Origin of the sequence: Corynebacterium sp. 239_CJEI (genome assembly GCF_001055995.1) — a bacterium.
Classification (GTDB): domain Bacteria; phylum Actinomycetota; class Actinomycetes; order Mycobacteriales; family Mycobacteriaceae; genus Corynebacterium; species Corynebacterium jeikeium_D.
The window spans coordinates 1-115,343 of the sequence record NZ_JVOW01000010.1 but is presented as its reverse complement, the minus strand read 5'-3'; the positions used below and the strand labels follow the sequence as shown (position 1 = coordinate 115,343).

Genomic DNA, 115,343 nt, shown 5'->3' with positions numbered 1-115,343 from the left:
GAAACTCCTCGTCACTGGTGGTGCCGGCTACGTCGGTAGCGTGTGCTCGGCAGTATTGATTTCTCTTGGCCACGACGTCACCATTCTGGACAACTTCTCTGTTGGCAACCGTGATGCGGTGCCAGAGGGCGCGACCCTAGTCGAAGGCGATGTGGCGGACAAGGCCTACGAGGTTCTGTCCTCCGACAGCTTCGACGGCGTCGTTCATTTCGCTGCGAAATCGCTTGTTGGCGAGTCTGTTGAGGTTCCTTCCGACTACTGGCACAACAATGTGGGCCAAACCCTGAAGCTACTCGACGCAATGCGTGATACCGGTACGAATAACCTGGTGTTCTCTTCGACAGCTGCAACCTACGGTGAGCCAGAGAAGACACCAATTACCGAAGACATGCCAACCGCACCGACCAACCCTTACGGTGCCACCAAGCTGGCCATGGACTACGCCATCTCGTCTTACGCCAAGGCATACAACATCGGCGCTACCAGCTTGCGTTACTTCAATGTGGCGGGTGCCTGGGGCGGTTTTGGCGAAAACCGTGAGGTGGAAACTCACCTCATCCCCCTGGTACTGCAGGTTGCGCTCGGTCACCGCGACAAGATTATGGTCTTTGGCAATGACTGGCCGACTCCGGACGGCACCGCGGTTCGTGACTACATCCACATCAAAGACCTCGCCGATGCGCACGTCTTGGCACTGGAGTCCAACACGCCGGGAACCCACCGTATCTTCAACCTCGGTTCTGGCGACGGCTTTTCGGTTCGCCAGGTTATTGAGACCTGCCGTAAGGTCACCGGTCACCCGATTCCTGCTGAGGATGCACCGCGTAGAGCCGGTGATCCGGCAACCCTTATTGCCTCTTCTCAGCGCGCCATGGACGAGCTCGGATGGAAGCCCAATCATACGGAGCTGGAAACCATCGTCGCCGATGCATGGGAGTACACCAAGAACCTCGGCGACCGAGCCCACTCGGCGCACCGCTAGGTACTGCAGCACAGCTTGCAGGGTCGCTAATCAATACGCGGCATTTTCACCTTGTATACCCTGCGCAGCACCTCTTGTGCCGCACCAAGAATTGTGCCAACGCACCTCGGCACAATTTGATTGGCGACCGCAATTTCCAGCAACTGAGTCAGTGAATGATTCGGTTGCTCCCCCGCTGCCTCATCGAGAGCTGTTTGCGCATAGTTCTCCAGCCCAGCCGCGAACTTTGCGATGGCAAAACACGCTAAAGCGTTAGCACGCAGGCTGCCGCGGTGGACGATTGCGGCCTCGCGCCAGATTTCTCCCATTGATTGCGCCAACTGCGTAGTAATGAAAATCATGGACATATCGCGCAAGGTGACGTTGGTCAGTGCTGCAGCAATGGCATATCCCGCGGTTTCATCGCGAACCGCCTCATGTGCATCCATCACACCATCGGCCACGTTTTCCACGGCGGCTTTTAGCATGTCGAAATGCTCGATGAGCGCGGGATTGTCCGAACCAATTTTGAGCTTCCTAGGCTGCTCAACGGCTGTCGCTCGTTCCCGGAGGCGTTCAATCAGAGCCCTGTCTTTACTGTCGCGGAATTGGCCACCTCGAAAATAGCTGCGGTACTCCTCATAGTTTTTGAAAATCTGCTCTCCCTGCCGAGAGATTAGATTTGCATTGTCGGTCATCAGACTGTCACCGACAATGCCGACGATCTCTCCCTGCTCGTCCGTGACAACTTCCCCCGCAGCAATAGTGGCAACGCCCGCCAAACGCACCTCATGCAGGCCGCCTTCTCGCAGCCAGCCTGTAATAGGTGTGGAGTCCTTTTCAATCCCCCAGGATTCGTCGATGATAAACACATCTGCGTGAGTGCATCCTTCATCGAGCAGGAAGTCCGCGGCTGCCCGCACCAAGTCAGGATTGTTCTCCATCGAGGCCACATCCTTAATCAGCATCGGGCCAGCATGCGCTGTCGGATCAAACTCGACCTTGCCATCGATGAGATCTTCGACCTGCTGACGATACAACGCCGCAATCACTACCTGCCCCCGCGGATAGAATCCAACGATTCCCGGCAGGTTCGTCAGAAAAACACTCGGCTCAATTTCAGGCTTTTGTCCTGCACCGAAGTTCTGTTTGTTTCCCATTAATTCCTTACCCCTTTTCCCCCATTGGAATAGCTCGACAGCGGACAATCCTCTCGCCATCTGGTGGCTCTCATTGTTATCGAATCCGCAACAGCCTTGCTTGTGCGCGACCGGAAAAATCGGCCCATCTGTGGACTACTTTCTACTTGTGGATAACTGGAATAGTTTCTGCGGTATCGTGGTTGTTTACTTCAAATGACGAAAAATGTGATGCAGGAGGTAGTCGTACGTGAGTGATCCGACCGACAAGCCTCAGGGCAATATGTACGAGGTAGTTTTTCCGGTTCCTGACGTAACGGGAAGCGAGGGCCATCTGACCCTGGTCATTGCACTTAGCGGTTATGCGGATGCCGGTAATGCCGTCTCGGAATCAGCTAGTTTCCTCTTGGATGCTCTCGAGCACCGTCCATTGGTGAACTTTTCTATCGACGAGCTGATTGATTATCGTTCTCGCCGTCCCTCTGTGACGATGAACCACGACCAGATTGTGGATGTATCCGATTTGAACCTGTCACTCAATGTGGTTCGCGACAACGTCGGTAAGCCGTTCTTGCTGCTTTCTGGCCCTGAGCCAGACATGCGGTGGGAGGCTTTCTCGACTGCCGTTGCAGAGTTGGCGGAGCGCTACGATGTCGGTCGGACTGTGTCGCTGTACTCGGCTCCGATGACGGTTCCGCACACCCGACCACTGGGCATCATCGCCCATGGCACAGATAAGCGGAAACTCGGTGATATGCATACCTGGGGAAACCGCGTCACAGTTCCGGGTGCTGCGAGCCTGAACATTGAGTACGAGCTCGCAAGCCGCGGTTGTGATGCCTTTGGTTTCACCGCACAGGTGCCACACTATGTCGCGGCCTCTGAGTATCCGCTGGCGTCACTGCGGCTGTTGCAGGAGGTAGCAAAACTAGCCAAGCTCGAGCTCCCGCTTGAGGCGTTGGAGAAGGAATCCGCGCGGGTGGCGGAGCTGCTCAATACGCAGACGAATGATTCCGGCGAGGTCTCTCAGCTGGTCAATCTTCTCGAGGAACAGTACGACCAGGAAGTTCAACGTCGTCAAGAGCTGGAGACTTCTCCCCTACTTGGACCTAACGGCGAGATGCCTTCGGCCGACGAGATTGGCGCTGAGTTCGAAAGGTTCCTCGCTTCTCAACCGCTGCGCCCAGTAGAGGATTCTTCCTCGCTTGACGACGAGGCGGAGACCCCGGCCAACTCGGATTCCTCGGCAACTACATCAGAGGACACTGACGCACACTCGGAAGAACCCGAGTCGGCCTCGGCGGATGATAGGTCTGCGGAGTTTTCTGCAGACGGCACTGCCGAACAGCCTGAGTCAGAACAGCCCGAGTCTGAACAGCCTCGGGAAGAGCAGGCGGAAAGCGAAGAATCCGGTGAACCGGAAAAGCCCCGCCGTCGGCGCGGCTGGAAGCCCTGGTTCCGCTTCTAATCCGGGGTTACCGCTAGGGTGGGAAGCGTGTCACTATCTGAAATGCTTCCCGACCTAGCTGAGGTTCCAGAGTCCCTTTTCGACGATGCGATTATGGACTCGTTCATTGCCTGGACCAGGGATCAGGGCATCACGCTCTACCCGGCCCAGGAGGAGGCCGCTATTGGTCTCGCTGGTGGCGACCACGTCATCCTTGCCACTCCGACAGGGTCGGGCAAGTCCATGGTGGCTATTGCTGCCCACTTCTGCGCGCTTGCCCGTGGCCAACGCAGCTTTTACACAGCGCCTATTAAGGCCTTGGTCAGCGAGAAGTTCTTTGCCCTCTGCGAGGTCTTTGGCGCTGAGAACGTCGGTATGATGACCGGCGATGCCACCGTCAACGGTGGTGCACCCATCATCTGCGCAACTGCGGAAATTGTCGCCAATATCGCCCTGCGCGACGGGGCCGACGCCGATATTGACCAGGTGGTAATGGATGAATTCCACTTCTATGCGGATCCCGATCGCGGGTGGGCATGGCAAGTGCCCTTGCTCGAGCTTTCCCGTTGCCAATTCCTGTTGATGTCCGCCACTCTCGGCGATACTCAAAAGTTTGAGACGGATTTGAAGGAACGCACGGGACTCGACGTCAACCTCGTTACAGGTACGACGCGCCCGGTACCGCTGGATTTCCACTATGTCTACACACCAGTTCATGACACGCTGGCGGAGTTGCTGGAATCCGGCAAAGCCCCAATCTACATCGTCTTTTTCTCCCAGCGCCAAGCAGCTGAACAGGCTCAGGCACTGACCGGTCTGAAGCTGCTGACGAAGGAGGAGAAGGAGCGGATTCGCGAAGAGATTGGCGATTTCCGGTTTACCACGGCCTTTGGTCGAGTTCTTTCCAAGTTGGTGCGCCAGGGCATTGGCGTCCACCATGCGGGAATGCTGCCGAAGTACCGTCGTTTGGTTGAGCGTCTCTCTCAGACTGGTCTGCTGAAGGTCATCTGTGGCACGGATACCCTCGGCGTCGGCATCAACGTGCCTATTCGCACGGTGCTGATTACCGGTTTGGCCAAGTTCGATGGCCGTCGTAGCCGTATTCTCAAGTCACGCGAGTTCCACCAGATCGCTGGACGCGCCGGCCGTGCTGGCTACGACACCGAGGGCACCGTAGTTGTCGAAGCACCTGAACACGAAATCGAAAACGCCAAGCTGCGGCGCCGTGCCGGCCAGGATGAGGCCAAACTGAAGAAGTTGCGGCTGAAGTCCGTTCCCAAGGGCGAAGTGACATGGTCGGAGAAGACCTTCGACAAAATCGTTTCTCAGCCACCAGAGCCGCTGACCAGCCGCTTTGCAGTGACCAACGGTATGTTGCTCAACGTCATTGCACGTGGTGGCGATACCTACGAACACATGCGTCATCTGCTGCGCACCAATCACGACACCCGCCACCAGCAAAATGAGGCTATTCTGACCGCAATTGAGCTCTACCGCGGTTTGGTCAACGCGGGAATCGTCGTCACGCATGGCGAGGGCGATGACTGCCGCACCGAGCTGACAATGGAGCTGCAGCGTGACTTCGCGCTCAATCAGCCGCTGTCGCCTTTCGCCATCGCCGCGCTCGAACTGTTGGATAAGGACAGCCCGAACTACGCACTCGATGTCATCAGTGTGTTTGAGTCAATTCTGGAAGACCCTCGCCCACTGCTCATCGCGCAGCAGAAAAAGGCACGCGGTGAAGAAATCGCCGCGCTCAAGGCCGAGGGTGTTGATTACACCGAACGTATGAACATCGTCGAAGACATCACATGGCCGATGCCGCTTGCCGACGAGCTGGAGGGCGCATTCGACACCTATGCTCAAGGTCACCCGTGGGTGCGTGAGTTTTCGCTGTCGCCCAAGTCTGTGGTGCGCGAGATGGTGGAAAAGGCCATGACTTTCTCGGACGTGGTATCTGAGTATGGAATTGCCCGCTCTGAAGGTATTTTCCTGCGCTATCTCACCGATGCCTGGCGCACTTTGCGACACACTCTCCCTCCGGAAGCCGCTAACGAGGAACTTCGGGACATTGTGGAATGGCTCGGCGAGCTCGTTGTGCAGGTGGATAACTCCCTGGTGGATGAATGGGCGCAAATGGCCGATCCGGACAAGCCATTGGACGAGGAAACTCTCAAGGAAGCGGCTTTTGGCACCGACGAGTCGCGGCCCCTTACAGGCAACGAACGTGCATTTACCCGTATGGTGCGCAATCTCATGTTCCGCCACGTGCAGATCTTTGCCTTTGAAAAGGAGGAGGAGCTGGCCGACCTGGACAACTACCTCGACGATGCGCCAGATTGGCCTGCCGCAATGGATGACTACTTCGATGAATACGATGACCTAGGGATCGATGCAAAGGCTCGCGGCGGCGATATGATTTCGATTGACCGCAAGGCTGGTGAGGGCCTATGGCATGTGATCCAGATACTCGATGACCCTGAGGGCGACCACGGCTGGCGCTTTGAAGCGGACGTTGACTTGGCTGCATCTGATGAATACGGCGAGGTCAGGTTGGGATCGCTGCGAATTATTCAGGGATAAACGCCAAAAAACCGGGCTGGAACTGCCAGCCCGGTTTTTGCTTATTTCGTACGCTATTGCAGCATGCGCCAAGAGAGCTTTAGGCAACAGCGTCCATGTATGCCTGCCGTACCAGTTCAGCAATTCGATTGAACTCGCCGCCGCGTACCGATGATGCGCGGTGAACCAGCCCAATGGTGCGTCCCGGCCGTGCCGGACCTTCGAATCGTGCAACAGCCAGGCCGGGGCGGTCGGCCTCAATCTTGACAGCCGATTCCGGTACAAGCGACTGCCCCAACCCACCGGCAACACACTGCACGACGGTGGATAGAGAAGCCGCCCGTGTTTCCAAGCTGGAGGTCTCGCCGTGAACAGCATCGACCTTGCGACAAATATCCAACACCTGGTCGCGCAGGCAATGACCGTCGTCAAGCAGAAGCAAGTCCAAGTCCCTGATTGCCTCAAGCTTTACGTCTTCCTTACCTGCCAGCGGATGATCCTCTGGCACGACGATGTAGAACTCCTCGTCGTAGAGGTAAATCTCTTCAAAGGAAGGCACATCGGATGGCAGTGCCATGATGGCTGCATCAATGGTGCCGGAGCGAAGTGATTCGATGAGGCGCTCGGTCGGCTCTTCGACAATCCTAGGCTTTAGATCTGGCAGCTCGTCACGAACCAACTGGAGGAAGTTGGGCAGCACGTATGGAGCAACCGTAGGGATAACACCAATGGATAGTGGTCCGGACAAATCATCTGTACGGCCAGAGGCGCGAGCAACAATCTCGTCAACAATTTCAGATGCTTGGCGGGCATATGGAATCAGACCGCGACCGAGTGGCGTCACCAGCACTCGGCGAGTCGAACGCTCTACAAGCTGCACCCCCAGTCCCTGCTCAAGGGTGGAAAGCGCTTGTGACAGGCTGGGCTGTGAAATGCCGAGGCGGGCAGCGGCTTGACCGAAGTGACCGGTATCGGCAATCGCGACAAAGGCACGTAACTGAGGCAAAGTGGGCCGATAATCTCTATTACGCATACCTATAAGCCTACACGAGCTTATTAACTTTTTCCTCTTGACGGTTCGGGAATCCATAGGCATAATGGTGTGTGACCCCAAAAGGAATACATTCAGGAGGATTCCATGGCAATTTTGACTGTTGGCGACAAGTTCCCCGAGTTTTCTCTGACCGCTCTGAAGGGCGGCAACCTGCGTGATGCAAACGCTTCTTCTCCGGATGACTACTTCGAGCAGGTAACCAATGAGTCCTACGAGGGTAAGTGGAAGGTCGTCTTCTTCTACCCGAAGGACTTCACCTTTGTCTGCCCGACTGAGATTGCTGCATTCGGCAAGCTGAATGAGGAATTCGAGGACCGTGACACCGTTATTCTCGGTGGCTCTGGCGACAACGAGTTCTCCCACTTCAACTGGCGTGCAACCCACGAGGAACTGCTGGACATCCCGTTCCCGATGTTCTCCGACATCCGCCATGACCTGATGCGTGCACTCGGCGTCGAGAACGCTGACGGTGTTGCAGACCGCGCAACCTTCATCATTGACCCGGACGGCATCATTCAGTTCGTCTCCGTTACCCCGGACGCTGTCGGTCGTAACGTTGACGAGGTTCTGCGTGTTCTCGACGCTCTTCAGTCTGAAGAGGTCTGCGCATGTAACTGGCAGAAGAATGACCCGACCAAGAACATCGACAAGATGGACGTTCTGAAGCAGGAGCTGAAGTAACTCATATGAGCATCGATAACCTTCGTTCCGGTCTACCGGAGTACGCCAAGGACATGAAGCTGAACCTTGGCACTCTCACCCGTTCTACGGAACTCTCCGAGCAGCAGCTGTGGGGTACCCTGCTTGCATCCGCTGCTGCCACCTGCAACGAGACCGTTTTCTCCGAGATCGCTGAGGAAGCCAAGGAGCACCTGTCTGACGAGGCTTTCGAGTCTGCGCTTGGTGCGGCCACCGTTATGGGCATGAACAACGTTGCTTACCGCACTCGCCACATGCTCGGTGATGACTACGCACAGGTCAAGTTCGGCCTGCGCATGAACATCATCTCCAATCCGGGTGTCGAGAAGGAAGACTTCGAGCTGTGGTCTCTGGCAGTTTCTGCCATCAACGGCTGTGAAGCTTGCGTGACTTCTCACGCAAAGGTCGTCCGCGATGCTGGTCTGACCAAGGAGCAGGTCTGGGAAGCTGTGAAGATTGCAGGCACCGTCTCTGGTGTTGCACAGGCTGTCTTCGCTGAGGCTACCCGCTAAATATTCGGAGCATAGGTTCGGCTTTTGATAGCCGAACGCTCCCCCGCAGGATTACCTGCTGACGAAATAGCGCCCGAGGAACCAATTTGTACCGGTTCCTTGGGCGCTTTTTCTTGTTCGTTTTTGGCTACTGCTGTGGCGGGTAATAACCCGGATTCTCCTGGGCTTCATTGATAACCCGCCGGCCACCGATGAGCTGACGGTAGATATGTACTTGCACTAGGAGAGCAAGCGGGACTGTGTACAACATACCGATATAGAAGAGCATTGCACCTGCGGAAGAAACAATCGACGTCAGAATGAATGCAACGAGCATCGTCCAATACTGAGGCTTCACCAAGCGCCATGCGACGACCGGAGCCTCAAGTGCTGTTGCTCGACCATCAAAAACAAGAAGCGGCATAGTCGCTGTGATTGGCATGATGAAGATGGACAGCACAAGTACCAACAGGTAGCCGATGGGAATCATCGCAGCTGCAGCTTCACTGCCGTTGGCAGACAGGGATACTCCAGCGATGAAGAGCGCCATCCCCGGAAGCATGGCGAGCAGCCCCACCAGGAACGTGACAATGTAGGCACCGATAAGAGATCCCCACCGGTTTACACGGAAGAAAGTACCGTAGCTCGGCACTCGCCCGTCGACAGCTTCGAATGCACCGCGCAGCATAAATGCCTGCATCGCGAACATGCCCACGGCAATTAGGAGTGCCATCGCGCCGAGAGTCGCGAACATTGACCCTAGATCCTCAAACGGAACATCGCCTGGATAGTTCGGCTCGAAGTCCGGATCGAAATCACCAGATGCAAAGAGAATTGCCGCTGCGCCAACAATCAGGGCTACTAGTACGGCGAAGAACGTCAGCATGATGCCAAGCCAGGAAGCAAAATTGCTGTTTAGACTACGAAACGCCGCGGAAAAGGCACTTCCAATGTCGACCTTCGTCGGCCCCTGTGCCACAGGCTTCACCGGTGGCTCATCGCCACCTGGCATGTTGACTCCGGGAGCAAGTGCACCGGCTGCAGGATTCCCGCCTGCCGGTTGCTGCCAATAGCTCGAGCCTGCACCATAGGGTTGCCCGCCGTAACTATCGCGCGACTCGCCAGTTCCATAAGAAGGAATTTCGCCATAAGCCTGTTCACGGCCGTAAGCCTGATTCCACTGGGGCGAATCCTCTGGTCCACGCGGGCCATGTTGTGCGTCCGAATCGAACCCGTAAGGGTTGTAGTCCTGCGAACCATTGTTGGGAAAACCGTGACTCTGGGAGTCATAGTTATTGGACTCATTGTCCCGGCTGCCGTCACCGTAAGGATCGTTGTTGCTATATGGATCGTTTGGGGTATTCATGAAGCAAATTGCTCCTGCCAAATTGACGGATACATAAAAATAGTGCGCACAACGGACTATACGTGAGACAAGGCCTTGACGAGTTTTTAAAGGCCGAAGTATAAGTCACATTGTGCGCATGGACGTATTTAATTGGACGTTCTTACACGAGCTCCACCGCGGCGGCTCCCTCGAACTCGTTCAGCGAATCACCGGCACCCAACGCGCTACCACGCACGATGATGTCATACTTGCCCGGCGCGACTCCTCCGGTCTCCCAAGTGACCTTGGCGGTGGTGTAATTACCGTCCTTGGCAAATTCAATGACAGTTGCCTGGTCCCAGTCGTCAGAAACGATCTCACCGCGGTCATTCTTGATGAGTAGGTAGCCGTCTTCCAGTCGCAAGTCGTTATTCGGATTTGCCGCGACGAATTGGGCAACGGCCTGCTGCCCTACCGTGACGCTTGCAGTCGATTCGAGCACGTCACCAAAATTCTTGCCCATTGGTACGGAATCGATAGTCTTTCCTCCTGCTGGCGACGGCGGGATGATGCCAGTGAGGTCACCTGCAGCACTGCCCGGGTCGACAGCCATGCCGTCGGCAAGCGCGTGGGCGAGATCGTGATAGATGGAGATCATCGCACTGAGCGTGTACTTGCCGAAAGCCGTTGCGCCGCCCTCGTAGTCCTGCTGATCGTATTCCTCTGGGGTAACGACGTAGTGTCCATAGCTGTTGGTGTAGCCCTGGCAGATGACAGTGTCGATTGGAACGCCGAGGATTTCAGCGACGTGCTGACGCATGCGGTAACCCGACATCGTGGTTGGTTCAAGGCCGTTGGTAATCAAGGTGAAGCCACCGATGCGGGTGATGGAGAACATGTGGGTCTGCTGGAGAAGACCATCGATGTAGCCCACTGGCAGCAGGCATTCTTTCTCGCCCTGAATCTCCCCGATATTTTTCGGGAGTACGACGTTATTGAGCTGACGTACCCACGGTGTGCCTCCACGCTGGCCCTCGTTGAAACCTAGGGCTGGTTCGCCGCCGCCGTCCTCCTGGCTACTGGCTGCGAAGGCCGCACCGAGGATTGCAGGTCCAGTGCGGTGCGGCTGGCCGTCGGGCGTGAATTGGCCGTCAATGTCGACATCGCCGAGGTTGACCCACTTGTGGACGGTAGAGATTCCGCCTCCTGGCAGTGCAATGGTCTGACCCTGGGTAGCGTCAATCTGACGCTGACCGAGAATGCGGGCGGACTCTGCTTCGTCTCCGTTGCCGGGACCCGAATTTGGCACGAGCCCCATGTTCGGGCTGATGTCACCCGGGCACGACATGGTAAATGCGGCGACAAAGGGGGCATCGGCCGGCTCACGGTGGGTAACCCCGCGGTCGACCTCAACCTTCCATGCTGCATAGCCCTTGTTGTCGCCGTCGATGATGGTGTGCTCGGGGCCGAAGGTGGTCGGATGAATTCCATACCAGTTAATGAATCCGACTTCGCGACCACCGCGACTCACGTGCAGTGTATGGCTTTCCGGGTTGACTCCGTCGGGGAAAAGACGCTGTTCTTCCTCGGGGTTACGCCTGAATGCCTCCAGGGAGCGGTTAACACCCGCATCCTTGGCAATCCCCTTGGTCAGGTGGATAGTCGACGGCTGGTAATCAGCGTGTGCACGTTCAATAGCCTTGACCACACCGACGACCACAGCTTCGAAAGTGACGGGACGGAAACCGAGAGTAGTCAGGTCGACCATAAGATGGCCCGATGTACCACCCGGCGCGACATGCGTATGAGATGCGCAGATAAGCACGTTGCCCTCGTGGTAGAGGTCTCCGAAGAGAGCTCGCAGTCGCCGCAGAACTTCCATCTGGATGGACTGGAACATGAGCCCCATATCTGCGGTGACGTGGACGACACGGTTGTCGTTGTCATCACCGAAGATGAATGCACGCGCCATCTGGCGAAGACGCAGACCCGAGGTGGTCTGGTCCATGACCGCATACCCGTTCATGCCAGCGCCGAGTGGCTCGCCTGTCATGTCAGCCATTCCTCGACCGACATTCAAAGTGGTGGTCGAATTCCCCGCGGCGGCAGAAGCCCCGTTTGCAGGAGCGGCGTTTGCCTTTGATGCACCATTTACGGCAGGCATCATACTCGCAGCTGACACGGCAGTTGCTCCGACGAGGAAGCCTCGCCTGCCCACTTGGTACGGGGCGCGTGCGGTTGGTTCTGCCGAATTCGACGATGATGCCATCTGGGGATCGAGCATGTCACATCCTCTTCATATTTCTTTTTGAATATCAATATGTTGGACTTTAATCAGACAATCCCCTACGCGTGGCCTAATAAGCCAAAGTTCCCAAAATTCCCCCCGCGACAGCAGTAACCGATACGACATTCGCAAGGCAGTATCACTACCATGGACACAGTAGAATTTCGCAAGCTTTAGCGCGCTCCTCGCAGACACAACTTCAGAAAGGGCACCATGGCTCAGGCTGTCGGTTTTAACCGCGAAAAGTACATCGAAATGCAATCCGCTCATATTAAGAAGCGGCGCGCAGACATCGCAGGTGAAGGCGGCAAGCTCTATCTCGAAATGGGCGGCAAGCTATTTGATGACATGCATGCCTCGCGCGTGCTCCCCGGCTTCACGCCTGACAATAAAATCGCTATGCTCGATCGCCTCAAAGACGATCTGGAAATCATGGTGTGCATCAATGCCAAGGATTTGGAGCGCCACAAGGTCCGCGCTGACCTCGACATCACTTACGAAGACGATGTGCTGCGCCTCGTCGATGTCTTTCGTGAACGCGGGTTTCTAGTCGACAGCGTCGTCGTCACGCAGCTTTCCGACGACAACACCCTGGCAAAGAACTTCATTGAGCGCCTGCAGCGACTCGGATTGAGCGTAATCCGCCATCGCAATATCGAGGGCTACCCGACAAACACGGAGAAAATTGTCAGTGAAGCCGGCTTCGGGCTGAATGAATGGGCGCAAACGTCGCGGGACTTGGTCGTTGTTACAGCGCCGGGCCCGGGCTCTGGAAAGCTGGCGACCTGTCTATCGCAGATTTATCACGATCACAAACACGGAATTCGTTCCGGTTACGCAAAGTTTGAGACCTTCCCTATCTGGAACCTGGCACTCGAACACCCGGTAAATCTGGCCTACGAGGCGGCAACAGCTGATCTCGATGACATCAATCTCATCGACCCTTTTCATTTGGCCGCCTATGACACCAAGGTCACCAGCTATAACCGTGATGTCGAGGTCTTCCCACTGCTGCGCACTCTGTTGGAGAAGCTCGCGGGCGAGTCGCCGTACAAGTCACCGACCGACATGGGCGTCAATATGGCCGGTTACTGTATCGACGATGACGAAGTGTGCCGAGAGGCATCCAACCAGGAAATCGTTCGCCGTTACTACAAGGCTCTTGTCGACGAACACAAGAACAGCGCAGACGACGAAGTCTCACAGCGCATTGCCATGATTATGAGCAAGGCCAACGTGTCGACAGCCGCCCGCCGAGTCGTCGCACCAGCACTTGAAGTTGAGAAATCTACCGGGGCACCGGGTAGCGCAATCGAATTGCACGACGGCACAATCATCACGGGCAAGACTTCTGAACTACTCGGATGCTCAGCAGCAATGCTCCTCAACGCTCTCAAGAAGCTCGCCAATATCGACCCGGACTTGCACTTGCTCTCCCCAGCTGCCATTGAGCCAATTCAAACGCTTAAGACGCATCACCTGGGCAGCCGCAACCCCCGCTTACATACCGACGAGGTTCTTATCGCCCTTTCCGTGTCGGCGGCCACCAGCGACGATGCCCGCGCAGCCCTCGCCGAGCTGAAGAACCTTCGAAACTGCGATGTCCACACCACCACCATTCTGGGCAGCGTGGACGAAACAATTTTCCGCAACCTCGGTGTGCTAGTGACTTCGGAGCCTAAGTACCAGAAGAAGGCTCTCTATCAGAAGCACTAAGCCATACCAGCAGCTCACGCCGAAAATAGGATAACTGAGAGAGCAGACTAGAATAGTCCCCGTGAGCATCAGCAAGATTCTTCTGTACTACCAGTTCGCCCCACTGTCCGATCCGCGTGCCATCATGCTATGGCAGCGCGATCTTTGCGAGTCGTTAGGGCTCAAGGGCCGCATTCTGGTGTCCGAGCACGGCATCAATGGCACCGTCGGCGGTGATCTCGATGCCTGCAAGAAGTACATCAAGAAAACCAAGCAGTACCCCGCTTTTCACTCCATGCAGTTCAAGTGGAGCGAAGGCGGCGCTGATGACTTTCCAAAACTCTCCGTCAGGGTTCGCGACGAAATCGTCGCTTTCGGTGCTCCGGGTGAGCTGAAAGTCGATGTCGATGGTGTCATTGGCGGCGGCACACATTTGAAGCCGGAAGAGGTCAATAAACTGGTCGAGGAACGCGGCGACGATGTCATCTTCTTCGATGGCCGCAACGCAATGGAAGCCGAGATTGGCAAGTTTAAAAACGCTGTCGTCCCGGACGTAAAGACCACGCACGACTTCATCGACGAACTGGAATCCGGTAAGTACGACTGGATGAAGGACAAGCCGGTTATCTCCTACTGCACCGGCGGCATCCGCTGCGAGATCCTCTCCGCACTAATGAAGAACCGCGGTTTCGAAGAGGTCTACCAAATCGACGGCGGTATTGTGCGCTACGGCGAAAAGTTTGGCAATAAGGGGCTGTGGGAAGGCTCTCTCTATGTCTTCGACAAGCGCATGCATATGGAGTTTGGCGATGGCATCGAAGACGAGGACTACGTACAGCTCGGGCACTGCGTCCACTGCGGCAAGCCCACAAACACCTTCCAGAACTGCATCAACGAAGATACCTGCCGTCGTCAGGTGCTTATTTGCGATGATTGCTGGAAGCACACCGAGACACAGCACTGTGGGCGCGAGGACTGCAAGGAAGTTGCCGAAGAGCTAGCGGCGGCAAAGTAGGACGCTCCCTGCTGCCATCGGACTATCTCGAGCACCTCTTAATCAGCACAGATGTGGGTTGTCTCCCCAGACGCGGCTAATCTAGTAGGCAACCATGAGTACTCCTAGCCGTTCTGATAAACCAGCTCCACGTGCCCAGTCGGGAAACCACCACTCCGGCCACCGCAATTCCGCCAGGCCACAGCGCTCTGGCAAACCTGCTAAGGACACGCGTAAAAAGGAGCTCTACCAGCTCGCTGATCAATTGCCGATTCGGGAGGCTCAGTCCTTCCGACGCCGGCTAAAGCGAGCATCCGCGCCGAAGGCGCTGTCTGCAATCTCTGCAGACCTCGACTTTGCGCTGGAGCGGTTGGAAGATCGTCGTAAAGCGATTCCTCGCATCACCTACCCTGCCCAGTTGCCGGTGTCCGCGCGCCGCGACGACATTGCAGAGGCAATTGAAAACAATCAAGTCGTCATTATTGCTGGTGAGACTGGCTCTGGTAAGACTACGCAGATCCCGAAGATATGCCTCGAACTGGGACGCGGCGTCCGGGGCAAGATTGGTCACACTCAGCCACGTCGTATTGCGGCGCGTTCCGTTGCGGAGCGCATCGCCCATGAGCTGGGCGAAAAGATTGGACAGCACGTCGGTTATGCAGTGCGTTTTGATGACCGCGTGGGCAAGGATACCTGCATCAAACTGATGACCGACGGTATCCTGCTGGCCGAAATTGGCCGCGACCGACTGCTGCGCGAGTACGACACCATCATCATCGATGAGGCGCACGAGCGCAGCCTCAACATCGACTTCCTGCTGGGATATTTAAAGCATATTCTGCCGCAGCGCCCAGATCTGAAGATTATTATCACTTCGGCGACGATCGATCCGGAACGGTTCGCTCGTCATTTCGCACCTGACGACGAGCACCCTGCGCCCATCATCGAGGTGTCGGGGCGTACCTACCCGGTGGAAATCCGCTATCGCCCGCTGGTGCGGACTGTTGTTGCGAAAAATGGGCAAGAAAAGGAAGTCGCCATTGAGCAGATCGATGGTGTTATCGCAGCGTGTGAAGAGCTCATGCGGCTTGGCGACGGCGATATCCTGGTGTTCTTTTCGGGTGAGCGAGAGATCCGAGAAGCCACCGAAGCCATCGAGGGCAAACACTGGAAAGGTGTAGAAGCCGTTCCACTATTCGGTCGGCTATCTAATGCAGAGCAGCATCGGATCTTCACTCCGCATTCCGGGCGTCGCATTGTGCTGGCGACCAACATTGCGGAAACGTCGCTGACGGTCCCTGGTATCGAGTATGTCGTCGATACTGGTACCGCACGCATTTCCCGCTACTCCACCCGCACGAAGGTGCAGCGCCTGCCAGTTGAGGACATCAGCCAGGCATCTGCGAATCAGCGCTCTGGACGCTGTGGCCGTGTAGCTGATGGTGTGGCGATTCGTCTCTACAGCGAAGAGGATTTTCTCTCGCGCCCCGAGTTTACGGATCCGGAGATTCTGCGCACCAATCTCGCTTCGGTTGTACTGCAAATGATCTCACTGCGGCTTGGCGCGATTGAGGACTTCCCCTTTGTCCAGCCACCAGAGCACAAAGCAATCCGCGATGGCATTAACCTGCTCACAGAGCTTCAGGCTATTACCACCACGTCGGGGTCTGATGCCCCCGAGCTGACGGACATCGGCCGACAAATTGCCCGTATCCCAGTTGACCCGCGTCTTGCCCGCATGCTGGTCGAAGGGTACGAGAACACCACTCTTGGGGCGGTAACCGTCATTGTCGCCGCTTTGTCTCTGCAGGATGTTCGCGAACGTCCACTGGAGTTCCAGGCTCAGGCAGATCAGCTACATGCCCGTTTTAAGGACACCACCAGCGACTTCAACTCCCTGCTGAAGCTCTGGGAATACCTGGAGGAAAAGCGCCGTGAGCTTAGCGGTAACCAGTTCCGCAAGATGTGCAAGCGCGAGTACCTCCACTATCTGCGCGTTCGCGAGTGGCAGGATTTGGTGCGTCAGCTCCACCAGGCAACGGCTGAGCTGGGCTGGCATCTTTCCGCCCGCAGCTCAACCAGTGGTGTCGACAATCCCGACGAGGTGGCAAAGTCGCTGTTACCGGGTCTGTTATCGATGATTGGTACGCGCGAGGGCGAGGGCAAGGAATTTACTGGCACCCGCAACACTAAGTTCCTCATTCACCCCTCGTCCGCGTTGGCAAAGAAGCCGCCTCGCTGGGTGATGGCTGCGGAAATCGTCGAGACCTCGCGCACTTTTGCGCGCAACGTCGGCACGATTCAGCCGCAGTGGGTAGAGAAGGTAGCCCCTCATCTGCTCAAGCACCAGTACTCAGAGCCTCACTGGTCTACTAAGCGCGGTGCAGCGATGGCTTACCAGAAGTCGACACTCTACGGCGTGCCCGTGGTGGTTGACCGTTTGGTGCCTTATCACCGAGTCGATGCCGACGCCGCCCGCTCGATCTTCATTCGCTCTGCGCTTGTCGACGGCGAGTGGAACACACATCACGAGTTCTTCAAGAACAATCAAGACAAACTTGCCGAAGCCGAGAAGATCGAGGAGAAGCAACGTTCCCGCGGTATTGTCGTCGATGACGACGTGCTCTACGCGTTCTACGACTCCAAGCTGCCCGCCTCTATCACCACGGCCACCAATTTTGACCGGTGGTGGAAGAAAACTAAGCCCAAGCAGCCAAATCTACTGGACTTTGATCCCAATAAGCTGCTCAACCCCGAAGCCGGCGACATCGACGACAACGCCTTCCCCGAAATGTGGCAGCAGGGCTCGGTCGATTTCTCTCTGTCCTATAAATTCGAACCGGGCGCCCCTGATGACGGTGTGACTCTCCGTGTCCCCGTGCCTCTTCTTGCAGGTCTGCGTGAAGATGGCTTCGACTGGCAGGTACCAGGTCTTCGCGCTGAGCTCGCGGAAGCCTACATTCGCACTCTGCCGAAGGCACTGCGGAAGTCCGTTGTCCCCGCCCCGGATTTCGCACGCCGCGCGCTGGAGACGATGACTCCGTACTCAGGCCGCTTCGTCGATGTTTTTGCCGATGCTTTACGACGACTCGGAGGCTCGGGCATCAATGGTGCAGACTTTGCCCCTTCGAAGCTGCCAGCACACTTGCGCTTTAACTACGCAGTGGTCGACCGCCATGGAAAGATCGTCGATCAGAGCCGGGATCTTGCTGCGCTTCGAGACAAGCATGCCTCGACGGTCTCAACTGCTGTGTCGAAACGTTCGAAGTCTGCAGCACGCGAAGCTGTGAAAAAGTGGACTTCAGAGAACTTGGGCGCCGTCTCAGAAACGGTCAAAAGTACTGTCGACGGTCAGTCCGTCACGATGTATCCGACGCTGGTGACCACCAAGGATGGCGTGGCCATTGAGGTCAAACCAACTAAGGCTCAGGCTGAGGCGACGTTGGCGACCACAAATTTGACAATGTTGTTGCGGGATTGCCCAGTAAATGGTGCCCAAATGACTAAGGGGCTTCCACTCCAGCAACGTGTTGGCGTGGACGCATGGCCACATGGGGGCGCCGATGGGCTTGTCGAGGACTGCCGTGTCGCCGTGATTCACGACCGTATGATGGCTGCTGGTGGCCCGGTCCGCGATCCGAAGGAATTCGACAAGCTACTCGAACACGTTCGTTCTGGGGTCGCCTCAGAGGTGCGCCAATTGGTCGTCGGCGTTGCCCAGGCGATGCCCCGCTATGTCTCCGTGGTGAATCAGCTAAACAAGTGGGAAGGCGATGCCATTGACGATATGCGTCGCCAGCTGGAGTTCATGTTCCCTAAGGGCGCTGTGGCAAGACACGGTTGGCAGCACCTACGCCATTTGCCACGTTATCTCCAAGCAATGGAGATTCGACTTGAGGAAATGAACCGTGACCCGGACCGTGATGCCGAACGTGAAGATGAGGTGACTGAGGCACGCGAATACTTGGCGGCAAAGCTTCAGCAGCTACCTAAGGCACGTTCGAATTCCGCCGAGGTACGGGATATTCAGTGGCTAATCCAAGAACTGCGTGTCAGCCTTTTCGCACAACGTTTGGGTACCGCCCAGAGCGTATCCCTAACCCGAGTAAAGAAACGTGTGGATAAACTGCGTTAGTTCTTTTTTACCTCGTTGCCATCTGCCTGCGGTCCTTTCCCCTTCCGCATGCTGGCAATCTCCTGCGCGAAATCGTCGGCGGAGGAAAAGGACTTGTACACTGAAGCGAAGCGGAGATAACCAACTTCGTCCAGTTCTTTGAGCGGCTCAAGGATGGCAAGGCCGATATCGTTTGAGTCCACCCGGGGCGTGCCTTTCTCGCGGAGGCTCTCCTCCACTTTTTGTGCGAGCTTCTTCAGCTGAGACTCTGATACTTCACGCCCTTGGCACGCACGTCGAACACCCTGGATAACCTTTTCGCGGTTGAACTCCTCAGGGATTCCATCCCGTTTAACGACCATCAGCTGCGAGCGTTCAATCGTAGAAAAACGTTTACCGCAATTGAGGCATTCTCTCCGGCGACGAATCCCCATACCGTTATCTATTAACCGTGAGTCCAAGACTCGTGTCTGATCATGATGACAAAACTGGCAATACACAGTCTCCAGTCTACGTCCCACCCCAACGCCGGAAACCGGAATGATTATTGCACAGAGTAGGAAGCGTACGTAGACGTAAAGGTGCTTTCGACTGCCTCATTTTGCCCTTGTTCAAAGACCATGCTGCCGAAAACTCCGAAGAAAGCACCAAGCCCTAGAGCCCATACCGCCATCAAACGAGTCAGGTTAGTGCCTGCGGATACATCACTACGATTGGACTGCTGCGCCCTGCTAACGGATAGAGACGGACGCCCGTAGTTGACCGAGACATGACTGGGCCGCGACCTGTCCCTTCGCATTCGCGCCGATGACACCCCGTTGCGATTGCGCTGTGCACTACGTGCACGCTGACCGGGCCGAACGCTGTGCTGTGTGCAAGACGCACTACGTTCACCCCACACCAACGGGGCTTTCCGTGTCGTCCGAGCAGAGCGCTCAGAAACTTGAGAAAAGTCAATATCAGATGTGCTGCTAACACCTAGTGCGGTTGAAACCGTAGACATCATGTTTTCTCCCTTTCCAACGTTGACTCTCCCACCGTTGCCGGCCTGGAGAGAATAAGAGTTGTACGACCGTTTCCCGACGCTGTGGAGACTATGTCCAAGGGCGGATGCGGAGAATCCGTCTAGACCTTTTCATCAAACGACTGTTCGAGTAACTTGTCATGTTCGATTTATAACACCATGTTCGAATATTGTCTACTGTTATCCGGATTTATTTTCGATTTTCGACATCGGCACCGCCTCCGAACACGCATAATGGACATCTTTTCCAAAAAATTCAAGGACGCACAGTGTTCGATGCTCGACGATTCGAACAGTTTTGAGTTATGATTCATTCGAAAGAGTTTGAGAAGGGATGTTCCATGGCTCAAAAGAAGAAAGCGAACCCTAAAACACTCACAGATCGGCAGCGTCGGATTCTTGACGTCATTTCGGATGCCGTCGTACTTCGCGGATACCCACCGAGCATTCGAGAAATTGGGGATGCTGTGGGCTTGAATTCCACCTCGTCGGTGGCATACCAACTCAAGGAGTTGGAGAAGAAGGGCTTTCTCCGCCGCGACCCACACAAACCCCGCGCGGTAAACGTAAGGGATTCGAAGTCCTCCGCTGGCACTTTCACTCCGGTAAAGCCTGGGCCAAAGGCTACTGGTACCACCCAAACTCCCGAGATGCCAGAGGACATGCCAGAGCCAATCTTCGTTCCTATCGTTGGACAGATTGCGGCTGGCAACCCTATTTTGGCGGAGCAGCATGTGGAAAGTCACATGGCACTTCCGATGGAGATTACGGGCTCTGGTCAGCTATACCTACTCAAGGTCGTGGGTGATTCCATGGTTGACGCGGGCATTCTCGACGGAGACTGGGTGGTAGTCCGTTCCCAAGACGTGGTCGAACAGGGAGATTTTGTTGCAGCCCTGTTTGAAGATGAAGCAACAGTCAAGGAATGGCACGAAGACGCTGCTGGCAAGTGGCTCATGCCCCATAATCGCGCCTTTGACCCACTCCCCGCGGAGCACGCCAAGATCCTCGGCAAGATTGTCAGCGTCCTACGCAGCCTCTAATTTCCCACATTTTCGTTGCCCGAAACAGACATAAACGGGCATACTGGGGACAGATAGTAAAGCTGAGATTTCTTAACAGCTAAGGAGCGGGGAATGTACGCAGAGGAACGCCGCCGGAAGATTGCGTCTTTGACAGCAGTCGAAGGGCGCGTGACGGTCGCTGATCTTGCGGAAGCTTTCGATGTCACAGCAGAGACGATTCGCCGTGACCTAGCTCAGTTGGATGCAGAGGGCGCAGTTCACCGCGTACACGGTGGCGCTGTGGCTACTCGTTCTTTTCAGACTGTTGAGTTTTCAGTTGCCGCTAGAAAGAACGCGCAAAAGGACGCGAAGCTCTCTATTGCCCGCTGTGCTGCGGATTTTCTGCCTGACTCTGGTGGTGGAATTTTTCTCGATGCTGGAACTACCACCGAGGCTCTTGCAGAGCTGATGGTCCACTCCCCTGATAACCGCCGTTGGTCGGTTGTCACAAACTCTCTTCCCAACGCCATCACACTCGCAGGATCGAACCGCATTGAGCTTCAACTCCTTGGCGGCCAAGTTCGCGTCATTACTCAGGCGGTTGCTGGCGATACGGCACTCCGCACTCTCGCGGTTATGCGTGCCGATGTCGCTTTCATTGGTTCTAATGCCTTGACAATTGACCACGGTCTTTCTACTGCTGATCCACAGGAAGCGGCGGTAAAGCGCGCGATGATTACGAATGCGCGCAAGGTCATCGTTATGGCGGATTCGACGAAACTTGGCCGCGACTTCCTCGTCAGCTTTGCAGCATTGGAAGATATCGACGTCGTGATTACAGATTCCTCTGCCCCGGAACAGTTCGTCAACGATCTCAGGGAGCAAGGTGTCGAGGTTGTGGTTGCTTCATGATCCTGACCTTGACTGTAAATCCGTCAATCGATCGACTTGCTCGACTCGATACGGAGCTCAAGCGAGGTGGCGTGTTCCGCCTACCAATGGCTGAGGACATGGCCGGTGGCAAGGGAATTAATGTGTCCAAGGCGTTGCATTACGCCGGAGAAAAGACGCTCGCGCTCTACCCGGCATCGGACTCCGGAAAATTCACGCGCCTGTTGGAAGTCTCTGGCATACCCCATGAAGCCATCAACACGACTAACGAAGCCCGCGTTAATCTCACACTCGCAGAGCCAGATGGGACGACCACCAAGCTCAATTCCCCTGGCATGACATTGACGAAAGCGCACCGTAGGCGTGTCCTGGAGAAACTTATCCACCATGCTAAACACGCCACGTGGGTAGTTTTCGCAGGTTCATTGCCCCCTGGTGTCCCCAGGGATTTTTACGTTCAATGCACCGAGGCGGTGTATTCGGTCAACCCGAATATTCGTGTTGCTATGGATACGAGCGACGGCCCACTGACTGAGGTCGTTCGCGCATTTCCAAAGGTGCGACCTTTTTTGATGAAGCCGAACGCCTACGAACTTGGTCAAATCATTGATCAGGACGGCGAAGAACTTGAGGCCGCTGCAGCCGAAGGGAACTATCTTCCCGTAGCGCAGGCTGCTCGTGCGCTGAACGAGCTTGGCGTTTCCGAAGTCCTGGCCACTCTCGGCGAAGCAGGGGCGGTGCTTTCAGTGAAGTCAGGCGGTTGTTTCGCTGCTACCTCCCCCTCGATAGTCGCTCAGTCGACGGTCGGTGCTGGAGACTGTGCTTTGGCCGGCTACGTTATGTCCCGCGAACGCGGTGATAGCTACCAAGATGCACTAACCACCGCCGTAGCTTATGGGGCGGCGGCAACCAGTCTTCCCGGTACGACCATCCCCTATCCAGAACAGGTTCACCCCGAGGCCGGCCGGTTATGGCAGCTCGACGCTTAGCTTTTCGATGCCTAGATAAGGAGCATTAGAAAACCATGTCTTCTTCGGCAGATTTTTCCGCTATTGCATCAGACCTAGCCGATGAGTCGACAGTGTTCCTTGACCTAGATATCGGTCCGCAAAAGGAGAAGATCCTTAACTACCTCATCGCTAAAGCTGTAGAGACCGGCCGCGCCACCGACAGCAACGGCATCGTCGCAGCAGCCCTCGAACGCGAAGAGAAGTCCCCGACAGGTCTGTCGGGAGGGATAGCCATCCCCCACTGCCGCCATGAGGACTGGTCGAAGCCGACCCTGATGTTTGCCCGCTTAACCAGCGCTACAGAATTCACCACACCAGATGGGCCGGCGGACCTGCTCTTTTTCATTGGTGTCCCATCTAGTAACAGCGATGTCCACGTCGATATTCTGGCCGCACTCGCAAAAGCACTTCGCGATAAGGGGTTTCGCGCAGCTCTTCGCGGTGCTGAAAGCGATGAAGAGACTGCCCGGATCATTAGCGAGCACGTCACCAAAGCGCCTCGTCGGAAAGCGAAAAAACCTCCGGCGAAGACCAATATCGTCGCCATCACGGCCTGCCCCACGGGCATCGCGCACACTTATTTGGCAGCCGAAGCGCTTACTGGCGCGGCAGAAAGCATGTCTGATGTCACACTAACTGTAGAGACGCAGGGCTCGGCAGGAACCCAGGAAGCCCCCGCAGAGGCAATTGTCCGGGCCGACGTTCTAGTAATCGCAGCCGATATTGGGGTTACGGGGCTTAAGCGCTTCAGCGATAAACCACAGGTCAAAGTGCCAATTCGTAAGGCAGTCAATGAACCTACTGCGGTTATTGAACAAGCGAAGGCAAAAGCAGAACAATCACGGGTTCGCGCCTACGACCGAAAGGCGCCGCAACCTAAGGATGACCACGACAAGGAGGCCGGTCCGCAAACCGGTACTACCGGCGCGGACCCTTCATCTGAGAGGGTACAAGCAACTACGAAGGTGGGGGCACATAAATCATCCTTAGGCGGTGACAAAGCCTTCGGACACTGGGTTCGTGATGCCATTATGACCGGTGTCAGCTATATGGTGCCGTTCGTGGCCGCATCGGGGTTGTTGATTGCGCTGGGATTCCTCGTCGGCGGTCATCAGGTTGGTGTAGTAGCTGACGCCGTGACTAGGGATTTGCGGCTGCCGGAGATTATCGGACTCGATGCCCCGATTGCTGTGCCGACAGAAGATCTCGGCACCGTGCTAATTGATCGTAGTGGGCTGTGGCTGTATCTCGGCTCGGCGCTTTTTGCCATTGGCAACCACGGCATGCAGGTCATTGTGGCTGTAATGAGTGCTTATATCGCCTTTGGCATGGCTGGCAGAGCCGGCATTGCACCAGGCTTTATTGGCGGTGCCATCGCGGTCACGGTTGGCGCCGGCTTCCTTGGGGGCCTGGTGACAGGCATCCTGGCGGGACTAGTTGTAGCCCTACTGTTGAGGATGAAAGTCCCGGACTGGCTGCGACCGCTGATGCCGGTTGTCGTGATTCCTATGCTCGGCGCTATGTCCGTTGGGCTCACCATGTACCTGCTGCTCGGGATGCCGCTGGCGTGGCTGATGACGGCTCTGCAGCAGTGGCTGCAATCACTGGATACGACGGCGGCGTTCCTGTTCGGTGGTCTTCTCGGCGCAATGATGTGCGTGGATATGGGCGGAATGATCAACAAGGCTGCTTATCTTTTTGCCGTCGCAAACATCGCCTCAGCAGATCCCGCATCATGGAAGGTCATGGCCGCTGTGATGGCGGCGGGCATGGTACCTCCATTGGCTACATCTCTGGCAGTTGTGCTCCGACCAAAGCTGTTCAGTTCGGCGGAGCGTCAAAACGGCAAAGCGGGCTGGGTGCTCGGTGCGGCCTTCATTTCAGAGGGAGTAATTCCCTTCGCCGCCGCAGATCCGCTACGTGTGATTCCGTCGATTGTGATTGGCGGTGCCGTCACCGGTGGCACCTCAATGGCTTTGGGTGCGGCCACACGTGTTCCGCACGGAGGTATTTTTGTGCTGTTTGCAATCGACAACCCTGTCGCATGGCTTACTGCAATCGTCTTGGGCAGCATAGTGGCAGCAATTCTCGTTGTGGCAGCTAAAAGCCTGTGGCCGCGGCAAGTCAGCACCGATAATCAAAACCTAGAAGCAGACGTTTCAGCGGAAGCGTAGTTTTTACCGCACCGGCTGGTTTATCCCAACGAGCATTTCTACGATTTTCAGCAAACATTCCCCAACCCATCCGGGCAACCTATTAAGCTCAGAAATGGCATCGAGGAAATCGAGAAGCAGAAAGGCAGGATGCCGCTCGCATGGTTACTCAACATGTCCACGTCGGCTCCAAGGTGGGTATTCATGCCCGCCCTGCAACGGTCATCGCTGAGCGTGCCTCCCGTTTTCAGGAAGAAATTCTGGTCGAGCTCCTTGACTCAGACGAGCCCGACAACGAACCGGCCGATGCTTCATCCTCGTTGATGCTCATGGCACTCGGTGCCGAATTCGGCGATGAAGTCACTGTGACCAGTAGTAACGCGGTTGCGGTAGAGAAAATCGCCGAACTCATCGCCCAAGACCTGAGCGATTAAAAAAGCAAAAGAGCTTAACGACGAAACATCGTGGCAACGGTCACGGGGTCCGTCGTTAAGCATTCGTGCGAGATTCTGCCCTGGACGGGTGGCCTACGAGCGGTTCTCGCCGATGCGATTGTAGAGCCAGTTCAAAATTGGATAGCCGATAATAATGCCGACCGACCCCCAAGCAATACCCTCCAGCGTCAGCGAACCAATGTCGAGGGTGAGGTTACCGATACCCGCGATCAGCGCGGTGGCGGCAGCGGTGAGATTAACCGGGTTGTTGAAGTCGACCTTTTCGTCCATCCAGATGCGCACACCGAGCAAACCGATCAGGCCGTAGAGCACCATCGTTGCCCCACCGAGCACGCCGGTAGGAATGGTCAAGATGAGTGCGCCGAACTTTGGAATGAAAGCCAGTGCAATGGCGGTGAAAGCTGCCACCCAGTAAGCTGCGGTCGAATAGACACGGGTAGCGGCCATAACACCGATATTTTCAGCGTAGGTAGTGGTACCAGAACCACCAGCTGAACCGGCGATGGTGGTGGCTAGACCGTCTGCAATAAGAGCATCGCCAGCGATGTCATCGAGGTTTCGGCCGGTCATGGCAGCAACAGCCTTGACGTGACCGACATTCTCTGCGATGAGTACTACGATGACGGGCAGACCAATCAGCATCGCATTGAAGTGGAACTCCGGCGCGTGGAATGCGGGCAGACCAATCCAGGCGGCATTGCCGACAGTTTCTGTAGCCTCGGGCGAGAGATTTCCAGTGGCAGCGGCGAAGACCCAGCCGATTAGTACGCCGATAAGGACACCCAGACGGCTGACCATACCGCGGCCAGCGACGGTTGCGAAGACAATGGATGCCATCGTGACAAATGCGACCAACGGCTGAGTGGCGAAGTTCTCCGTGGCGGCAGGCGCCAGGTTAAGTCCGATGAGAGCGACGATGGCACCGGTTACTGCAGGTGGCATCACTGCATCGAGGACACGCTTGCCGGCGAACTTTACAACGCAGCCAACGAGCATGAGCGCGATGCCGGCGCAGAGCACGACACCGAGCTGAACACCAATACCCTGCGCCTGTGTCGCGGTCAGTGGTGCGATGAAGGCAAACGACGAGCCCAGGTAAGAGGGCAAGCGGTTTCGGGTGATTAGCAGGAAGACAATCGTGCCGATACCCGAGAACAGCAGTGTGGTATTGACTGGGAAACCAGTCAATAGCGGCACCAGAAGAGTTGCACCAAACATGGCAATGACGTGCTGTGCGCCAATGCCAATTGTGCGGGGCCAATCGAGGCGTTCGTTGGGAGCCACCACGGCTCCCGGTGCAATCTTTCGACCGTCACCGTGAATATCCCAACCGAAAAGACGGCCACGTTCGGCGTTTTCAGCAGGCGGATTTGCGGAGGTTCCCTGTTGGGTCTCCGCGTCAGAAGTAGAATTCATGGTTGTAATGCTAGTGGATGCCCACCGCAAATCACGCCACGGATACCGCATTAAACCCAGGACTGCCGGAGCTCTTTGTCGCTCTCCCTATTCCGACTAGGCGTCGTTGCTACTATCCTCATTCGCATCCGCCGTGAAGTGAGGATCCGCTGCAGGTTCGATGCGGTATGCCGACAGTTCATCCGCGAGGCTAGTGGGCAAACGCACATCCATCTGGGTGCCTTGCTCCGTCCATGTTTCCGACAGCACAGTCGCATCTTCGTGGAGCGTGGAGACAATATTGCCCTTGTCATAGGGAATCAACATATGGACGTGAGACTCCAACTCATTGAGAGCAAGCTCGAGTCGGGTCTCCAGTTCACCAATCCCCTCACCCGTTCGCGCAGAGACAAAGACCGCATCATCGAGCTGGTGGCGCAGTTGCGCCAGGGTAATGCCATCGGCCTTGTCCACCTTGTTGACTACCAACAGCTCGGGCGGAATCTCGGCCTTTTCTTCCTCCGCGATTTCGTTGATGACTTTGTTGACAGCCTTAATCTGCTCCAGCGGGAATGGGTCAGAGGAGTCTACGACGTGCATGATGACGTCGGCTTCGAGCACCTCTTCCAAGGTCGAGCGAAAAGCTTCAATGAGCTGCGTCGGCAAGTGGCGAACAAATCCGACCGTATCGGTCATAATCACCGTGCGACCGTCGCGAAGCTTGGTGCGACGAGTCGTCGGATCCAGCGTTGCAAACAGCGCGTCTTCCACCAGCACACCAGCGCCTGTCAGTGCGTTGAGCAACGAAGATTTACCCGCGTTGGTGTAGCCGACAATTGCCACGCGCGGCAGGTGTCCAGCCTTACGACGTGCGCGTTTAATCTCACGCGCAGTCTTCATGCCAGCTAATTCCTTGCGGATTCGCGCCATATCTTGGCGTAGGCGCTGACGATCGGTTTCGATCTTAGTTTCACCCGGACCACGCAGACCCACGCCGCCGTTGGAGCCCGCGCGACCACCAGCCTGACGCGATAGGTTGCCGCCCCAGCCGCGCAGACGCGTGTACAGGTACTGCATTTGTGCCAGCGAGACCTGCGCCTTGCCCTCCTTGGACTTCGCGTGCTGAGCAAAGATATCCAGAATCAGCATGGTGCGGTCAATAACCTTGGCGTCAAGGCGATCCTCCAGCGCCACCAACTGGCCGGGAGACAGCTCACCGTCGCAAATAACTGTATCTGCGCCGGTAGAGGCGACAATATCGCGAAGCTCGTTGAGCTTGCCGGATCCCACGTAAGTACCAGGGTCCGGCTTATCGCGACGCTGCAGCACCATCTCTAAAACTTCCGAACCTGCAGTCTCTGCCAGCGCGGCGAGCTCCTCCATCGCCACTTCGGCTTCCTGCAGGGTCCCGGATGTCCAGACACCGAGCAGCACAACGCGCTCCAGTCGGAGCTGACGGTACTCGACCATCACCTCTTCGGATTCAGTATGTGCTACTGACCTGGTCAGCCGGCGCAGAGAGGAACGCGCCTCCAAATCCAAATCACCGACGGTAGGTTCCCTTTGCGTGCCGACGTTCGTTGCGAACGCATCCCCGGAGGCACTATCGGCGTTCTCGCCAGCATCATTAGCGTCGATGAAAAAATCGTCCATCTCGTGCGAGGTGCGAGCTTGCTGCGACGTTTCGTCGCTGACCTCATCAAAGTTGTTGGAAAAATTCGTCATACTAGCTGCTATTGTCGCATGACAAGCCAAATTCTCCGCATTGTGTGCGGAGAATACCGAGCCGAAGCTCAAGACTTAGGCTGCAGAAGGTGGCCTGCGTGTCAGAACCAGTGCGACCGGACCACTATTAGAACTACCGCCAGCACACGTACCGCTGTCGGACATTCCGCAGTTGGAACAACCTCCGCCTGGGCACATGCCACCGAGGGATTCCCGGCGCAGTTGGCCGGTGTGTTCCATGCGGTCAAGGATGAGGTCTACCGTTGCTCGCTGCAGGCCAGTGATTTCGCAAATCTTGCGTCGGGAGCTAATGCCCTGCGCAATTGCATCCTGAACGGCTTCTGAAGGCCGACGAGTAACCGTCGTATTCTTCCTGGCTCTAAAGAGTCCCACGGCGATAGCTCCTTTCCGTATCGCGATTCTTGTTGGATCTGATTTCTAGTTCGCAAGTGTGACTTAGTAGCTTTGCCGAAGCTACTAGGAATCAACGAGGCTTTACAGGAACAGCTTCAACCCTTGGAAAACAATCACGGCCAGTGCCCATGCAACGACCAGCTGCGCTAGCAAACCGAAGCCCGTCCACTTCAAGCCGATCTCTCGACGTTGTGCCGCGAGCGTAGCCACGCACGGTGTGTAAGCCAGCAGGAAGATCATGTAGGCCCAGACTGCTGCCAATCCATGTCCATCGGATGCATTGTCAAAGTCACGTCGAATATTCTCCGCGAGCGGGCTGGAGGCCTGTTCGCTCGAATCGGAGTCGGTGACGTCCTCCACTGCATAGGTCTGTGCCCAGGTAGAAATGACGGCTTCCTTGGCCACAAAGCCCGTCACCAACGGACCTGTCAGAGACCATGTACCGAAACCTGCCGGGTTAAACACAGGAGCAATAGTTTCGCTGACTGCACCGTATGCGGAGTCCTGCGGTGCCAGGTCTTCATCGGCAAAGGAGTGCCCGGAGACAACCGGGATAGACATCAGAAGCCATACGACGATGACGGTGCTGACGATGATTCCACTAGCGGTCTGCAGGAAGCCCTTCAGACGCATCCACATCACAGATAGTGCCAGCCGTGCGGTCGGAAGCTGGTAGGTTGGCAGGTCAATGACCAGCGGTTCCGACGGCATGGTGCGCCACAAGGTCTTACGCAGTGCAAGGCCGGTCAGAACGATCAGCAGAATCGAGATCACGTACATAGCGAAGACGACTGTGCCCGCGTGTTCCGAGAAGAACACCGCACCCAACATGACATACACGGTTAGACGCGCCGAGCAGGAGGTAAACGGAACCAGTAGTGCCGTCAAAATGCGGTGGCGCGGATTACTCAGCACACGTGTTGCCGAAATCGCTGGCACGTTACAACCAAAGCCAACAATCAGCGGAATAAATGCCTTACCCGGAAGACCAATTGCACGCATGACACGGTCAGCCACCACGGCTGCACGCGCCATATACCCTGAATCCTCGAGTACTGCGAGGCACAGGAACATGAGTGCCATCAGCGGAACGAAGGTCAGCACCATGCCGACACCACCGATGATGCCGTTTACAAGCAGCCCGGTGACAATCGGATGGTCCCATCCCACCGCTTCTAATCCACGAGTAACCAAATCTGCGAAATTACCGGTAATAAGGGTTTCCAAACCGTCCTGCAACGGTGCTGCTACCGTCGTCGTGATTTGGAAGACTGCCCACATAACTGCCAGGAACACAATCGGTCCGAGCACCGGGTGAAGAACCACGTTATCAATGCGGTCGGAGAAAGTCTGGCGATCTTCCACCCCGCCCGTAGATGCCGCAACCGCCGCATCAATCGCGGCAAAGCGTGCGTCGTCCAGGCGTTCAATCGATTCACCATCGACCTGGCGAATCGGTGACGACACCGAACTACATCCGTCCAGAGCCGCTGCTACCGCGTCGGCCAACCGCGCCATTCCCGCTTTACGACGGGGATCCAGCGCCACCACCGGCATCCCCATAGCTGACTGCAATGCGTCCGGATTCACATCGATGCCCTTGGCCTTGGCAACATCTAGTTTGGTCAGAGCCAGAACGATGCGCTGGGGCTGTTCCGCCAATTCCGCGGCCATGTAGAGGCCACGGCCCAGTGCCGTGGCGTCGACAACGACAACGACGAGATCCGGGCGTTCTTCTTCCGGTTTCTCGATGAGCATCTCGCGAGTGAGCTCTTCGTCCGGACTCATGGCATCCAGCGAGTAGGCACCCGGGAAATCGATGACATCGTACTCAGCGGCATCGGTCTTCCACGCGCCACGGCTGACCTCCACGGTCGTACCAGGCCAATTGCCCATCTGCGCTTTCGCACCAGTCAAACTATTGAACAGTGTTGACTTACCGGAGTTCGGTGCGCCGACTACTGCGACAACAGGTGCACCATCCTTTGCTGGTGCTCCGCCACTGCATGCATGGCAGCTGGGCGTGGATGCGAATTTTCGCGTTGAGGAATCCGTAGGTGTTGTCATTGTTTACTTTCAGAAGGGAGGTGAGAAAAGAGATGTAGGGGCCCTAACCCACGACGGACATCTTGTGCAGCGTGCTGGCATCGATGGCGTAGCGCGTTGCGCCAGCATGGACGATTCGCCCACCGCCGCTGGTGCTCCGTCCCACAGTGACACTCATTCCAGGGCGAAGCCCCAGTTGCGAAAGCCTGCGGCACAGGCGCTCATCCACATGCGACGCTCCCAGAGTGACGGTTACCCCCACCGGGACGTCGGCAAGCGACTGAATGTCATCCGACTGTTTTCGAGACCGCAATCCGAGCATGAGAAACCTCGCTTATATAGATAAGAATTAAGCTAAGCAAATCGTGTTTACAGAGATGAGCTTACTCTTAGGCATGCCTAAATGGAATAAACCCGACACACCTAAGGAAAGTTATTTATGCCACACTTACCCTTTACCTATTTAGCGTGGCAGAATTGTTAGTCCCATCCGAATAGTTGCCGCGGCGTGCAGGAATGGTTCTAGGTACCCCAGAGCACAATGTGCTCACGTGCGATTCGTTAGTTCGCAGATGAAGATATGGGAAGTATCATCGAAAAGTATGACTACTGACTTGCGAAGCATTGGCATGGACTACCCCAGCTGGCGAGACGCGATGGAAGCCGCGATTGCCAGTGACAATCTGTCGGTCATCGGCGAGGTCCGCGGTGGCCAGCTGGTCCGTTTCGAAGATTCCTCTGGTGCGCGTCTGCACATCCTGGGTGTTGAACCATTTTCTACCTACGCCGGCTTCGCGGGCAGCCCGACCGTCACTGCCCATGTATCCAGCGTGGACGATGTCTTGGCGCTCGTGGAAATCGTCGAGGATGATCCCTCCTCGGATAACTTTGATAAGGTCATCGAGGTCGCTACCTGCCTGCTGTCACAGGGGCCAATGATTGTTGATGCCGGAACTCAGACTTTTGAGCATGTCGCGCTATCAGCTCTAGCAACTGATTTCACCCTCGACGCATCCATCGAAGAGTACGAGAAGCGCACCGGGGCAACCCCGACAACATTGGACTTCGAAGGTGCTAAGGCAATTGTCGGAGATCAGGTCGGGAAGACATCGCCTAGCGCAACCGTGAAACTGGCTGGTGTTATCAATAACTCCCGCAAGCATGTCAATGAGCTAACCGGCAAGAAGTTCTGGGTGCTCAACCTTGCTCTTCCGACTCCCATGGACGTACTTGTCCCCGGCGGCGACGAAGCTCCCCAGCCAGGCATGGTCGTTTCCGGTACTTTCTCACTGACCGGTGAGATCATTCCGCCTCAAGGTTGCGGAGGCGGCTGTGGCGATGGCGGCTGTGGTTGTGGCGACGGTGGCTGCGGCGGACACTAGTCCGCTGATTCCCCCACCGCTTCCAGTACCCCGCTAGTGCTCCTGCAGCACTAGCTACCAGTCACAGGGCTTCCAGCTCAATATCGCCGAGCGTGTGAATCACGCTCGGCCCGGTCAAGGTCGCCGAGAAGTCCCCATCCGCATTGCTGGCCTTGTGGACATCCACAGTCACCACACCGCCGGGCACCTTGACTGTCACAGCCCCCTCAGTCCGGCCGGCATCGGCCAGCGCGGCAATAGCTGCCGCAACCGTACCGGTGCCACACGAGCGGGTCTCACCAACTCCGCGTTCAATTACTCGCATGGTCACCGAATCAGAGGCATCCAACGGAGTGACAATTTCCACATTGAGGCCGTTCGGGAACATGGCTTCGTCGGCACGCACTGGCTTCGCGACACTACCCGCCGCTTCCAATTCCAGCTCCGCCAGAGCGGCGGCATTTAGGCCAGGCATGACGCAGGCCAAATGCGGATTTCCCACGTCGACACCAATCCCGGCGAATTTCTGGGCATTGTTGCCCGAACCAATGAACGCAGTAGCGAGACCGAGGACTTCCGGCTGGCCCATATCCACCCCGACGACCGCGTGCCTGCGGCTGAGCTCATCAATCGAAACAGCGCGCAGCCCTGCTCGAGTGCCCACCCGCAAAGTTCCGTCGACGACACTGTCCGGGCTGTGAATCGCGGCAATATAGTGTGCAAAGACGCGGACACCATTCCCGCACATCTCGGCAATAGAACCGTCACTATTGCGGTAGTCCATAAACCAATCGTCGGCTTTAACGCCCTCCGGCAATGCCGCCAAAACACCGGCATCGACGAGTTTCCCCGCTCGGGCAACCCGCAGGACGCCGTCAGCGCCAAGACCTCGCTGTCGATCGCACACTGCTGCGACCAGTGATTCGGTCAAATCAATCGACACCAAATCATCTGGAAAAATCAAGAAATCGTTTTGCGTACCGTGGCCTTTGGCAAATGAAACCATGCCCTTGATGCTAGCGGGAGGTCCGAATCTCTTACAGACCAAGTGCGGAAAACGCCTGTCCCGGCACGTCACCGGCAGCGTCTAGCCACATGATCCGATGATCACGGTTGAACCAGGAGCGCTGACGCCGCACATACCTGCGCGTACCAGTAATCGTGCGTTCACAAGCCGTATCCAGGTCGTAAACCCCATCGAAGTAGTCCAGCACCTGCGCATAGCCAATCGCGCGACTAGCGGTCACACCTTCGCGCAACCCTTGCGCAATCAAACTCTCAGTTTCTTCCACCAGGCCAGCGGCAAACATGCCCCGCGTACGCTGTTCAATCCGCGGATTTAGCCATTCCGCCTGCGTGCGCAACCCCAATATGCGAGTGTTCCACCGCGGTGGCTTATCAATCGACGGCTTCGACGCTGCAAAAGGTTTGCCCGTGAGCTCGATGACCTCCAGGGCGCGGACGGTGCGCCGCGGGTCATTGGTCTCAATAATTGCCGCCGCATCCGGATCAATCTCTGCCAGCCGATCATGCAACGCCGCCGGACCGATCTCGTCCTGCACTGTCTCCCACTTCGCACGTACCTCAGGATCCGTAGGTGGAAACTGCCAGTCGTCCACCAACGCCTGCACATACATCATCGACCCGCCGACAAGGATGGGGACTTTCCCCCGCGCGCGAATGTCCTCAACATCCGCAACCGCCTCACGCTGATACGTCGCCACACTCGCCGGCTGCGTCACGTTCAGAACATCGAGTTGGTGGTGCGGAATCCCCCGCCGCTGATCCACCGACAGCTTCGCTGTTCCGATATCCATCCCTCGATACAGCTGCATCGAATCAACATTGACGACCTCACCGCCAAGCTGCTTCGCAAGCACCAGCCCCAAATCCGACTTTCCCGACGCCGTCGGCCCTACCACCGCAATCGGCACCGGCAAGCTCTCACTCTCGAAAGCCGTCACTACCCAGTTCACACTCCTGCACAAAAACTAAAAACGCGCGCTCTTACTTCGCAACACACCGCCAGCTGGCCACGTGGTAGCCGATTCCATAAGGCGCCCCGTCATAGTAAGAACGCTTTACGACGGTCATTCCAGACCCCGTCCAGCTTTCAGCAGCTTTACTCAGCTGCTGCCATAACTCGGCCGCGTACGCGCCGGGAGCTGGAAACACAATATTTTCCACGTTAATGCTTGAGCAGTCCTGACCAGCAATCAGACTGCACAGCGCATCAACCTCCGCTGCACCTTCAATTACGCCGACCGGGGAATCGTCCGCAAGGCCGAATGCGCCGTCGACAAGCACAAGCAGACGCGTGTGACCGGCAGCGAGTGCCTCAGCGATAGAGTCGAAGCACGTTGCCTGAATGACGCGGCCAGTGGGTCCTTCAGAATTCCGTCGCGCGTAGTCTTCGATAAGCCAGCGCCCCAGCAGCTCAGGTAATTCGGTTCCGCCTGACACCGTGACATCAACCCCATACGGAGAAAGACTGCCGGGTGCGCTGGTCTGGTGCGGGGACTTCGCCTGCATCCTGCCAGTGATAATAGCGACCGCGCCGGGCTCTCCGGGTTCGTCATGTCTCCACAGCGTCGCGACGGTTTCACGGGCATGACGGCGCAATTCCGTGGCGGTGGGCGCAAAACCACCCAGCTCCTCGACGATGAGGAGCGCACGCGGAACGATAACAAGCCGAGGCAAACGCGAATTCACGTCCTCAACGCTACCGTGAGGGGCTAGTCGATGCCTTAATCCGGCGGTGTTACGCGCGCTGTGCCAAAATTTTTGGGATACTCGAGCACATACCGTAAGTGTTTGATGGCAGCCGTGTCGCGCGGCAGTTCTGCATGAAGATTGGAAGAGGTTTACCCACTATGACCGGTACCAGCAATTCCCCTAAGCCAGGTCCACGCCCGGGTCCACGTCCCGGACCTCGACCAGGCTCAATGCCGGCTCATCGTAAGGCCCCTGGAGCTACTCCAGCGCCTGCGGGGTCGGCCGCTGTGGCACATGCCGTCCACAATGATCCAAAGAAGTTTGGCCGCATTGACGAAGACGGCACTGTTTGGCTGGTCACCAGCGCCGGCGAGCGCAATATTGGTTCCTGGCAGGCCGGCACCGTAGAAGAGGGTTATGCCCACTACGGCAAGCGCTACGAGGATCTGGCCACCGAGGTCGAGCTACTGGAATCTCGTGTAGTCTCCCACCCGCAGGAGGCAAAGACCATTTCTCACAACGCAGTTGAACTGCGTGAGAGCCTTGCCACCGCCACGGTCCTCGGCGATATCGATGCGCTGGATAAGCGCCTTGCAGAGGTCATTGCCACCTCCCACGTCGCAGAGGAAAAAGTCGCTCACGACAAGGCAGAGCGCCGTAAGAACGCCATCGCACGTAAGGAAGAGCTCGCCGCAGAGGCCGAAGAGCTCGCAGAGAACTCCACCGAGTGGAAGGTCGCCGGCGACCGTATCCGCGAAATTCTCACAGAGTGGAAGCAGATTCGCGGCATCGACCGCAAAACTGATGATCAGCTCTGGCGCCGATACTCCCGCGCGCGTGATTCTTTCAACCGCCGCCGCGGTGCCCATTTTGCGGAACTGGACCGCAACCGTGCGGCTGCTCGCCGCGTTAAGGAGGACATCATTGAGCGAGCTGAGGCCCTGAAGACCTCCACTGATTGGGGTGGCACCGCTGCTGCCTTCCGCGACCTGATGGCTGAGTGGAAGGCCGCTGGTCGAGCCCCACGCGAGGTCGATGACAAGCTGTGGGCGCAGTTCAAGGCCGCCCAGGATGAGTTCTTTGGTGCTCGCAACGCGGTCAACGAAGCTCGAGACAGGGAGTTCGAGGAAAACGCTGCGGCCAAGGACGCACTGCTGGCTGAATACGAAGACCGCATTGATCCGTCCAAGGGCCTCGATCACGCTCGCAACGAACTGCGTCAGTTGCAGGAGAAATGGGAGGCCATCGGCTTTGTGCCGCGTGGTCGTGTGCGTGAGTATGAAAACCGCATTGGCGCACTGGAAAAGCGCGTCTCCGATGCTGCCGATTCGCAGTGGCGCCGTACCGACCCCGAAGCACAGGCTCGCGTCCAGCAGTTCGCCGACCGCGCAGCGGAGTTTGAGCAGAAGGCCGCCGAACTCGAGGCGAAGGGCAAGGCTTCTCAGGCAGCCAAGGCTCGGGAGCAGGCCGAACAGTGGCGACAGTGGGCAGAGCAGGCCGCGGAGACTCTCAAGGAGCTCTAACAGAAGCTAGTTGTGTGTCGGGGAAGCATGTTCTCGCTCTCCGGCGTCCGCAACAGAATCCTGGCTCAGCTACGCGCTGGCAACGCGTCGATGGTTAAAAGTAAGGGGCTCTCTTCCGGAGTGGAAGAGAGCCCCTTACTTACTGCGCTAGTTAAAAAGTCTCACTACTCGTCGCTGACCTGTTCGTCCTGTTCGCCGGTCTGCTGAGAGACATTGTCCGCACTACTGCCCTGCTGGCCGCGATTGCGTCGGCGAGCACGTTCACGGCGGTCGTCGACGACCTCAACATCCGTTGTCGTATTCGGTGTCAGGCCCGCCCGCAGGTAAACCTGCTGCGCGCGCAGTACCGGATCGGTGTCAGCGTGCTTGCGACGTTTCGTCGCGATTGCGAGCTGCTCCTTACTACGTCGGAAAGCGATGAAAGTCACGGAGATGGCCAGTAGAAAACTGCAGAAAATACCGAGCATCAGGCCGAAAGAAATACCCTCGCCGGCCAGTTCCTGTGGACGAGACTGACGCATCCAGCCAGCGAAGACTGAGTAGACCATCTGAATACAGGCAAAAAACCAGGTGACGAATGCGAGAATCGTCGTCCGCGTAATCAGCGTGGCAATAGCTAGCAAGACACCTACCACCACGAGAATGGAGTAAATTCGCTCCGGTCGAGTCGTGAAGTACTGATGCGCAACATCCGTATCCAGCAACACATCAAAGCCCAAAACGACGCCAGAGTGCGGAAGGAAGAAACTCGTAATGAGGCCGATGACGGCAACCATCATCGGAATCACCGCACGGCCGAGATCCAGCTCGCCAGCGGCCTTGCGCTCCTGAACCCGCAACGCCTGCGCGGATTCCACCGACTGCTCGCTAGTGGATTCCATATCACTTTCCGGCGAAGCCTTGTCACTACTCACAGCCGCATCCCTCACTTACACTCGTTTTCTCCGGGCGCCCAATCTTTGGCAAGCCCAGACCAACTCCGATCGGCGCGGTCGTCGGAGTCTGGCCGACCTCTACATTATCCCCCGCCTTAGTGCGGCGGTGTGTGAGCACACCGGAGTCAGCAATGAGGAAGTGCGGTGCGGAGTCGGTCACGCGTACTGTCACGTAATCACCTGGGCGAATCTTGCGGTCGACGATGCCTGGTTCGCTTTCCGACGGGCTGAAGTGCACCAGGCGGCCATCCCGACTACGACCAGACATGCGATGAGTCTCCGCATTCTTACGGCCATCGGACTGGCTGACCAGCAGCTCGACTTCCCGGCCGACTAGCTTAGCGTTTTCTTCCTCGGAAATACGCTCCTGAAGCGCTAGCAGCCGACCATAGCGTTCCTTCACAACCTGTGGTGGAACCTGATCCGCCATGGTTGCCGCCGGAGTTCCCGGGCGGGGCGAGTATTGGAAGGTGAACGCCGAGCTAAAACGAGCCTTTTCCACCACGTCGAGAGTTTGCTGGAAGTCCTCTTCAGTCTCGCCTGGGAAACCGACAATAATGTCAGTGGTAATGGCGGCATCCGGCATTTTTTCCCTAACCTTCTCCAGAATTCCCAGGAATTTCTTGGTGCGGTAGGAACGGCGCATGTCTTTCAGCACTCGGTCGGAACCGGACTGTAGTGGCATGTGTAGCTGATGAACCACGTTCGGTGTCTCCGCCATGGCGTCGATGACATCATCGGTGAACTCAGCTGGGTGCGGAGACGTAAAGCGCACGCGCTCCAACCCCTCAATCTGGCCGCAGGCGCGCAGCAACTTGGAAAAAGCCGAGCGGTCGCGTTCCATGTCAGGGTCGGCGAAGTTAACACCATAGGCGTTGACATTCTGTCCAAGGAGGGTGACGTCAGTAACGCCCTGCTCCACGAGTGCCTGCACCTCAGCGAGAATCTCGCCTGGACGACGATCGCGTTCCTTACCACGCAAACTGGGGACGATGCAGAAGGTGCACGTGTTGTTGCAGCCTACGGAGATACTCACCCAACCTGCGTAAGTGGATTCACGCTTGGCCGGCAGCACCGAGGGAAATTCTTCCAGCGCGTCCTTAATCTCGACTTCAGCCCGGTCATTATGAGCGGCGCGTTCCAACAGTGCTGGCAACGAACCCAAGTTATGCGTACCGAAGACAACGTCCACCCATGGGGCCTTCTTTACGACGACGTCCTTATCCTTCTGGGCCAAGCAGCCACCGACGGCAATCTGCATGCCTGGGTGAGCATCCTTGACTGGTTTGAGCTGTCCCAACGTGCCATAAAGGCGATTGTCCGCATTCTCTCGAACGGCACAGGTGTTGAAAACGACCAGATCAGGATTATCGCCTTCTGCAGCCGCTACATAACCGTTTTCTTCCAGCAAGCCAGACAGTCGTTCCGAGTCATGGACGTTCATCTGACAACCGAACGTACGTACCTCATATGTGCGAGGCGAAGACTGCTGCTGAGAGTTCAAAGAAGGGGTAGTCACGGCAGTTTAGGTTAGCTGTTTATGGCCCATTTCCCCAATCAGCGACCCCTTTAAACCTGACGGGTCCGCAGCCGGCGTGCTAATCCGGCGTGCGGTGGCACCGGCGCTAATCTGTGTCCTCTTCGAGTTCCCGGTATCGCTCTTCTAACTGATCCCGAGCAATGCTCATGGACAATTCAGAGGGGAAACCACGCCGCGCCAGCACACCGACGACTTTGCGTAAATCCTTTTGCTTGGAGTTGAAGTCAGGTGCCACTGTTTTAATAGTGGCCGCTTTCTTCGCCGCTAGCTTCCGGGCGACTTCTTCTTCCGCGTTGTGCGTAATCTGCTCCAACGCATCTGCACGAAGTGAAACATCAATGCCCTTTTCCTGCAGCTCCCGGTTCAAAACCATCTTCGACTTGCCGCGACTGGCAAAGCGCTGCCGCACCCATTCGGATGCGAAAAGCTCGTCGTTGACCAATCCACTTCGGGTCAGGTCATCAACGACTTCTTCAATCATCGAGGTTGGAAGCTCCTCGACTGCCTCGAGCCTTTCTACGAGTTCCTTGCGGGAACGCATTCGCTGATCGAGCAAGCGCAGTGCCTTAGCACGAATCGGGGCCTTGGATTCCTCACGACCCGCATCGTAGAGCGAACTACCGTCAGCTTCCGCAATTTGCTGAGCAAGCTTTTCGATAGTCTCCCGCACATCGCGGCCGTTACGATCCTCCACGGTCCTCACTTTTCGTGTGTCGCGGCACTACGCCTCGAGCTAGCTAGTCTTCCAAATCATCGAAGTCGATGTCCGGCACGACATCGACAGGGGCATCGATATCGGTCTCGTCCTCGACCTCCGCGAATTCCCCGACGCCGAGCTTCTTCTTGATCTTGACTTCGATTTCCTGGGCAATTTCTGGATTCTCGCGCAGGTGCATACGAGCCTTTTCCTTGCCCTGCCCCAACTGATCGCCCTCGTAGGTAAACCACGAACCGGACTTCTTGACAATGCCGTTATCAACGCCCATGTCAATCAACGAGCCCTCACGCGAAATGCCCTCGCCGTAGATGATGTCAAACTCTGCCTGCTTGAACGGCGGCGACACCTTGTTCTTGACTACCTTCAAGCGCGTGCGGTTACCCACCGCATCCTGGCCATCCTTCAACGTCTGAATTCGGCGTACGTCACAGCGAACGGAAGCGTAGAACTTCAGTGCTTTACCACCCGTGGTGGTCTCAGGAGAGCCGAACATGACGCCAATCTTTTCACGCAGCTGGTTAATGAAGATGGCAGTGGTACCGGTGTGGGACAGCGCACCCGTCATCTTGCGCAGCGCCTGACTCATCAACCGCGCCTGCAGACCAACGTGGGAATCGCCCATTTCACCGTCGATTTCAGCCTTCGGAGTCAACGCGGCCACCGAGTCAACCACAATGATGTCAATAGCACCGGAACGCACCAACATATCTGTGATCTCAAGTGCCTGCTCACCGGTATCTGGTTGGGATACCAGAAGGTTGTCCGTATCTACTCCAAGCTTGCGCGCATAAACCGGATCCAGCGCATGCTCCGCATCAATAAATGCGGCAATACCGCCCTGCCGCTGCGCCTCTGCAATAGCATGCAGTGCGACTGTGGTCTTACCCGAGGATTCTGGACCATAGATTTCTACGATACGACCACGCGGGAACCCGCCCAGGCCCAAGGCCACGTCGATAGCGATATTGCCGGAGGGAATAACCTGAATTGGAGGACGATTGTCGTCCCCCAGGCGCATAACTGCACCCTTACCAAAGTCCTTCTCAATATTCGCCAGAGCTACATCGAGCGCCTTCAGGCGATCATTGCCCTGGTTCGAAGCCGTAGCCTTCTTACGAGCCATAGTTCGTTGTTCTTCCTCATTGTCATTGTCGCGGTCATTGTCGCGTACGGTATCGGGTTCTGGAGCCGTACTCAGAGAATGTGTCTCCCGATTTTCATCCAAAACAGAAACTTCGCTCACACTTAATTAGGCGCGAAACTAGCCGTTCCGGTTCCAAATTGGTCCGCGACACCTCTACTGCCGGTTACACCCGGAAGTTATACCGAATCAGACGGATTGACTTCATCAGCACTTTCGATAATATGCGAAACCCTGTTCGAATGGCAACGACACGCAAGAGCCGTCGGCAAGCATTCACCGTCGTCTACGCCGGAACCTATTCGTCAGGACCGTACCAGCGGTCTTCGGGAATATCGTGTTCCCTACACAGCGCCCACCAGATATCCCGAGGTTCGACCCCGTCCTCGAGCAATTCCGCGGGAGTTTTTCCATATTCCATCAGTACGTGGGAATGCAACAGCCACGGGCCGTGCTGAGGCCCAAATTCGTGGTTGACGAAGTTGTGAAAATCGGCCAATCGCATGAGACCAACGTACAAGATACCTGTCACTGATACCTACCTGGCCACCCTCTTTTCATAACCTAATCCCCGCTCCCCTGCCTGAACAGTGCTCAACTCATGGGTTTAAGATGAGAGCTGTGAATAATTCCAAGGTGTATGACCTCACTCTTATCGCTGCTTTCGCAGCACTGATCATCGTGCTCGGCGGCATTGCCATTCCCGTTGGCGGCCTCGGCGTGCCAATCGTGCTACAGAACATGGGCATCGCACTGGCCGGGATGATTCTCGGATTCAAACGCGGTGGCCTCGCCACTACCCTGTTCCTGGCTGTTGGTCTCGTGGGCGTCCCAAACATGGCGGGCTGGAAACCACTTCTCGCCGCACTTCCCGGCCCTACCGTGGGCTACATTGTCGGCTACTTAATTGCAGGTTTCGCAATCGGCGCGATTGCCCAGCAAGCACCACGGGCGAAAGTTTCACGAATCAGCGTCTTCATCGGCGCGGGCCTCGTTGGAGTTCTACTACAGTACTTCTTCGGATCTGTCGGATTGGCTTGGCGTATGGGACTTAGCTTCACCGACGCACTGATTACCAACGTCCCGTTTATCCCAGGCGACGTGGCAAAGGTTGTCGTAGCCGCGCTTATTGCTACTGCAGTACTGCAGGCTTTCCCTGATTTGCTTCCCGACGCTGCCAACCGTAAGCAAAGTCGTTTGGTTAAGGAAGCAGCCACCTCGGGCAATTAACCCCACAGAATTAGAAAGGGTCTCGAGTCGCACTATGCCCACCATCGCTTTTGACCGCGCTTCCGCAACCTATTCGGGACGCCAGATACTGAAGCCGACCACGCTAACTCTCACAGAGAAGCGCATTGGCATTATCGGCGAAAACGGTGGCGGTAAGTCCACGCTGGTGCGACTCATTAACGGCCTGGGCCCGGTCACTGGTGGCACGGTCACGTATGAGGGCATGAATGTCGCAAAGCAGGCAAAGGCAATTCGCAAGAATGTCGGCTTCATCTTTTCTGATGCGGATAATCAAATTGTGATGCCTACAGTCGCAGAGGACATTGCCTTTTCACTACGCAAGCGAAAACTACCAAAGGATGAGCGCAACCAGCTGGTGCAGGAAGCCCTCGAGCGGTTTGGGCTTGCCGATCATGCTGACGCCTCGCCACACTTGCTCTCGGGTGGACAAAAACAGCTACTGGCGCTGGCGGCAGTGTTAATTCTTAATCCCACGACCATTATTGCCGATGAGCCCACTACGCTCCTCGACTTGCGCAATCGTCTCCACATTCGGAGTATTTTCGCCCAGCTTGAGCAGCAAATTATCGTGGTCACTCATGATCTGGATTTTCTTATGGACTTCGACCGAGTTATCCGTGTAAGCGCAGGAGAAATCGTCGACGACGGTGCGCCGAAGGAAGTTATTGACCGATACGTCAGCGATATGACTCGTGCGGAAGAAGGCCGCTCATGATTCATCCAGCCGATGTCCCGTTAGGGCTTTACCTAAACCATAAGTCGCCTGTGCACAGGCTCCCGACGGCCCCCAAACTCATCATTGTCATCGCATTTTTATTGCTCACCGGGATTCTCGTGGATACCTGGCTAGGCGGGGCGATTGCCCTGGCAATTGTCACCCTCGCTTATGCGGTGGCCAAGGTGCCACCAATGGTTGCTTTCCGACAGCTCCGTGGAGCCGTAGTCATTTTGGCGCTGCTTTCGCTTCTCCTGTGGTGGCGCGCCGGGGGTGAGCAAGCGCTGACGACCTTCCTCGCGCTTCTCGCCGCAATCGCAGCGGCAATATTGCTAACGCTGACGACCCGCGTCAGCGACATCATGGATACTTTGACCACTGCGATGCAGCCGTTCGCCCGTTTCGGCCTACCAGTCGACACCATCGCGCTCGCACTATCGCTGACGCTGCGTATGATTCCGCTTCAGGTTATGGCCGCTGCCGAGGTACTGGAGGCTCGAAAAGCACGAGGGGCTGCCGGCTCAATCATTGCCTTCGGCGTACCTGTGGTCATCCGAACCATTAATCGCTCGAAGGCAATGGGTGATTCGCTAATCGCACGTGGTGAAGGTGAGTAGGAGAATTAATTGCCCTCACGCAGCTGGCGCATGCGCTCAGCAACAGCAGGGTCAACGTTGGAGGCAGCGCTTCCCTCGATGGACTTCTGAGCCTCGCCACCAGAGAGCTCGTTGCCACCGTTCATTTCTGCGCGGATTTGCTCCAGGCGAGAGTGCCCAGCAAGCTGAACGCCTGCGGCCTCTACCTCAGCCATACGCCCCTGAACCGAGTTCTGAGCTAGCTCGGCCTGACCAAGAGCGTTAGCGTAACGACGCTCAATCTTGTCACGAACCTGATCCAGATTAGGTGTAGCCCCCGAAGAAATCTGATTCATCGACTGCAGGGACTCAGAGACTTTCTCCTGCATCTTTGCTTGCTCCAGCTGGCTGAGGAGCTTTGCGCGCTCCGCGACCTTCTGCTGCAGCTGCATGGAATTACGCTCGACGGCCTTCTTAGCCTGAGCCGCCTGCTGCAGCGACTGATCGTGCAGAGCCTTCAAATCTTCTACCGACTGCTCAGCAGTAACCAACTGAGCTGCGAAAGCCTCAGCTGCGTTCTCATACTCCGTAGCCTTGGCAGTATCCCCCTCAGCACGAGCCTTGTCAGCGAGCTGCAATGCCTGACGAGTGTTCCCCTGCAGCTTCTCAATCTCAGCGAGCTGACGGTTAAGGCGCATTTCCAGCTGGCGCTGATTACCAATCACCGCCGCTGCCTGCTGCGATAGTTCCTGGTGCTGCCGCTGGGCATCCTCGATAGCCTGCTGAATCTGCACCTTCGGATCAGCGTTTTCCTCAATCTTGGAATCAAAAGCGGCCATCAAGTAATTCCACAGCTTTACAAATGGATTAGCCATAGCGTCCCATACACCTTTCTTATTGCAACTACCTCAAAGCAGGTCTGTGCTTATCGCGCACCCAATCTTAACTAAAGCCGAGCGTCTTCGGGTGCTAAGTACCGGAGCAATGGAATGAAATTCCACCGCCGCAACCAATTTCTACATCGCTGCCAATTCTGGGCTCGCCGAATGCAGGGCCATCGCTGTGGCTGCTTCCATCATCAAATCCGACACCGTCACACCAAGCGCCGCGCATACCGACGCCAGCAGCTCAGATGAGACTTCTTTCCGTCCACGCTCAAGCTCAGACAAATAACCAGGGCTAATAGCCGCATTTTCAGAAAGCTCACGCAGCGTCTGTCCACTGCGCGAACGGATATCACGCAGCGTCTCCCCCAGTGCCTCTCGCAGGAGTGGCTCACGGGATTCTCCCCGTTCCGCCAAATCCTGTGCCGTTAACTTTGCAACCGATCCAGGCTGCTCCCCTACAGCCACCCGCGCCGACGGTGCTGTGGCATCCATGGAAGCTTCGAAAGCGGCAGCGCTATCTACCTCTGGGTAGCGAATGGTCATAAGTGCAGTATTGTTGGTCATCACTTTCTCTAACGCTTTAGAAGGCCGACCTGTTCCCAATTTTCAAAAATTCTACTCACCGTCGAGATTCTGCAACAACAGTTCTAACGCCAATACCACTGCTTGACGACGAATCTCCGCGCGCGACCCCTCTTTATTCACCGGCAACCTAACAGCAGTTACCCCATCAAGGTACGAAACTCCCGGCGGTTTCAGACCACACCAGACTTCACCTACTGGGTGCCCATCCTGCATCGCTGGACCAGCAACGCCAGTTAGCGAAATCCCCCAGTCCGCCACTGCTTTATTTGCCACTCCAAGTGCCATATACCGGGCCGTCAACTCGGACACGGGGCCATATGCGGCCAAAGCATCCTTTGGCACGTCGGCAAGCAACGCCTTCGTGTCAGTGGCGTAAGTGACCACGCCACCGCGGAGAACGGCGGAGGCTCCCGGTACGGAGGCAACTGTAGCGCAGAGAAGACCTGCGGTAAGTGATTCTGCGGCTGCAAAAGTCTCGCCACGAGCCGTAAGCGTTTGGACGAGTTGAAGCGAAACGCCATCGACACCGTCAGCGTTTTCGTCGCTCTGGGCGAGGCGTTCGACTGTGTTCACAGCTTTACCCTCCACTTAATTTCTCTACGAGACCTTTCGCGCATCCACAATGTACTGGATACCAGTACCGACGGTGACGACAATGGCGGCAACCATCACAATCCAGGACGGCCAGAACAACCAGTCCACTGGCATCAGGAAGAGCCCCACTGCTACAGACTGCAGGACCGTCTTTATCTTGCCGCCCCGAGAAGCCGGAACAACACGCCCCTGACGCAGGGCGAACATACGCCAGATGGTGATGCCACCTTCGCGAATCACGATGATGACAGTCACCCACCACGGCAGAATGTCGATGATGTTCATACCAATCAGCGCAGCCAGCATTAGAGCCTTATCGGCAATCGGATCGGCAATCTTGCCAAAGTCGGTAATGAGGTTACGGCTACGTGCGAGGTGCCCGTCCAACTTGTCAGTCGCCATCAGAAGCGCGAATACGACAAACGACCACCAGCGCCAATTGGTGGCTTCGCCGCCCTCCTGAAGAAGTACCCACAGGAACACCGGTACTCCGAGGATGCGAAGCACGGTCAGGAAATTGGGCAAGTTCCAGTTGGAAACACGGCTTGTATCAGCACTTGGAGCAGTCACAGTTGTTACCTTATCTCACAATCGTGTTCGATTAACGCCCAGGCTCGTTCTTACCGGTGTGTGAACCGTTAGTTTCGCTTCCGGCCGACGTTGACCCCTCACTGACAGAAGTAGAGGAGGCGTGAGAGCCGAGGCCATCGCGGCTTCCATCATCATCGTGGTGAACACGCGGAAGGGCAATCGCACCCATGTTTTCATCACGCTTGCTCTTGAGCCACGATGCCAGGACAGTCACCACCAGAACGATGACGATGACCGCCAGCGACGCCCAGGTCGATACTTCAGGCACCGACACGTTCTCACCGCTGTTGATAAACGGCAGGTTGTTTTCATGCAGTGCGTGCAACAGCAACTTCACACCAATAAAGGCCAGGATGACACCCAGGCCATAAGCCAGGTACACCAAGCGATCCAGCAGACCGTCGAGCAGGAAGTACATCTGTCGCAACCCCATGAGAGCAAGGGCATTTGCAGTAAAGACGATATATGCCTCATCCGTCAGGCCGTAGATAGCCGGGATAGAGTCAAACGCAAACATCACATCGATAAAACCGATGGACACCAGCGCGATGGCAAGTGGAGTCAAGTAACGCTTGCCGTTTTCCTTAACGGTCAGCTTGTCCTTGTTGTAATGGTCCGAAATTGGGACGATTCGACGCAGCCATTGAATCAGCTTCATATCCGACGGATCGGGTTCCGGCTTATCGACGGCTTCGTCGTACACCGTCTTGATAGCCGTGTAAATCAGGAAGATTGCAAACAGGTAGAAAACGTCAGACCACTTGGCAATAACTGCCGCACCAGCCCAAATGAACAGGCCTCTGAATACCAGCGCCATCGCAATACCGAACAGCAAAACCTTTTGTTGGTACTGGCGCGGAATCTTGAATGCGCCGATGATGAGTGCAAAGACAAATAGATTGTCTACGCTGAGCGCCTTTTCGGTGATATAGCCCGATAGAAACTCAATGCCTCGGTGGTGATCCCATAACAACCACACCATTCCGCCGAAAATTAATGCCAAGACTACGTAGAAAGCGGTCCAGATGCCGGCTTCCTTCATAGTTGGGTTATGCGGCGTGCGAACGTGTGCATAGAAGTCAAAGGCGATAAAACCCATGACGACCACAATGGTGATAATCCATACCAATGCGGGGACATGCATATTAAAAAAAGACCTCCGGTCGTGCGAACATGAACCGGAGGTCTCTCCTGCTTCTGCCATAGTGGCAAAAGTGACGGCACCGGGATTCGATGTGCGCAAGACGAGTCTGTGCGTCCAATCCGTGCTGACGATAACCGTCACGGGCTAGCGGAAAACATCCACTTTTACCGGGGATACTCCCCTCCACGTGTGCCGACTATACACGCAATCAGAAACGGCGGTAAGGCTGGGTCGTCCTACGCCATAGACTGATTCGGATCAGCGTCGACTACGTTTACTTCTTCCTTAGGAGCATCCTCCGGGCTTGCGCCCTTGATCATCCACTTAATGGTTTCGAGCTCCTCTGGTTTGACCAGCACCTCACGTGCCTTAGATCCCTCTGACGGTCCAACCACTCCGCGAGTTTCCATCAGATCCATCAGTCGACCGGCCTTGGCGAAACCGACTCGCATCTTGCGCTGCAACATCGAGGTCGATCCGTGCTGTGCGGTGACCACCAGCTCGACTGCCTGAAGCAAATCTTCCAGGTCATCTCCGATATCGGGGTCAATGTTGCGCTCAGCCTCAGCACTCTTATCCTCCGTGACACCCTCGGTGTAATCCGGCTCGGCCTGCGCCTTAGCTGCATCGACTACTGCCTGAATCTCTTCGTCTGTGACGAAGGCCCCCTGAAGACGTCGCGGCTTGCCTGCACCCTGTGGGATGAACAGGCCATCGCCCATACCAATGAGCTTTTCAGCACCGCCCTGGTCAAGAATGACGCGGGAGTCCGTGAGCGACGAGGTAGCGAATGCCAGTCTCGATGGCACGTTCGTCTTAATCAAGCCGGTGACCACATCCACAGACGGACGCTGCGTAGCCAGCACCAAGTGGATACCGGCAGCACGGGCCTTTTGCGTGATGCGCACAATCGCATCTTCGATATCGCGGGGTGCGGTCATCATCAGGTCTGCCAACTCGTCAACGACACAGACAATGTACGGGTACGGACGGTACTCGCGCTCCGAGCCAAGTGGGGTCGTAATCTCACCGGACTTGACCTTACGGTTGAAGTCCTTGATGTGACGGACGCGGGCGGCCTTCATGTCCATGTAGCGCTGTTCCATCTCTTCAACCAGCCACTGCAGAGCCGCCGCGGCCTTCTTCGGCTGAGTGATGATTGGCGTAATCAGGTGAGGAATCCCCTCATATGGAGTCAGCTCGACCATCTTCGGGTCCACCAGAATCAGGCGGACATCCTCCGGGGTCGCACGAGTCAGCAGCGAAACCAACATCGAATTTACGAACGCGGACTTACCCGAACCGGTCGAACCGGCAACGAGAAGGTGCGGCATTTTCTGGATGGAGTGCGAGATAAACTCGCCCTCAATATCCTTACCGAGACCGATCAGCATCGGGTCATCGTTCGCAACGGTCTTGGGCGCGTTGAGTACGTCGGCAAGCCGAACCATCTCACGGTCGTTGTTCGGCACCTCGATACCAACGGCCGACTTTCCCGGAATCGGAGTCAGTAAGCGGACATTGTCGGTCGCTACCGCGTAGGCAATGTTGGACTGCAGGTTCGTGATCTTCGAGACCTTCACGCCCGGGCCAAGCTCGACCTCGTAGCGAGTCACCGTCGGACCGCGAGAGAAACCAGTCACCGCAGCATCGACCTTGAATTCTGCGAATACTTCAGTAATCGCCTCAATCATGCGGTCGTTCGTCGCCGTACGTGTCTTGGGACGCTCACCTGGAATCAACAAATTAGTCGATGGCAGGTGGTAGTCAGATTCCGGCGTGCGTGCCGACGAACCGGAAGTACCCTCGGCATCCTTTTCCAATTCAGACTTCGGAGTTGTGGCCGGAATCTTAGAGGCATCGATACCAGAACGAGCGGCAATGGCATCCATTGTGCGGCGGGTAGCCTCAGACACTGCATCCCGCGAATCATCGACAGACGACTCGCCCTGCGGCGCGCTCGCCGGCTCTACGGCCTCAGGTTGAACAGCGGGCTGTTTCGGAGCTCGGGAATCGGAAACACAATTCCGTTCGCTGTTATTAGCTGCAGCAGCCTCCTGCGTCGGGTACTCGGAGTACTCGTCATAATCCTCGTCGACAGCGTGGTAGTTCGTGCCCCCGACAGCTGGAATAGTCGATTCTGTCTCAGCGGTGTCGCGATGTACTGCATCCGACTGAGCTTCCTCCACGTACTCAGCTGCCGGAAACGCCGGCTCCACTGGGGAAACTCGATTGGAGTGCGGTGCCCCATTCCGGACATCGAACACTGTGGTCTTTGCCGAATCGTAGTCGACATCCTCAACCTGACGGGCACGTCGCGGAGCCTGTCGGTTCCTCTGCGGCTCTTCGTCCAAAAGATCGTAGAGGTTACCGTCAGTATCCGGTTCGTCGTAAGGCGCGGGTTCGGGTGCGGATATACGGCTATCCGCGCCACGGCGGGACGCTCGGTAAGCAGGGCGACCGGTCGAACGAGACGAGGAATGTTGCGTGCGGCTGCTGTGGCTTGGGCGACGCTCAATTAGCTGCGTCGGCTGGTCAAAGTCCTCATCGGCATATGCGGTATCGGAATCCCAGCTCGCACGACGTTCCAGCATGTCATCGACATTGCCGTAGGGATCGTCCGATTCCGGCTCGTCGCCGGCACGACGCGAAGACCACTCGGAAAAGTTGAAGTATTCCTTAGTGGCATCGATAAGCTGGCGCACCGTCGCGCCAGAGAGCACCAGAGCGCCGTAAAAAACGATACCCAGCAACAAAACCACGGCGACCCACGAGGTAAACCCGGCTGCTAGCGGCGAACCGATATAACCACCAATTGCGCCACCAGCTGCACGTCGCCCCTGCCAGTCCGCAGGACGACCCGAGCCGATATGCACAATTGCGAGCAGCCCCACCACGATCAGCGAAGCTCCAGTGATGGTAGGTGTCAGACGTTCACGGCGCGGCATAGCATCCAGCATCATTAATACGGAAACAACACCGAGCAGCACCGGAAGTACAAAAGCGCCGATACCAATGAGCGTGCGCACTGCCGTTTCAATGAACTCCCCCACTGGCCCTGCCAGGTGGAACCATGTCGAGCCAGCGAGCACAATCGCCAACGCCAGCACGAGTAGTGCGAGGCCATCCTTCGATCCCGGTTCGCCACCCTCATCGAAGTCTGCGTCGAACTCGTCAGCTGGCACGGAGGCCGGTGCCGGCGGTTCAATTACATCGTCATAGCCGCTAGCTGCTTTACGACGCTTCCTACGGGGCTTCGTCGAAAAATCGGCGTCTCTTTCGCGCCGCGACATATTCTCCTCTTCGTTTCGCTTATTTTTGCGACCGCTGACCCGCCGGGCAAGACCGGCCACGCCGCGGGCAGTTTCAGTCCAGGCGCTGGCCAAGCTATTGGCCACGAACGACATGGCGCTAGGAGTGCGCTCGAATTCCTCCGTGGCGCTGTGCACGGGGTATCGCCGCGTGGCATCTGTCTCCGCAGAGCGGGAAGATCCACGACGATTGTCAGTTCTGGTTCGGCTGGTCGCAGACATGACCATTACCTTACAGCTAACACCGGATCGTTTTCACATTAGTCACACGCGTGTCATTGTTTAACAGGCGTGCTGTCGCGACCGTCCAGAACTGAGAACGTGATTTTAAAGACTGTTGCGCTTGATGCCCGATTCGTCACCGTCGATGGTGACGCGTACCTCGTCACGGCCATAGAGCCACAGCACCAGTTCCCCGACGCTTCCGCGGACAGTCACAACTGGAGCACCTTTAGCACTGTTGTCGATTAGGGTCACCGCAACTCCGTCGTCACGCATTAGCACCACGGTCGAGGTCGAACCGCGCAACATCATACGGCCGGCAGTAGTGACCAGACGCCACAGGTCCGACACTCCGGAGGGCGGCAGCTGACGAACGGTCCAGCCTTCCTGGGCACGACGGACATCCTCGTGATGGACGAAGTTCTCCGCAGCGTTGACGTAGCGGTCTGCCCAGTTCATTGGATTCCATCGCGGAGCACCACTACCCCACTTCCCCACCACTTCGACGTAGGGCATTCGATTGACCTCAGCGGTAACAGCATCGAGGCGGTCCGAAAGCGCCTTGACGAACATCCCGCCCGCGGCATCCAGACGGTTTTCACGAATGTACAGGTGGTTGGCAAGATCCCGGGTCGTCCACCCCTCGCACAAGGTCGGGGCGTCGGGGCCGACGCTGAGCAGTAGATTAGCTAGGTCTTCACGTTCCCGTTCAGCAAAAGTCATAGCTCCAGCCTAGACCAGGCACGGAGAAGCCCGCATCCACACGGTTGTAGGTGGATGCGGGCTCTTACGCTAAAAGACGCTCTAGAAATTTAGATACTTTCGCGCGACTCCTGGATTTCCTCATCGGTAACCTCTTCGGCTGCCTCAGAGGACATCGGCACGATTGTCGGAACAACCATCGGGCTGCGACGCCACTTCTGGTTAATGACACGCTCGGTGCGGCGACGAACTTCCTGAGCCATACGGTACGGGTTGTTCTCGCCACTGCCAGCCAGGTCAAAGAGAGTATCGTCAACGACCTGCTCGACGGTTTCGAGCACTTCCTTGGCGTCGTCCGAGTAACCGCGAGCCTGAGCCCGTGGCTTCTCCAACGGGCGGCCAGTGCGGTTATCAATGACGGCTGTGACGGTGATAAGACCACCTTCACGCATTTCAGCACGGTCTGCCAGCACGTCAGCGTCGACGTCACCCATGGTGACGCCATCGACGTAGAGGTTACCGACCGGAACCTGGCCAACTACACGAGCGCGGCCATCAACGAGGTCGACTACCACACCGTTCTGAGCCAGGACAACGTTCTCTGGCTTCACGCCAGTGGACACAGCCAGCTCCTTGTTGGCACGGAGGTGGCGCCACTCACCGTGAATCGGCATGACGTTCGACGGACGAGCTGCGTTGTAGAGGAACAGCAGCTCGCCGGCAAAGCCGTGACCGGAGGTGTGAACCTTCGCATCCTTACCGGTGATAACCGTGGCACCAATTTGGGCCAGCATGTTGATAACGCCGAAGACTGCCTCTTCGTTACCGGGTACCAGCGAAGAACTGAGGATAATCAGGTCGCCATCACGGACGGTGATCTGACGGTGCTCACGGCGGGCCATGCGAGACAGCGCAGCCATTGGCTCACCCTGCGTACCGGTAGTCACCAGCACGACCTTGTGGGGCGCCATGCGAGCGGCCTCGTTCATTTCCACAATGGTATTTTCCGGAGCGGTCAGCAGCCCCAATTCCTGCGCGATGCGCATGTTGCGAATCATAGAGCGACCGTTGAAGGCAACCTTGCGGCCAGCCTTAACAGCTGCGTCGATGACCGCCTGCACGCGGTAAACATTCGATGCGAAGGCCGCGACGATAACGCGCTGCTTGGCATCCATAATCAGACGGCGCAGAGTTGGAGCCAGCTCCGCCTCGGATCCCGAGAAGCCCGGAATCGTAGCGTTGGTGGACTCACACAAGAAGAGGTCGATTCCCTCATCACCGTAGCGGCTCAGCGCCGGCAGGTCAGTCGGCTTTCCGTCCGGCGGGGTCTGATCCATCTTCACGTCACCGGTGTGGACGACCATGCCGGCTCCGGTCTTAATGACGATGCCAAGGCACTCCGGAATCGAGTGGTTGACATTGAAGAAACGCAGATCGAACGGGCCACGCTGAATGTGGCTGGTGTCGTTGACCTCGATGACCTTCGGGCGCTGACGGTGTTCCTGTGTCTTGGCCTGAATCAGTGCCAGGGTAAAGCGAGAAGCAATAATCGGGATGTCCGCGCGCTGCTTGAGCAACCAAGGGATAGCACCGATGTGGTCCTCGTGACCGTGGGTGACCACGAGAGCTTCCACGCGATCCCACTTGTCTTCCATGTAGGAGAAGTCAGGCAGGATCAGGTCAACACCCGGCTCATCCGAGCTCGGGAACAGCACGCCGCAGTCGACGATGATCAGGCGGTTCTTGTACTCCAACACGGTCATATTGCGACCGATTTCGGAAATACCGCCCAGTGCAACCACGCGCAGGCCGTCCTTGGGGGCCTTCGGCGGTGCAGGAAGACGCTGGGTCAAGTCCGCACCCTGCATCGACTGGACTACGTTACGACGGTTGCCACCGCGTCCGCCACGGCCACCCCTCGAACTATTTCCGCGATTACCTCCACGGCCACCGCGACCACCGCGGGAACCGCGGTTGGAAGAATTCGAGGAACCTTGGGACTTCTTAGCGTTACCGGAGTTCTTACGCTCACCGGAACGCTGCGAGGACTTCGAGCCGTTGGATTTAGCTCCACCCTTGTCGGAACCCTTGGATGCAGAGTTATTGGACTGCTCTGCTGCAGCCACGTCGGACTCGGAAGGCGGACCAGCCTTACGAGTTACCTTGCGGGCGCGATTGCGTCCTTCAGCCACTACAGAACACCTGCCTTCCGCATAGCTTCTTCAAGCACCTCAAGCTGCTGGTCATTTGCTGCAATTTGCGGCAAGCGTGGATCTCCTATCTCAATGCCCTGCAGACGCAGAGCGGATTTAGCAAAACTTACACCGCCAAGTGCAGCCTGAGCGGCAAACAGCGGAGTCATCTTCGCGTGGGCAGCCTGCGCACCAGCAAGGTCTCCCTTGTCAAAGCAAGAGCGCACCTCAGCCAGCAGCTGCGGGGCTGCATGTCCAATAACGGAAATAAACCCGGTGGCGCCAATAGACAGCCACGGAAGGTTCAGCACATCGTCACCGGAGTACCACGCCAAATCAGTATTAGCGATAATGCCGGCGGCAGCTCCCAAATCCCCCTTGGCGTCCTTAACAGCCTGGATTCTCGGGTGCTCCGCCAACCGGTAAATGGTATCAACTTCAATCGGAATAACCGAACGCGGTGGAATGTCATACAGACACACCGGCGCCTCGGTTGCGTCAGCCACTGCCGTAAAGTGACGGTACAGCCCCTCCTGGGACGGCTTGGAGTAATACGGCGTGACGACGAGCAGCGCATCCGCGCCCGCCTCCACAGAAGCCTTTGCCAGCTCGATGGACCCGGCCGTGTCATTGGTGCCGGCACCGGCCACGAGCTTAACCTCGTCACCCATCTCTGCACGGACAGCTCGGAGAAGCTCAAGCTTTTCCTCAACCGTCGTAGTAGGCGACTCGCCGGTAGTACCGGCCAGAATGAGTGCATCGCAGCCACCGTCTACAAGATGACCAGCGAGCTGCACACCCGCCTTGACATCGAGGTTTCCGTCCTTATCAAAAGGGGTCACCATAGCTACGGCGACGGTGCCGAAAATGTCAGCACCGCGAGTTGACGCAATTCCTGTGCTCATTGTTGACTACCTTTTCTTAAAAATCTCAATCGACTATATCTTCACACTGTACGTGCGATTACCCCTCGAAGGCGTAAGGACTCGACGCGACGACCGACCCATCCTTCAGAGTGTTAATCTCAAAATCCCCAAAAGCAACAGGAGCACAGCGCTGCAGCTCCCGCAGGCAAGCCACTGCCAACTCCCGAATTTCAGCATCGGCATGCTCAGTCGCACGCATCGAAATGAAGTGGCGCCAAGACCGGAAATTACCAGTAACCACGATTCGAGTTTCGGTGGCATTGGGCAAAACCGCCCGGGCTGCCTGGCGTGCCTGCTTTCGCCGCAAGATAGCGTTGGGCTCGTCGGCCCACTTCTCTTCCAGTGCGTCTAATAACTCACCATAGGCGAAACGGGACTGATCAACCGCGCTTTCGAAAACTCGCAACAGATCCGGGTCCTCCGCAATTGCGGGAGGAACCACAACATTGTTGGAACTGGCCGGCACAAACCGCTGCGACAACTGCGAAAAGGAAAAGTGGCGGTGCCGTGTGAGTTCATGTGCACACGAGCGCGACAGCCCACGAACATAGATGCTTGCACTTGCGTGTTCAAAAAGTGAGGTGTGGCCTACCTCAAGCACATGTCGCAGATATCCCCTATTCGTCGCCGTTCGTGGATTGGGCTTGTCCCACGTTTCATAACAAGCCCTGCCGGAGAACTCAATCAATGCTTCCCCACCATCGGCATCGGTATCAAAGTCGATGTCCTCCGGCGGGAAGAAGTTGGTCGCGGCGATTAGCTGCGCCTTGAGAGTGACATTTTCAGACATTTTCAGTTAACTCCCGGCCATTAAAGTCCCAGGAACGGCTCCAGTCCCACAGTCAGGCCCGGAAAATCCTCAATCTTGCGCACACCCAGCAGAACGCCTGGTACGAAGCTGGTGCGCGAGTAGGAGTCCTGCTTGATGGTGAGCGACTGCCCTTCTGCACCAAAGATAACGGTCTCGTGAGCCACCGAACCGGTCATACGGACTGCGTGCACCGGAATGCCCTCGACCTCAGCACCGCGAGCACCATCGAGAGTTTGCTCAGTGGCGTCCGGCTGCTCCCCCATGCCGGCTTCCTTGCGAGCACGAGCAATAGCCTCAGCAGTGTGGATAGCGGTGCCCGAGGGGGCATCCTTCTTAAAAGGGTGGTGCATTTCGATAACTTCAGCGGAATCGAAGTACGGAGCGGCTAGCTCCGCCATCTTCATCGTCAGTACCGCGGAGATTGCGAAGTTCGGTGCAATAAGAACATTGGCCTCACCGGCGGCGTCGTCAAGCCAGCGCTGCACCTGATCGAGGCGCTCCTTGGTAAAACCCGTAGTACCCACGACGGCGTTGATGCCATTCTTAATGCAGAACTCAAGATTGCCCATCACAGCGTCGGGCTGAGTAAAGTCAACAATGGTCTGCACACCAGCGGTGACAAGTTCATTCAGGTCATCGCCAGAGTCGAGACCCGCTGCCAGCTCCAAATCGTCGGCGGCTTCGACTGCCTCGCAGATGGTGGACCCTACCTTGCCCTTGGCGCCAAGTACGCCGACCTTGATATTGCTCACAGCTATTGTCCTTTCCCAACGGGTTTATCTTTCTCCCTTACCTTAGAATGTGTTGGCCAACTTGTGTGCCAATGCCCCCGTCCGCTTTGCCTTTTTGTCGACTTACGACGGGGTTTTTGTTGCGCTAAGATTCCATATCTTCGACAATTACCTATTTCTGTACCGATATATAGAAAGAGACTTCAATTGGTTTCTGAATCTGAAGATTCCGAACTCAGCCCAAGTTCGGAGGCACCACAGGCCGATGCGCCCAAAAGTGCTTATATGGCCATTTACGTGCTACTAGCTGCGGCATTCATGGCTATCTTGAACGAGACGGTCATGAGCGTCGCAATTCCCGTCGTCAAGGCGGACCTCGGAATCAGCGCAGCTACCGCAGGCTGGCTGACAACATCGTTCCTACTGACCATGGCAGTTGTCATTCCGGTCACTGGATTTCTCATTTCGGCAGTGCCGTTCCGCATTCTTTTCGCGGTCAGTCAAGGACTATTCGTCGTGGGCACTCTCATCGGTGCTTTCGCGCCAAACTTCGCGATCGTTCTGCTCGCACGCATTGTCCAAGCGTCCGGTACCGCAGTGCTGCTGCCGCTGCTGATGACCACGGTGCTCAACGTAGTACCGGAGCATGAGCGCGGGCGCATGATGGGACGAATGAGCGTGGTCATCGCTGTCGCGCCTGCTATCGGACCGACCATCTCCGGTCTCATTCTGGAGATTGCCAATAACAATTGGCATGCGCTTTTCGACACGATGTTGCCGCTCGGCCTAATTGTGCTGGTAGTGGGCGTCATCCTCGTTCCCAATATTGAGGAAAACTCCGCGAAGCCCATCGATATCCTCTCGGTGTTCCTCAGTGCCGGCGCATTCGGCCCGCTGGTGTACGCGCTGAGCCGCGTAGGCGCAGAGTTTTCGCTTATCGACGGAATCCTGTGCGCAGTCGGCATCGTGCTGTTGGTGTTCTTCATCATGCGCCAGCGCCGTTTGGCACCGCACAACCGAGCTCTGCTGGATCTTCGAACCTTCCGCACAAAGAGCTTTAGGCTGTCCACAATCATTCTGACCATTGGTTTCATGCTGATGTTCGGTGTGATCATCATTTTGCCGCTCTACCTCAATCTGCGAGGTGTCGACGTCAAGACTATTGGTTTGATTGTGATGCCTGGTCCACTGGTTATGGGTCTGATGGGACCGGCTGTCGGCCGGCTCTTTGACAGCTATGGTCCGCGCCCACTGGCAATTCCCGGCTCCATTGTCCTTGCCCTCGGTCTTTTCGGGCTCGGCTTCATCTCAGCATCGACTCCGCTATGGTGGATTGTCGCCTGCCACATCGTCCTTGAGATTGGCCTGGGGCTGCTGTTTACTCCGCTGTTCACATTCGGTCTTGGTGATCTTCCGAAGCGCCTCTACCCGGATGGCTCAGCAATCATGAACACGCTACAGCAGGTTGCCGGCGCTGTCGGTACCGCACTGTTTGTGGCGCTGTCAGCTGTTATTGCCACTGGCCTGTCCGGCACTGGTGCAGCAGCTCCTGCCGCCGACGACTTGATTCGTGGCTATAGCATTGCGATGTTTACCGCCGCGGGATTTGCCGTGGTGCTAATCTTCCTCACCACGCTGCTCAAGCCGCAGCGGAAGAAGATTGCATTACAGTAGCCCCCCCCCAAGACCGGGGGGGAATACCGCCTAAACTAGGCGGCTTGCTCCCGGCCCGGGATTTCCAACGAAAAACTCCGGTTCCGGCATTCCTCTGTCACGGAAGGCCGACGCAACTGCATTCGCTGCAGCACTGACACGGTCGTGTGGCAGCAGCGCAATGGCACTGCCGCCAAAGCCACCGCCAGTCATTCGGGCACCAAGCGCCCCCTGCTCAAGCGCTACGTCCACAGCAAGATCCAGCTCTGGACAGGAAACTTCGTAGTCATTCCTCAGCGAAAGATGGCTTACCACCATCAACGTGCCAAAGGCCTCGAAGTCCCCCTCGGAAAGCTTTTCAATCGCCTGTGCCGTCCGGTCAATTTCGGTAACAACGTGACGTACTCGGCGCGCCACGGTATCAACCCATTGATCCCTATCTGCCTCAGCTGGGACGTTCTCCTTCGCCCAATTGATAGCAGCACCAACTGCATCATCCAGACCGCGGAAATCAGATACCCCAAGACCATTTGTCACGGCATCGATGATTCCGCGACGCGTCGCATACTGACCATCCGAGAGACTATGCCGAACGTTGGTGTTGATTACCAAAACCTCTAGGTCCTCGTCTGCGAAAGCAGCCTTTACAAGCTGGTCAGAACTCTTCGCAAAATCAATGACCAGTGCGTGGTTTTCCTTGCCCTTGATGGAAATACGCTGATCCAGACCGCCGGTAGAGGCACCAATGACCTCATTTTCTGCGCGGATAGCCGCCTCAACAATTCCCTGCTGCTCTTCATCGTTTGGTGCGCGCCCGTGGACGAGCTCAAAGGCTGCAACGCCGACAGAACACTCCAGAGCGGCGGAGCTGGAGAGCCCGGAACCGATCGGAACATCGGAGGAAATCGCAATGTCAAGGCTTGGACAATCCGCGGGCAACAGCCCTGCCTCACGCATAGCCCAGATAGTGCCAACTGCGTATCCCGTCCAATTTGCAGGAGAGTTCGGACCGACATCGGACATTGCGATAGCAACCGGCTTGTCACCGTCTGCGGCGTCGTCCTTGTCCATCAAGTCCGAAACAACTCGCACTGTCCACGAGTCACCAGCAGCCTGGGCACCCACCGCTGCGAAAGTACTCTGTGCCAACGCGAATGGCAGACAGATACCACCGGCATAATCGACATGCTCGCCAATCAGGTTGACTCTGCCTGGGGCGCGGAAGACGCCCTGTGGTTCCGAACCGAAACTGCGGCGGAATTGCTCAGTTACGTCAGATACCGCCTGTTTATGGGAGCGAGTGGGAAGCCAGCGAGTCTGGCCAACTTCCCGGAAGCGGTCAGCGATTGCCTCCGGGGTCGTGTCCGAAATCCAGGCTCCTTGCCCGGACTCTGAACCCGCGAGGAACTTCATGCGTCCTGCAGAGCGCATCATGGAATAGAGCTGCAGGTGGAGGCGGCCAAACTGGTGATCCTCGCCTACCGGAGCTTGGTTCCATGCTGCGATGTACGGCGTTTTGTCGATGCCGGAAAAGAATCGGTCAATACGTCGCAGCAGGTCAAGGTACATTGCTGTCAGTTCGTCCTTCTCCGCATCGGTCAGCTCCTGAAAACTACCGACAGCGCGGTTAGCCATAATCATGACTTCGACTGGCCACTTAGCTGCAGCTGGGACGAATGCGGTGAAGTACTCCCCTTCTGCGATGATCCGTCGACCTGAAGCCTTTTCGGCCTCCAGGACATCCTCAAAGAGGTCACGACCGGTGGTTTCGAAGTGGGCTTTCGCGCGTGAAACAATGGCTGCCGCACGTGGGGGCAGATACGGGTACGAGTAAATCTGCCCATGAGGATGCTGCAGCGTTACCCCAATTTCCTTGCCCCTGTTTTCAAAGGGGAACACCAACCTCACACCTTCGAGCTTGCTGAGTTCCGCAGTGCGGTGCGCCCACGCTTCAATAACGGTGCGAGCACGAGTAAAGGTCAGATCCCGGAAGGAGTCCGAAACATTCGGGGTAAAGCAGACAACCTCGCACCGAGCCAAGGCCGGCTTCCGCGGGAAAATCTCGGCGCCGTCGACAGTTTGGGCAAAGTCATCCGGAACTTCCATGTGCATGGAAAGCGAAGGGAAGCGGTTTTCAAAAACCACCACGTCGTAGTCACTGGCAGGCACCTCTGTGGGAAGTTGTTCCGGCAGCGTCGGAGCTAGTGGGTTCTCACCAGCAGGAGGCATAAAGGTGCGGTTCATGCGGTGCGCCGCGTAGCAGTACCAATCACCTGTCAGCGGATCTTGGCGCAGCTCCGACTCCGTAATCGCCTGTGGCAAATCACGTTCGTCGGTTAACTTTCGAGTCTTTTTGCCCGAGACATAGTCCGGTTCATCGTCGAAGTAGATTAGCTCGCGACCGTCGGCAAGCGTAGTGCGCGTTACCGAAAAAGCGTGAGAAGGCTGGTCATCGGTTGTCATTTTTACTCCTTATGATTCTTCGACAACCGTTGGGCGCAGTTTTGCCCAGGCATAGAAAACGATTGCAAAGAGAAGCAGGGCTATGCCGCTGTACAGGTTATACATCGGCTCTTTGGCAACACTGGTCTCCGGGTTAACTCCAGGATCGAGGAACAGCCACGACAGCAGCAAAATGATGCCGTAAAGACCAAGCAGCGCCCCAATGACATTGCGAATGTCAAAGGCACCTGCTTTCTTATTACCGGTGCTGATAGTCGCTTCTACAGTTGAATTGTTGTGTGTCCGTGACATGATTTCTCACTAGCTCCTATGCGAAAACGATGTTAAGAACTACGGCCATCACCAGGCACAAAATACCCAGCGGAACAGTTCGCTGTAACAATGGCAGCTCTGCCTCAGCAGCGTCTGTGAAGTGAGCCTTCGGCGTGACGGACTTGACGAAGCCCACCAGCTCCTCATCGGGTTTCGGCGTTGTCATGAGCGAAACGACCACAGCCACCACAATATCGACGACGAATGCCACGGAGGCGGCAGCGAACGCAGTGCCTTGCCCCGGCAGCTCAAAGATGGTTGCGCTTGCCGACGTGAACTCGGAGATGTACCAGTACAAAATCGCAGCACCCGTTCCTGCGAGCAGAGACGTCCAACCTGCTGTCGGCGTCATGCGCTTCCAGAACATACCGATAAGGAAGGTAGCGAACAACGGTGCGTTGAAGAAGCCGAATAGCGTCTGCAGGTAGTCCATGACGTTGCCGAAATTATCGGCAATCAATGCGGTGAACACTGCGATGCCGGTCGCGCCAATGGTAGCGATACGACCAACCTTGAGGTAGTAATCATCTGCTCGATTTTTGACGACGTAGGTCTGCCAAATGTCGTAGCTAAAGACTGTGTTGAACGCGGAGATATTCGCCGCCATACCTGCCATAAAGGCTGCTAGTAGCCCTGCAATAGCGATGCCCAGCAGGCCGTTGGGAAGCAAATCTCTCATTAGGTACAGAATTGCGTCGTTAGGCTTGGCAGTCTGATCCATGATGGGTGCGACAGTCGCGCCGGCGATCATGCCCGGCAGCACCACGATGAACGGAATGAACATCTTTGGAAACGCGCCGATAATTGGAGTCTTGCGTGCGGCCGACAGCGAATCGGCTGCCATGGATCGCTGAACCTCCACGAAGTTCGTTGTCCAATAGCCAAAGGACAGCACGAATCCCAAACCGAATACCAATCCGATGACTGAAACTACCGGGTTGTCAAAACCAGAAATATCCGTGCCCGGCCAGGTGTGGAAGTGCGATTCAGTGGCAACTTTTTCCTTAAGCCCCGACCAGCCGCCGACGCTGTGCAGACCGATTAGAGTCAGTGGCATTAGAGCTGCGACAATCACGAAGAACTGAAGTACCTCGTTGTAAATCGCTGCGGACAGTCCGCCCAACGTGATGTAGGACAGCACAATGACTGCAGCGACGACCAATGTCAGCCACAGTGGCCAGCCGAGTAGCGCATTGACCACTTTGGCCAGCAGCAAAAGGTTGATACCCGCGATGAGCAGCTGCGCGACGGCGAATGAAATCGCGTTGACAAGGTGCGCTCCGGGACCAAAACGACGCAGCATGAATTCTGGTACTGAGCGAACCTTGGAGCCATAGTAAAAGGGCATCATGACAATGCCCAGGAACACCATGGCGGGAACCGCACCAATCCAGAAGTAGTGCATGGTCTGGAAACCGTATTCCACACCATTTGCGGACATACCGACGATTTCCACTGCGCCTAGGTTGGCTGAGACGAACGCCAACCCTGTCACCCAAGCCGGCAGTGAGCGCCCAGAGAGGAAGAAGTCAATGGAGCTGGACACTTTGGCTCGTGCAGCCCAGCCAATGCCTAGGACGAATAGGAAGTATAGGGCAACAATGGAGTAATCCACCCATGATGCCTCGAGCCGTAGGGCTGATTGCGCCACTATCACGACGGCCTCCTCACAATTAGGGAGTCAAAACGTATTCAGGAAATGCACGAATTGGGATTTCTTTTTCTCGGCACCTGGCTGGTGCACGCCCATCAAGGCCGTGAAAGTGGCTCGACCTACCCCGAAGTGTGGGGCCAGATAGCCACTATCCGGAACAAAAGGAAGACCTATTCTTTTACATTCGTCCCCAAGTGTATTTTCCATTCTTAATTCCAGGTGAATTAATTAAGAAGGTTTTAACCCGATTGAGGGGGCTGCACTCTTCTGCGCTGGGAAAACTATTTTCCGCCCGTTTCCGCGCGCAGTCCCATGGCAAGAGTTGTTGTCTCTCCAGCCTGAACTCGCAGCAAACCGGTACCGGAGCGTAGCGCATCCGGCGGACATGTCATTGGCTCCACCGCAATCGCATTCCCGTGCCCAGGAAATCCTTCTCGTCGTCCAGCGTCGGCAACATAGACCTGGAAGAAGCGGAATTCATCATCGGCCCAGAGCACAGCACCCTTGCCATTTGGTCCAACCAAATGTGCTTCACGACGGCACGGTGAGTGACTCCCCGCTGCCTCCGCGGCAGCAAAGAAGCAGTGATCCAGCCACAGTCCATCCAGGGATACCCCCTCTCGAAGGCTGGGAACCACTGTCTCCGCTGGCACCGCTGGGCCGGCGGGCAAGTTTCGAATTGGCTCCAGTGGCAGGTTGTTATCAACGGGCAACCGTAGTGTGCAACTGCCGAAGTCAGCGCCCAACGCGCTTAAATAGGGATGCCAGCCCAGACCAAACGGGCACTCCCTATCGCTGCGATTATGCACTGTGAACTCCGCCGATAGGCCATCTGCAGACGTGACTTGCCAGCGCACGGTCATACCGAGTTCCCAAGGCCAGCCCGGTTGCGGCTCAACTTCCACGCCCAAGGTGACGCTGCTGTCATCAGAATCGACCACAGACCAAACGCGATCTGCAACAAATCCGTGAATAGCATTCGCCCGGGACGGCTCCGAAATATCTAGTCGATGGACTTCCCCATCAAAGATGAATACTCCGTCAGCGACCCTGTTCGGCCACGGAGCCAGGAGCGTACCTGCGGACAACGGTGGATTGAACCCTTTGGGATAGTCAGTCAGCAGTGGCAGGCCACAGTACTCCAGTGATCTCGGTCCACCACCGAACTGGGAAATACTTGCGACATAGCCACCGGCCGCAATGTCGATGAATTCATGATCGTGCGCGACAAGTTGCATGCGCAAATTACCTTCCACGTGGGTTCGAAAATTAATCCCTTCGAAACCCGAGATTAACCCAAAACAAAAGCGCGGTTAGGTCAATTTGTGACCTAACCGCGCCATCGCTACACGCGTTGTTGGAGGCTACCTAAAGCACATCCTCCGTCGCCAAGCATTAATCGTCTTCGACCGGAACCAGCGAGATCTTGCCGCGGTTGTCGATATCAGCGATTTCGACCTGAATCTTGTCGCCGACATTGATGACATCCTCGACCTTCTCGATGCGCTTGTCGCCACCGAGCTTGGAGATGTGGATCAGACCGTCACGGCCCGGAGTCAGGGAGACAAAAGCACCGAAAGCGACAGTCTTCACGACAGTGCCCAGGTAGCGTTCGCCGACCTTCGGCAGCTGCGGGTTAGCAATGGCATTAATCTGCTCGATTGCAGCGTCCGCGGCCTTACCGGAAGTTGCCGAGACAAATACGGTGCCGTCGTCCTCGATAGAGATATCAGCACCGGTTTCCTCGGTGATGCCGTTGATGGTCTTGCCCTTCGGACCGATGAGCTCACCGATCTTCGAAGCCGGAACCTTAACGGTGGTGATCTTCGGAGCGAGACCACTCATCTCGTCCGGAGACTCGATGACCTCAGCCATGGTGGACAGGATGGCCAGACGTGCATCACGAGCCTGGGACAGAGCATCGGCCAGAACCTTCGACGGAATACCGTCGAGCTTGGTGTCCAGCTGCAGTGCGGTAATGAAGTCCGCAGTACCAGCGACCTTGAAGTCCATGTCACCGAATGCGTCTTCGGCACCGAGAATATCGGTCAGTGCGACGAAGCGGTTCTCACCGTCAACCTCGCCGGAAACCAGGCCCATGGCGATACCGGCAACCGGAGCCTTCAGCGGCACACCGGCGTTGTACAGCGACAGAGTCGAAGCACAGACCGAGCCCATGGAGGTCGAACCATTGGATCCAAGAGCCTCGGAGACCTGGCGAATGGTGTACGGGAATTCCTCGCGGGACGGCACGACCGGCAGCAGAGCGCGCTCAGCCAGTGCCCCGTGACCAATCTCGCGGCGCTTCGGAGAGCCAACACGACCGGTCTCGCCGGTGGAGTACGGCGGGAAGTTGTAGTGGTGGATGTAGCGCTTGGAGGTAACAGGAGTCAGCGAGTCAATCTGCTGCTCCATCTTCAGCATATCCAAAGTGGTGACACCCAGAATCTGGGTCTCGCCGCGCTCAAACAGCGAAGAGCCGTGGGCACGCGGAATCAGACCGACCTCAACGCCCAGGTCACGAATGTCGGTGACACCGCGACCATCGATGCGGAAGCCCTCAGCCAGAATCTTCTCACGGACAATCTGCTTCATCACTGCGTTGTATGCAGCGCGAATCTGCTTAGATGCAGCTTGCTCGTCGACATCATCGGATACGAAGCGCTCCAGCAGCTGCCCCTCGACGTCCTCCATGTACTCATTGGTGGCGTCATCTCGTTCCTGCTTACCCGGAATGGTGAGCAGCTTGGCCAGCTTCTTAGCGGACTTCTTCTCGACTGCGTTAAAAATCTCATCGCTGTATGCCGGGAACAGCGGGAACTCCTGCGTTTCCTTCGCTGCGCGCTCAGCCAGACCCTTCTGTGCCTCACACAGAACCTTGATGTGCGGCTTTGCTGCCTCGAGGCCAGCGGCGACGATGTCCTCGGTCGGCGCCGGTGCACCGTCAGCAATACGCTTGACGACGGTCTCCCCTGCTCCGGCCTCCACCATCATGATGGCGACATCTTCGACGTTCTTGCCGCGACGCTTGCGGGTGACGATACGGCCAGCGACGACCATCTCGAACAGAGCCTGCTCGTGCTGCTCCTCGGTCGGGAAAGCGACCCATGCACCCTCTGGGTGCTTGTCATCAGCAACAAGCGCGATGCGGACGCCACCGACAGCGCCGGAGACCGGCAGCCCGGAAAGCTGAGTTGCAGCTGACGCGCCGTTGATTGCGACAACGTCGTAACGGTCCTTCGGATCCCAGGACATGACGGTGACAACAACCTGTACCTCGTTGCGCAGGCCCTTGACGAAGGTCGGACGCAGCGGACGGTCAATCAGACGACATGCCAGGATGGCATCGGTAGACGGGCGGCCCTCACGGCGGAAGAACGAACCCGGAATCTTGCCCGCAGCGTACATACGCTCTTCAACGTCGACGGTCAGCGGGAAGAAATCAAAGCCCTCGCGGGGCTGGTTGGAAGCGGTGACGGTGGACAGGAGCATGGTCTCCTCGTCCAAGTAGGTGGTCACCGAACCATCGGCCTGACGAGCCAGCTGGCCCGTTTCAAAGCGAATGGTGCGGGTGCCGAAATCACCATTGTCGATGGTGGCAACGGCCTCGGTAATACCGAAATCCTCATCAAAGAAAAATTCAACAGCCTTGCTGTTGGCCATAGGTTTCTTACTCCTAGAAATAGCGGCGATCATCGATGTCGCCTGTAAAAGATCGAATGAACTTCGTTTGCGTCACGCATTCTACCAGCTAACGCGGAAAGTTCTCGTATTGGACGGATCGGAGATCTCTCACTGCATCTGGGTTCTTGCACCTACGCGGGGTTCTAGGAGTTTGCGGGGCGGGGGGCACTTATCGATGACTTTTCTTGACTCATCGATGGTTTACCGTGTCTTATCGACGAATTACCGTGTCTTATCGATGGTGCCCCGGCACTTATGCGCACGCTTTCGATCAGCCCCTCCACCTGTCGATGAGGTATTCACTTGTGGCCACGCTACAGCGCATCGATGAGTGAATACCACAACGACAAGTGATCAAAAAAAAGACCCGCCGTGAGCTTCCATCCAATGGAAACCCAAACGGCGAGTCTAAAAAGCTTAAAAGCCTTGAATTAACAGAGCAACTTACACCAATGAAGCTCTGACAAACAGGACCTTAAGGAGAACCTTAGCGACGCAGACCCAGGCGCTCGATCAGCTTACGGTAGCGCTCAACGTCGTTGTCCTGCAGGTACTGCAGCAGGCCCTTGCGGCGACCGACCAGCAGCAGCAGACCACGACGGGAGTGGTGATCGTGCTTGTGGAACTTCAGGTGCTCGGTCAGCTGACGAATACGTGCGGTCAGCAGTGCAACCTGAGCCTCCGGGGAACCGGTGTCGGTCTCGTGCAGGCCGAACTCCTTGAGAATCTCAGCCTTTTCTGCAGTGTTCAAAGCCATGTAAATCTAACTCCTTGAATCAAATTATGGTCGTTTTTTCAGTCCACATTCTCGGCTTTCCCGGAACCAAACAGCGTCTGGCAACTGGTTCCTCGCAACTGCTTGTGGACCGCAGTCACAGCCGACGTTTTACTTTAACAGCTAATCGGTCTTAGCCAAAATGGCTTCGGTGTCTGCCACGTCCTGGTTCATCCGGTCAATGAGCTCCTCGACCGAGTCGAACTTCTCCATGCCGCGAATCCGGTCGACAAACTCAACCTGCCCAGCGGTGCCGTAGAGGTCCGCATGACGGTCAATCACGTAGGCCTCGACCGTTCGATCAGTGTCTCCAAAGGTCACATTAGTGCCCACCGACACGGCCGCTGGGTAGCGCACCCCAAACTCGATATCGCCCTTCGGGTCCGGCTCCGGGCGGGCTGCCGTCGGCTGAACCGTGAACCATGCCGCGTAGACACCATCAGCCGGGATTGCCAGGCCCTCAGCGAAGTCAATATTGGCGGTCGGAAAGCCCAGCTGCGCTCCTCCACGCCCCTGACCTGGAAGAACATCACCATCGACACGGTAGAAGTACCCGAGACACGAGGCGGCTGCGGACACCGCACCGTCGGCAAGCAAACCGCGAATACGTGTCGACGAAACACGTTCGGTCGAGTCCGCGGCAGTGACGTCGAGAAGGTCGACGATGGTGACGTCGACCCCACACTTACAGCCGTGCTCCGGCATAGTCTCGGCGGTACCTGCGGCCTTCTGCCCATAGGTGAAGTTCTGGCCAACGAAGACGGCCTGTGCATTCAGCTTGTCGCGGACAACGGTGCGTACAAAGTCTTCTGCGGGGATGCTGGAGAAGTTCTTGTCGAAAGGCACGACAAGCATGGCATCGATTCCCTCCGCTTCTGCCAGCTCGGCGCGACGGGACACGGTGGACAGTGCCGGCGGCACCTTATCCGGGGCAAACAGCGCTACGGGATTGGGATCGAAAGTCATCAACAGCGACTTCACGCCACGAGCGCGAGCGTCACTGACCGCAGCAGCTATCAGGCGCTTATGCCCAAGATGAATACCATCGAACACTCCGATGGTTACGACCGTGTCCCCCAGGTCTTCGGGTGCATTGTCCAAGCCATACCAAATCTCCACAAAGAGCCAGTGTAACTGGTCACCGTTTAACACACCGCATATAGCGCAACATAGGATTGCGTCTATGACCGACTTCGATCCGATTGCAGACTCCGGCATTGTTATCGTCGACAAGCCCCAAGGCTGGACAAGCCACGATGTAGTGGGCAAACTCCGTCGCATCTTCCGCACCAAGAAGGTCGGCCACTCCGGTACCCTCGACCCAATGGCCACCGGTGTGCTCGTCCTCGGCATCGGCCGCGGCACCCGTTTCCTGCCACATGTCCACGCCGACACGAAGTCCTACCAAGCCACCATTCGACTCGGCGCTGCCACGCTTACCGACGACGCCGAAGGCGAGTTGCTCTCCGAATCCTCGGCGGCATCGGTGACTGATGAAATGGTTCGAGCGGAAATTGCGAAGTTCACCGGCACAATCATGCAAAAACCCGCGGCGGTATCAGCGGTGAAGATTGACGGTGTCCGCGCCTACGAGCGCATCCGCCGTGGTGAGAAGGTCGATATCCCTGCGCGCCCAGTGACGATCACCCGCTATGAGGTTCTGGACATCCGCCACGACTCCGATCCTTCGCGCCCCGGGGAGTGCATCGATATCGACGTGGAGGTCGACTGCTCTGCCGGCACTTTCATCCGCGCCCTAGCTCGTGACTTGGGGGATGCACTGAGAGTCGGTGGTCATCTCACTGCTCTGCGGCGTACTGCCGCCGGCGTTTTCACTATTGATGAGGCGTTGACTATCGACGAGCTCACGGCGAAGGCCGAGCAGTTCGACACCGCCCATCCAGAAATTGCGGAGATGCGACGCCCAGTCCCGGAGCGCGCCGCTTCCTTGCTGCCGATGAGTCTGGACGAGGCCTGCCTGCGTTGCTTTGATACCCGCGAAATTACTGAACAGCAGGCGGCTGATTTGGCTCAGGGCAAGTGGCTGGAGCCGATCGGAAAACCTGGAGTCTATGCGGCGGTGTCACCAACGGGAAAGGTTCCGGCGCTGCTCACAGAATCTGGCAAACGGGCTAAGACGGTCTTCGTGGTGCGCCCGGCCACGCTGTGACTACCTCTCAAGGATTTTAAGACTGCTCGAGCCACACCGCGGTTGCAACGATGCCTGCACCGCGAGCCCAGAAGCCTTTTACTCCGCAGAAGGCGTCGGGAATCTCACGGTGAAACGTTAGCTGTAAAGGTCCGCCTGTGAGTCCTCGGGAAAAACCTCGCGCTGCTATCCGTTTCTTTCGCAGTTGGACGGAGACTTCGTCGAAGTCTAGCCACTGCCCGACTATCGGCTCCCAGAGTTTGTACATTGATTCCTTGGCGCTAAATTGCACCAGCGGGTCAAGGCGTGCTTCGTCAGTGCGCAAGACTGCCTCGATGATTCCTAACTCTAGAGTCTGCTCGACCTCGACATCGATGCCAATCCCCTGCAGCTGTTCAGCGCTCGCGGACACGGCTGCCACGGCCCCGTCGCAATGGCTAATTGACCCCACGACTCCTCGCGGCCACAGCGGCGCTCCGGTGGTCGACATGCCAATCCCATGTGGGGCAGGCTCTCCTAGCCGTTGCACCGCCTCATGCGCAGCGAGGCGCCCTCGGGTGAAATCACGGATTCGAACAGGTGCTGCACTATCAGACAGCCTCAACTCAGCGCTACGGAGCTGCTGCAATTCCGCATCACTAAACGGACGCTCGGCATTGGAGTCAATAACCAGCCGGCTACCGGCGGGCAAATGCCTGGCCAGATACTCCTGGACGTCGGCAAGCACACTCATGCGCTGATGCCGTACCATTTCTCTCCACGGAAACGGGTAGCGACAAAGATTAGTCGCAGAATCATGAAGGCCAAGAGACCGCACCACACGCCGGTCAGCCCCCAGCCAAATGCCTGCGCCAGCCAGACCGGTGGGAGGAATCCGCACAGGACCGCGCTAACGGTGGCGTTACGGAGGAAGGCTGCGTCGCCGGCGCCGAGCAACACGCCATCGAGCGCGAAGACGACACCGCCGATAGGAATCATTGCGACAAGAATCCACCATGGTCCGGCGGTGACTGCGTCAATCACGCCTGTTGCGTCGGTAAAAATGCGGACGATGCTGGCATTACCTACTGCGAAAACAGCCGCTAGGCCGAGGGCAATGACGCTTGACCAGACCGTCACGCGCTTGCCAGTCCAGCGGGCAACGGCCGTGGAGCTACCGCCCAACGCTGCACCGACGAGCGTCTGTGCAGCAATCGCTAGCGAGTCGAGCACCAACGAAATCAGGTTCCACAGTTGCAGCATGACCTGGTGCCCACCGAGCGTGGTCGGCCCAACGCGGCCAGCAACCGCTGCGGCGGAGAGGAACGCTACCTGGAAGGACAAGGAGCGAACGATGAGATCGCGGCCGAGGACCAGCTGGCTTTTGATAATGGCGCCATTCGGGCGCATGGAAAGCTTGCGGCTAGAGCACTCTTTGAAAAGACTGCGGAGGAACAGTCCGCCGGTAATCAATTCGCCGAAGAGAACGGCCAGCGCAGAGCCCTCGAGGCCGAAGGCGCGGACCAGCGGCACAATCACAATAGCGGCCGGAACAAGGCCTGAGAGCACAAATAGCAGCGGCGCGCGGGTGTTTTGGATACCGCGCAACCAACCATTTCCAGCCTGCGCAATCAACGTCAGCGGAATGGCGAAGGCAGCAACTCGCAACCACTGCCCGGCATCATGAGCGACCTCCGGATGAGGAGCTAACCAACCGGTAAATACTGGTGCCAACCCCACGATGATGGCAAAGAGGCTAAGGCCCACAAAGATGGCGACCCACGTCGCTTGCAATCCCTCTTCAACCGCCTCGTCCACGTTGCCCCTGCCAAAGGCTCGCGCTGATCGGGCGGTCGTGCCGTAAGCCAAGAAAGTGAGCTGCGTAGTTACCACGGAAAATACCGTCGAACCAGCGGCAAGCGCCGCAAGCTGGACAGCTCCAAGCCGACCAATGACAGCCGTATCCAGCAGCACATAGAGTGCGGGCGCGGCAAGAACACCCAACGCTGGCAGCGCCAGCGAAACGATTGCGCGAAGGCTGACATCTGACTTCGCACTGTGCCCGGTTCGCTCTATGCCAGTTTGCTCAATCTCAGTGCGCTCCTGAGTTTCTCGCGAGTCCGACAATCCCCTAGGCCTCGCTCGTTCCTCGGCGTGCCTGGGCTGCGACATCGCTGGTGTCCAGGATGGCCTGCAGCAGCTCATCCTTGCTGCACTCCCGAGTCAGACCGGCGGCACGCTCGTGGCCACCGCCGCCAATTTCCAGGGCGACCTGGGAGACATCGACAAGCTCGCGAGAACGCAGCGAGACGGCCCACTGGTTTGGCTCATACTCCTTAAGCACGGCACAGACGTCGGCCGCATTAGTCGTACGCACAATGTCCACGACCGATTCAATCTCATCGTGGCCAACTTCGGCGGTCTGGTCGTGCTCAATGACGACGTGGATTAGGCCAGCGCCGTCGCCCCACTCGGGCACCAATGTCGCGGTGGAAAGCACCTTGCCCAGGAATGGAAGGTAGGCAAACGGATGTTCTTCCAGCAGCTGTGCACCAATCGTGCGCGGATTGAGCCCCTTATCCAGCAGGCGCGCCGCTGCAGTGTGCATGCGGGAATGGCCGAACTGGAACGATGCGGTGTCCGTCAACAGCCCTGCATAGAGAGCATGAGCCATCGGCGTGGTCAGCTTGATACCCCAGACACCAAAGAAGTCCAGGAGCACCATGGTCGAGGACTCTGCGCGTTCGTCAACCATGTTGACGGACCCAAAGCGAGTGTTGGTCGCGTGATGGTCAACATTGATAACGCGGTCGGAGGCCATCACGCGATCTTCCAGCGCACCGAGGCGCCCCGGGCTTGCGCAGTCGACAGTCACCCACGTGTCAATGTCTTCATCCAAGTCCGTGTACTCGACAAATCGCTCCCATCCGGGGATGGTCAACAGCGACTTGGCTGGCAAATCGCTCTCACCGTAGCTGGCTACAGCCGAAATGCCACGCTGTACAAGTGCCATGACCATCGCAGATGCAGCACCAATCGCATCCGCATCGGGGTGAACATGGGCAATGACGCCGACCTTCTTGGCGTCGGCAAGCATATCCTGCATCTGCTGAATCGGCTTGGACATGCGGCGATTAATCGCCTGGGAAAGCTGGTGAGCTGCCTGCTCCTGAGCCTGCGGAGAAGTGGTCACGTGGGTGCCCCTTTCATCGATAGATGTGGCCGGTGGAGAGTTTTACTCCTCGTCGCGGTATGGGTTGGCATCGCCTGCGGGCTTTGCGTTTCTAGCCTGCTCAGCCAATTCCGCGTCGCGCGCGCGAGTCTTATCGAGCAGCTCCTCAAGGTGCGCGGAAATCTCCGGCACCGTGTCAACCTCAAAAGCCAGCGTCGGTGTGTAGCGCACACCGGTGCCACGACCGACCAGGGAACGTAGCTGCCCCTTCGCCTTTTCCAGCGCTGCTGCTGCCGACTCGTAGTCCGGTTCCTCGTCGAGCGTACGTCCGCGCACAGTGTAGAAAACTGTGGCGTCGTGCAAATCGCCGGTGACGCGGCAGTCGGTGATAGTCACAAACTCCAGCCGCCGGTCCTTAATCTCACGCTCAATTGCGCTGGCGACAATCTCCTGAATACGCTTGGACAGCCTGCGCGCGCGTGCTGGATCTGCCATTTTTGGCTACTCCCTATCTATCTCTACCTGTGCGTAACGATTCGTAGCTAGACCCCATTTAGCGTGGGGCCTGAAGTGCCCCTTCGCTGACAAAGACCCATTTGGGATCCGGCAAAACGGTTCAATACAAAGGACTGCTAATACTAACACGCAAAACACTACTCAACTTCGAACCGCATGTTTCGCGACTTCGCCCGCACCCGTTTACCGAGTGCAGTCAATTGCTTCGCCGCACGCTCGCCCTTTGTTATTAACCCATTAATCATCACGACAACACTGCCACCACCATCGATGTCATCGACGGCATGGGGAGTCGCTACTACGGAATTGCGCAGCTGAAACGCAGCCTACCCGTACGCTCTTAACGGCGCTCCACGAAGTTGTACATCGGTAACCCATTAACATGGGAGCAGTCAGGCAGTGAATCCATCACACTATCCTGCAATGGTGTTTCTCCCTCGATGCCGAAAATCCATTTAACCGCAGCATTACCTAGCTCCAGCGGATGGAAAAGGTAACTTACCTCACCATTTTTATCCTTGGGCGCCACACTGCCATGGGTTTGTTCCCATTCAGCCACATCCGTCGGATGTAGTACCTCGACGTGTTCACCGTTAGCGAACGGTACCTCAAAATCCAACAGTCGTCCAGAGCTGAAAAACCGCTGCATGTCAAAATCATAGTCTTCGCAGCTTGCTTCTAATTCCCTGGTAGGAGTCTTATAGTGGCAGAAATCGACAACACTATTGATGCACAGTGACCAACTTTCGCGAGGATCGTTCGCCAACGCTGGGTCCTCAATAAGGTCGTATACGTCGTCGGTCCCGAAAAGCAGCGTTGGCCCAAACGCTACCGCGTGGAAGTACCAATTATGACCATCCTCAATGGTTTCTTCGGAATCAAAGGCGAATTTCCCTGGCCAAATCTTGTCCAATTGCGCAAGAGTCTCCTCTGCGCTCGCAGGAGGATAATTCAAAATATTCGTTCGCGGCAGTTCATCTGAGAGTGCAAAGAGATTAGTTTTGAAGCCCATAACGAACACGATACGCAAAAAGGCGCTCCCCGAAGGGAGCGCCTTATCAAAGTTCACGCAGTGTTTAGCTTACGTTGCTACGTGCGCGGAACCTCGACCATCTCGTAGACCTCGATAACGTCGTCCACCTGGATGTCCGGGTAAGACAGCACCATACCGCACTCGTAACCGGCTGCGACCTCGGTAGCATCGTCCTTCTCTCGCTTCAGCGACTCGATAGTCGCCGAATCCGTAATGACGTTGCCGTCACGAACCAGGCGAGCCTTCGCGTTGCGGCGGACCTTGCCGGACTCGACCATACAGCCGGCGATGAGGCCAACTGCGGAGGACTTGAAGATGGCGCGAATCTCTGCACGACCAATCTCCTTCTCCTCGTAGACCGGCTTGAGCATGCCCTTCAGAGCAGCCTCAACATCCTCGATAGCACGGTAAATCACCGTGTAGTAGCGGATGTCAACGCCCTCAGCGTTGGCAACCTCTGTGGCCTTACCCTCGGAGCGAACGTTGAAGCCGATGATGACGGCGTCAGACGCAGCAGCCAGCGTGACGTTGGTCTGAGTAACAGCACCGACACCACGGTCGATGATGTTCAGTGCGACCTCGTCGTCGACCTCGATCTTGAGCAGGGCTTCTTCCAGTGCCTCGACGGTACCGGCGTTGTCGCCCTTCAGGATCAGGTTGAGGGTGTTGGTCTCCTTCAGGATCTCGTCCAGGTTCTCCAGGGAGACGCGCTTGCGACGACGTGCTTGCAGCGCATTACGACGACGTGCGTCGCGGCGGTCTGCAATCTGGCGGGCCGTACGATCCTCGTCAACAACCAGGAGGTTGTCACCAGCACCCGGTACGGAGGTCAGGCCGAGCACCTGAACCGGACGGGAAGGACCGGCCTCATCGACGTCGTTGCCGTACTCATCGACCATGCGGCGAACACGACCATATGCGTCACCGACAACGATGGAATCACCGACGCGCAACGTACCGCGCTGAACGATAACGGTTGCCACCGGACCACGGCCACGGTCAAGGTGAGCCTCAATGGCGACACCCTGAGCGTCCATATCCGGATTGGCGCGCAGATCCAGCGAAGCATCGGCAGTCAACAGCACTGCTTCGAGAAGCTGATCGATGTTGAGACCTTGCTTAGCGGAGATATCGACGAACATAGTGTCGCCGCCCCACTCTTCGTCAGTGAGACCGTATTCAGTCAGCTGACCACGAATTTTCTGCGGATCTGCAGTTTCTTTATCAATCTTGTTGACTGCAACGACAATCGGCACATCAGCGGCCTTGGCGTGGTTAATAGCCTCAACCGTCTGCGGCATGACGCCGTCATCAGCTGCAACAACCAGAATCGCGATATCGGTCGACTTGGCACCACGAGCACGCATGGCGGTAAACGCCTCGTGACCCGGGGTATCCAAGAAGGTAACCTTGCGCTTCTCACCGTCGAGCTCCACCGGCACCTGGTAGGCACCGATGTGCTGGGTAATACCACCGGACTCGTGGCCACCGACGTTGGCCTTACGAATCGTGTCCAACAGGCGCGTCTTACCGTGGTCGACGTGACCCATCACAGTTACCACTGGCGGGCGCTGCTCCAGGTCCTCATCGTCGCCCTCGTCCTCACCGAACTGGAGGTCGAAGGACTCGAGGAGCTCGCGGTCCTCATCCTCAGGCGAGACGACCTGGACCTTGTAATCCATCTCGTCGCCGAGCAGCTGCAGGGTCTCGTCGGAGACCGATGCAGTTGCCGTCACCATTTCGCCGAGGTTGAACAACGCCTGGACCAGCGATGCTGCATCGGCGTTAATCTTCTCAGCGAAGTCAGACAGGGATGCACCACGTGCGAGGCGAATGGTCGTGCCCTTACCGTTGGGCAGCTTAACGCCGCCTACCACGGATGGTGCCTGCATTGCCTCGTACTCGTTGCGCTTCTGACGCTTCGACTTACGTCCGCGACGCGGGGCGCCTCCTGGTCGCCCGAATGCACCTGCAGTTCCACCGCGACGTCCGCCGCGACCACCGCGCGGTCCGCCACCCGGGCCACCCGGGCCGCGACCACGGCCGCCGAAGCCACCGCCACCGCCACCGCGGCTTGCCTTTGCAGGCATCTGCCCCGGGTTCGGGTGCGAAGGCATCATTGCCGGAGTCGGACGATTGCCGCTCGGCTTATTACCGCGGCCCTGTCCACCCTGCGGGCGAGGGCCACCCTGGCGTGCTCCCGGTTTCGGGCCCGGACGGCCGTTTCCACCCTGCGGGCGAGGGCCACCCTGGCGTGCTCCCGGCTTCGGGCCCGGACGGCCGTTTCCACCCTGCGGACGCGGCATGTTGGACGGCCGCGGTGCCGGACGGGAGGATCCGCCGGTCGAGAATGGGTTGTTCGCCACACGCGGTGCGCGTGCGCCTGGCTTCGGCCCTGGCTTCGGGCCAGCAGGCTTCGGCGGGCGTGGCATTTCTTGTCCCGGCTTCGGCGAACGGGACGGTGCAGCTGGCTTGGCACCCGGCTTTGCCGCCGCTGGTGCAGCAGGCTTAGCGCCTGGCTTAGCTGCTGGCTTGGCACCCGGCTTTGCCGCCGCTGGTGCAGCAGGCTTGGCACCTGGTTTTGCAGCTGGCTTGGCACCCGGCTTTGCCGCCGCTGGTGCAGCAGGCTTAGCGCCTGGCTTAGCTGCTGGCTTGGCACCCGGCTTTGCCGCCGCTGGTGCAGCAGGCTTGGCACCTGGTTTTGCAGCTGGCTTGGCACCCGGCTTTGCCGCCGCTGGTGCAGCAGGCTTAGCGCCTGGCTTAGCTGCTGGCTTGGCACCCGGCTTTGCCGCCGCTGGTGCAGCAGGCTTGGCACCTGGTTTTGCAGCTGGCTTGGCACCCGGCTTTGCCGCCGCTGGTGCAGCAGGCTTAGCGCCTGGCTTTGCAGCTGGCTTGGCACCCGGCTTTGCCGCCGCTGGTGCAGCAGGCTTAGCGCCTGGTTTTGCAGCTGGCTTGGCACCCGACTTAGCAGCAGCCTTGGTAGTTGGGGCCTGGGCAGACGCGTCAGCACCTGCGCCAGCATTCTTCTCTTCGTAGACCTTCTTCATCTTCCTGACGACGGGTGGTTCCACCGTCGAAGAAGCGGTCTTAACAAACTCGCCCTGAGCCTTCAGCTCGGCGAGTAGTTCTTTGCTGGTGACCCCGAGCTGCTTAGCGAGCTCATGGACACGTAGCTTTCCGGACACTGCTCTCCTCACTAGTGGGGGCCGAGCAGCGCCCGATGGCGGATTTGTCCGCGCACCGAGAGCGCCTGCAGGGCTCCCTCTTATCTATTGCCGTTCATCGCTGATGCTTCATCGTGTGCTCATCAGTGTTCAGGTCTTTCTGTTGTCATTTTTCCTGCCTCCCTGCTTAGCGACACGCACATCGTCAGCGGGGGCGAAACCCTCCGCCGCTTCGTAGTGCGTGGCGATAAACTGTTTAACCGGAAACGCATCTACCTGCGTAGATACCTTCAGTGCGCGGCCAAATGCACGGCGCTTGTCGGCGATCTCCCAAGCCTTTAGTGTTGGGGTGATCCAGGAACCTCGCCCCTGCATCCGACGATGCGGATCAGCAACGACGGCTACTGAGCCATCTGAACGGGTGGTGGCGACAATGCGTAGCAGCTCCGAGCAATTGTGGCGCTGCTTAGTTGCAATACAGGTACGTGTGGGTGCAGGCGTATGAGTTGTCGAATTCGGGTTTAGCACCCGCGAAGTCGTCATACTCCTGACGCACCCACCTTCCTGCTAAGAAATTCAGCGCGAAAATTCGCATAGGAAAATCACGCCTTGTCGTTTGGCCACCTCCCAGCATAACCCGAAAAGGCGGAAAAGTGCCAACCCCCTAGGCACTTTCCCGCCACTTTCGCAACCGCTGGGACGCTGACGTTGTGTCTACTCCGCGTCGGAGTGGATATCGATTCGCCAGCCGGTCAGACGAGCCGCCAGACGGGCATTCTGTCCCTCCTTGCCGATAGCAAGAGAGAGCTGGTAGTCGGGCACCACAACGTGTGCACGGCGCTCGTCCATGTCCAGAATCTTGACACTAACTACCTTGGCGGGCGCCAGCGAGTTACCAACGAACTTCGCCGGATCCTCGTCGTAGTCGATGATGTCAATCTTCTCGCCCTTGAGCTCATTCATAATCGAGTTCACACGCTGACCGCGGGGCCCAATGCAGGCGCCCTTAGCGTTGAGGCCCTTGACCGTGGGGCGTACAGCAACCTTGGTGCGGTGACCGGCCTCGCGCGCAATGGAAATCAATTCCACTGCCCCATCGGCAACTTCCGGAACTTCAAGTTCGAAGAGCTTACGAATGAGCTCCGGATGCGTGCGTGACAGGTGAATCGCAACACCGCGCGGTGTCTTGTTCACACCGACGACGTAGCACTTGATGCGGTCACCGTGCTTGAGTTCCTCACCTGGCAGCTGCTCAGCCGGCATCAGAATACCGTCTCGGCCGTTGGCCTCCGAACCGATGTGGACGACGACAATGCCCTTTTCATTGGCATAGACATCGCGCTGGACCACGCCGGAAATGACCTGATTAGACAGGTCTGCGTATTCGTCGAGAACCTTATCGCTCTCCGCATCCCGCAGACGCGAAAGGATGGTCTGACGAACAGCGAATGCAGCGGTACGCTCGAAGTCCTCCGGAGTGTCGTCCCATTCGGAGATGAGATTGCCCTCGTCGTCTCGCTCCTGGGCAAAGACTATGACGTCACCGGTCTCACGGTCGATTTCGACGCGCGCATACTGTGCCGGTGCGGTGGTGTTACGGTAGCTTTCACGCAATGCTCGGGCGACCAGTCCCAGCATTTCGTCGACAGGAATACCCTTTTCCTTTTCCAAGGTTCGCAGGGCAGCTAGTTCAATCTTCACTTGTTATCCTCCAGCCTGGTCAAGGCATCGTCATAGTCTAGTCCCGCAAAATCCTTCTCGGCTGCGGGCGGATTAGAGAATTCAACTTGTACCACTGCACGGGCCACATTGGTTAATTGGACACGCTGGCCAACAGCCTTCAAACGTCCCTTTGGCCCCTTAGAGGTAACGAGAATGATGGATTCTTCATCCGGCGACAGCGCACCAATGCGGGCTGCAATCGCGGAACCGTCGGCAAGCGAAATCTCCGCAATACGACCACGGTTACGACGCCAGTGCCGAGGCTGGGTCAGCGGTGCGTCAATACCAGGAGTGGAAACTTCCAAGGTGTAGCCCTGAGCGCCGAAGTCCGCTTCACCACGTGCCTCCGCGGCATCCAGAGCCGAAGATACTTCATACGTGGCCTGTTCCAGAACATCGAGGTCAGGACGCTCATCTGCGTCAACTAACACAATGACCTGTGACTTTGCGCCGGCGCGAACGACCTTGACATCTTCCACATCCAGGCCGATTTGTGCGAGCGCCGGGCTCACAAACTGTTCAATTTTCTCGGGTGCGGGTATCGCCATAGTCGTAGAGTCTACAGGTCAAGTACTAGGAATTGCGCACCTGGGCGCTTTCCACATACCGCATTGACACAAAGTGCCGCCCGCCGTGGCACCATAGTGAGGTGATTGTTGAACCTCCCTCCCCCAGTTTTGCTTCCGCATCGCATCGCACTCGTACTCTCTCGCGCCGTGGCTTCCTCGCTGCTGCCCTCGCCGTGGGATCACTTCCTGCGCTTTCCGCGTGCTCGCATCTGGTGGCACCGCGCCCCGATTACGCCATTGAGGTTCTCCATGCGCTGGCGGCGCGCGATGCACAGTCGCTTAGCGACGCCAATCCTGACCTCGCAGCGGTGCGCTCCGCGCAGGTTACCGAACTGGATAAGGAAATCACACGCGCCTGCGGCACCCACAAGGACGGTAAACCTGTCGATGAATGTGGCTCGGACGTAGCAGTCCCAGGATCCCTGGTTACCGGTTCCGACGCGAAGCTACTGCTCACGGACTCGCGAAACAATCCCGTACTGACGAATGCCCTGGATTCACGCACTGCATTGCGGGAGGAGCACACTGCGCGCCTCGCCACGGCTGTCGATGGCGGTATCGTCCTCGCTCTGCGTGTTGCGGGCGCTGAGTGGGAGGAGCTTGTCCCATTGATTCCCAGTGACAGGGATGAAATCTCGGGTGCCGAAGAACAGATGACTAAGGCACTGCAAGCCGAATACATGATGATTTACGGTGTCGGCGTAGCCGCACCACGTGTCGGAGGCGATACCACTACTGCACTTTTGGCCCGTGGCGAGCGCCACCGAATTTTGCGCGATCGTGCCCGACTAATTTTGGAGGATTCCGACGTTGAGGTGCCGGAGAGCGCACCTGGCTATATGCCGGAAGGCGCTCCTTCGCCAGATACGGCACCCGTCGATTACATGATTGCATTGGAGCGCTATTGTGCCCAGGCGTGGGAAGACGTATTGCTCGCTGCTAATAACCCTCGGATGCGTATGTTCGCGCTGCAGGCAGCTGGCGTGGCTGCCGCCGGAGCGGCAGCGCTAGGTGGCAACAACTTGGAGCCGTTGCCCGGGCTCTAAGCCTTGCGAACCAGCTCCGCGACGTGAGCTGCAATGCCGTCAGCGGCGACCTCGTCGGTCTCGTTGGTCAGGCGGTTACGCAGCTCCACCTTGCCGTCCGCGTAGCCACGGCCAAAGATGACCACAAACGGCATACCCAGCAGCTCGGCGTCCTTGAACTTCACACCGGGGCTGACCTTCGGACGGTCGTCGAAAAGCACCTCAATGCCCTGCTGGCTGAGGTCTTCCGCCAGCTGTTCAGCGGCCTCAGCTGCTTCGGCGTTCTTGCCGGCCACAGCGATGTGAACCTTGTACGGTGCCGCGGCAACTGGCCACTTGAGGCCCTTTTCATCCAACTGCTGTTCCGCGAGGACAGCGACCAGGCGGGACACGCCAATGCCGTAGGACCCCATCGTCGGACGAGCACGCTTACCGTTGACATCGAGGATGTCGATTTCAAAGGCGTTGGTGTACTTGCGGCCCAACTGGAAAATGTGACCGATCTCGATTCCGCGCTCGATCTTTAGCGTGCCATGCCCCTCCGGAGCCGGGTCGCCGTCACGCACCTCTGCGACATCGCAAATACCATCAATCTGGAAGTCGCGACCAGCGACCACATCGACGATGTGCTTGCCTTCCTCGTTGGCTCCTGTAATCCAATTTGTGCCCTCCGCCACGCGGGGGTCAGCTAGGACCTTCACACCGCGATCGGCGAGCCCCTGCGGGCCGACGTAGCCCTTGATCAGGAAGTCATTGGCTGCGAAGTCCTTGTCCTCCAGCAAGCGCGCCTCACCCGGTTCAAATGCGACTTCAAGACGCTTTTCATCGACCTCACGGTCACCGGGAACCAGGATTGCGGTGAGCTGTTCCGGCAGGGCGTTGCCCTCCTTATCGACCTTCTTCGGGTCGACGGCGACGAGAACGCACTTCAAAGTATCGGCAGCAGTGACCTCGCGTCCGAGGTCCGCACCATTGGCCCAATCAACAAGTGCTGCGATTGTGGTGCAGTTCGGAGACTCGTAAACCTTCGCCTCCGGTTGTCCCTCAATCGGCTGCGGTTCAACTGCCGGAATCTTCACGGCTTCCACATTGGCGGCGTACTCACCGTCGGTGGAGACTACGAAGGAGTCTTCGCCACTTTCGCTAACAGCCAGGAACTCCTCGGAGGCCGAACCGCCCATAGCGCCGGAGGTGGCGTGGCAGATTTCGTACTTAATGCCCAGCCGGTCAAAAATTCGCTGGTAGGCACCGCGGTGCTGCTGATAAGAATTCTCCAGCCCCTCGTCGTCCATGTCGAAGGAATAAGAGTCCTTCATCACGAACTCGCGGCCACGCAGAATACCAGCGCGCGGGCGAGCCTCGTCGCGGTACTTGGTCTGAATCTGAAACAGCGTCGTCGGGAAATCCTTGTAGGAGCTGAAAAGATCCTTGACAGCCAGCGCGAACATCTCTTCGTGCGTCGGCCCCAGCAGGTAGTCCGCGCCCTTGCGATCCTTCAGACGGAACAGCTCGGGGCCGTATTCGGTCCACCGATTCGTCGCCTCGTACGGTTCACGCGGGAGCAGTGCAGGGAATGCCAGCTCCTGTGCGCCAATGCCTTCCATCTCCTCGCGCACAACCTTCTCTACGTTGCGCAGAACCTTCAAGCCCAGTGGCAGCCAGGAGTACACACCAGGGGCAGTTCGCCGGATGTAGCCGGCACGGACGAGCAGCTTGTGGCTAGGGACCTCGGCGTCAGCTGGATCCTCGCGCAGTGTGCGCAGGAACAGCTGGGACATTCGCGTAATCATGAATGCTGATTTTACCCGTCGATCATTCTTCGCAACATGCGGGGCATTACTATGGTGCCCATGCTCGTAGTCCTACCCCCCTCTGAAACCAAAGCCACTGGTGGCAGCCATCCCGCAGTAGACTTTTCCTCGCTGAGCTTCGGCTCCCTCAACCCCATCCGCGAGCGCATTGCAGCCGATCTCGTGGCGCTAAGTGCGAACAGGGAAGCCGCGATGGAAACACTGAAGCTGGGGCCACGGCTTGCTGACGAAGTCACAGCTAATGCCGCGCTCCTAGAGTCGCCGACCATGCCGGCTCTCGAGCGTTATACCGGGGTGCTCTACGACGCACTCTCCCCCAGCGATTTGCCGGAAACCGGCCGTGCTCGACTCGCCATCGGGTCAGCGCTCTTCGGTGTCATTGGCGGGGACGACCTCATCCCCCACTACCGTCTCTCTGGTACGGTCAAGCTCCCCTTCGCGGATCAGCCTGCCGACGCGGCTCCCACAATGAAGCGCCGTTGGGGTACCGCCATCACCGAGGCTCTCAATGATGTCGACTTCCTCATCGACCTTCGTTCCGGCACCTACGCCAATTTGGGCAAAGTCAAGAGCGCGACAACGATGACCGTGCTCACCGCCGAGGGCAAAATCGTCAGCCACTTCAACAAGCACTACAAGGGCCTATTTGCCCGCGCCATCGCCCTTTCCGACACGACACCGACCTCCCCCACAGAGGCCGTCGACATCGCACGCGCCGCAGGATACGACGTCTCGCTTGACGACGACACCCTCATCTTCCGCGTCCCGGAAAACTAAATGTCGTCGTTGTAGCGCTTTCGGCCTGCCACAATGGCGGCAATCAGAGCGATAATAGCGATGAAAATGCTGTCGTATCGCGATCCTTCTCCGCCGAGGAGAAGGAGTCGGAAGATGATCATGGTTCCGAGGTAGAACACCAGGAAGGTCGCAGCGCCCATCCAGATGGCGCTACGCAGCTGATCGTCGGCAAGCAGTCGGGTAACAAGCCCTGCCTTTTGCTGCTCTGGCTCACGCTTCCTCGACTTGTTGTTGCTCAACTTGTTGTTCTTACTCATCGCCCTCATCCAGACCGGCGACTTCACCGATGACGATAACCGCGGGCGGCTTGATTGCCTCTTCGACCATTTTCTCGCCAAGCTCGCCGAGTGTGCAGCGTAGCGACCTCTGATTCGGCAGCGTGCCGTCCTGGATGACCGCAGCCGGAGTCTTCGGGCTGCGGCCGGCCTTCATCAGAGCCTCGGCAATCTTTGGCCCGTTCTTAACTCCCATAATGATGGCAATAGTGCCGTGCATCCGGCCCAGCGCATCCCAATTGACCAGCGATTTCCTGTGCCCCGGTGGGACGTGACCGGACACAACAGTGAATTCATGGTTGACGCCACGCATAGTAACTGGGATGCCAATCGTCCCCGGTACCGCCAGTGCTGAAGTAATACCCGGCACAACGCGAACCGGTACCCCAGCCTTCTGCAGCTCCTGAAGCTCTTCAAAACCGCGGCCGAAGATGTACGGATCGCCACCCTTGAGCCGGACCACAAAGTAGCCCTCACGGGCACGATGAACTAGCAGTTCATTGATGCGCTCCTGAGCCATGGCGCGGCCGTAAGGAAGCTTGCCGGCATCAATAATCTCGACATCCGGCTCCAAGTCACCGAGCAGCGACAGTGGACCGAGGTGGTCTGCAACGACAACGTCGGCAAGCCGGAGCAAGCGACGCCCCTCAACGGTAATCAGACCGGGGTCGCCCGGGCCACCGCCTACGAGTGCGACCTGACCAGCGAGGTCCCCAGCGCGCGACGCGCGACGGCCGGTCAGCGCCACAGGAGTAAGCGGGCTGGAAGCCCCGGTTTCATCGTCGACGAGAATACCTCGGCGGTGTCCCTCTAGAGTCACCTCACGCAACAACGCCTCGTCACAGCAGACCATGAGAGCCTTGCCCCAGCTCATCGCCTCGGTAAAACCGGTGCGGGTCAAAGTAATACGGCCGTCTGCAGCCCAGGCCTCAATCGCAGTTGTTACTTCCCCACCTTCACACACAGTGACATCAGCGCCAGAGTCCAACAGCCGAGGAATCACGCGCTCTGCAGCCGTGGAACCGCCAATCACCAACACACCGTAGTCTTTGAGAAGCAAACTCATAGCTAACACTTTACCCGGCGCACGAAGCGACAAAGCGACTGACGTTCCCCGGCGCACCCGCCGGATGAACATGCAGGTAACCGGCATGAATCCGCCCAGACTCGGAAACGAAGCCGTCGCGAACTGTTTCGCCTTGATATCCACGCCAACCCCAGGCTGGTTGCCACCCGGCCGCAGCAGCGACACTTGCGGTGTCATCGGTTAGGGCTGTCTTGTGGAACTCGTGACCGCGCACGCGCGTTCCTACCGGGCACAGCACAGAATCAGTCAGCGCCACAGCCTCCCGGTACCCCAGCTTCAACCGTGCCATGTGCGCTCGCCCCGGGATGATGCCACACATACGGCGCCCACCGAGATCTTCAAGCAGCCAGAGCAGCCCCGCGCATTCGCCGTGGATCAGCGCACCATCGTCGGCAGCCTGACGTAGATCGCGGCGAATGTCATCACGAATAGATAGCGCGTCGGCATGCTCTTCTGGGAATCCACCGGGCACGATGTAGCCTTCGGCTTCCGGCAGTTCGTCAACCAATGGGTCGAAATCCACGACCTCGGCTCCAGCGGCCTGCAATAGCTCACGGTGCTCTGCATAGGTAAACGAGAACGCAGGACCCGCCGCGACCGCTACACGCACGCGGCGCTGAGTAGCCAGCGGTACAACGAACTGTGCGGGGTTCCATGGTTCAGCTGGATAGGGCTGCCGGGCAAGCTGGATAATCCGGTCTATGTCGATGTAGGTCTCCACCAAGTTGGCCATCGATTCAATGACCGCTTCTAGCTGCTCACCCTGCTCGACTGCAGTGACCAGCCCCAAATGCCTGCTGGGCACCTCAATATCAGTCACTCGCGGAATAGCGCCGAGCACCTCGACCCCCATGGTCTCCACAGAACGGGTAATGATGTCCGCATGCCGCGGGCTGCCCACCTGATTAATAATCACGCCACTGACACGGACGTCAGTGCGAAGCGTGGAGAAACCGTGGACAACAGCCGCCGCCGACTGCGACATATGCCGGGCATCAATCACCAACACCACCGGAAGTCCCAACAGTGAGGCAATCTCAGCCGTCGAGCCCTCCACCGATAGCGGGTCGTCACCAATGCGGCCGTCGAAAAGCCCCATAACCCCTTCGACCACCGCAATATCGCTGTCGGCAGCTCCATGTGCGTAGAGCGGCCCAATCATCTCAGGCGCGCACATAAAGGAATCCAGATTGCGGCCGGGACGACCAGCGGCTACCCCGTGATAGCCAGGATCAATATAGTCGGGTCCGACTTTGAAAGGTGCCACCGCGTGACGACGCGACAGTGCACGCATCAGCCCCGTGGAGATTGTCGTCTTTCCCGTGCCTGAAGCTGTCGCCGCGATGACAATTCCAGGCGCTACCACTCGATGCCCTTTTGTCCCTTACGTCCGACATCCATCGGGTGCTTAATCTTGGTCATCTCCGTCACCAGATCCGCGACCTCCACGAGCTTCGGATCCGCATCGCGGCCAGTCATCACCACATGCTGGCGGCCGGGACGGTTCCTCAATGTCTCCACCACATCGTCGACATCAATCCAACCCCACTTGATTGGGTAGGTGAACTCGTCGAGGACGTAGAAGTCGTGCACCTCATTTTCCAGGCGCCGTTTAATCTCCTGCCATCCCTCGGCAGCAGCTGCCGCATGGTCCTCCTCAGTGCCCTGCTTACGCGACCAAGACCAACCTTCGCCCATCTTGTGCCATTCGACCGGGCCGCCTTCCCCCGTGTCGTCGTGAAGCTCGCCCAACCGGCGCATGACAGCTTCCTCGCCAACCTTCCACTTTGCCGACTTTACAAACTGGAAGACACCGATATTCATCCCCTGATTCCACGCGCGCATCGCCATACCGAATGCCGCGGTGGACTTGCCCTTACCTGGGCCCGTATGCACCGCAGTAATCGGAATCATGCGACGCTGCCTGGTGGTCAGTCCATCGTTGGGAATTGATTTGGGGTCAAGCTTTCCTTGTGCCATGGTCTCGATGATAGGCATGGACCACGCCCGCCACGGCTTCGGCATTGAGTTCGGAGAGATTTATGCAGGTCGCACCCAATTCCACGCTGAGTTCCTGTGCCAGCCCCAGCCGCACGCGAGAGCGCTCACAGTCGATAACCACCGTCGCCGCCAACGCTTGACGACGGATCTTTGCGGCCACAGCCCTCGCCTGCTGCAGGCCATTTTTACCCGTTGCTCGGCCGTCGGAGAGCAAGACCATGATTGCGCGCCGTGTGGGCTCCCTATGGGCTTCCCGAACTACCACTTCGTGTGCCTTCAGCAATCCTTCGGCCAATGGAGTTCGGCCACCAGTGCGGACATCTGCGAGGCGACGTACTGCGGTGTCGATAGACTTCGTCGGCGGTAAAACTAATTCGGCGTTATTTCCGCGGAAAGTAACGACAGCGACTTTATCGCGGCTTTGGTAGGCATCACGCAGCAGCGATGTGACCGCGCCGGTGACGGCTGCCAGACGGTCGCGTGCTGCCATGGAACCCGAGGTGTCCACGACAAAGACGACCAGATTGGACTCAGTTCCCTGTCGAATAGCGCCGTGAACGTCCTCCGGTTCCAGGGGAATCATGGAGTCGCCCATGCGGGCGCCACGATTGGCCGCCGCCAGCACTGTCGCCGGCACGTGGAGACCATGGCCTCCCCGCTCGGCACCAATGGTGCTGCCCCGCGGGCCAATGGCCTTGGAACGCCGACCGGAATCCCCTTGGCCGACACCGTCAACGCTGATTTTACGAACGGCGAAAGGGGGCGCCTTCAGCGGCGCGACCTCCCTTCGATCCCGAGGAATTCGACTGTTGTGGCTCCTGAGGTTCGGAGTTGGAGTCGAACTGGGAGACCTGCTCAGCATCGGGCTCTGGATCCGACTCCGGACTCGACTCTGGCTGATTCTGGTCATCTCGGAACTGCTCCTCTGCATCCTGCAGAGCATCGTCGAGCTGTTCCTGGTCCAGTCCTGGTTCATCAAAGGGGTCACGGCGACGACGGTGCGGCAGTGCCATTTCCGCAGCTACCTTAATGTCTTCCGCAGTGATCTCAATTGGATTGCCGGGTGCCGGCTGCGCCGACTCGTCCCCGGCTACTCGCCAGGCAGCGTGAGCGCGGGCGGTACGTGCAATGACGATGTCGGCACGCATCCCGTCCACATCAAAAGCAGCGCACACTGTGGCAATTTGACCAAGAATGTTGGGGGTCAATTCGACGTCGTCAAGCAGTGCGCGCGCGCGATCGATGCGAGCGTGTAGCGCATCGTCGTCGGCGGCGAACCGCGTGACAAAGCTCTCCGGGTCGGCGTCAAAGTCGAGGCGGCGGGCGACGATTTCCGCGCGGACAGCCGGATCCTTGGATGCGGTGACGTCGATGGCGAGCCCAAAGCGGTCGAGAAGCTGGGGACGCAATTCGCCCTCTTCCGGGTTCATCGTGCCGACCAACACGAACCTGGAGGTTGCGGAGTGCGAGATACCATCGCGTTCAACAACCACGCGACCGGTGGCTGCGGCATCGAGCACGGAGTCAACGAGATGATCCGGCAGCAGGTTAATCTCGTCGACATAGAGAATGCCACCGTCAGCCGCGCTGAGTAGTCCCGGATTGAACTGTGCGTGTCCGGTAGTCAGGACGGTCTCCACATCGATGGAGCCTACGACTCGATCTTCCGTAGCGCCGAGTGGCAGGTTTACCAACGATCCGCTGAGAAATGGCGCCAACGCGCGGACCGTAGTGGTCTTGGCTGTGCCCTTCTCACCGCGGATGACGACACCACCAATCTCCGGGGATAGCGCGGTCAGAATCAACGCAAGCTGTAGTCGCTGCTGCCCGACGATCGCAGTAAAAGGAAAAGTGGGCTCTGTTTGTGCAGTGGTCGCTGACGTGATTTTTTCCATAAGCACAGTTCTACCCCACTGCGAACGGATGGCTCACAGCGGGGTAGAACAATGTTGGCTTAATTGAACTCTTTGAAGCTCTTCAGCGAGTTACTAGCGCTCCAGCTTCAGGGTCTTCTGGGAAGCCTCCCAGACCTCCTTGAACAGAGCCGGGTCATCAGCCAGGTGCGTACCGTAGGACGGGACGAGCTCCTTCAGCTTCGGAGCCCACTTGCCCATGTGACGGCCGAAGCAGCGCTCAATCAGGCTAATCATCACAGCCGGAGCGATGGAAGCGCCCGGGGATGCACCCATCAGGCCGGCAATGGTGCCGTCCCACGAGTTGATGACCGCGGTACCGAACTCGAGGGTACCGAAGACCGGAGCCTTCATCGGCTTAATGACCTGGACGCGCTGACCAGCGACGATCAGCTCCCAGTCCTCTGGGCGAGCGTTCGGGACGTACTCACGCAGGGACTCAATACGTGCGTCGAAGTCCTTCAGAACCTCAGTAATCAGGTACTTGGTCAGCCCCATCTCCTGGACACCAACACCCATCATGGACGGCAGGTTGGCCGGACGCAGAGACTTAATCAGGTCCAGGTTGTTACCGTTCTTGAGGAACTTCATGTTCCAACCGGCGTACGGGCCAAAGAGCAGGCCGCGCTTGCCGTCGATAACACGGGTGTCCAGGTGCGGAACGGACATCGGCGGCGTGCCGACGGAAGCCTTACCGTAGACCTTGGCGTCATGCTTAGCAATGACTTCCTCGTTGGTGCAGCGCAGCCACTGGCCGGAGACCGGGAAGCCACCGAAACCACGAATCTCGTTAATACGAGCCTTCTGCAGCAGCGGCAGTGCGTCACCGCCGGCACCGACGAATACGAAGTTGGCAACCAGGGTGCGAACGTCCTTGGTGTGCAGGTTCTTCACGGTGACGATCCACTTGGAACCGTCGCGCTTCAGACCGGTGACCTCGTGTCCGTAGCGAATCTCAGTACCCATATCGGACAGTGCGGCCAGGTACTGCTTGGTCAGTGCACCGAAGTTAACGTCCGTACCATTCGGGTTACGAATAGCGGAGACCGGCTTGGAGAAGTCACGGCCCTCGGACATCAGCGGAAGGTACTCAGCGAAACGGTCCGGATCTTCAATGAGCTCCTGACCGTGGAACAGCGGCTCCTTCTCAAGTGCCTCGTAGCGACGACGCATGAACGCCATCTGCTCCGGCCCCTGAGCGAAGGTGGTGTGATCAACTGGGTTGATGAATTCCTTCGGGTCAGTCAGGGTGCCGTTTTCAATCAGCGAGGTCCACAGCTGGCGGGAAACCTGGAACTGCTCATTAATGAGCTTAGCCTTGGTGACATCGACCTTGCCGTTCTTCTCCGGCGTGTAGTTCAGCTCGCACAGAGCAGAGTGGCCGGTACCAGCGTTGTTCCACGGGGAGGAAGACTCCTTGGCGGGCTGATCGAGACGCTCGAACAGAACCTGTGACCAGGATGGCTCGAGCTCCTTGAGCAGCACACCCAGCGTCGCACTCATTACACCTGCACCGATGAGGACGACGTCTACCTCGTCGCCACTGGAAGCAGGAAGCTTGTTATCAGCCATTTTGCTGTCAACATCCTTACTAACTTGATTAGTGATTCAAACTAGCGCTCGCTCACATGCGCGCACACAACTAAAGACGCAAAAGAGAGCTACCGTCTCAGTCCATAATCTATTGTGGCACACATTCCCACTACCCCCGGTAATCGGCGCTAGGCTTGACCCTGTGACTACCGATATTCCCGATTTCGTTACCCCCACCTTTAACCCCGATAACCTAGGCGAAGACTACAGCCAACATGTCATCGAACTCGGCCAGGATCCCGACGGTGAGGGATCCGTACACGCGGTATTGGTCCGCTACTGCCCCGACTCGTCGGCAAGCGACTTCCAAAAACGTCCGGCGGTTCTATGGATTCACGGGATGTCGGACTATTTCTTCCAGAAGCACGTGGCGGAGCGGTACCACGCCGAAGGCTACGCCTTTTACGCTATTGACCTGCGTAAGTGCGGGCGCGCACACCAACCGGGGCAGACTTGGCATGGCTGCAGCGATCTAACGAATTACTTCGAGGATCTCAACAGGGCACTCGCAGTGTTAGACCACGCCGGTCATACAACTGTCACTGTTAATGCGCACTCCACTGGTGGTCTCATTGCCGTGCTCTGGCTCGATTGGTTACGAAGCACAGGCGGCCATTGCCCGCAAGCACCCAATATTTCCGTCACAGCTGCCGTCTTGAACTCACCGTGGCTGACTCTGCACGTTTCCCGGGCAAAGGCTCCCGTGTACTCGCTGGTGACTCGCGTTATGTCGCGGATTCGCCCTAACAGTCTCATTCCGGTGCAGTCTGCGGGCGGCTATGGCAAATCCATTAGCGCCGACCACCAGGGACGCTGGGAGTACAACCGCACTTTCAAGCCGCTGGCTGGCCATGACAAGAACTGGCGTTGGCTCAATGCCATCATCGTCGGCCAGCAACGTGTCAGCCGCGGTATCGATACCGGCGTGCCGACGCTCGTTCTCCACTCGGACAACTACCTTCTCGGTTCCGACTACACACCGGAACTCAGCCGCGTTGACTCTGTCCTCAACACTGAGCAAATTGCCGATGCCACTGCCCACTTGGGACCGCAGGCTCGCAACGTCGCGATTCCGGGTGCTCTCCACGACGTGTATCTCTCCGCACCCGAAGCACTAGACCGCGCTTTTAATGAGACATTCCAGTTCCTTGCCACAGTCAATCCAGGAGACAGCTCAAAATAGGAGCACAGAATAGGAACTCGGAATAAATCAGCATTCAGTACGGTTGAACCAAACTAGTTTGACCAGAATGCTAGGAGTGCTTGTGACCACTGAGAATTCGCCTGAGACTACCCCACGCCACTACGACGTCATCATTATCGGAACCGGGTCCGGCAATTCCATTCCAGCCCCGGCCTACGACAATGTCCGTATCGCTCTGGTGGAGGAAGGACGTTTCGGCGGTACTTGCCTCAACGTTGGGTGTATTCCCACCAAGATGTTCGTTCTGGCCGCTGATGCCGCCCGCAACATCCGCGAGGCCAGCCGCCTGGGCGTGCACGGCACCTTCGACTCCGTTGATCTCAAGCAAATCCAGGATCGCGTTTTTGCCCAGCGCGTCGACCAGATTGCCGACGGCGGCGAGGCATACCGCCGCGGGGACGAGACTCCCAATATCGATGTCTACGACCGCCACGCAACGTTCGTCGGCCCTCGCACTATTCGCACCGGCATCGGCGAGGAAACCGTCGACATCACAGCCGACAACATCATCATCGCTGCAGGCTCCCGCCCTCACGTTCCGGGCCTCATCGCAGACTCCGGGGTCGATTACTACACCAACGAGAACATCATGCGCGTCGACAAGCTTCCGCGCGAAATGATCGTCGTCGGCGGCGGCTACATCGCTAGCGAGTTCGCGCATGTCTTCGCATCCTTCGGCACGAAGGTGCACATGCTGGTGCGCTCCGATGTCATGCTGCGTGGCTCAGACGCCGCTATCTCCGAGCGCTTCCACGAGGTTGCCTCCCGCGACATTGACATCCGTATGAACACCTCCATCACTGAGCTCTCCCAGGAGGGCGAGATCGTCACGGTCACGCTTGACGACGGCACGGAGCTCGCAGCCGATGCCCTGCTCGTGGCAACCGGACGCATCCCCAACGGTGACCGTATGGACCTTGCAGCCGGTGGTGTGGCGATGCACGACGATGGTCGCATCAAGGTTGACCAGTACGGCCGCACCTCTGCCGAAGGTGTGTGGGCGCTGGGCGATGTCTCTAGCCCGTACCAGCTGAAGCATATTGCCAACCATGAGGCCAAGGTTGTCTTCCACAACGTGCTGAATCCGTCGGACCTGCGCGAATTTGACCACCGCTACATTCCGTCGGCAGTCTTCTCACATCCGCAGATTGGTCAGGTCGGTATGACCGAGGATGAAGCTCGCGCCTGGGCTGCGGAAAATGGCACGGACATTACCGTGAAGGTACAGAACTACGGCGATGTCGCCTACGGCTGGGCGCTGGAGGATCGCGATGGCTTTGCCAAGTTGATTGCGGACCGCGCCACCGGCCGCCTGCTGGGTGCGCACTTCATCGGCGAGCAGGCTGCCACTCTAGTGCAGCAGTGCATCCAGATGATGAGCTTCGAGATGGATGTGCGCGAAGTTGTCAAGGGCCAGCACTGGATTCACCCAGCACTGCCAGAGCTGATTGAAAACGCAATCCTGGGCCTGGAGTTCGATAACTAGCCCAGCTGTTCAATACCTGTGGCCTGGGCCAATGCGGGCCCAGCCAGGTACTCCTCGACTGCATCGGCCAACAGGTCGATCTGCCGCAGCCGTTCTTCGGCAAACGAAGTATTAGAGCTGACCTCAAAGCCGTCTCGACCGACGGCAACTGCGACTTCGCTCAGCAACTGACGGCGCGCCTGATCATTTTCCAGGTAGCCGTGGCGGTGCGTACCCATCACCATGCCACGCCGCGCCCCTTCTTCAGGCTCAGTGATAAAGGGCGCCTCGCTGCTTCGCACAACCTGTCCATTGTGGACTTCGTAAGAGCCATCCGGGTGGCTCACCAGCGTCTTCGTCCCCGCGAATTCAATGTCGGTATCGAACACTCCAAGCCCGTTCACTGTCCCGGCTACCGACTCCACCGAGTCAGTGATGGTGGTGCAGAGCATTTGGAACCCACCGCAGATGCCAATCAGCGGCAACCCCCGGGCAGCTCGGTTCTCCAGCACGTCGTCAAGCCCACGCTCGCGCAACCACTTGAGATCGGCGACCGTCGACTTCGTCCCGGGCAACACGACCAGGTCGGCGCGAGCAACGACCGACGGATCGACCGTCCACTGCACGTGTACCCCTGGTTCACAGGCAAGCGCTTCGATATCGGTGGCGTTGGACACGCGCGGCAAGCGAATGGCGGCCACGGACAACGTTTCCGTACCCAGCGGTGCGTTCGCCGGCCCTACCGACGCACCAGCGACTGTACCGAGCGAATCCTCCGCATCGATCCACAGCCCCGGAATAAAAGGCACTACGCCGAGTACGGGCACGCCGGTGTGCTCGCGCACCACGTCCAATCCCGGTGTCAACAGCGAAACATCGCCCCGGAACTTGTTGACGATAAAACCGGTAATCCGCGCGCGGTCTTCGCGGCTCAAAATTGCATGCGTGCCGACGAAATGTGCAAGCACCCCACCGCGGTCAATGTCACCGGCGACCACAACCGGCAGATCAGCGAGCTCTGCCAACCCCATGTTGGCGATGTCTGACTCTCGCAGATTGACCTCGGCAGGACTACCAGCGCCTTCACACAGGACGACATCGAACTGCCCCCGCAACTCTTCCAATGTCTCCGCAACTACTCCGCGCAGCGCTTTTCTCCGCGACCGGTACGTCAGAGCGCTCACATGCCCATCGGCTTTGCCCTTGACCACCACCTGACTGGTGTGGTCCGAGCCCGGCTTGAGAAGCACCGGGTTAAAGGAGACATCCGGCTCCAGCCCACAGGCCAACGCCTGTAGAGCCTGCGCGCGCCCAATCTCGCCGCCGTCGAGCGTGACAGCGCAATTGTTGGACATGTTCTGCGCCTTGAAGGGCGCGACCTTCACGCCGCGGCGCGCGAGTAGCCGACACATGCCGGCGACCAGAACCGACTTACCGGCATCTGAGGTGCAGCCGGCAATCAGAGCTGCAGGGGCCTGCACGGTTTAGGCCTCGGGCTTCCAACCAGTCTGGAACTGGCCTGGCACGTTCTGCTCATCCGGCAGAGTGAGGATTTCATAGCCGTCGGAGGTCACCAGCACCGTGTGCTCGAACTGAGCTGTGAACTTGAAGTCATCATTCTGCACAGTCCAGCCATTCTCCCAGATGTGGTACGGCAGCTCACCGAGGTTAATCATCGGCTCGACAGTCAAAGTCATGCCCGGCTCGAAAATCGTGTCCTGGCTCGGCTCATCGTAGTGCAGGACAATCAAACCATTGTGGAACGTGGTACCGACACCGTGACCGGTGAAGTCCCGAACGGTGTTGTATCCAAAACGCTTAGCGTAAGACTCGATTACGCGGCCGATGACATTAATCTCACGGCCCGGCTTGATGACCTTAATGCCGCGCATGGTGGCGTTGTAAGTGCGCTCCACTAGCTGGAGGTGCTCCTCCGAGACATTGCCCGCGAGGAAAGTCGCGTTGGTGTCGCCGTGGACACCGTTCTTGTATCCGGTGACGTCGACATTGACGATATCGCCGTCTTCAATAACCTGAGTATCCGGAATACCGTGGCAGACAATCTCATTAAGAGACACACAGCACGACTTCTCAAAACCGCGGTACCCCAGCGTGGACGGGTAGGTGTCGTGATCCAACAGGTACTCGTGCACCACCCGGTCAATCTCATCCGTGGTCACGCCCGGAGCTACGGCCTTGCCGGCCTCCACCAACGCGTTGGCAGCAATGCGAGAGACCTCTCGCATATTTTCAATATCTTCCGGAGTCTGTACCAGCGGCTCGCCGACGCCTTCCTGAACCTCGTCCTTCCAGGCGTACTCCGGCCGTTCAATATGTGCCGGAACGGTGCGAATTGGAGTGGACTTTTGCTGAGTAAGTGGAGAACGCTGAATCATGGAACATACTCTACCCCTACCCCCGGATTAGCCTTTCGGCCTGTGCCGGTTTCAAAGCCAGAAATGCTCTAGCCCTCGTCCCCCGAACCTTCATCGATATTGGCAAAGAAGGCATCGGTAATCGCCACGGCATGCTCCGAACCACCACCGCCAACGATAAGCGTGGCAAAGGCCAAATCATCGCGGTAGCCAGTAAACCAAGCGTGGGAGCCGCCAGCGTACTCGGCCTCACCGGTCTTTGCATAAACTTCACCTCGACCGGCAATGGCCGAACCAGTACCAGAGGTCACCACCGCCCGCATGAGTGTGCGAACCTCATTCAAAACCTCAGGCGGCAGTGGCTTTGATACCTGCGACTGCCAGGTTCCCGCGCTTGGCACGAGTGACGGTGTCGGAGTGCGTCCGGCCGCCACCGTCGCGGAAACCAGCGCCATGCCAAACGGGCTGGTCAAGTCATTGCCCTGCCCATAGCCCGCATCGATACGCTCGACTTCATCACTGCCATCAGACACGCTGCCGGTAATAGTGTCGAGGCCCGCGATGTGATAGTTGATGCCGATGCCGAAGTTCTTGGACTCCTCCTTGAACTGCCCTGGCTCCAACTTGTGAGAGATGTTGCCAAACGTGGTGTTACAAGACCGCGCGAACGCATCGCTCAGCGAGGTATTCCCGACACCACTTCCGTTGTAGTTGGTGACAATACGCGGCCCGATCTCCATCGAACCTGGGCACGGCACAGTCGATCCCGCATTTAGCCCCTCGTGCTGCACACCTGCGGCGGCAGTAACAATCTTGTACGTCGATCCCGGCGGGAACTGTCCCATCAGCGCAAGGTCGCCGTCCTTATCTGCTTCCGCTGTCTGTGCTACCGCCAGAATCTTGCCCGTAGACGGCTGCACAGCCACCAGCATTGCCTTAGCATCTTGCCGCGTATCGACGGCCTTTTGCGCTGCGTCCTGCACCTTTTTACTAATTGATGCCTGCACCGCCGGGGCTACATCCGGAGACACCTCATAGAGCGTGCCGACGACTGCTCCGCCCTCGTTGGCCGCCACGATATTCCAGCCATCGGCACCGTGATCACCAGTGTCCACTAGCCTTTCCACGCGGCTCATCAAATCGGGCGCGAACCCCGGGTCGGGTCGCACCATAGCGGCTTCATCGTTAACAGAAATTCCGTCAATGTCCGCGAGCTCATCCTTGACTCGCTGCGGCGTGGATGCCGGCAGCACAATCAGTGAAAAGTTACCCTTCCCACCAGCTGCCTGCTCCCCCACTGCTCGGGCGTCGAGCTTCGGACCATCTTCCGGCATTTCATTATTGATGACCGTCGCCGCCCGGTTAATCGACGACTGCACATTCTCCGCCCCATCGCGGTTGAGAATTACCCGGTGCACAGTCCCCGGCTCAAGCAAGGCCGCACCGTCCGAACCAACCACAGACGGACGTGGAGCTGCGATAGTGCGCAATTCTGGGTGTTGGTTACGCCCCAGCTGTGGATGCAGGGATGCTGGCGACCAGCGCAATGCCCAATCCCGTTGCCCAGTCTCAGTCTTGGTCAGTGTGAAAGTGGTGTCATATCCCCAGCGTCGCTGATGCGGTAGCTGCCAATTCATGGCGACTTCCGCCGAGGACTGGTTCGAGCTGGAATCGATACCCACAATCTCATAGTCAAGCCCCTCCGGCTGAAGGCCGTCGGTGGCCGCATTCAGATCCCCCTCAGCGGAATCCGGATGATCGGTCAGCGCCGCCGCCTTAGCGACATCCCCTCCCGCCAGCGCCCCAAGGAATTCCTCGAGCACCTCGCGCCCGGTGTCAGGCCGCGGCGTACACGCGGCGGATGACAACACCAGACCCGTGATTGCCACAGCCGAGATACTGCGAAGCAGGGGCTTGCGGCGCGAAGTTTGTTCCATGTGGGCTGACGTTAGCACCGCTTTGCTTTACGACGACGCTGGCGCGCCGCAACCTGCTATCAGCGGTTTAGCACAATTGGATTGACCACGTCAGCGGCCATGACCAGAACGCCGAATACCAGCAAAACCGCGGTAAAGGCCATAGTAACTGGCATGAGTTTGGTGTAATCGGCAGGCCCAAGCGCTGGCTTACCGAATGCCTTGCGAATCACGTCTCGAATGCGTTCATAAATAACAACGGCGATGTGGCCACCGTCGAGTGGCGGCAACGGCACGAGGTTGAACACGGCCAGGAAGTAATTGAGGTTGGCCAGCAATAGGAAGAACGACGGCCACTGGTTCATCTCCACCAATTCACCGCCGGCACGCGAAGCGCCGACGACGCTCATTGGGCTGGCCGGGTCACGCTGAGCACCGAAGATGGACGCAACCACACCGGGAACCTTCTCCGGGATGGAGAGCAGCCCATTCCAAACCGCCCCAAAAAGACTGCCTGTGAAGCTGGCCGCACCACCGATGGCGGTCACTGCGTTGTACTCGTGGAGAACAGTTTCTGGGCGTTGGAAGGCGATACCAATCGCTGGCTGGTCGATGTCCTGGCCGTCGTTAGTCTTGCGTTTGACGACTTCCGGGGTGACCGTGACCGTCTCGGAGGTGCCATTGCGGTCGATGGTCATTTTGATGTCGCCACCTGCAGAGCTGCCAATAAGCGACACAGCCTCGGGGTAGGACGTAATCTTGGTGCCATTGATCTTCTCAATCACATCTCCGGCACGTAGCCCTGCGCGCTCTGCAGGACCGGAACCAGTGCAGGGCTCCAGCGTGCCGTCGGCACGCTGTGCCGGCGAGACGCACTGCACCGCCTGAATGCGTGGCGCCATTTCCTTACCCATGTTGGGCAAACCCCACGTCACGGCAATGAAGTAAAGAATGATGAATCCAACGATGAGGTTCATTGCCACCCCACCGAGCATCACGATAATGCGCTGCCACCACGGCTTCTTGTACATGGCGTAGGGTTCTTCGGCAGGATCGATTGGATCCATAGCGGTCATACCTGCGATGTCGCAGAATCCGCCAAACGGAACTGCCTTTACTCCATACTCGGTGTCATGCCCTCCTGCCGCAGCGTGATGCCGCTTGAAGGAAAACAGCGTTGGGCCGAAACCAATGAAGTACCGACGCACTTGCATTCCACACAGTCGAGCTGCGGTGAGATGGCCCCATTCGTGAAGGGCGATTGTCACCGCGATGCCGATTGCGAAGAGTAAAACTCCAAGAAGAAATGTCACGAGTGCTCACCCTACCCCCACTTTGGGCAAACGAGCACACCGGCGGAGAGTTTCCGGCCGGGCGAAGTCCCAATTTCAGCAAGTTCTAAGGTATCCTTACACCCGATACTCAAGATTGTCTGAAAATGCGCTCAGTCGCTTTCAGCAAAATCGCAGATAGACTGAAGTGCATATAGAGTGCAATTCGCCGAAAGTGTTTACAGGAGGACTTTCAAGTGAGCAACCACGAGCCAAAGGAAGAGATTTACCGCGGCGTCAGCACCCTCGACGAGCCGTCGGCGAAGTGGGGCTGGCACGGCATTAGCAAGAGCGCTATGCAGAAGGCCGGCTGGATTTCCGTGATTTTCCTGCTGGGTATGACCATTGGTAACCACAAGGGCAACGTCGAGAACTGGTGGCTGGTCGCCATCGCCGCCCTGATTGCTATTGGCCTGCTGCTGCAGTTGTTCGCCCCGCAGGGTTCTCAGGTCCGCACCGTTACCGGTCACAACAAGCCGGAAGGCCACATTGAGCCGGAGTGGGCACGTGACCAGGTTAACGGCACTGGTGTCTACGCTAACCTGACCGACTCTCAGCTGCGCTCCTGGAACCGCCTGCCGGAAGGACAGAACCAGTAGAGTTAGCCACTTTTGCAGAAAGTCTGGCCTAACAGCTCTATAGCGACAGCTCTATAGCGCTACAGCGCACAAAAAGATCCGCACCGAATTCGGTGCGGATTTTTGCTATTCAGCGACTAAACTTCTTCAGCCGCCAGCTGACCACACGCTGCCGCAATCTCGTTGCCACGGGTATCGCGGACCGTGCACGGTACCCCCTGGGCCTGTACGCGGCGGACGAACTCCTCCTGCTGCTTCTTCGGGGAGGCGTCCCACATCGAACCCGGAGTTGGGTTGAGCGGGATTAGGTTGACGTGGACACGTGAGCCCAGAGCATTGTGGAGCTTCTTACCCAACAGGTCTGCACGCCAATCCTGGTCGTTAATATCGCGAATCAAAGCGTACTCAATAGATACGCGACGGCCTGTCTTGTCTGCGTAGTAGCGAGCTGCATCGAGTACCTCGGCCACTGTAAAGCGATTGTTGATCGGTACCAGCTCGTCGCGAAGCTCGTCATCCGGAGTATGCAGAGACACCGCGAGAGTTACTGACAGGTACTCGTCGGCAAGCCGTCGGATGTTCGGCGCGAAACCGACCGTAGAGACGGTGACATTGCGCATCGAGATGCCGAATCCCTCCGGCGAGGGCCGCGTGATGCGATGGACGGCGGCGAGAACACGATTGTAGTTCGCGAGCGGCTCGCCCATGCCCATGAATACGATGTTGGTCAGACGACCGCCCTCAGCTGCCATAGTGGCAGCGGCCTCACGCACCTGGTCGACAATCTCCGCGGTGGAGAGATTACGCTGCAGACCGCCTTGCCCCGTCGCGCAGAATGGGCATGCCATACCGCAACCGGCCTGTGAGGAAATACAGAGGGTCGCACGCCCCGGGTACTTCATCAGCACGGATTCCAGCAGCGTACCGTCACCTGCACGCCACAGAGTCTTACGAGTCTCGCCGTCGTCACAGGTGATGTGGCGAACGGGAGTCAACAGAGGTGGGAAGAGACTGTCCTTGACCTTTTGACGATCTGCTTCTGGCAGGTCAGTCATCGTCATAGGGTCAGCCTCAAGCCGACCGTAATAGTGCCGGGCAATCTGATCGGCGCGGAAGGCCGGCAGGCCCAGTTCCTTGACCGCAGCCTTCCGTTCCTCAACATCGAGGTCCGCAAAATGGGTCGCGGGCATGCCGCGACGTGGAGCTTTAAGAACGATTGGAAGTGAAGATGCCATGATGGCACCCATTTTCGCATGTAATGACGGTTTTGGCCTAATGAGCGACTAGGCAGCCGCAACTAAGTGGACCTTTACAAGTGGTACATACCTGCCAAAACGTGTTGAATGATAGGTATGACTAACGCTAATCAGCCGAATAACGACAGTCCGCTTTTCGACGATACTCCGTCGTACTCTCCAAATGATTCCGTGGCTCCTGCACCAGAGCAGGACAACCTTCCAGAGCCAGTCGTTGACGCGCCCGCAGAGAAGGACTCCACACCGGAGCCAGCGCCCGCTCCTGGCCGGCGCAAGGTGAAAAAGACTACCGCGGGCTCGATGTGGGTTGGCCTGGTCATCAGTGCAGTTTTGCTGATCGTATTGCTTGTATTCATTCTGCAGAATCAGCAGGAGACCACACTAAACCTGTTCGGCTGGGCCTGGAACTTCCCGGTCGGTGTCGGAATGCTGTTCGCTGCTATCCTCGGCGCCCTCATCACTGCGCTAATCGGTGGCTGGCGAATGTTTGATCTGCGCCGCCAGATTCGTAAGGGCGACAACTAAAGCCCGACTGAACCAGCCAAATTAAACCAGGCTGAAAAGCTGCAATATCAGCCACGTCATCGCGGCTGATGGCAGCATGCCATCCAGGCGGTCCATCAGACCGCCGTGGCCCGGCAATATCGAGGACATATCCTTAATCCCCAGATCGCGTTTGAACTGGGACTCCATCAGGTCACCAAGCGTGGCGGAGATAACCAAGGCAATGCCCAGCACGATGCCCTGCCACCACGGCGCGTGCAACATAAAGATTGCACAGAGCGCTCCAGTAATAGTGGCGAGTACGAGAGAGCCGCCGAACCCTTCCCAGGATTTTTTAGGGCTTACCTTCGGAGCCATCGGATGCTTTCCGAACATGACACCGGCGGCATAGCCTCCGACGTCATTGGAAATCACCCCGATCATGAAGGTCACAATGACCAGACGGGGATCGACTTCCCAGGGATTGTCCATGTGCACCAGCTGCACAGCTAGCGCCGCAAAGAACGGAATCCACATCACCACGAAAACTCCGACTGCGACATCCCGCAGCCAGTTCCGTGGTGCTTCAGCCATCCCGTGCAAAAACAGACGGGTGACTAGTAAAAGCATCAGGGTAACAGTCAGGCCCATGACCAGACCGTCAATCCCCCAGTAGGCGGACAGCCACACCATCAGCTGTCCGCCGAAAATCAGAACCGGGCGAGGGACCTGCCAATCGGACTCGCGGAGCCGCTCGCAGACCTCCCAGGTTGCAAGGCCAACCGCCGCGGCGACCAGAACGGTCCAGGCGAGCGCCCCCAGCAGCAAGCCGATGATGACGACTGCACCAAGTGCTACGCCCACCGTAATTGCAACCGGCAGGTTCCGACCTGCCGAGTTACGCGGCTTAATAAGCCGTAGCTCGTCTAGAACACGTTCCTTATTGGACGCTGGCTTCGACGTTGGCATTGGCGCCTCAAATCCCCTCTCCCGGTTGAATATGAAGGCCTAAACCTCCATCAGTTCCGCTTCCTTGCGCTCAACCAAGGAGTCCACCTGCTCGACGTAGTTCTTGGTGACCTGGTCCAGCTCCTTTTCGCCTGCCTGCACCTCGTCCTCGCCAGCGTCGCCGTCCTTCTGAATCTTCTTCAGAGTTTCCATGCCCTTACGACGGACATTGCGAATCGCAATCTTGGCGTCTTCACCCTTCGAACGTGCGACCTTGACCATCTCACGACGGCGCTCCTCGGTCAGCTGCGGGATAGTTACGCGCAGAACCTGGCCGTCATTAGTCGGGTTCACGCCCAGGTCGGAGTTGCGAATCGCGTTTTCGATGTCGCCCATAACGCTCAGCTCATACGGCTTAATTAGCAGCATGCGCGGCTCCGGAACCGAAATGGTAGCCATCTGGGTAATCGGAGTCGGAACACCGTAGTACTCCGCAATAACGCCATTGAACATCGCCGGGTTCGCACGACCAGTGCGAATGTGCGTCAGCTCCTCGCGGCAGTGCTCTACGGAGCTACCGTACTTTTCTTCACAGTCAAGCAGGACTTCATCAATCATTGTGTTTTTAACCTCGGGTTTCTACTCGGGTTCTAGATAGTTCTAGAGCGCTCTGTGGAAAGAACGTATTACGAACAAATTTATCAGCTGTGGACGAGAGTACCGATTTGCTCACCGGCTACCGCGCGCGCAATGTTTCCGTCGGTAAGCAGATTAAACACGAGAATCGGCATGTTGTTGTCCATGCACAGGGAGAAGGCGGTGGCATCAGCAACGCGCAGGTCCCGTTCCAGAACCTCACGGTGGGTGATGTCATCGAACAGCTCTGCGTCCGGCACCTCACGTGGGTCGGCCGAGTAGACACCGTCAACGGCCTTTGCCATCAGCAGCACCTCGCAGCCGATCTCCAGGGCGCGCTGGGCGGCGGTGGTGTCGGTGGAGAAGTACGGCATCCCCATACCTGCACCGAAGATGACCACGCGGCCCTTCTCCAGGTGGCGCTTAGCACGCAGCGGCAGGTACGGCTCTGAGACCTGTGCCATGTTGATTGCAGTTTGAACGCGGCAGTCCACGCCCTCCTGCTCGAGGAAGTCCTGCAGAGCCAGGCAGTTCATGACCGTGCCCAGCATGCCCATGTAGTCAGAGCGTGCGCGGTCCATGCCGCGCTGCTGAAGCTGTGCGCCACGGAAGAAGTTACCTCCGCCGATGACGACACAGACCTCGACGCCCTTTCGGGAAACTTCCGCAATCTGTCGGGCAACGTTTTGCACCACGTCCGGGTCAACGCCAACCTTGCCGCCACCGAACATCTCACCACCGAGCTTGAGCATCACACGTTTGAAGCCATTGCGCTCGACAGATTCTGCCATGACCATGCACCTTTCTCACACCGTTTAAAAAGTCGCAGACGAGTCTACCCGGTCACGACAGCAAGGCACACTTGACGCTCCGCATTATCGGCTACAGGACAGCAAAATGCCCCGCCCGGGTTCCCGAGCGGGGCATTTAAACTAGCTCACAGCTAGAGGCTTATGCACAAATTACAGGGAATTAGTGCTGGCCAACCTCGAAGCGAACGAAACCGGTCAGGGTAACGCCAGCCTCTTCCATGAGCTGCTTAACGGTCTTCTTGCTGTCGGCGACGGACGGCTGCTCCAGCAGAACAACGTCCTTGTAGAAGCCGTTCAGACGACCCTCGACGATCTTGGCGATAGCCTGCTCCGGCTTGCCCTCTTCGCGGGTGATCTTCTCGTAGACAGCGCGCTCTGCCTCGACGCGGTCGGCCGGGACATCCTCGCGGGACAGGTACTGAGCCTTCAGAGCGGCAACCTGCATAGCTGCTGCGTGAGCAGTCTCTGCAGCACCCTCGCCCTCACCGGTGTAAGCAACCAGAACTCCGACAGCTGCCGGCAGGTCTGCTGCACGGCGGTGCAGGTAGACAGCGATGTTGTCGCCCTCGAGAGTAGCGGCGCGACGCAGCTCCAGCTTCTCACCGATCTTTGCGGAGAGCTCTTGGGTAGCGTCAGCTGCGGTCTGACCGTCGAGGTCAGCTGCTGCGAGCTCTTCCGGGGAGTTTGCCTTGACTGCTGCGGCAGCGTCGGCGACCTTGTTGGCGAAGTCGATGAACTCCTGGTTCTTGGCAACGAAGTCGGTCTCGGAGTTGACCTCGACCATGGTGTTACCAGAAACAGCGATCAGGCCCTCGGCGGCGGTGCGCTCTGCACGCTTGCCGACGTCCTTTGCGCCCTTAATACGCAGGATCTCGACAGCCTTGTCGAAATCGCCGTCGGTCTCGACGAGTGCGTCCTTACAAGCCTTCATGCCGGAGCCGGTCAGCTCACGGAGCTTCTTGACGTCAGCAGCAGTGAAATTCGCCATGCTGGGCGTTCCTCCTTGTGGTGGTTAGAACTTGTGGTGGTTAGAAAGTTCAGCTTTACTCAGCGGATGCCGTCTCAGTTGCAGTGGAGCCCTCGGCGTCCATCTCTGCAGCCTGGTCGGTGTTCTCAGCGGCGGACTCGATCGGAGCGTCGCCTGCTGCCTCGCGAGCAGCGTTGGCCTCGCGCTCAGCGCGAGCCTTGCGGCCCTCTTCAACAGCGGTGGAGATGATGCGGGTCAGCACGGAAGCAGCGCGGATTGCGTCGTCGTTGCCCGGGATCGGGAAGTCAACGTCATCCGGGTCGCAGTTGGTGTCCAGGATGGCAACAACCGGAATGCCCAGCTTCTTAGCCTCGGCGACAGCGATGTGCTCCTTGTTGGTGTCAACAATCCACAGTGCGGACGGAACCTTGGACATGTCGCGAATGCCGCCCAGGGTGCGCTCCAGCTTGGTGCGCTCACGGGTCAGCATCAGGATTTCCTTCTTGCCGCGACCCTCGTAGCCGTTCTCAGCAGCGTCCATTGCCTGAAGCTCCTTCAGGCGAGCCAGGCGCTTGGAAACGGTGGCGAAGTTGGTCAGCATACCGCCGAGCCAGCGGTGGTTGACGTATGGCATGTCAACGCGCTCTGCCTCGTTCTGAACGGCTTCCTGAGCCTGCTTCTTGGTACCGACGAACAGGATGTTGCCACCGTGAGCGACAGTCTCCTTGACGAACTCGAAAGCCTCGTCGATGTAGGTCAGGGTCTGCTGCAGGTCGATGATGTAGATGCCATTGCGCTCGGTGAAGATGAAACGCTTCATCTTCGGGTTCCAACGACGGGTCTGGTGACCGAAGTGGACACCTGCATCGAGCAGTTCTCGCATGGATACAACAGCCATGTCATATTCAGGGAAGATCCTCGCGTCCAGCCTGACTAGGGCTGCGGCTGCTTCCCTTCCTTTCTTATCCGATATAGGTGGTTACAGTTCACGCACAGGCTTTCCCTGTGCCCTAGCGCTCCCCCGCTGCCTCACACCCGACAGATATCCTTGCCGAGCACCCGTGAACCAGCCGGAATGGGTCGCGCGCGTAGTCTTTGTGCTAATGACCGCCCATTAAGGCAGACACCGCGAGCGTCATCTTATCTGATACATCGCACAGGTCGCAATATCTGACACGCCCTGCTATCCACAGGACAAAAAGTCATCCACAGCTAGAACCGTTTGCAATGCACTGCCGCTTGTCGACGAGTGCAGCGTCCGCCACACTATCGCGCATGACGACCAAGCAGAGTTTCAAGCGCTCGCTAATGCGCACATTAGCGCTATTCGTGCTCGCTGTCGCGCTAACAACACCCCCAAGCCCACCTGCAGCTACCGGCGAGCCAATATCCGCTATTACGCATACTTTCCCTGTGCACGGCAAAGTTCTACGCTTCTACACCCCACCGGAAAAACGCTGGCAGCCTGGACATCGCGGAGTAGACCTGAACGCCTCCCCGGGCCAGCCAATCCGCGCCTCAGCTCCCGGTGTGGTGCATTTCGCCGGTTCGATCGCCGGAATGACTTCCGTGTCAATCATGCACGCCGATGGCATCCGCACAACCTATCAGCCCATAGATACCGCGTTAGAAAAGGGAGACCACGTGGCCGCTGGCCAGGTGATTGGTCATCTTGTGGTCAACGCCAAACATCCCGAACCGGGCCTGCATTGGGGCGCACTGCGCGGCAAAGACTATCTCAACCCACTGGATTTGATACAGCGGAGACCAATCGTGCTCAAGCCTGTACGCAATTAAACAACCCTGCGCAATTAAGCGCGCGGATGTGCCCGCTTATGTACTTCACGGAGACGATCCGCTGAGACGTGGGTATAAATCTGCGTGGTCGCCAGACTCGAATGACCGAGCATCTCCTGCACCACACGCAAGTCAGCGCCACCTTCCACCATGGCCGTGGCCGCAGAATGTCGGAGAGCATGCGGTGAAACATCAGCCCATTTATGAATAACTCGGCGCGCCTGACGAGGATTCAATCTACCTCCACGCACACCGAGAAAAAGCGCATGTTCGGCCTGTGCGGAAGCATGAAAGCTTCCACGCACCTGGAGCCAGCCTTTGAGTGCCGCCTCCGCTGGTGCACCGAAGGGCACGATGCGCTGCTTGTTCCCCTTACCCACTACCGAGATGATGTGGCGGGAAAAGTCCACATCTGAGACGTCGGCCTTGCACAGCTCTTCTACACGCATCCCGGTGGCATACAACAGTTCCACAATGGCCAAGTCGCGAGCCGCAACTGCGCTGTCCTCGGATGAGACTTTCTCGATTGCCTCCTCAACCCTCTCCGGCGAGAGCACTTCCGGAAGATGCTGATGTTTCTTCGGCGTTGACAGCCGCAGCGACGGATCAGCATCGAGAATTTGCCGAGCTACGAGCCAACTACAGAACTGGCGAATGGACGTCGTTAAGCGAGCCAGCGATGACCGCGCAGCACCCTCCGCATGCTTCGCGCCGAGGTGCGCACGGATGACAGGGGTGGAGAGTTCACTGATGTGGTCCAGGCCGGCGAGGAGGGGGATGAGATCGGCTCGATAGGCACGGACGGTTGCGTCAGAGAGTCTGCGGGAATAAGTCAGCTCATCGAGAAAATCCATGAGCACGGCCTCAATATTGGCGGATAACCCGAGATCCAGCTCAGTCCTGTCGTCGTTATTGGTTGCGCGCTTCACGGTTCTGACCTTAGTAGATGCACACCGCGAGACCTCACCAGACAGCGGAAAAAGGCAGTGACTCCGACTTTCGCCAGAGCCACTGCCCTATTGCCTCACCCATGTCACAAGCCCGTTTCCGTAACAGTTACTTAGGCTTGCCTTGCCTATATTACTGAGCGTACAGAGAATTGCAATACCTAATTCAAGATTTTTTCGAGATTCTCTGCAGAAGGCTTTATTAGCGCCTCACTAACGCTTCTGTTCCTGGCGCAACCACCCACCCTCCACCCGACTGGTCAGCCCCTGTCCCTGCAGCTCCAGCAACAAATGTGTCGTAAGCGCCACGGCCAATCCCGCCTGCGCTGCGACTTCTCCCACCGGCGTTGGCTCCGCAGAATTCAGAGAGTCGTAGACAGCGAGCTCGTTTCGAGAAAGCTTCTGCACCGCCGACTTTTCCCACAACAATTCAAGCTGAGCATCCTCGTTCACTGTGCCAACTGACCGATACAGCGACCGCACATTATCGGCACTACACACCAGGACAGCCTCGCCACTGCGGATTAGGTCATGACAGCCAGAGGTAGTTTGCAGCGTCACCGGTCCCGGCACTGCTCCCAAGGGCTTGTTTAGCCTCACTGCCCAGTGCGCTGTGTTGCGCGCCCCTGAACGCCAGCCCGCCTCGACGATTGTGGTTGCTCGCGATAGGGCCGCTACCAGACGATTCCTAGTCAAAAACCGATGCCGCGCAGGTCGCACCCCCAGTGGATACTCCGTAATCAGCGCACCCCGCTCTGCAATCCCGTCGAAGAGTTCTGCATGCGCCCGCGGATAGTCAACCCCTACACCACCGGCTCCGACCACAACCGTAGTGCCGCCAGCGTCGAGCGCAGCTCGATGCGCCGCGGCATCAATACCCAACGCACCACCACTGATGACACTAACCCCCGCATTCGCGAACTGCCCCGCGAATTGGGCCGCCACCTGTGTCCCGTAGCTGCTGGCCATCCGCGTTCCGACAATCGCCACCGCTTCACTGACCACGTCCCGCAAGTCACGGCCACGCACCCACAGCGCAAGTGGCGGTGCATCGGCGCGGTCACGGACTTCGAGCGTCGTAAAGCAGGACAGCAGCTCCCCCGGCCACTCTGGGTGCCCCGGATAAATAAGACGCCACCCCATCGCTGCCGCCAGCTCCAAATCGTGGCCGCTCTGGTCAACGTCGGCCCGTGCCTGCGTCGTATTGAGCAGACCTTCCGGCAGCCCGGCGCGAGCCTTGATCCTCTCTGCTACCTCTACCGGCCCAAACTCCGTCACGAGCCGCACAATCTGCGGATGCGTCGCCTCTACCACACGATTCAGGTAAGCCCACGCGTGAATTTCGTCCATTTCTCCCCCTTGATAATGGTTCGGTTGTATTAGCCGCCCTCGCGGTCATGCAGCTGGCAGGCGCGTTGCACGTGCTCGAAGGTAAACGCGTCTACTCCCCCGAGATCTGCGAGCGTCCACGCCACTGCGATTACTTTGTCCACTCCCCGCTGGGTAATCTCTCCGTTCCTCAACTGGAAGTCCAATAACGCCATCGCTTCTTCGTCTAAGCCCGCGTGACGACGGAGAAGCGAGCGTGGCACACTCGCGTTGGTGACGGCTGCTTCGTCGGCAAGCCCCAGGGCCTGCCACCTATGGCGGGCACGGTCACGTGCGGCCTGTACCCGATCGCGAACGGCCGCGGAGGGCTCATTGTGTGCTTTGTTTTTAATTCCCAGCTTGGCCCCGGCAGGACTGAGCGTGACGTTGAGATCCATGCGATCGCGTAGCGGGCCCGATAATGCGCGACCATGCTTGGCTCGCTCGGTACTAGAACAGGTGCATTCGCTGGCATACGCCGCCCCACACCGACAGGGATTGGTCGCCATGACTAGTTGTGTTCTCGCCGGAAAAGTCACTCGATGGTGCGTACGCAGGTGGACGACCACCCCGTTTTCCATCGGCATCCGCAACGCATCCAATACCGCCGGGCGCATGAGGGTGATTTCGTCCAAGAAGAGCACCCCATGGTGGGCAAGGCTAATCGCGCCGGGCTTGGGCACAGCACCGCCGCCGACTAGCGCTGCCACAGTCGCGCTGTGATGTGGAGCCACAAACGGCGGATGTTGGACAAGAGTGTCCGCAGTATCGAGCGCTCCGGCCACCGAATGCAGCGCGGTGACCTCCAGCTGCTGCCACTTCTGCAATGGCGGCAGAATTGTGGGCAAGCGCTCAGCGAGCATGGACTTCCCAGTTCCCGGAGAACCCTGCATGAACAGATTGTGCCCACCTGCTGCGGCTACCTCGAGGGCGAAGCGCGCCTCAGGTTGGCCATCGACATCGGCCAGGTCTACCGAGAAGGCTTGTTCGCTGGGGTCGTCGTTAAGCGCGGTCGTCAAACCTGAGCCGGTGAGTACCCAGCCCCATAGCTGTGTGAGGTCGGCTGCGGTGCAGACTGCGATGCCGTCGACGAGCGCGGCCTCGGCGGCGTTGGCGGCGGGGACGACAACCCAACGGGCACCTGCCTCGCGGGCGGCAAGGACCTGCGGCAGCACTCCACGCACCGGGCGAATGGAACCGTCGAGCCCAAGTTCGCCAATGAGAACCGTGTGGCGGAGACGACCTCGGGCCTCCATGTCATCGCTGGTTGCGATAAGGATGGCGCAGACGATGGCGAGGTCAAAGCTAGTGCCGTGCTTGCGGATATGCGCCGGCGACAGACTCACCACGACTTTTGTCTTCGGCCAGGGCAACTGCGAGTTAGCAACCGCCGTGCGCACGCGATGTTTGGCTTCTCCGACGGCGGCATCGCCGAGCCCACCGATATACATTCCCGGCAAGCCACGCCCAACATCGGCTTCCACCTGCACAATAGTTCCTTCAATGCCGCTGAGGCTGACTGCAAGAGCTGTACCGACAGTCATCTAGCAGTCCCACATGATCGCGTCGCTGATTGCGGGAATGTACGTAACTGCAACGACTGGAGGACCGGACGAAGGGCTGGACACTGTGACTTCTGCGCAGTCGATAACTACGGACTCTAACCAGTAGGTAGAACTCTCTGACAGCCACTGTGCCGCCGCCTTGCGCAAATGACGAAGCTTGGCTGCTGTGATGGACTCTCTGCCGTCCCCAAACTGACTACTTCGCGAGCTGCGCCGCGTTTTTACCTCCACAAAATGCAGCCTGCCGTCAACATCTTCAGCAATAAGATCGAGCTCATAGCGCCCCACCCGCTCATTCCGAGCAATAACTTCCCACCCCTGATCCTCCAACATCTCGGCGACGAAATCCTCCCCAAACGCGCCGAGCTGTCTCGTGGTTAGTTCTTCAAAGCTCTGTGTCATAGCCCCGGTCCCCCTGGTTCCCCGTTGAATTGTGCCTTGGCGGTTTACTGCCTTGGCGGTTCGGAAACACTCTTGCACAGCGGGCATGACAAAGGCCCTCCGATAAATGCTCAGAGGGCCCTAACTGTGGATAATTTTTCGACTGTGGATAACTGTTAGCAGCTAGCCATAACATGCGATGACAGGCGACGATAACCTACGGCAGTCGCAAGTCCGGCTTATCCAGTTCCTCGATATTGACATCCTTGAAAGTGATAACGCGCACGTAGCGGACAAACCGAGCCGGGCGATGGACATCCCACACCCACGCATCCGACATCCGCAGCTCGAAATAGACCTCGTTTTCGCTGTTGTGCGGAATCAGCTCCACAGCATTAGCAAGGTAGAACCTGCGCTCCGTCTCAACAACGTACGAAAACTGACTAACGACATCGCGGAACTCCTTGTACAGGGATAGTTCAACGTCGGCCTCGTAGTTTTCTAGATCTTCTGCGCTCACGACCGCGACGGCTCCTTCGAGTGTTTACATGTTGCTCTTTTTGTACATGTTGGTCTATTCGGGGTGCTCAAGATACTCCGCGTGTGCCAAGCGCACATTGCGGTATGACCACCGATGCTCCGGGGTTGCGCCATGGCGTGAAATCGCTTCCATATGCGATGACGTGCCGTAGCCCTTATGCCCCGCCAGACCATAGTCCGGATACTTCTCCGATAGGTCAACCATAATGCGGTCGCGGGTGACTTTGGCTAAGACACTCGCAGCAGCAATACATCGGCAAGCGGAATCACCACCAATCACGGGCAAATAGGGTGCCGTGAAGCCAGACACCTTGAGTGCGTCGGTAAGCACGTAGCCAGGACGCTGCCCCAACCCGGCTACCGCGCGGCGCATTCCAGTGACATTCGCGTCCTGGATGCCGAATTGGTCGATGTAGGACGCGGGAATCGTCGTCACGCAAAAAGAGGTGGCGAAGCGTTGGATGAGCGGAAAGAGCCGTTCACGTGCGGCCGGCGTGAGCTTTTTAGAATCGGTGAGCTTATCCAGCTCTGCGATAGGGCGTTCTGGAAGGCAGCAGGCGGCGATAACTATCGGGCCTGCACAGGCGCCGCGACCAGCCTCGTCGACCCCGGCTACAGGTCCAAAGCCGCGCTTTGCCAGCGCGACCTCTATCGTGCGCGACTGCTTCAGCCTCCGCAGTTTCGGCGCCGGCGGCGTGAGCAGACTGTGCTGACTAGTTGTGCTGGATGTCCGGATCATCGACGCCACCGATGCGGTTAAACGGCAGGATGATTGCCTGCACCTTGCCGACGACGTTATCCAGTGGCACAGTACCCTGCAGCTCGTCGCCCATGTGATAGCGAGAGTCCGCGGAGTTGGTGCGGTTATCACCCATGACCCACAGATGCCCCTCCGGCACTGTTACCGGCCCGAAGTACGGGCCACCACACTGCTCTGAGCCAAGATTATCCACCACCGGCTTGTCTGCTGGAGTTTTAATGAAATCCTGGTCTGTCATCTTGCCGTCAACCATGATGCCGGGATCTCCTGGGCGACACTGCACAGTCTGCCCACCCGTGGCAATCACACGCTTTACCAACGCATTTTCATCAGGGGCGACAAGGCCAATCCAGGAACCAACCGTCTGCAGCGAGTTTGCCACCGGGTTAGTAGAACGCTGTGACACGTAGTTACTATTCCAGGACTCCGGGCCATTAAAGACGACAACATCGCCGGGCTTGGGATCTGAGAACTGGTAGGAAACCTTATCCACCCAAATGCGGTCACCGGTGCACCCGACACATCCGTTGAGCGTCGGCTGCATCGACTCGGATGGAATCACGTAGACACGGCCGATAAAGGACTGCACACCAGCACTGATGAGCAGGGCAATCACGATAATGATTGGAATCTCGATGTACCACGGAGTGTGCTTTTCAGGCTCCTCGTCAAGTTTCCGGAAGCCTTTCAAGCCTTCAGTACGGTCTTCTTTTTGGCCGTCAGTCTGTTCGCGAGAATCGTCGTCGGTCATGGGAAAAGACTATACGCGATAGAAAAATCCCCACCGAGCTCAACACTCGATGGGGATTATTTTGCGCCAAAAGACTAGCGGCGCTCCTTGATGCGTGCAGCCTTACCGCGCAGGTTGCGCAGGTAGTACAGCTTCGCACGGCGAACGTCGCCCTTGAAGACAACGCGAATCTCGTCGATGTTCGGGGAGTGCACCGGGAAGGTACGCTCAACAGCGATACCGAAGGATACCTTGCGGACGGTGAAGGTCTCGCGGACGCCGCCGCCCTGACGACGGATAACGACGCCCTTGAAGACCTGAATACGCTCGGTCTTACCCTCGACAATCTTTACGTCGACCTCGACGGTGTCACCAGCGCGGAACTCCGGAATGTCGTCGCGCAGGTATGCTGCATCAACCTTGTCAAGAATGTTCATGGAAACTTATTCCTTTACTTTTTGCATAGACAGAGGACCCTGGCGGCGCTTTCCCACAGAGGGACGCTCGGCCGGTTCATGCCCGAAACAGGTAAAGCTGCCTATAAAGACAACCTGGAAATTATTACACACCCCCTGGTCAGAAACCAAACTCTTCCATGTTCGGCGGGTCTTGCGGGTCTTGGGGAGCTTCCGAGTCTTGGGGGTCTTGCGGGTTGGGAGTATCGGTGTCTTCTCCCCTGCGCGCTTCCTCGACCAGCTTCCGTGATTGCTCTATCAGCTCCTGGCGATACTCGTTATATTCTGCCAGCGCCTGCGTCATCCGCAGTCCCCGTTTGTCGAAAGTGTAGCGCCCGTGCCCGGCAAGCGGCCCGTCTTCCAGGCTCACCGCCTTTTTGCCCGTGCTTGACGACGTCCACAGTTCCACCCCATCCCGATCACGTGCAACATTCCACAGACCAGCTGTTTTCATGTTGTGGTGCCGGCGGCAGAGGCAGTGGAGGTTCGGCGTTTCTGTTGCCCCGCCCTCCTCTGGGTGCTCTTTGTCGTACGGCTCAATATGGTCAATGTCGCAGAGCTCCGCGGGTACATCACACCCCGGAAAGCGACACGTTCCGTCCCGACCTTTAACGAAGGCTCTCTGACTTTCGGTTGGGGCGTAGCCCTCCGCGGTTTCGTCGGCAAGCATACGAATATGCGTGACCTTATCAATCCACGCCTGCGTAGCTAACTGCGAGATCCAGCCAACGCCGCCAAGCCAGGCGGTGCGGGGACGCTCCTCTGTGGCAGGACAGTATAGGTTGAGTACGATTTTTGCCTCGGCGGTGCCGCGGATGAGGTGTGTCAAAGCTTCGACTCGAGTGCAGCCAGCTGAGCTGGAGATGGACTCGAGGGTGGTTTTGAATTCGAGAGCGCGGGTCTTTTCCAGCTCCATAAAAACTTCCGCGAAGTTGTCGCTCTCTTCAAAACCGATACTCTCTCCTACTATTTCGCGTTCTCCTGCAGGAAGCAGCGGATCGACATCACCCGGAAGGTTTTTGGGGCGAAGCTGAGGTTCAATTTCTTCGATAACCCGTTGCAGGAATTTATGTAGGCTGCGAACTCCCCGGAGTGCCTCGCCATGCTTTCGGGGAATGACAAAGCGGGCAATTTCTTCTTCAACAGCTGCACGCACCTCTGGATCGTGGAGCGGCGCTGTCGCGCGAGCAATGGTGATCAGATGCGCAAAGGGCAAATGAGCTCGAGCTTTAATAAAGGCACCCAGCCGGGGCATACGCGCTAACTGAATGCCGACCTCTACATACTCGAGCGCCTTACCGCGGGAAATACCCAACTCGGGTGCGATTTCAGCAATGTATGCATCCACATCAATCTCAAGCGACTTCGGCGTGCAACCGCAAGCTATACCCAGTTCCAGGCGATTGCGTTGGATACCCGCCACCGCCAACTGGTTCGTGGATGACTCGTGGAAAAACTGCGGCGCTTCAGGCAGCAGAGCCGCTTGGTAAACATCGGACGGTTGTTTGGCCGGACTATCTTTTTCAGACATTGTTCCCCCAAAGCCCCAACCCCGCTCAGTGTCGATAACCAGTGAATACCACTAGCCCAACGCCAAGAAGAGAAGCTCAAGCACTTTGTTCTTGATGCCTCCATTTTAGCACACCCATTCGATTGCGCAACCCCTTTAATAAAACTTTTTCGCTTGTACATTCGAGTGAATTGTTGAGCGTGTTATCAAATGTCACGAGGTGCATCTTCTGGCGAAACTCCGCGCACACTAAGACGGCACGCTACAACCGCTCGCTACAACGTCACGCTGATACAGCACTCCAATAACGACCGCTGCCGACCGTTGCTACAAAGCCCCGTTACCTTGTGAGTGTCCCCGATAATGGGGATAGTCGCTGGTCCGGTATGGCTTACCTGCCCTGTAGTTTCCATAATCCGGGGGGTGTTGCCGCCGGGTGCCAGGACTTTCGATGACAGCTGATAGGGACACGGCCAGTTTTAAACTAGGTCTCTTTGTAACGTGGGTGCTTGCAACGAAGGTCATGACACCAGCGACTGGAACAACGCCATACCCATCTCGTTTTCTAGGAGCTCATCATGTCTCCGGAGCATTCCATCGACATATTCCTTGGGTTAGACGTCGGCAAATCTGAACACCACGCCTGCGCCTTAGACCGTGATGGCAACAAGGTCTTCGACAAACCGTTGCCTCAACTCGAATCCGAACTAGCAGGCGTTTTTCACCAGCTTCAGAAGCTTGGCACCGTGCTCGTGATCGTCGACCAACCCAACACCATCGGCGCACTACCGATTGCTGTAGCCCGGGACTGCGGTTGCGAAGTCGGATACCTGCCAGGTCTTGCGATGCGCAAAGCTGCAGATCTCTATCCGGGACGTGCAAAAACAGACAAACGCGACGCATTCATCATCGCCGACACCGCCCGCACAATGCCCCACACGCTACGTGCCGTCGACCGCAATGATGAGGTACTCTCCGCCCTAAAGATGCTGTCCGGCTTCGATGATGACATCGCCCGCGATTGCACTCGCACTGTCAATCGGCTTCGCAGTGTCCTCACCCAGATCTACCCCAGCCTGGAACGAGTTTTTGCTGGTAGCACCCTGACTCGCACGCCGATCCTGGAATTATTGATCCATTACAAGGGACCGCAGGGGCTAAAAAGAGCCGGATACCAACGAGTGTTGAACTGGATGATCAAGCGCACACGTAAAGACCCCACCCCGCTGGTAGACGACATTTTTACAGCGCTGAAAGCTCAAACAGTCACCGTGCCTGGAAGCGATGCCGCCGAGTTAGTAATTCCTCAACTGGCTGCAAACATCCAGGCCCTCAAAGAGCAACGAAACACCATTGCTGAGCAGGTTGAAGAGATGCTCGCTGATTTCCCTCTTTGTGAGGTCTTGATGAGTATGCCCGGAGTCGGCATCAAGACCGCAGCGCAGATCCTTCTTGCGATCGGTGATGGCTCCGACTTCGCTAGTGCTGGCCACTTAGCTGCTTATGCTGGAATAGCACCCGTGACTAGACGATCCGGTTCGTCGATCAGAGGTGAATTCCCGGCACGGTCAGGCAATAAACGACTGAAAAACGCCTTGTTCTACTCCGCATTCGCAGTTATCCGCAGCCACGAACCGTCACGGCGGTATTACGAACGCAAACGCGCTGAAGGAAAACGCCACAACGCAGCAGTCATCTGCCTGGCACGACGCCGATGCAATGTCATCTACGCGATGCTGAAAAACAAGGAGTTCTTCCGCGAAATCCCGCCACGCCCCGTCGCCGCATAAAGCCCCAAAGACGAAGCCGACCAGCACACGCTGGCCGGCTCCTAGGCACGCCTAAGAAACTACTCCCAAGACTGTGCTCGTCAACATCGGTCTGGCACTTGACAAAAACATAGGGACACCCCCC

General features: G+C 57.6%; 101 protein-coding genes (2 of these 101 only partly in view). 29 read left to right on the top strand and 72 right to left on the bottom strand.

From position 1 onward, the window contains the following. A protein-coding gene (locus ADB08_RS03645; RefSeq protein ID WP_016422643.1) for a metal-dependent transcriptional regulator crosses the window boundary here: on the top strand, positions 1-2 show a 2-nt sliver of it. The gene continues 679 nt to the left of window position 1, outside the view; a 2-nt sliver of its 681-nt coding sequence is all that appears in the window; its start codon lies off the left edge, out of view; its stop codon straddles the left edge of the window (only 2 of its three bases are visible, at positions 1-2). After that, positions 1-982: the 3' portion of a UDP-glucose 4-epimerase GalE gene (gene galE / locus ADB08_RS03640; RefSeq protein ID WP_016422642.1), read on the top strand. It extends 2 nt beyond the left edge of the window; 982 of the gene's 984 nt are visible here — the last part of the coding sequence; the start codon is cut by the window's left edge — 1 of its three bases falls inside, at position 1; the stop codon is at positions 980-982. Before ADB08_RS03645 ends, galE begins: the two co-directional genes overlap by 4 nt. A gap of 26 nt (positions 983-1,008) precedes the next feature. Here the strand turns inward: galE and ADB08_RS03635 are convergent, their stop codons facing one another. Then, positions 1,009-2,121: a DUF4192 domain-containing protein gene (locus ADB08_RS03635; RefSeq protein ID WP_049193020.1), complete on the bottom strand. Its 1,113-nt coding sequence runs from the start codon at positions 2,119-2,121 to the stop codon at positions 1,009-1,011. Positions 2,122-2,350: 229 nt separating this feature from the next. Here ADB08_RS03635 and ADB08_RS03630 point away from each other — a divergent pair, with 229 nt between their 5' ends. After that, entirely contained in the window at positions 2,351-3,568 is a 1,218-nt protein-coding gene (locus tag ADB08_RS03630) for a PAC2 family protein (RefSeq protein WP_049170906.1), read from the top strand. A 42-nt stretch (positions 3,569-3,610) separates the two neighbouring features. Next, positions 3,611-6,130 carry a DEAD/DEAH box helicase gene (locus tag ADB08_RS03625; RefSeq protein WP_152682203.1) on the top strand — a complete coding sequence of 840 codons (2,520 nt, stop codon included), beginning with the start codon at positions 3,611-3,613 and terminating at the stop codon, positions 6,128-6,130. Between the two features lie 79 nt (positions 6,131-6,209). Here the strand turns inward: ADB08_RS03625 and ADB08_RS03620 are convergent, their stop codons facing one another. Then, positions 6,210-7,142 (bottom strand): hydrogen peroxide-inducible genes activator, encoded by a 933-nt coding sequence (locus ADB08_RS03620; protein WP_048733293.1) that lies wholly within the window; start codon positions 7,140-7,142, stop codon positions 6,210-6,212. A gap of 105 nt (positions 7,143-7,247) precedes the next feature. On the opposite strand from ADB08_RS03620, the gene ADB08_RS03615 reads away from it, so the two are divergent. Together ADB08_RS03615 and ADB08_RS03610 are read left to right on the top strand one after the other, a co-directional pair. Next, positions 7,248-7,844 carry a peroxiredoxin gene (locus tag ADB08_RS03615; protein WP_016422637.1) on the top strand — a complete coding sequence of 199 codons (597 nt, stop codon included), beginning with the start codon at positions 7,248-7,250 and terminating at the stop codon, positions 7,842-7,844. Positions 7,845-7,849: 5 nt separating this feature from the next. Continuing rightward, entirely contained in the window at positions 7,850-8,374 is a 525-nt protein-coding gene (locus ADB08_RS03610; RefSeq protein WP_049170900.1) for a carboxymuconolactone decarboxylase family protein, read from the top strand. Between the two features lie 127 nt (positions 8,375-8,501). Here the strand turns inward: ADB08_RS03610 and ADB08_RS03605 are convergent, their stop codons facing one another. Together ADB08_RS03605 and ADB08_RS03600 are read right to left on the bottom strand one after the other, a co-directional pair. Beyond that, entirely contained in the window at positions 8,502-9,719 is a 1,218-nt protein-coding gene (locus ADB08_RS03605; protein ID WP_049170897.1) for a hypothetical protein, read from the bottom strand. Between the two features lie 142 nt (positions 9,720-9,861). Next, positions 9,862-11,964, bottom strand: coding sequence for a neutral/alkaline non-lysosomal ceramidase N-terminal domain-containing protein (locus ADB08_RS03600; protein WP_049170894.1), 2,103 nt, complete (start codon positions 11,962-11,964; stop codon positions 9,862-9,864). Between the two features lie 216 nt (positions 11,965-12,180). Here ADB08_RS03600 and ADB08_RS03595 point away from each other — a divergent pair, with 216 nt between their 5' ends. The 3 genes from ADB08_RS03595 (at position 12,181) to hrpA (ending at position 18,791) form a co-directional block, all read left to right on the top strand. Next, positions 12,181-13,683 carry a DUF1846 domain-containing protein gene (locus ADB08_RS03595; RefSeq protein ID WP_016422633.1) on the top strand — a complete coding sequence of 501 codons (1,503 nt, stop codon included), beginning with the start codon at positions 12,181-12,183 and terminating at the stop codon, positions 13,681-13,683. A 61-nt stretch (positions 13,684-13,744) separates the two neighbouring features. Continuing rightward, complete coding sequence (locus ADB08_RS03590; protein ID WP_049170891.1) at positions 13,745-14,677, top strand: rhodanese-related sulfurtransferase; 933 nt, start codon at positions 13,745-13,747, stop codon at positions 14,675-14,677. A 94-nt stretch (positions 14,678-14,771) separates the two neighbouring features. Beyond that, positions 14,772-18,791: an ATP-dependent RNA helicase HrpA gene (gene hrpA / locus ADB08_RS03585; protein ID WP_080971475.1), complete on the top strand. Its 4,020-nt coding sequence runs from the start codon at positions 14,772-14,774 to the stop codon at positions 18,789-18,791. Here the strand turns inward: hrpA and nrdR are convergent. Continuing rightward, on the bottom strand, positions 18,788-19,270 hold the full coding sequence (gene nrdR, locus ADB08_RS03580) for a transcriptional regulator NrdR (RefSeq protein WP_049170888.1): 483 nt from the start codon (positions 19,268-19,270) through the stop codon (positions 18,788-18,790). The genes hrpA and nrdR overlap by 4 nt on opposite strands. Positions 19,271-20,135: 865 nt before the next feature. Between nrdR and lexA the strand changes: the two genes are divergently transcribed. The 5 genes from lexA (at position 20,136) to ADB08_RS03555 (ending at position 25,286) form a co-directional block, all read left to right on the top strand. Then, positions 20,136-20,837, top strand: a complete 702-nt coding sequence (lexA, locus tag ADB08_RS03575) for a transcriptional repressor LexA (RefSeq protein ID WP_016422629.1) — start codon at positions 20,136-20,138, stop codon at positions 20,835-20,837. A 93-nt stretch (positions 20,838-20,930) separates the two neighbouring features. After that, a complete protein-coding gene (locus ADB08_RS03570) occupies positions 20,931-21,710 on the top strand; it encodes a DeoR/GlpR family DNA-binding transcription regulator (RefSeq protein ID WP_016422628.1) in 780 nt (259 codons plus the stop codon). Further along, positions 21,707-22,678, top strand: a complete 972-nt coding sequence (locus tag ADB08_RS03565) for a 1-phosphofructokinase family hexose kinase (protein WP_048733303.1) — start codon at positions 21,707-21,709, stop codon at positions 22,676-22,678. Before ADB08_RS03570 ends, ADB08_RS03565 begins: the two co-directional genes overlap by 4 nt. Before the next feature lie 35 nt (positions 22,679-22,713). Next, entirely contained in the window at positions 22,714-24,873 is a 2,160-nt protein-coding gene (locus ADB08_RS03560; protein WP_049170884.1) for a PTS fructose transporter subunit IIABC, read from the top strand. A 140-nt stretch (positions 24,874-25,013) separates the two neighbouring features. After that, complete coding sequence (locus ADB08_RS03555; protein WP_016422625.1) at positions 25,014-25,286, top strand: HPr family phosphocarrier protein; 273 nt, start codon at positions 25,014-25,016, stop codon at positions 25,284-25,286. Between the two features lie 93 nt (positions 25,287-25,379). On the opposite strand, the gene ADB08_RS03550 is transcribed toward ADB08_RS03555, so the two are convergent. The 5 genes from ADB08_RS03550 to ADB08_RS03535 all read right to left on the bottom strand — a co-directional run bounded on the left by ADB08_RS03550 (position 25,380) and on the right by ADB08_RS03535 (position 31,209). Next, positions 25,380-26,723 carry a uracil-xanthine permease family protein gene (locus ADB08_RS03550; protein WP_224433128.1) on the bottom strand — a complete coding sequence of 448 codons (1,344 nt, stop codon included), beginning with the start codon at positions 26,721-26,723 and terminating at the stop codon, positions 25,380-25,382. Positions 26,724-26,819: 96 nt separating this feature from the next. Continuing rightward, positions 26,820-28,427 carry a GTPase HflX gene (hflX, locus tag ADB08_RS03545; protein ID WP_049170881.1) on the bottom strand — a complete coding sequence of 536 codons (1,608 nt, stop codon included), beginning with the start codon at positions 28,425-28,427 and terminating at the stop codon, positions 26,820-26,822. Between the two features lie 75 nt (positions 28,428-28,502). Then, positions 28,503-28,820, bottom strand: a complete 318-nt coding sequence (locus tag ADB08_RS11465; protein WP_141739556.1) for a FeoC-like transcriptional regulator — start codon at positions 28,818-28,820, stop codon at positions 28,503-28,505. Positions 28,821-28,922: 102 nt separating this feature from the next. Next, positions 28,923-30,908 carry a ferrous iron transport protein B gene (feoB, locus tag ADB08_RS03540; RefSeq protein WP_049170878.1) on the bottom strand — a complete coding sequence of 662 codons (1,986 nt, stop codon included), beginning with the start codon at positions 30,906-30,908 and terminating at the stop codon, positions 28,923-28,925. 43 nt (positions 30,909-30,951) lie between these two features. Beyond that, a complete protein-coding gene (locus ADB08_RS03535) occupies positions 30,952-31,209 on the bottom strand; it encodes a FeoA family protein (protein ID WP_016422620.1) in 258 nt (85 codons plus the stop codon). 280 nt (positions 31,210-31,489) lie between these two features. Between ADB08_RS03535 and ADB08_RS03530 the strand changes: the two genes are divergently transcribed. Continuing rightward, positions 31,490-32,269, top strand: a complete 780-nt coding sequence (locus ADB08_RS03530) for a hypothetical protein (RefSeq protein ID WP_049170875.1) — start codon at positions 31,490-31,492, stop codon at positions 32,267-32,269. Between the two features lie 61 nt (positions 32,270-32,330). Here the strand turns inward: ADB08_RS03530 and dapF are convergent, their stop codons facing one another. Genes dapF through ADB08_RS03515 form a run of 3 tightly spaced genes read right to left on the bottom strand, consistent with a single transcriptional unit; the run spans position 32,331 to position 34,960 of the window. After that, entirely contained in the window at positions 32,331-33,254 is a 924-nt protein-coding gene (gene dapF / locus ADB08_RS03525) for a diaminopimelate epimerase (RefSeq protein ID WP_049170874.1), read from the bottom strand. 31 nt (positions 33,255-33,285) lie between these two features. Further along, positions 33,286-34,212: a tRNA (adenosine(37)-N6)-dimethylallyltransferase MiaA gene (miaA, locus tag ADB08_RS03520; RefSeq protein WP_414630014.1), complete on the bottom strand. Its 927-nt coding sequence runs from the start codon at positions 34,210-34,212 to the stop codon at positions 33,286-33,288. A gap of 43 nt (positions 34,213-34,255) precedes the next feature. Further along, positions 34,256-34,960, bottom strand: coding sequence for a hypothetical protein (locus ADB08_RS03515; RefSeq protein WP_049170871.1), 705 nt, complete (start codon positions 34,958-34,960; stop codon positions 34,256-34,258). Positions 34,961-35,121: 161 nt separating this feature from the next. Between ADB08_RS03515 and ADB08_RS03510 the strand changes: the two genes are divergently transcribed. After that, the gene (locus tag ADB08_RS03510; RefSeq protein WP_016422615.1) at positions 35,122-36,486 is read left to right on the top strand and encodes a DUF349 domain-containing protein; all 1,365 of its coding nucleotides are present in this window, start codon (positions 35,122-35,124) and stop codon (positions 36,484-36,486) included. A 164-nt stretch (positions 36,487-36,650) separates the two neighbouring features. Here the strand turns inward: ADB08_RS03510 and ADB08_RS03505 are convergent, their stop codons facing one another. From ADB08_RS03505 to ADB08_RS03485, 5 genes are all read right to left on the bottom strand, one after another. Next, on the bottom strand, positions 36,651-37,400 hold the full coding sequence (locus ADB08_RS03505; RefSeq protein ID WP_224433130.1) for a hypothetical protein: 750 nt from the start codon (positions 37,398-37,400) through the stop codon (positions 36,651-36,653). After that, on the bottom strand, positions 37,393-38,940 hold the full coding sequence (gene miaB / locus ADB08_RS03500) for a tRNA (N6-isopentenyl adenosine(37)-C2)-methylthiotransferase MiaB (protein ID WP_049170866.1): 1,548 nt from the start codon (positions 38,938-38,940) through the stop codon (positions 37,393-37,395). Before miaB ends, ADB08_RS03505 begins: the two co-directional genes overlap by 8 nt. Before the next feature lie 106 nt (positions 38,941-39,046). Beyond that, positions 39,047-39,655 (bottom strand): regulatory protein RecX, encoded by a 609-nt coding sequence (locus tag ADB08_RS03495; RefSeq protein ID WP_049170864.1) that lies wholly within the window; start codon positions 39,653-39,655, stop codon positions 39,047-39,049. A 43-nt stretch (positions 39,656-39,698) separates the two neighbouring features. Beyond that, positions 39,699-40,802 (bottom strand): recombinase RecA, encoded by a 1,104-nt coding sequence (gene recA / locus ADB08_RS03490; protein WP_049170952.1) that lies wholly within the window; start codon positions 40,800-40,802, stop codon positions 39,699-39,701. Between the two features lie 316 nt (positions 40,803-41,118). Continuing rightward, positions 41,119-41,352 (bottom strand): DUF3046 domain-containing protein, encoded by a 234-nt coding sequence (locus ADB08_RS03485; RefSeq protein ID WP_005509697.1) that lies wholly within the window; start codon positions 41,350-41,352, stop codon positions 41,119-41,121. Positions 41,353-41,432: 80 nt separating this feature from the next. On the opposite strand from ADB08_RS03485, the gene ADB08_RS03480 reads away from it, so the two are divergent. From ADB08_RS03480 to ADB08_RS03470, 3 genes are read left to right on the top strand one after another with little or no spacing between them, the layout of a single operon-like run. Then, complete coding sequence (locus tag ADB08_RS03480; RefSeq protein ID WP_049170862.1) at positions 41,433-42,050, top strand: biotin transporter BioY; 618 nt, start codon at positions 41,433-41,435, stop codon at positions 42,048-42,050. 34 nt (positions 42,051-42,084) lie between these two features. Then, positions 42,085-42,786 (top strand): energy-coupling factor ABC transporter ATP-binding protein, encoded by a 702-nt coding sequence (locus ADB08_RS03475; protein ID WP_049170859.1) that lies wholly within the window; start codon positions 42,085-42,087, stop codon positions 42,784-42,786. Next, positions 42,783-43,403 (top strand): energy-coupling factor transporter transmembrane component T family protein, encoded by a 621-nt coding sequence (locus ADB08_RS03470; protein WP_049170855.1) that lies wholly within the window; start codon positions 42,783-42,785, stop codon positions 43,401-43,403. The genes ADB08_RS03475 and ADB08_RS03470 overlap by 4 nt, the downstream gene beginning before the upstream one ends. A 5-nt stretch (positions 43,404-43,408) precedes the next feature. Here ADB08_RS03470 and ADB08_RS03465 read toward each other — a convergent pair whose 3' ends face one another. The 11 genes from ADB08_RS03465 to dapB all read right to left on the bottom strand — a co-directional run bounded on the left by ADB08_RS03465 (position 43,409) and on the right by dapB (position 56,078). Continuing rightward, positions 43,409-44,236, bottom strand: a complete 828-nt coding sequence (locus ADB08_RS03465; RefSeq protein ID WP_005509356.1) for a PspA/IM30 family protein — start codon at positions 44,234-44,236, stop codon at positions 43,409-43,411. Between the two features lie 141 nt (positions 44,237-44,377). Continuing rightward, entirely contained in the window at positions 44,378-44,812 is a 435-nt protein-coding gene (locus ADB08_RS03460; protein WP_016422607.1) for a helix-turn-helix domain-containing protein, read from the bottom strand. 51 nt (positions 44,813-44,863) lie between these two features. Continuing rightward, positions 44,864-45,406 carry a CinA family protein gene (locus tag ADB08_RS03455; RefSeq protein ID WP_016422606.1) on the bottom strand — a complete coding sequence of 181 codons (543 nt, stop codon included), beginning with the start codon at positions 45,404-45,406 and terminating at the stop codon, positions 44,864-44,866. A 24-nt stretch (positions 45,407-45,430) separates the two neighbouring features. Next, positions 45,431-45,997 (bottom strand): CDP-diacylglycerol--glycerol-3-phosphate 3-phosphatidyltransferase, encoded by a 567-nt coding sequence (gene pgsA / locus ADB08_RS03450; RefSeq protein ID WP_016422605.1) that lies wholly within the window; start codon positions 45,995-45,997, stop codon positions 45,431-45,433. 31 nt (positions 45,998-46,028) lie between these two features. Beyond that, on the bottom strand, positions 46,029-47,162 hold the full coding sequence (locus tag ADB08_RS03445) for a TerC family protein (protein WP_016422604.1): 1,134 nt from the start codon (positions 47,160-47,162) through the stop codon (positions 46,029-46,031). Positions 47,163-47,398: 236 nt separating this feature from the next. Continuing rightward, the gene (locus ADB08_RS03440; RefSeq protein ID WP_049170851.1) at positions 47,399-50,695 is read right to left on the bottom strand and encodes a DNA translocase FtsK; all 3,297 of its coding nucleotides are present in this window, start codon (positions 50,693-50,695) and stop codon (positions 47,399-47,401) included. A gap of 105 nt (positions 50,696-50,800) precedes the next feature. Then, positions 50,801-51,418, bottom strand: coding sequence for a TIGR03085 family metal-binding protein (locus ADB08_RS03435; RefSeq protein WP_049170848.1), 618 nt, complete (start codon positions 51,416-51,418; stop codon positions 50,801-50,803). An 89-nt stretch (positions 51,419-51,507) separates the two neighbouring features. After that, complete coding sequence (locus tag ADB08_RS03430; RefSeq protein ID WP_049170842.1) at positions 51,508-53,589, bottom strand: ribonuclease J; 2,082 nt, start codon at positions 53,587-53,589, stop codon at positions 51,508-51,510. Beyond that, complete coding sequence (gene dapA / locus ADB08_RS03425) at positions 53,589-54,494, bottom strand: 4-hydroxy-tetrahydrodipicolinate synthase (protein ID WP_049170841.1); 906 nt, start codon at positions 54,492-54,494, stop codon at positions 53,589-53,591. Before dapA ends, ADB08_RS03430 begins: the two co-directional genes overlap by 1 nt. Positions 54,495-54,552: 58 nt before the next feature. Then, positions 54,553-55,305 (bottom strand): FAD-dependent thymidylate synthase, encoded by a 753-nt coding sequence (gene thyX, locus ADB08_RS03420; protein WP_049170838.1) that lies wholly within the window; start codon positions 55,303-55,305, stop codon positions 54,553-54,555. 20 nt (positions 55,306-55,325) lie between these two features. Continuing rightward, positions 55,326-56,078, bottom strand: coding sequence for a 4-hydroxy-tetrahydrodipicolinate reductase (gene dapB, locus ADB08_RS03415; protein ID WP_049170836.1), 753 nt, complete (start codon positions 56,076-56,078; stop codon positions 55,326-55,328). A 264-nt stretch (positions 56,079-56,342) separates the two neighbouring features. Here dapB and ADB08_RS03410 point away from each other — a divergent pair, with 264 nt between their 5' ends. Next, positions 56,343-57,731, top strand: a complete 1,389-nt coding sequence (locus tag ADB08_RS03410; RefSeq protein WP_224433133.1) for an MDR family MFS transporter — start codon at positions 56,343-56,345, stop codon at positions 57,729-57,731. Positions 57,732-57,761: 30 nt separating this feature from the next. Here the strand turns inward: ADB08_RS03410 and galK are convergent, their stop codons facing one another. The 7 genes from galK to ADB08_RS03375 form a co-directional block, all read right to left on the bottom strand. Continuing rightward, positions 57,762-60,173, bottom strand: coding sequence for a galactokinase (gene galK, locus ADB08_RS11880; protein ID WP_080971474.1), 2,412 nt, complete (start codon positions 60,171-60,173; stop codon positions 57,762-57,764). A gap of 9 nt (positions 60,174-60,182) precedes the next feature. After that, positions 60,183-60,464 carry a hypothetical protein gene (locus ADB08_RS03400; protein ID WP_049170832.1) on the bottom strand — a complete coding sequence of 94 codons (282 nt, stop codon included), beginning with the start codon at positions 60,462-60,464 and terminating at the stop codon, positions 60,183-60,185. A gap of 16 nt (positions 60,465-60,480) precedes the next feature. Further along, positions 60,481-62,142 (bottom strand): sodium:solute symporter family protein, encoded by a 1,662-nt coding sequence (locus tag ADB08_RS03395; RefSeq protein WP_172954607.1) that lies wholly within the window; start codon positions 62,140-62,142, stop codon positions 60,481-60,483. Positions 62,143-62,420: 278 nt separating this feature from the next. Continuing rightward, the gene (locus ADB08_RS03390) at positions 62,421-63,377 is read right to left on the bottom strand and encodes an aldose 1-epimerase family protein (protein WP_049170826.1); all 957 of its coding nucleotides are present in this window, start codon (positions 63,375-63,377) and stop codon (positions 62,421-62,423) included. Positions 63,378-63,534: 157 nt separating this feature from the next. Continuing rightward, on the bottom strand, positions 63,535-65,802 hold the full coding sequence (locus ADB08_RS03385) for a polyribonucleotide nucleotidyltransferase (RefSeq protein ID WP_048733516.1): 2,268 nt from the start codon (positions 65,800-65,802) through the stop codon (positions 63,535-63,537). A gap of 508 nt (positions 65,803-66,310) precedes the next feature. Then, a complete protein-coding gene (gene rpsO / locus ADB08_RS03380) occupies positions 66,311-66,580 on the bottom strand; it encodes a 30S ribosomal protein S15 (protein WP_016422594.1) in 270 nt (89 codons plus the stop codon). Positions 66,581-66,721: 141 nt separating this feature from the next. Further along, positions 66,722-67,717, bottom strand: coding sequence for a bifunctional riboflavin kinase/FAD synthetase (locus ADB08_RS03375; RefSeq protein ID WP_042388641.1), 996 nt, complete (start codon positions 67,715-67,717; stop codon positions 66,722-66,724). 64 nt (positions 67,718-67,781) lie between these two features. On the opposite strand from ADB08_RS03375, the gene truB reads away from it, so the two are divergent. After that, the gene (truB, locus tag ADB08_RS03370; protein WP_016422592.1) at positions 67,782-68,768 is read left to right on the top strand and encodes a tRNA pseudouridine(55) synthase TruB; all 987 of its coding nucleotides are present in this window, start codon (positions 67,782-67,784) and stop codon (positions 68,766-68,768) included. A 16-nt stretch (positions 68,769-68,784) separates the two neighbouring features. On the opposite strand, the gene ADB08_RS03365 is transcribed toward truB, so the two are convergent. The 9 genes from ADB08_RS03365 to rimP all read right to left on the bottom strand — a co-directional run bounded on the left by ADB08_RS03365 (position 68,785) and on the right by rimP (position 78,881). Beyond that, the gene (locus tag ADB08_RS03365) at positions 68,785-69,498 is read right to left on the bottom strand and encodes a 4'-phosphopantetheinyl transferase family protein (protein ID WP_049170823.1); all 714 of its coding nucleotides are present in this window, start codon (positions 69,496-69,498) and stop codon (positions 68,785-68,787) included. Then, positions 69,477-70,853: an MATE family efflux transporter gene (locus ADB08_RS03360; RefSeq protein ID WP_080969546.1), complete on the bottom strand. Its 1,377-nt coding sequence runs from the start codon at positions 70,851-70,853 to the stop codon at positions 69,477-69,479. The genes ADB08_RS03365 and ADB08_RS03360 overlap by 22 nt, the downstream gene beginning before the upstream one ends. 4 nt (positions 70,854-70,857) lie before the next feature. Further along, positions 70,858-71,919, bottom strand: a complete 1,062-nt coding sequence (locus ADB08_RS03355) for a DHH family phosphoesterase (RefSeq protein WP_049170820.1) — start codon at positions 71,917-71,919, stop codon at positions 70,858-70,860. Between the two features lie 42 nt (positions 71,920-71,961). Beyond that, positions 71,962-72,393, bottom strand: a complete 432-nt coding sequence (gene rbfA, locus ADB08_RS03350; protein ID WP_016422588.1) for a 30S ribosome-binding factor RbfA — start codon at positions 72,391-72,393, stop codon at positions 71,962-71,964. Between the two features lie 361 nt (positions 72,394-72,754). Then, on the bottom strand, positions 72,755-73,483 hold the full coding sequence (locus tag ADB08_RS03345) for a hypothetical protein (RefSeq protein WP_048733528.1): 729 nt from the start codon (positions 73,481-73,483) through the stop codon (positions 72,755-72,757). A gap of 20 nt (positions 73,484-73,503) precedes the next feature. Further along, on the bottom strand, positions 73,504-76,632 hold the full coding sequence (infB, locus tag ADB08_RS03340) for a translation initiation factor IF-2 (RefSeq protein ID WP_049170815.1): 3,129 nt from the start codon (positions 76,630-76,632) through the stop codon (positions 73,504-73,506). Positions 76,633-76,761: 129 nt separating this feature from the next. Continuing rightward, the gene (locus ADB08_RS03335; RefSeq protein ID WP_049170812.1) at positions 76,762-77,154 is read right to left on the bottom strand and encodes a YlxR family protein; all 393 of its coding nucleotides are present in this window, start codon (positions 77,152-77,154) and stop codon (positions 76,762-76,764) included. 171 nt (positions 77,155-77,325) lie between these two features. After that, positions 77,326-78,312 carry a transcription termination factor NusA gene (gene nusA, locus ADB08_RS03330; protein WP_016422584.1) on the bottom strand — a complete coding sequence of 329 codons (987 nt, stop codon included), beginning with the start codon at positions 78,310-78,312 and terminating at the stop codon, positions 77,326-77,328. Continuing rightward, positions 78,309-78,881 carry a ribosome maturation factor RimP gene (gene rimP, locus ADB08_RS03325; RefSeq protein ID WP_016422583.1) on the bottom strand — a complete coding sequence of 191 codons (573 nt, stop codon included), beginning with the start codon at positions 78,879-78,881 and terminating at the stop codon, positions 78,309-78,311. Before rimP ends, nusA begins: the two co-directional genes overlap by 4 nt. Positions 78,882-78,982: 101 nt before the next feature. On the opposite strand from rimP, the gene ADB08_RS03320 reads away from it, so the two are divergent. Beyond that, on the top strand, positions 78,983-79,948 hold the full coding sequence (locus ADB08_RS03320) for a DUF4439 domain-containing protein (RefSeq protein ID WP_049189652.1): 966 nt from the start codon (positions 78,983-78,985) through the stop codon (positions 79,946-79,948). Here the strand turns inward: ADB08_RS03320 and ADB08_RS03315 are convergent. After that, positions 79,945-81,717: a proline--tRNA ligase gene (locus ADB08_RS03315; protein WP_016422581.1), complete on the bottom strand. Its 1,773-nt coding sequence runs from the start codon at positions 81,715-81,717 to the stop codon at positions 79,945-79,947. The two genes, ADB08_RS03320 and ADB08_RS03315, sit on opposite strands and share 4 nt — an antisense overlap. A gap of 60 nt (positions 81,718-81,777) precedes the next feature. Between ADB08_RS03315 and ADB08_RS03310 the strand changes: the two genes are divergently transcribed. Beyond that, on the top strand, positions 81,778-82,515 hold the full coding sequence (locus ADB08_RS03310) for a YaaA family protein (protein ID WP_042389272.1): 738 nt from the start codon (positions 81,778-81,780) through the stop codon (positions 82,513-82,515). On the opposite strand, the gene ADB08_RS03305 is transcribed toward ADB08_RS03310, so the two are convergent. From ADB08_RS03305 to mqo, 7 genes are all read right to left on the bottom strand, one after another. After that, complete coding sequence (locus ADB08_RS03305) at positions 82,512-82,793, bottom strand: hypothetical protein (protein ID WP_016422579.1); 282 nt, start codon at positions 82,791-82,793, stop codon at positions 82,512-82,514. The two genes, ADB08_RS03310 and ADB08_RS03305, sit on opposite strands and share 4 nt — an antisense overlap. Further along, positions 82,786-83,877, bottom strand: a complete 1,092-nt coding sequence (gene cobA / locus ADB08_RS03300) for a uroporphyrinogen-III C-methyltransferase (RefSeq protein ID WP_049170808.1) — start codon at positions 83,875-83,877, stop codon at positions 82,786-82,788. The genes ADB08_RS03305 and cobA overlap by 8 nt, the downstream gene beginning before the upstream one ends. Positions 83,878-83,887: 10 nt before the next feature. Beyond that, entirely contained in the window at positions 83,888-85,264 is a 1,377-nt protein-coding gene (locus ADB08_RS03295) for a cobyrinate a,c-diamide synthase (RefSeq protein ID WP_049170806.1), read from the bottom strand. Next, on the bottom strand, positions 85,258-85,878 hold the full coding sequence (cobO, locus tag ADB08_RS03290) for a cob(I)yrinic acid a,c-diamide adenosyltransferase (protein WP_042389270.1): 621 nt from the start codon (positions 85,876-85,878) through the stop codon (positions 85,258-85,260). The genes ADB08_RS03295 and cobO overlap by 7 nt, the downstream gene beginning before the upstream one ends. Beyond that, a complete protein-coding gene (locus ADB08_RS03285) occupies positions 85,859-86,536 on the bottom strand; it encodes a vWA domain-containing protein (protein ID WP_224784241.1) in 678 nt (225 codons plus the stop codon). The genes cobO and ADB08_RS03285 overlap by 20 nt, the downstream gene beginning before the upstream one ends. Positions 86,537-86,642: 106 nt before the next feature. Next, positions 86,643-87,794 carry an ATP-binding protein gene (locus ADB08_RS03280; protein WP_048735587.1) on the bottom strand — a complete coding sequence of 384 codons (1,152 nt, stop codon included), beginning with the start codon at positions 87,792-87,794 and terminating at the stop codon, positions 86,643-86,645. Positions 87,795-87,887: 93 nt separating this feature from the next. Beyond that, positions 87,888-89,384, bottom strand: coding sequence for a malate dehydrogenase (quinone) (gene mqo, locus ADB08_RS03275; RefSeq protein ID WP_049170803.1), 1,497 nt, complete (start codon positions 89,382-89,384; stop codon positions 87,888-87,890). A 163-nt stretch (positions 89,385-89,547) separates the two neighbouring features. Between mqo and ADB08_RS03270 the strand changes: the two genes are divergently transcribed. Next, entirely contained in the window at positions 89,548-90,588 is a 1,041-nt protein-coding gene (locus ADB08_RS03270) for an alpha/beta hydrolase (protein ID WP_049170801.1), read from the top strand. Positions 90,589-90,670: 82 nt separating this feature from the next. Next, entirely contained in the window at positions 90,671-92,095 is a 1,425-nt protein-coding gene (mtr, locus tag ADB08_RS03265; RefSeq protein ID WP_101738674.1) for a mycothione reductase, read from the top strand. Here the strand turns inward: mtr and ADB08_RS03260 are convergent. The 4 genes from ADB08_RS03260 to ADB08_RS03245 form a co-directional block, all read right to left on the bottom strand. Continuing rightward, entirely contained in the window at positions 92,092-93,555 is a 1,464-nt protein-coding gene (locus ADB08_RS03260) for a cobyric acid synthase (protein ID WP_049170796.1), read from the bottom strand. The genes mtr and ADB08_RS03260 overlap by 4 nt on opposite strands. A gap of 3 nt (positions 93,556-93,558) precedes the next feature. Beyond that, the gene (map, locus tag ADB08_RS03255; RefSeq protein ID WP_049170794.1) at positions 93,559-94,470 is read right to left on the bottom strand and encodes a type I methionyl aminopeptidase; all 912 of its coding nucleotides are present in this window, start codon (positions 94,468-94,470) and stop codon (positions 93,559-93,561) included. A 68-nt stretch (positions 94,471-94,538) separates the two neighbouring features. Further along, positions 94,539-96,386: a penicillin-binding transpeptidase domain-containing protein gene (locus ADB08_RS03250; RefSeq protein WP_049170793.1), complete on the bottom strand. Its 1,848-nt coding sequence runs from the start codon at positions 96,384-96,386 to the stop codon at positions 94,539-94,541. Between the two features lie 59 nt (positions 96,387-96,445). Next, complete coding sequence (locus tag ADB08_RS03245; RefSeq protein ID WP_049170790.1) at positions 96,446-97,678, bottom strand: M50 family metallopeptidase; 1,233 nt, start codon at positions 97,676-97,678, stop codon at positions 96,446-96,448. 215 nt (positions 97,679-97,893) lie between these two features. Between ADB08_RS03245 and ADB08_RS03240 the strand changes: the two genes are divergently transcribed. Continuing rightward, positions 97,894-98,295 carry a DUF2631 domain-containing protein gene (locus ADB08_RS03240; protein ID WP_038628682.1) on the top strand — a complete coding sequence of 134 codons (402 nt, stop codon included), beginning with the start codon at positions 97,894-97,896 and terminating at the stop codon, positions 98,293-98,295. A 116-nt stretch (positions 98,296-98,411) separates the two neighbouring features. Here ADB08_RS03240 and rlmN read toward each other — a convergent pair whose 3' ends face one another. Beyond that, positions 98,412-99,509: a 23S rRNA (adenine(2503)-C(2))-methyltransferase RlmN gene (gene rlmN / locus ADB08_RS03235; RefSeq protein WP_049170933.1), complete on the bottom strand. Its 1,098-nt coding sequence runs from the start codon at positions 99,507-99,509 to the stop codon at positions 98,412-98,414. 117 nt (positions 99,510-99,626) lie between these two features. Here rlmN and ADB08_RS03230 point away from each other — a divergent pair, with 117 nt between their 5' ends. Continuing rightward, positions 99,627-100,055, top strand: a complete 429-nt coding sequence (locus ADB08_RS03230) for a lipopolysaccharide assembly protein LapA domain-containing protein (RefSeq protein WP_065421645.1) — start codon at positions 99,627-99,629, stop codon at positions 100,053-100,055. Between the two features lie 21 nt (positions 100,056-100,076). Here ADB08_RS03230 and ADB08_RS03225 read toward each other — a convergent pair whose 3' ends face one another. The 5 genes from ADB08_RS03225 to rpsB form a co-directional block, all read right to left on the bottom strand. Then, positions 100,077-100,982 (bottom strand): phosphatidate cytidylyltransferase, encoded by a 906-nt coding sequence (locus ADB08_RS03225; protein WP_049170784.1) that lies wholly within the window; start codon positions 100,980-100,982, stop codon positions 100,077-100,079. 39 nt (positions 100,983-101,021) lie between these two features. Next, entirely contained in the window at positions 101,022-101,579 is a 558-nt protein-coding gene (frr, locus tag ADB08_RS03220; protein ID WP_038628675.1) for a ribosome recycling factor, read from the bottom strand. 83 nt (positions 101,580-101,662) lie between these two features. Further along, positions 101,663-102,388, bottom strand: a complete 726-nt coding sequence (pyrH, locus tag ADB08_RS03215) for a UMP kinase (protein WP_005509726.1) — start codon at positions 102,386-102,388, stop codon at positions 101,663-101,665. A gap of 181 nt (positions 102,389-102,569) precedes the next feature. Then, complete coding sequence (gene tsf / locus ADB08_RS03210) at positions 102,570-103,397, bottom strand: translation elongation factor Ts (protein ID WP_049170780.1); 828 nt, start codon at positions 103,395-103,397, stop codon at positions 102,570-102,572. A gap of 55 nt (positions 103,398-103,452) precedes the next feature. Beyond that, entirely contained in the window at positions 103,453-104,274 is an 822-nt protein-coding gene (rpsB, locus tag ADB08_RS03205; RefSeq protein ID WP_040360682.1) for a 30S ribosomal protein S2, read from the bottom strand. Positions 104,275-104,651: 377 nt separating this feature from the next. On the opposite strand from rpsB, the gene ADB08_RS11205 reads away from it, so the two are divergent. Next, positions 104,652-105,173 carry a murein hydrolase activator EnvC family protein gene (locus tag ADB08_RS11205; RefSeq protein WP_065421647.1) on the top strand — a complete coding sequence of 174 codons (522 nt, stop codon included), beginning with the start codon at positions 104,652-104,654 and terminating at the stop codon, positions 105,171-105,173. A gap of 14 nt (positions 105,174-105,187) precedes the next feature. Here ADB08_RS11205 and ADB08_RS03195 read toward each other — a convergent pair whose 3' ends face one another. From ADB08_RS03195 to ADB08_RS03155, 9 genes are all read right to left on the bottom strand, one after another. Continuing rightward, positions 105,188-106,042: a tyrosine recombinase XerC gene (locus ADB08_RS03195; protein WP_049170927.1), complete on the bottom strand. Its 855-nt coding sequence runs from the start codon at positions 106,040-106,042 to the stop codon at positions 105,188-105,190. Positions 106,043-106,333: 291 nt separating this feature from the next. Next, positions 106,334-107,470 (bottom strand): DNA-processing protein DprA, encoded by a 1,137-nt coding sequence (gene dprA, locus ADB08_RS03190; RefSeq protein ID WP_049170775.1) that lies wholly within the window; start codon positions 107,468-107,470, stop codon positions 106,334-106,336. Positions 107,471-107,499: 29 nt separating this feature from the next. After that, positions 107,500-109,032 carry a YifB family Mg chelatase-like AAA ATPase gene (locus tag ADB08_RS03185; protein ID WP_049170772.1) on the bottom strand — a complete coding sequence of 511 codons (1,533 nt, stop codon included), beginning with the start codon at positions 109,030-109,032 and terminating at the stop codon, positions 107,500-107,502. Then, positions 109,033-109,455, bottom strand: a complete 423-nt coding sequence (locus tag ADB08_RS03180; RefSeq protein WP_065421646.1) for a YraN family protein — start codon at positions 109,453-109,455, stop codon at positions 109,033-109,035. A 196-nt stretch (positions 109,456-109,651) separates the two neighbouring features. Further along, entirely contained in the window at positions 109,652-109,954 is a 303-nt protein-coding gene (locus tag ADB08_RS03175; RefSeq protein ID WP_005509529.1) for a DUF2469 domain-containing protein, read from the bottom strand. A gap of 54 nt (positions 109,955-110,008) precedes the next feature. Beyond that, positions 110,009-110,713 carry a ribonuclease HII gene (locus tag ADB08_RS03170; protein ID WP_224783775.1) on the bottom strand — a complete coding sequence of 235 codons (705 nt, stop codon included), beginning with the start codon at positions 110,711-110,713 and terminating at the stop codon, positions 110,009-110,011. After that, a complete protein-coding gene (gene lepB / locus ADB08_RS03165) occupies positions 110,688-111,485 on the bottom strand; it encodes a signal peptidase I (protein ID WP_048735525.1) in 798 nt (265 codons plus the stop codon). Before lepB ends, ADB08_RS03170 begins: the two co-directional genes overlap by 26 nt. Positions 111,486-111,559: 74 nt before the next feature. Continuing rightward, positions 111,560-111,901, bottom strand: a complete 342-nt coding sequence (gene rplS / locus ADB08_RS03160; RefSeq protein WP_048761860.1) for a 50S ribosomal protein L19 — start codon at positions 111,899-111,901, stop codon at positions 111,560-111,562. A gap of 139 nt (positions 111,902-112,040) precedes the next feature. Beyond that, positions 112,041-113,450 carry an HNH endonuclease signature motif containing protein gene (locus ADB08_RS03155; RefSeq protein WP_049170763.1) on the bottom strand — a complete coding sequence of 470 codons (1,410 nt, stop codon included), beginning with the start codon at positions 113,448-113,450 and terminating at the stop codon, positions 112,041-112,043. 557 nt (positions 113,451-114,007) lie between these two features. Here ADB08_RS03155 and ADB08_RS03150 point away from each other — a divergent pair. Further along, a complete protein-coding gene (locus tag ADB08_RS03150) occupies positions 114,008-115,219 on the top strand; it encodes an IS110 family transposase (protein WP_011273191.1) in 1,212 nt (403 codons plus the stop codon). Positions 115,220-115,343 lie beyond the last annotated feature (124 nt).

Excerpts from the sequence above, each read along its gene's own strand:
- mqo (WP_049170803.1), bottom strand. The coding sequence starts at position 89,384 with ATGGCTGATAACAAGCTTCCTGCTTCCAGTGGCGACGAGGTAGACGTC.
- ADB08_RS03310 (WP_042389272.1), top strand. The coding sequence starts at position 81,778 with ATGCTCGTAGTCCTACCCCCCTCTGAAACCAAAGCCACTGGTGGCAGC.
- dapA (WP_049170841.1), bottom strand. The coding sequence starts at position 54,494 with ATGAGCACAGGAATTGCGTCAACTCGCGGTGCTGACATTTTCGGCACC.
- map (WP_049170794.1), bottom strand. The coding sequence starts at position 94,470 with ATGATTCAGCGTTCTCCACTTACTCAGCAAAAGTCCACTCCAATTCGC.
- ADB08_RS03185 (WP_049170772.1), bottom strand. The coding sequence starts at position 109,032 with ATGACTGTCGGTACAGCTCTTGCAGTCAGCCTCAGCGGCATTGAAGGA.
- hrpA (WP_080971475.1), top strand. The coding sequence starts at position 14,772 with ATGAGTACTCCTAGCCGTTCTGATAAACCAGCTCCACGTGCCCAGTCG.
- ADB08_RS03180 (WP_065421646.1), bottom strand. The coding sequence starts at position 109,455 with ATGACACAGAGCTTTGAAGAACTAACCACGAGACAGCTCGGCGCGTTT.
- ADB08_RS03170 (WP_224783775.1), bottom strand. The coding sequence starts at position 110,713 with ATGATCCGGACATCCAGCACAACTAGTCAGCACAGTCTGCTCACGCCG.
- cobA (WP_049170808.1), bottom strand. The coding sequence starts at position 83,877 with ATGAGTTTGCTTCTCAAAGACTACGGTGTGTTGGTGATTGGCGGTTCC.
- ADB08_RS03620 (WP_048733293.1), bottom strand. The coding sequence starts at position 7,142 with ATGCGTAATAGAGATTATCGGCCCACTTTGCCTCAGTTACGTGCCTTT.
- ADB08_RS03595 (WP_016422633.1), top strand. The coding sequence starts at position 12,181 with ATGGCTCAGGCTGTCGGTTTTAACCGCGAAAAGTACATCGAAATGCAA.
- thyX (WP_049170838.1), bottom strand. The coding sequence starts at position 55,305 with ATGTCTGAAAATGTCACTCTCAAGGCGCAGCTAATCGCCGCGACCAAC.
- dapF (WP_049170874.1), bottom strand. The coding sequence starts at position 33,254 with ATGGTTTCATTTGCCAAAGGCCACGGTACGCAAAACGATTTCTTGATT.
- galK (WP_080971474.1), bottom strand. The coding sequence starts at position 60,173 with ATGACAACCGATGACCAGCCTTCTCACGCTTTTTCGGTAACGCGCACT.
- lepB (WP_048735525.1), bottom strand. The coding sequence starts at position 111,485 with ATGACCGACGACGATTCTCGCGAACAGACTGACGGCCAAAAAGAAGAC.
- ADB08_RS03465 (WP_005509356.1), bottom strand. The coding sequence starts at position 44,236 with ATGGCTAATCCATTTGTAAAGCTGTGGAATTACTTGATGGCCGCTTTT.
- tsf (WP_049170780.1), bottom strand. The coding sequence starts at position 103,397 with ATGGCGAATTTCACTGCTGCTGACGTCAAGAAGCTCCGTGAGCTGACC.
- ADB08_RS03335 (WP_049170812.1), bottom strand. The coding sequence starts at position 77,154 with ATGACGACTTCGCGGGTGCTAAACCCGAATTCGACAACTCATACGCCT.
- pyrH (WP_005509726.1), bottom strand. The coding sequence starts at position 102,388 with ATGGCAGAATCTGTCGAGCGCAATGGCTTCAAACGTGTGATGCTCAAG.
- ADB08_RS03615 (WP_016422637.1), top strand. The coding sequence starts at position 7,248 with ATGGCAATTTTGACTGTTGGCGACAAGTTCCCCGAGTTTTCTCTGACC.
- cobO (WP_042389270.1), bottom strand. The coding sequence starts at position 85,878 with ATGGCACAAGGAAAGCTTGACCCCAAATCAATTCCCAACGATGGACTG.
- ADB08_RS03565 (WP_048733303.1), top strand. The coding sequence starts at position 21,707 with ATGATCCTGACCTTGACTGTAAATCCGTCAATCGATCGACTTGCTCGA.
- ADB08_RS03410 (WP_224433133.1), top strand. The coding sequence starts at position 56,343 with ATGGCCATTTACGTGCTACTAGCTGCGGCATTCATGGCTATCTTGAAC.
- ADB08_RS03605 (WP_049170897.1), bottom strand. The coding sequence starts at position 9,719 with ATGAATACCCCAAACGATCCATATAGCAACAACGATCCTTACGGTGAC.
- ADB08_RS03535 (WP_016422620.1), bottom strand. The coding sequence starts at position 31,209 with ATGCTCGGATTGCGGTCTCGAAAACAGTCGGATGACATTCAGTCGCTT.
- recA (WP_049170952.1), bottom strand. The coding sequence starts at position 40,802 with ATGGCTCGTAAGAAGGCTACGGCTTCGAACCAGGGCAATGATCGCCTG.
- ADB08_RS03570 (WP_016422628.1), top strand. The coding sequence starts at position 20,931 with ATGTACGCAGAGGAACGCCGCCGGAAGATTGCGTCTTTGACAGCAGTC.
- ADB08_RS03385 (WP_048733516.1), bottom strand. The coding sequence starts at position 65,802 with ATGGCCAACAGCAAGGCTGTTGAATTTTTCTTTGATGAGGATTTCGGT.
- ADB08_RS11205 (WP_065421647.1), top strand. The coding sequence starts at position 104,652 with ATGACGACCAAGCAGAGTTTCAAGCGCTCGCTAATGCGCACATTAGCG.
- truB (WP_016422592.1), top strand. The coding sequence starts at position 67,782 with ATGACCGACTTCGATCCGATTGCAGACTCCGGCATTGTTATCGTCGAC.
- ADB08_RS03610 (WP_049170900.1), top strand. The coding sequence starts at position 7,850 with ATGAGCATCGATAACCTTCGTTCCGGTCTACCGGAGTACGCCAAGGAC.
- rbfA (WP_016422588.1), bottom strand. The coding sequence starts at position 72,393 with ATGGCAGATCCAGCACGCGCGCGCAGGCTGTCCAAGCGTATTCAGGAG.
- feoB (WP_049170878.1), bottom strand. The coding sequence starts at position 30,908 with ATGACAACACCTACGGATTCCTCAACGCGAAAATTCGCATCCACGCCC.
- ADB08_RS03390 (WP_049170826.1), bottom strand. The coding sequence starts at position 63,377 with ATGCAACTTGTCGCGCACGATCATGAATTCATCGACATTGCGGCCGGT.
- ADB08_RS03225 (WP_049170784.1), bottom strand. The coding sequence starts at position 100,982 with ATGCCAACGTCGAAGCCAGCGTCCAATAAGGAACGTGTTCTAGACGAG.
- dprA (WP_049170775.1), bottom strand. The coding sequence starts at position 107,470 with ATGGACGAAATTCACGCGTGGGCTTACCTGAATCGTGTGGTAGAGGCG.
- ADB08_RS03560 (WP_049170884.1), top strand. The coding sequence starts at position 22,714 with ATGTCTTCTTCGGCAGATTTTTCCGCTATTGCATCAGACCTAGCCGAT.
- ADB08_RS03435 (WP_049170848.1), bottom strand. The coding sequence starts at position 51,418 with ATGACTTTTGCTGAACGGGAACGTGAAGACCTAGCTAATCTACTGCTC.
- hflX (WP_049170881.1), bottom strand. The coding sequence starts at position 28,427 with ATGACGAATTTTTCCAACAACTTTGATGAGGTCAGCGACGAAACGTCG.
- rpsO (WP_016422594.1), bottom strand. The coding sequence starts at position 66,580 with ATGGCTTTGAACACTGCAGAAAAGGCTGAGATTCTCAAGGAGTTCGGC.
- ADB08_RS03400 (WP_049170832.1), bottom strand. The coding sequence starts at position 60,464 with ATGTCACGGACACACAACAATTCAACTGTAGAAGCGACTATCAGCACC.
- frr (WP_038628675.1), bottom strand. The coding sequence starts at position 101,579 with ATGATTGATGAAGTCCTGCTTGACTGTGAAGAAAAGTACGGTAGCTCC.
- lexA (WP_016422629.1), top strand. The coding sequence starts at position 20,136 with ATGGCTCAAAAGAAGAAAGCGAACCCTAAAACACTCACAGATCGGCAG.
- ADB08_RS03305 (WP_016422579.1), bottom strand. The coding sequence starts at position 82,793 with ATGAGTAAGAACAACAAGTTGAGCAACAACAAGTCGAGGAAGCGTGAG.
- ADB08_RS03250 (WP_049170793.1), bottom strand. The coding sequence starts at position 96,386 with ATGGAACAAACTTCGCGCCGCAAGCCCCTGCTTCGCAGTATCTCGGCT.
- ADB08_RS03635 (WP_049193020.1), bottom strand. The coding sequence starts at position 2,121 with ATGGGAAACAAACAGAACTTCGGTGCAGGACAAAAGCCTGAAATTGAG.
- ADB08_RS03470 (WP_049170855.1), top strand. The coding sequence starts at position 42,783 with ATGATTCATCCAGCCGATGTCCCGTTAGGGCTTTACCTAAACCATAAG.
- ADB08_RS03315 (WP_016422581.1), bottom strand. The coding sequence starts at position 81,717 with ATGATTACGCGAATGTCCCAGCTGTTCCTGCGCACACTGCGCGAGGAT.
- ADB08_RS03365 (WP_049170823.1), bottom strand. The coding sequence starts at position 69,498 with ATGGTACGGCATCAGCGCATGAGTGTGCTTGCCGACGTCCAGGAGTAT.
- ADB08_RS03230 (WP_065421645.1), top strand. The coding sequence starts at position 99,627 with ATGACTAACGCTAATCAGCCGAATAACGACAGTCCGCTTTTCGACGAT.
- ADB08_RS03510 (WP_016422615.1), top strand. The coding sequence starts at position 35,122 with ATGACCGGTACCAGCAATTCCCCTAAGCCAGGTCCACGCCCGGGTCCA.
- ADB08_RS03280 (WP_048735587.1), bottom strand. The coding sequence starts at position 87,794 with ATGGAAAAAATCACGTCAGCGACCACTGCACAAACAGAGCCCACTTTT.
- rimP (WP_016422583.1), bottom strand. The coding sequence starts at position 78,881 with ATGGCGATACCCGCACCCGAGAAAATTGAACAGTTTGTGAGCCCGGCG.
- ADB08_RS03600 (WP_049170894.1), bottom strand. The coding sequence starts at position 11,964 with ATGCTCGATCCCCAGATGGCATCATCGTCGAATTCGGCAGAACCAACC.
- ADB08_RS03460 (WP_016422607.1), bottom strand. The coding sequence starts at position 44,812 with ATGACCAACAATACTGCACTTATGACCATTCGCTACCCAGAGGTAGAT.
- ADB08_RS03155 (WP_049170763.1), bottom strand. The coding sequence starts at position 113,450 with ATGTCTGAAAAAGATAGTCCGGCCAAACAACCGTCCGATGTTTACCAA.
- ADB08_RS03530 (WP_049170875.1), top strand. The coding sequence starts at position 31,490 with ATGACTACTGACTTGCGAAGCATTGGCATGGACTACCCCAGCTGGCGA.
- ADB08_RS03480 (WP_049170862.1), top strand. The coding sequence starts at position 41,433 with ATGAGAGCTGTGAATAATTCCAAGGTGTATGACCTCACTCTTATCGCT.
- ADB08_RS03150 (WP_011273191.1), top strand. The coding sequence starts at position 114,008 with ATGTCTCCGGAGCATTCCATCGACATATTCCTTGGGTTAGACGTCGGC.
- ADB08_RS03475 (WP_049170859.1), top strand. The coding sequence starts at position 42,085 with ATGCCCACCATCGCTTTTGACCGCGCTTCCGCAACCTATTCGGGACGC.
- ADB08_RS03625 (WP_152682203.1), top strand. The coding sequence starts at position 3,611 with ATGCTTCCCGACCTAGCTGAGGTTCCAGAGTCCCTTTTCGACGATGCG.
- rpsB (WP_040360682.1), bottom strand. The coding sequence starts at position 104,274 with ATGGCTGTTGTATCCATGCGAGAACTGCTCGATGCAGGTGTCCACTTC.
- rlmN (WP_049170933.1), bottom strand. The coding sequence starts at position 99,509 with ATGGCATCTTCACTTCCAATCGTTCTTAAAGCTCCACGTCGCGGCATG.
- ADB08_RS03555 (WP_016422625.1), top strand. The coding sequence starts at position 25,014 with ATGGTTACTCAACATGTCCACGTCGGCTCCAAGGTGGGTATTCATGCC.
- ADB08_RS03445 (WP_016422604.1), bottom strand. The coding sequence starts at position 47,162 with ATGCATGTCCCCGCATTGGTATGGATTATCACCATTGTGGTCGTCATG.
- ADB08_RS03440 (WP_049170851.1), bottom strand. The coding sequence starts at position 50,695 with ATGTCTGCGACCAGCCGAACCAGAACTGACAATCGTCGTGGATCTTCC.
- ADB08_RS03550 (WP_224433128.1), bottom strand. The coding sequence starts at position 26,723 with ATGAATTCTACTTCTGACGCGGAGACCCAACAGGGAACCTCCGCAAAT.
- rplS (WP_048761860.1), bottom strand. The coding sequence starts at position 111,901 with ATGAACATTCTTGACAAGGTTGATGCAGCATACCTGCGCGACGACATT.